A 115,343-nucleotide genomic window follows, 5' to 3' on the forward strand; every position below is an offset into this window, starting at 1 on the left:
AAATCTCTTGTAAGAATTTTCAGGGTTTGTTGTCTATTGTTCAGTTATCAATGTTCTTTGTTGTTGCCGTTTCATGCGACAGCTTTTATATTATACCAAAGCGTTTCATGTTTGTCAACAACTTTTTTATTTTTTGTTCTGCATTTAAAACTTTCATTTCTCATGCATCAGCTTGTTTATAATAACATCCGTTTTCCTGAATGTCAAGCACTTTTTTCGACTTTTTTCACATTTTCTTGATCTGTATTTACATTCAATATTATGTTTTATCGATTACTGCTTTTTAGCTTTGAACAAAACGGAGAAAGAGGGATTCGAACCCTCGCGCCGCTATTAACGACCTACTCCCTTTCCAGGGGAGCCCCTTCGGCCAGCTTGGGTATTTCTCCAAAACGTCCGTTATTTAATATACACGATTCTTTCTTTTTTGTCCAGTACTATTTTCAAGTTTTATATATTACTCACTTACAAGATTAAATTCCACTCTCATGTGGAATTTAATCTTGTAAAATGATGTAACTTCAAAGGTAGATCTTACCTTTTTTCATTTCACCTTTTTACTCCCCAAAAACCAAGCCGAACAATAAAAAAAGCAGAACATATTGTTCTGCTTCAACCGGAGAGGGTGGGATTCGAACCCACGCGCCCTTTCGGACAAACGGTTTTCAAGACCGCCTCGTTATGACCACTTCGATACCTCTCCGCATTTATTAAGTTGTTGCTGTGTATCAGCGACAAGATAGATAATATCATAGTGATACATTATTGTCAACACTTTTTTTAAATCTTTTTCAATTTCTTTTTTTGATCAGACTTTCTGCTAATATCAGATCTTCTGGCGTTGTAATCTTTATATTCTCATACGAACCTTCTACCAACTTTACTGCACAGTTTTCCATACGCTCTACAACCATCGCATCGTCTGTTATCCCTATTTCATTTTCTTCATTTTCCATCAATTTAAAATATGCATGACGAATCAATGCAGTCTCAAATACCTGCGGAGTCTGAATACACCACACAAATCTTCGTTCCGGTGTATTTACTGCGAAATCATTCTCATCTACAATCTTTACCGTATCTTTCGATGGCATTCCTGCCACACATGCCCGGTATTCTTTTACTGCCTGGTAAGTTCGTTCTATGATCGATTCATCAACAAACGGACGTGCTCCATCATGAATAAAGACATAACCTTCCGGTTCTATTTCTTTTAGTGCTTTATATACAGATTCATACCGTTCTTTTCCACCAACCACAATTTTATTAACTTTTGTGATTCCATAAGCTTCTATGATATTTTTCCGGCAATAATCAGTCTTACCTTCTCCTGTCACAAGAACAATTTCATCAATAATCGGAGATGCTGCAAATGCAGCAAGAGAATAGTAAAGTACAGGCTTTCCGCATATTTCCAGATATTGCTTCTGTATTTTTGTACCCATCCGGCTTCCTTTTCCTGCTGCCAGGACTACTGCTGTACATTTTTCCCTGTTCATATTACTCTCTCCTTTTTACCTGCATTTCGTGGTTCGCCCACTCTATCTTTCGCCAAGTTTCAGATTCGGGACTGCATTCAGATCCCATCCATGTCTGGTTCCATTTATGTATTCATAATAAGCCGCCACACCGATCATTGCTGCATTATCTGTACAGAAAATCGGTGACGGATAGTAAAATTCTATTTCATTCTTTTCACATGCCTGTTTCATTGCTGCACGAAGACTACTGTTTGACGCCACGCCTCCCGCAATTGCAAACTTATTAAGTCCATATTCTTTTACTGCATGCATTGCATTGTCTACCAGCACATCAGTAACTGCTTTCTGGAAGGATGCAGCAATATCAGCACGGTTGTATTCAATCCCTTTCATCTTGCAACCGTTAATATAGTTTAAAACTGCTGACTTCACGCCACTGAAGCTGAAATCATATGGGGAATCTTCGATATGCGCACGTGGAAATGGGATTGCATCTGGATCCCCCTCTTTTGAAAGCTTATCAATCTTCGGTCCTCCCGGATATCCCAGGCCAATTGCTCTAGCCACTTTATCAAAAGCCTCTCCTGCCGCATCATCTCTGGTTCTTCCAAGAATCTCATAAGTTCCATAATCCTTGACGCATACGAGATGCGTATGTCCCCCAGACACAACAAGACACAAGAACGGTGGTTCCAGTTCCAGATTCTCAATATAATTTGCAGAAATATGCCCTTCAATATGATGAACTCCAACAAGTGGTAACTTTTTCGCATATGCGATTGCTTTTGCTTCTGCCACACCGACAAGAAGCGCACCAACAAGCCCCGGACCGTAAGTTACACCGATTGCATCAATATCATCCAGTGTAACCTCTGCATTTTCCAGAGCCTCTTCTATTACCTGATTAATCTTTTCAATATGCTTTCTCGATGCGATTTCCGGAACCACACCACCATATAATTTATGTAGATCTATCTGTGATGAGATCACATTTGACAACACCTGTCGTCCGTTCTTTACAACGGCTGCTGCCGTTTCATCACAGGAACTTTCAATTGCCAGTATTAATATATCCTTTTTCTCTGTATCCATATTTTTCCTTCTCTCTACTGCTTTGCTTATTCCGGGAAATCCAGTTCTGTTGTCATACGGTCTTTTCCTGCGATCGCATGTGGAAAGATTGCCCGCACTTCATCCATATATTCTTCCGGATGGCGCAGGGACGGGCTGTAATGCGTAAGCCACATTTCTCCCACCTCCGCCTCTTTTGCCAGGTTTGCTGCCTCATAAAAGGTCATATGCTTATATTCTACTGCTTTTGCCGCTTTTTCTTTTTCTCCGTACATTCCTTCGCAGATAAACAGGTCTGACCCTTTTGCATTCTTCCGGATAGAATCCGTCGGTCTTGTATCTGTACAATAGGTAAGCTTAATTCCTCTTCGAGGTGGTCCAAGGACCATCTCCGGCGTCAGTATTCTTCCGTCAAGCTCTACTGTCTCACCTTTTTGAAGATGTTTCCAGTATTCCTTCGGAATTTTCTGTTCTGTTGCCCTCTGCACATCAAATTTGCCGGCACGGTCGATCTCAATCGTATAACCGTAACAGATCACATTATGTTTTACACGAAATGCTTTCAGACGATATCCATCCATCTCAAAAATCTGTTCTGGCTCTGTAATTTCTCTATAGTGGATTTCAAATGGCAGTTCCGGCGCGATCACTCGCAGAGAACTCACCACTCTCTCCAGACCTTTCGGTCCAATCAGAGTAAGCGGTTCCTTTCTGTCCGCATTTCCCATTGTAAGAAGAAGTCCCGGAAGTCCGCTGATATGATCTCCATGGTAATGTGTGAAACAAATTACATCGATCGGTTTAAAACTCCATCCCTTCTCTTTTAACGCAATCTGTGTGCCTTCACCACAGTCAATCAGCAGCTGGCTGCCGTTATATCTTGTCATAAGTGCGGTCAGCCATCGATAAGGAAGCGGCATCATTCCACCGCTTCCAAGCAAACATACATCTAACATTCTAACTCCTGTTCTCCATATACCGGAATCTGGAAAGATGCTATCCAGGTATCATAGCATTCCTCACAGATATCAAATCGATGGAGTTCTCCGTCTTTGTGCGAAAAATATCCCCATCTTTTTTCAACTGTAAGCATCTCTTCCTCCGGTATTCCATTTTTTATTGTGATTTCTTTTTTACATTTATTGCACACAATCTTTGTGACTGTATTTTTTTCTGTCTGAATTTTTTTATAATTACGCATCTTACTTCCTCCTGAGTATCTTTGCAAAAAAGACTGCCATTTCATTTTTCATCTCTTTCTATGTTCAGGTACATTATAACGTCACAGACTGACGCCTTCCAGTGGGAAGTCTTGTATATTCTTGCGATTTCTTCCATTTTCTAAACCATACGGCTCATCAGGATTGCATCTTCCGGATTTTTCCCTCCGTAATAGAACTTTCGCTCTCCATCGATTCCAAATTTGTTTTTTTCATAAAAAGCAATCGCTGTCTGATTACTCTTACGGACATCAAGAAGCATTCTTTTCAGTTGCTTTTCATGGCAGATCTGTTCCATAAATCCAAACAGCATCTGTCCAATTCCTCTGCGTCTTTCAGATTCAGCAACTGCAATTCTTGCAATCTCGCATTCATCCAGAACATAATAACACAGAAAATATCCCAGCAGGGTATCCCCTTCCATTGCTGCCGCACAAAAAGTATGCTTCTGTCTGACAGTTGATCTCACTTCATGATAACTCCACGGATCCGGAAATACGTCTGTTTCCATCTGCGCCACCTGTTCCATTCGTTCTCTGTCATTTTCTGTTATCAAAGTAATTTCTATGTTATCTCTATTACTCATGTGTTTTTTCTGCTTTCAGACGTTCTTCTCTTTCCCGTTCTGCCTGTGATACACGCAGATAATCCGGTTTGTGTTCCATTGCGGTTTCTGTTTTTCCTTCTTTATAATACTGAATTCCAAGCATACCGACTGCTGCAGCTCTCTGCTGGTTCATATGTGCCGGTGCAAATGCAATATCATGATTCGTCATCAATTCCTTCTCCAGCCTGTCTTTATGCACCGGTACACCGTCTCCAAGAAAGATCACTGGTTTTCCATAAGTACAAAGTTTTTTGGCAAGTTCATCGATTTCGACTGCCATCTGTGCTTCCAAAACCTGCAGTTTATCACCGTCCATCTGATAAATACCAGTATATACCTGATTTCTTCTTGCATCCATGATCGGACAAATGATCCTGTCTGTATAACACAGATTATAAGCAAGTCCGTCTACTGTCGGAACGTGAATCAAAGGCTTCTTCAGTGCCAGCCCCAGTCCCTTTGCAGTTGCTGAACCAATTCTGAGTCCGGTAAATGATCCCGGTCCTCCTGCTACCGCAATCGCATCAATCGTATCCAGATTCATATCCGTCATCTTCACGATTTCATCCAACATCGGTAATAAGGTCTGTGAATGTGTCTTTTTATAATTGATCGTATACTCTGCAATCGTTTTGGAAATTTCGTTTTCTTCTTCAACTACTGCGACAGTTGCAACAAGTCCCGAACTGTCTATTGCTAAAATGCGCATATTATTCTCCTCTTTTCTCTACCGTAATCCGGCGGAAATCAAATCCCTGTTCCAGATCTTTTTCTATCGTGATCTCTGTCCGGTTCGCCGGAAGAATCTCATCGATCAGGTTCGCCCATTCGATCAGGCTTACACCGTCTCCATATACATAGTCTTCAAAACCAATCTCGTCCATCTCTTCAATGTCACCAATCCGATACACATCAAAATGATAGAACGGAAGTCTTCCGTCATCATATACCTGGACTATTGTAAAGGTTGGACTGCTGATCGGTTCTTCAATCCCCAGTCCTTTTGCCAGTCCCTGGGTAAATACGGTCTTTCCGACGCCGAGATCTCCTACCAGTGTATAGACTTCTCCTGCTTTTGCATGACTCCCGATCTTCTTACCGAGATCATAGGTTTCTTTGGCACTTTTTGTTTCAATTATCATCTTCTGGTCTGCCTCCTAATTTGCACTGACGTGTCTGATATTGACTTTCTTGGCTGGCATATGTGTAGAAATCATCTGCACTGCTGCCGCATACTGTTCTCCCAGGGATTCTCTTGGAAAAATCAGTGCTCTTACCTTTGTTACATATATAATTACAGACTGACCGGTTGAAACTGCCTTCCGGAAATCTCCCCATTCATTAAGCACACTTTGTTCATCCTGTGAAATGCGGATTCCTTCTTCGTTAAGTTCATAACTAATCGGTTTCTGAAACATCGGTGAACGCATTACCTGTTCTGCCGCACGTGCTTTTAAATGAAGTGGGTTTCCGATCAGAAAAATTGCGGCAAACAAAAAGAACGTTGCAGCTGTACTGTAGCTTCCAAACATACATTGTCTGATTCCCAGCACCAGTGTTACACCACCGAAAATCACACCAATGATTCCACTAAGGCTTGTGTAGGAAGTATAGAGCATAAAATCAAACATGGCTTTTTTTGTCATTTTTACTTCAAACTTTATATTCATTCATTTTCCTCCATATCAGATTAAGTCACACCGATTATATCATACCGAATCTTTGGAAACAAGTCGTTACTGCTCACTCCGGGTTTAGAAAAACACTGTCTTTTCTTAACTTGTACTTGTATTTTATATACGCCTGCGCTATAATGTGTTCAAATGAACAAGGAAATTCTTCGGGGTAGGGTGACTTCTTATCGCTATAGTATAAGCAGAATTCCCAACCGGCGGTTACAGTCCGCGACCTGTCAGATTTCTGACAGCTGATTTGGTGCAATTCCAAAACCGACAGTAAAGTCTGGATGAGAGAAGAAAAAGTGATTTTGCAAATAATCCCCCCGACGTATTACGTCGGGGATTTTTTTGCATAGGCTTTCGAAGATTTTCCTCCTCAATTCATCTGATTATGTCAAGAGAAAAGGAGAGAAAAAATGAGTACAGATGTAATGACAAACCAAAAAACAACAACGAAAGAAAAAAAACGTATCAGCACAAAGGTAATTGCACAGATTGGTGTGCTCGGAGCAATCGCTATGGTTCTGATGTTATTTGATATTCCACTTCCATTTGCACCAACCTTTTACAAAATTGATTTCAGTGAAGTTCCGGTCCTTGTCGGAGCATTTACCATGGGACCTGTAGCCGGCGCTTTAATCGAACTGGTCAAAATCCTGTTGAACCTCCTGATCAGAGGTACATCAACAGCTGGTGTTGGAGACCTCGGAAACTTCCTGATCGGATGTGCAATGTGTATTCCGGCTTCCCTGATTTATCAGAAGTTACATTCTCGCAAGGGTGCGATCATCGGTATGGTAACGGGAACTGTTTTTATGACAATTGTCGGATGTTTTATCAATGCATACCTTCTGCTTCCGGCATACGCTGCTGCATTCCATATGCCAATCGATGCACTGGTTGCCATGGGAACCGCAGTCAACAGTCATATCAACAGTCTTCTGACTTTTGTTCTACTTTCTGTTGCACCATTCAATCTGCTGAAAGGTTTCCTGGTATCATTGATTGTATTCCTGATCTACAAAAAGATCAGCCCGATTTTACAAATGGGACGCGAATAGATTATAATTTTACAAAGCAGCAAAAGGGGTTCGTTATGAGCCTCTTTTTTTATGAAACAAAAAAACAGAGAGAAGTCTGCCCACGCCGACATTCTTCTCTCTGTTGAATTTCTTTTGATTATAAAGTATCGTTTCTTCTTACATATCCTGGTTTTTCCGGATCTGCAATCAGTTCCTTTGCATGGACAATCCTTGCACTCTTGTCCACTACCTGTGCTTCAATCCGTGCATCCGCTCCAATTACAACTCCCGGAAGGATAACGCTGTCTTTGACAACTGCACCTTTCTTAATTACACAGCCACGTCCGATTACCGAATTCTCAACAGTACCCTCGATCAGGCATCCATTGGAAATTACTGACTTCTTGACACTTGCTCCTTCGTAATACTTTGTTGGGCAGGAATCATTTGTTCTTGTGTAAATTGGCCAACTCTTATCAAACAAAGTCACTGCATTCTTCATATCGATCAGTGATAAGTTTGCATTATAGTAGCTCTTGAAATCTGTGATAGATGCAAAGAATCCTCGATGTGACACTCCACGTACATCCAGTTCACTACATGCCATATTCACAATATCATTAAGTGTGAACATGGAAGAAATCTTTCTTCCCTTTTTAACCAGTTCCATAAACAGATCTTTGCGCATTACATAAGTGTCCATGAAAATATTACGGTTTTTCGCGTTACCATGGTTCGGTTCCAATGAAAGGACACCCTTCTGCTTGTTCAGATTAAGTGTTGAACAGTTCAGATAGTATTCTTTTGCATTATCCACACTGTGATATAACAGGGTTATATCTGCACCGGATTCAATATGTGTCTTAAGTAATTCATCATAATTCTGTGTATAAATCATATAACTTGGCGCAATAACTACATATGGATATTTTACAGCTTCAATGCACTCCATATTTTCTTCATATGCCGCCAGGTCATTATTGTATACACTCCATTCTGCATTTTCAAAATCAGAATAAAGAATATGAAGACGTCCACTCTTTGAGTTGATATTGTAATGACGTCCTGTTCCAAGATGTTCTGTAAGAGAACGTGGTTTTCTTCTTACATAAACCTGAATATGTTCGATTTCACTGTTGCTCATATTAGAGATTTGGAAATCAATAACTCTGTATCTTCCAAGGAATGAAACAGCACCAACCGGACGGTAATTCTGCATCTCTCCTACCCGGATATTGTTGCCGGCAAAACTTACGATTCCAAATGCCTGTGCCATATTACTCATCCCCCTTAACACGTTTTGATACTAATTCAATATGTTCGCTGTCTGCTGATCCGACAACTGCATTTTTGCCAATCTTTACGCCATCAGCCACAAGCGCTCTTGTTACAACTGCACCTTCTTCTACTTCAACGCCCGGCATCAGTACACTGTCAATAATCTGTGCGCCTTCGCCGACTTTTGCACCTGTAAACAATACAGAATTCTTGACTTTTCCATTGATCACACAGCCCTGGTTGATAAATGCTCTTTCAATCTCTGCTGTCGGACCAACATACTGCGGAAGCGCAGTTGTATCCTCTGTGTAAATCTTCCATGAATCATCATTCAGATCAAGTTCATTTTTATTGTTGATCAGATCCATATTTGCTTCCCACAGGGAATCGATTGTTCCGACATCTTTCCAATATCCTTTGAACTTGTATGCGTAGAGCTTTCTTCCATCATTCAGCATAGTCGGAATAATATCTTTTCCGAAATCATGATTGGAATCCTGATTTTTCATATCTGCAAGGAGCATCTTTCTTAAAAGCTTCCAGTTGAATATGTAAATACCCATGGATGCCAGATTGCTCTTTGGATTCTCCGGTTTCTCTTCAAACTCTACAATTCTTCCTTCATCGTCCGTATTCATAATGCCAAAACGGCTTGCTTCCTTCATCGGAACCTCAATGACCGCGATTGTTGCATCTGCTCCAGTCTCTTTATGATAATCAAGCATCTTATCATAATTCATCTTATAAATATGGTCACCGGAAAGAATCAGTACATATTCTGGTGCAAACATGTCCACAAAATCAATGTTCTGTGAAATTGCATCTGCTGTTCCTCTGTATACATCCAGGTCCGCATCTGCTTTTTCACGCGGTGGGAGTACATAGACTCCGCTGTTCTGGGCATCTAACCCCCATCTGCGGCCTGCCGCTACATAACTGTTAAGTAAAATAGACTCATACTGTGTCAGGACTCCTACATTATCAATTCCGCTGTTGGCACAGTTGCTGAGTGGAAAATCAATGATTCTGTATTTCCCACCATATGAAACCGCAGGTTTGGCTACTTTATTTGTAAGCTCGTGAAGACGACTTCCTCGTCCGCCTGCCAAGATCATAGCAAGCATATTATTCTGCTTCATAAGTGAATCCTCTCTTTCCTATTTGTCCTGTCTTATATTATACAATTTTTCTGTTAAATTTTCCACTTTTTTGTGCAAAAAATACATAAAAATTTATTTTTTTATTATCATTATGATGTGTTCGAGGATTGTGGGAATTGTGTAGCAATGGAGCAATCCGGTTACATCAGTGAGTGGCAAAATTTACTTTCGACACTCACATCATCATTATTGTACTATATATGCTTTAAAACCCGAATTTATGTCTATTTTCTTTCCAGATTTTCCCCATTGCATATTCATATGTCTTGTCAAAGACAAAAAGTATAAATTGTCCGAATACAACAGACATAAGCATTATTCCTTTTGCAGCCTTTTTTTCAGATAACATACTCCAGAAATATATTAAACCCGGAATATAAAGTACATTAAATACCAGATATTTCATGAGCCAGAAAAAGTTACGGCTTCTGATCCATCCGGAAGCTCTTCCAAGAAAATGCCATATTGTTTCTATAATTAGAATATAAAATCCCATAAATGCATAGGAAACCACATATAATTTATTCGGAGACAGAAAGATTCCCAGCAAAATTCCAGCCAGTAAAAAACCTGCCCCGCTTTTCAATCCAAATTCCTGAATCACAATCCCGACAAAGAAGGATGCCGCCGCCAGTAAAAAAAGTGTATTTGTTTCGATCACACTGCCAAGCGCAATCCCCACCTCTGTCAGTGCAAGCATAACACCTGCAAATGCAGTCTTTTTTGCATTTAGATGCATGGACACAGATCCCCTCCCATACATTCACATAATGAATCTGCGATCCACAGATCACAGCACATATTTCCAGTTCCACATGGTGAGGAATTACGATTACCATATCCCTGGCCAAACGGATTACTATTATATCTCTGCGCTCCCCAGTTCAGCTGGTTCATCAGTTCTCTGTACTGCGGGTTATTCGGCTCCATATTCACTGCCTGCGCAGCATAATCCCTTGCCAGCACATTGTTACCGACGCCTGCGTTGGCCATGGAACTTGCATAATACCACTGTGCCGTCCGGTCATTCATACGGTTCAATACATTGATCGCATCCTGATATCTGCGGTTATTGATAAAATTGAATGCCGCCTGCATCTCCGGATTCATATTATTGTACTGCTGGTATCTGCCATTGCCATAAGATTGATTCCCATAGGAATTATTACCATAAGAATAGTTCCCTGAGCCTGCGCCGTATCCGTAATTATATCCTCCATTCGCCCGCTCTTTCATAATTTCATCATAAGCTTCCTGCACTTCTTTAAACTTTTCTTCAGCAAGATCCCGAAGCGGATTATCCACATTGGCATCCGGATGATATTTCCGGCTCAGTTCCCTGTACGCTTTTTTTATCTCCTCTTCCGATGCATTTGGCGATACGCCAAGCACCTCATAAGGATTCTTTGTCATCTTCCTTTTCCTCGCTTTTCTTTTCTTGTATCTTTCTGTAATGTTTCCATATGCCATCGTACAGGATATTCCGCAGGATATCCACGTCCAGTACACATGGCAAAATTTCAAAATTTCTTGCGCATTCGCCGATCATCATACACAGAATATCTCTGCATCTTTCTTCATATCCGGCTTCTTCATGCATCTTTTTTAATGGATTATAAGTCCCTTTTTCCAGGTCCTTATCCAGATCTTCGTAAGCATCCATAATGTAAATATATTTACCCAGATAGAAACCGATCCCTCGAAGCTGCTGTTCCCAGCAGTCTTCTTTATATACCATCATCTCTTCCATCAGCCGGCCAAAACAGCCTGCCGGATAGTCAACTTCCTGTATACCCTGACTTTCATATTCCGAAAGCTTTGCCATTTCTTCTCTGATCACACGACTCTGCCTTGGATATTTCCGAATTGCTTTTTTTACTTTTCGCTTTAAAGCCATACTCCCAAGAAGCCCTGCTACTTTCTTCTCATCCTTCCAGTCATCTTCCAGATGATAATACGCCATGATCAGATTCATATCAGCTGCATACTCTGTGATCTCATTTTCCAGCATTGGCTGTGGTTTTAACGGATGCGTCTTACAACGATGTCTTTCCGCCTTTGTTTCACTTTCATATAAAGAAGTAAGTAAAATGATCACAAATGTCATATCATAGGCAAGCGTAAGCTGCCCTGCGCTGCCATACTGTCTCTTCAGTGACTGACAAAGGCCACAGTAATACGCTTTATATTTATGATAATCTTTTACTTTTAATTCCGGCTCATTCGCCGTCACATATCCGAACATGTATTACTGAATTCCTCTCATTGTAAGCTGGATCCGCTTCTTCTGCAAATCAACGCTCATCACTTTTACATCTACAATATCTCCTACGCTGACTGCTTCCAGTGGATGCTTGATAAAACGGTCCGTGATCTGGGAAATGTGCACCAATCCGTCCTGATGTACTCCAATATCGACAAATACACCAAAGTCAATGACATTTCGCACGGTTCCTTTCAGAATCATTCCTTCCTTCAGATCCTTCATATCAAGGACATCCGTTCTGAGAATTGGTTTCGGCATCTCATCTCGTGGATCACGCGCCGGTTTTTCCAGCTCTTTGACAATATCCTGAAGGGTGATCTCTCCAATTCCAAGTTCCTCAGCGAGCTTTTTGTAATCTTTGATGGTAAGAGACAGGCCTGCAAGTTTGCCGCCTGCAATATCTTCCGGCTTGAAGCCCTGCTTTTCAAGAAGCTTCCTTGCCGCCTCGTAAGACTCCGGATGTACACTGGTCCCGTCGAGTGGATCGGTTCCGCCCTGGATCCTCATAAATCCGGCACACTGCTCAAATGCTTTCGGTCCAAGTTTTGGTACTTTGAGAAGTTCTTTTCTATTCTCAAATTTTCCATTTTCTTCCCTGTAGGCAACAATATTTTTCGCAAGGGTTCCGGAAATACCGGAAATATAAGAAAGCAGCGGAGCCGATGCAGTATTTAGGTCCACACCGACTTTATTTACGCAGTCTTCTACCACACCGCCAAGTGCTTCTCCTAATTTTTTCTGGTTCATATCATGCTGATACTGCCCGACACCGATCGACTGCGGATCGATCTTTACCAGTTCGGCAAGCGGATCCTGAAGACGTCTTGCGATGGATGTCGCGCTTCTCTGCCCGACATCGAATTTTGGGAATTCTTCTGTAGCAAGTTTACTTGCTGAGTACACAGATGCTCCCGCTTCATTTACGATCACATACTGCACTTTTTCCGGAATCTCTTTTAACAGTTCTACAATAAACTGTTCTGATTCTCTGGATGCTGTTCCATTTCCCAGGGAAATCAAAGAGATGTGATACTTTGGAATAATCTTTTTCAGCAGATCTTTTGCTGCCTGGATCTTCTTCGGAGTCGTAGGCGCTGTCGGATAAATTACAGTCGTGCCGATTACTTTTCCGGTCGGATCTACCACAGCAAGCTTGCATCCGGTACGGAATGCAGGATCCCATCCAAGCACAACCTGTCCGACGATCGGCGGCTGCATCAGAAGCTGCTCCAGATTCTTTCCAAACACAAGGATTGCGCCATCTTCTGCTTTTTCCGTCAGTTCGTTTCTCAGTTCACGCTCGATCGCCGGTGCGATCAGCCTCTGATAGCTGTCGGCCACAACCTCTTTCAAAACCGGTGTTGTGTATGGATTATCCCTGCGGATCACTTTCTTTTCCAGATAACGGAGAATTTCCTCTTCCGGTGCTTCAATCTTAACACTCAGAAATTTTTCTTTTTCTCCACGGTTGAGTGCCAGTACGCGGTGTCCGGCTACTTTGCTGACCGCTTCTGTAAAATCATAATACATCTCGTATACAGATTCTGCTTTTTCATCTTTTGCAGCAGAAACCAGCGTACCCTTTTTGAACGTCAGATCGCGGATCCTCTTTCTGTAATCTGCCTCATCTGAAATATTTTCTGCAAGAATATCTTTCGCACCGTCAATCGCTTCCTGCACATTTTTCACGCCCTTTTCTTCAGAAACATATTTTTCCGCCTCTTTTTCCAGGGGCTCCTTACTATTCTGAAGAGAAATCAGAACCGCCAGTGGTTCCAGACCTTTTTCTTTTGCAATTGTCGCACGGGTCCGGCGTTTGGGTCTGTACGGACGATAAAGATCGTCCACCAGAACCTGCGTCTCTGCTGCCACGATCTGTGCTTTCAGCTCAGGTGTTAACTTGCCCTGTTCTTCAATACTTGCAAGAACCTGTTCTTTTTTCTCTTCCAGGTTCCGCAGATAGGTCAGTCGTTCATATAATTTACGAAGCTGTTCATCATCCAGTGTACCGTGTGCTTCTTTTCTGTAACGCGCAATAAACGGAATGGTATTTCCTTCATCGATCAGCTTTACAGCCGCATCTACCTGCCACTTTTTTACGCCCAGTTCTTCTGTTATTTTCTGGTTAATATCCATTGATATCCAATCCTCTCTTTTTGTTCGCTATGGATTTAATGATACCATGTCATCTCTTATTTTTCAATTCCCGTTAAAATTACAGAGTTCGCTCGGTTTTCTTGTCTTTTTCTATTAAATATGCTATACTACAGTTAATCTGACTGAAAAGTTTTAAGAAAGGATTAACCAAATGTCAAGCGATATTGAAAAAGAACCTCTGTCCAGACAACAGAAAAAATCAAAAGAAACCAAAGCACGTATCTTTCATGCAGCCAAGACAATTCTGCAGAAGCAGGGATACGATCAGCTTTCCATAAAAAATATCTGTGATGAAGCAGGTGTCTCCAACGGCAGCTTCTATCATCATTTTAAAACCAAAGATGATCTTTTATCTTATTATATTGAAGAACAGCCAAGCATCAATCCGGATCTTCTGGATACGCCGGAAGATGCAGATGAGGCAAAGATCGGTATCATCCACGTTTATCTGAATTACGCACAGTACTGCCGGGAACTCGGAGTAGAATTCATGTCCAATTACTACACACCGCGCAACCAGGCACTGAACCCAACGATCCGTACCGAGCGACCGTACCCAATCCTTACCGTAGAGAATTATCTTCGCAAAGCGATTGATGCCGGCATCATTGCGCCAAAGATTTCCCTGGATGAAATCTGCACTGATATCCGTATGCTGGTTATCGGAAATGTATTTGAATGGTGTCTGCATAACGGAGAGACTGATTTTGAAGGTAATATCCGCCGTTCGATCGGGCATTATCTGGATGGCATTTTCTGATTTCACAGATATACCACAGCGTAAAATGAATTTTTCATATTCCTTCGCTGATTTTTTACAGCACATATTTTCAAAAAAGGTGTCATGGATTTTTATGTCCATGACACCTTTTCGGCTTATCTGTTGTTATATAAACTTGTACATCGTTGTTGTTTCGTAAGTTTCGCCCTTCTTGCATACCGGCCCGGCAAAATTCTCTTTATGGATTGCATCCGGGAAGAACTGTGTCTCGAAGCAGGCTGCCTGGCGTTTGTGGTAATGCGCCCCGCCTTTTCCTTTGGCATCAACAATAAAGTTGCCTGTATAAAGCTGCATTCCCGGAAGGTCTGTATAAACTTCCATAGTGATTCCGCTCTCTTCCGAGGACATCTCTGCCACTTTCGCAAATTCTCCTTTATTATTCAGAACCCAGTTATGATCATATCCTTTCCCGAAATTCAGTGCTTCATAATCTGTCTCGATTTCTTTGCCAATTGCTTTCTTGGTACGGAAATCCATCGGTGTTCCTTCTACCGGTGTGATCTCGCCTGTCGGAATAGACTCGGCATCGGCTCTGGTAAATGCATCTGCATCAATCCATACTTCCTGATCCAGTACATCTCCTGATGCATGTCCATCCATATTAAAATAGCTGTGATTTGTCATGTTGATCAGAGTATCTGCATCCGGAACTGCATGGTAAGCGATCTTCACTGCATTGTCTTCTGTCAGAGTATATGTTACCTCAATATGTACAGCTCCCGGATATCCCTGATCACCATCCGGGCTGTCCAGTTCAAATGTAATATGATCATCTGCAGTTTCTTTTACCTTCCACATTCTCTGGTTATAAAAATCCATTCCGCTGTGGAGATTATTGCCATTATCATTCTTTTCAAGCTGATAGGTCACTCCGTTCAGTTCAAAGGATGCTCCTCCGATACGGTTTGCACTTCTCCCGACAATTGCACCGAAGAACAGATCTCCTTCTTCATATCCTGCTGCCTCATCATATCCAAGCACAACATCACACGGCTTGCCTTCTTTGTCCGGTACGATCACCTGTACCAGCGTTGCACCGTAATCGGATACTGCAATCTCCATTCCATTTTTATTTGTGAGCGTATATAATTTTGTCTCGTCACCTTTAACTGTTGCACCAAAATCTGTTACTTTCATTTCTCCTGTTCCGCCCTTTCTGTTAATTGTGCCTGTAAAACAGACATCTCTTTTACAGGTGTTATTGTACCATAATTTTTTTATTTTTTGCACCCTTTATCGTTGTTCTGTTATTTTGTGCATATTGCTGATATTTTTTATCATTTTGTGACAAAATTAACTTATTTGTCTATTTATTAACTTTGCTTGCAAGATTGTACTGAAATGCATACAATATCATTATAAGTGTGTCCATAGAGTTGGTCTATAGCATTCAGATGTTTTCCCTATAATTTTTCTTCATCTGATCTATGGACTGGCAAAAAAAGTTAAAGGAGAAAAAGCTATGAGTAGACTTGAAATCACTGCACCGGACAAAGCCCAGCTGGTTATCGAAGGGCTCTACAAAGATCTGGAGCGAAGAATCGAATCCAGTCCTCCGGGACTGTGTCCTGTAGACATGACTCGTGCTTTCCTGGAGATGTGTCATACACACACCTGCGGAAAATGTGTGCCGTGCCGTATTGGTCTGTGGCAGCTGAAGAACCTGCTGACCGATGTTCTGAATGGGGACGCAACTATGGAAACATTAGACCTGATGGAAGAACTTGCTCTGTCAATCATGGAAGGAGCTGACTGCGCGATCGGGTATGAAGCAGCTCATATGGTTTACAAGAGCCTGATGGGATGTCGTGAAGATTATGAAGAACATGTGCGCCAGGGAAGATGTACCTGCCAGTATGCACAGCCTGTTCCTTGTGTATCTCTGTGCCCTGCACACGTAGATATCCCGGGATACATCGCTCTTGTCGGAGAAGGACGTTATGCAGATGCGATCCGTCTGATCCGCAAAGATAATCCGTTCCCGACAACCTGTGGATTTATCTGTGAACATCCTTGTGAAGCACGCTGCCGTCGTAATATCGTGGATGATGCAGTCAATATCCGCGGGCTTAAGAGAATGGCTGCGGATTATGCAGGAAAGGTTCCACCTCCGCCATGTGCTCCATCTACCGGAAAGCGCATCGCTATCGTAGGTGGCGGTCCTGGTGGATTAAGTGCGGCTTACTATCTGCAGCTTATGGGACACCAGACAACTGTATTCGAGATGCTGCCTGAGCTTGGTGGTATGCTCCGTTATGGCATTCCAAACTATCGTCTTCCGAAAGACCGTCTGAACGATGACATCAACGCCATCCTCGAGACCGGCGTAAAAGTAGAATTTGGCAAACGTATCGGAACTGATATGACAATCCAGAGCCTGCGTGAAGAATATGACGCAGTCCTTATTACAATCGGTGCAAGTACCGATAAGAAACTTGGTATCGAAGGTGAACACTCAGAAGGTGTCCTTTCTGCTGTTCAGTTCCTTCGTGATGTAGGAAAGAACCAGAACCCGGATCTTACCGGACAGGAAGTAGCTGTTATCGGTGGCGGTAACGTATCTATGGATGCTGTCCGTACTGCAAAACGTCTGGGTGCTAAAAAAGTTAGCATCGTTTACCGTCGCCGCGTGGCAGATATGACTGCACTTCCGGCAGAGATTGAAGGTGCTGTTGCAGAAGGAATCGAAGTACAGACTCTGATGGCTCCTTCCCGCATCGAAACAGATGAAAACGGTCACGTAAAAGGAATCTACGTTACACCACAGATGATCAGTAAGATCAAAGACGGTCGTGCAAGTGTACGTCCGACAGGTGCTCCTGACGTATTCATTCCATGCCAGACACTGATCGTTGCGATCGGACAGGATATTGAATACCAGCACTTTGAAGAAGCCGGTGTTCCTGTACAGAGAGGTAAGATCTTAACCGAAAAATACGGCGGATTCGATAACATCCCGGGTGTATTTGCCGGTGGAGACTGTGCTTCCGGTCCTGCATCCGTAATCAAAGCTATTGCTGCTGCAAAAGTAGTAGCTGCTAACATAGACGAATACCTGGGATATCACCACATTATCAGCTGTGACGTTGAGATTCCTGAAGCGCGTCTTGATGACCGCCCGCCGTGCGGAAGAGTAAACATGACCGAGCGTGAAGCCTGCGAACGTGTCTGTGACTTTAACGGTGTAGAAAACTGCATGTCCGAGGCAGAAGCGAAACAGGAAGCCAGCAGATGTCTGCGTTGCGACCACTTCGGCTACGGCATTTTCAAAGGAGGTCGTGAAACATTATGGTAAATCTTACAATTGATAATATAAACGTATCTGTCCCGGAAGGTACTACTATCATGGATGCTGCCAAAATGGCGGATATCCCGATTCCAAAGCTCTGCTATCTGAAAGATATCAACGAGATCGCAGCCTGTCGTGTCTGTGTTGTTGAACTCGAGGGAATGGAACGGCTGGTAACTTCCTGCAACAACGTAGTAAAAGAAGGTATGGTAATCCATACAAACAGCCCAAAGGTTCGTACAGCCAGAAGACAGACTGTACAGCTTATCCTTTCCCAACACGACTGCAAATGTGCTACCTGTGTCAGAAGCGGTAACTGTACTCTGCAGAGTCTTGCAAATGACCTGAACATCATCGAAATACCATTTAAGCAGCGTCTGGAAGAATTCCCTTGGGATAAAGAATTTCCGCTGATCAGAGACTCACAGAAATGCATCAAGTGTATGCGCTGTATCCAGGTCTGTGACAAGATCCAGGATTTACATATCTGGGATGTGACAAGTACTGGTTCCCGTACTACTATTAATGTAACCGGCAACCATAAGATCTCCGAGGTTTCCTGTTCTCTGTGCGGTCAGTGTATTACTCACTGCCCGGTCGGCGCTCTGCGCGAACGTGATGATACAGAGAAAGTATGGGATGCAATCGCTGATGACAAGAAAGTCGTTGTTGCACAGGTTGCTCCTGCTGTACGTGCTGCATGGGGTGAAGCTCTTGGTCTTTCCCGTGAAGAAGCAACTGTCGGCAAGATCATGGATGCTCTGAAGAAAATGGGTATTGACTATGTATTCGATACCTCCTTCACAGCAGACCTTACTATTATGGAAGAAGGAAATGAATTCCTGCAGAGATTTACAAAAGGCGAATTAAATCTTCGTCCGATGTTTACCTCCTGCTGCCCTGGATGGGTACGCTTCCTTAAATCACAGTACCCACATCTGGTGCCACAGCTTTCAACAGCCAAATCACCACAGCAGATGTTCGGTTCTGTTATGAAGAGCTATTTTGCAGAATCCATCGGTGTGAAACCGGAAAATATGTTTACTGTATCTATCATGCCATGTGTTGCCAAAAAAGGCGAAAGTAACATGGAACTGTTCTATGGTGAATATGCCGGACACGAGACAGACGTTGTACTTACAACTCGTGAATTGACACGCATGATCCGTTCTGCACATATTGATCCTGCTTCTTTGGTTGATCGTGAATGCGATCCTCTGATGAAAGAATGGACCGGTGCCGGTGTTATCTTCGGAACAACAGGTGGTGTTATGGAAGCAGCACTTCGTTCTGCTCACTACCTTGTAACCGGACGTAACCCTGATCCGGATGCATTCAAGATTGTCCGCAATCCTGGTGGACAGCCAGGTGTTGTAGAAGCTGAGATTCAGCTTGGAGATGCTACTGTTCGTGCTGCTGTTGTCAGCGGACTCGGAAACACACGTAAACTGATCGAAGCAATCGAACATGGTGAAGTACATTATGATTTTGTAGAAGTTATGGCCTGCCCTGGCGGATGCGTCGGCGGTGGCGGTCAGCCAATCCATGACGGAGAAGAACTTGCACGGACACGTGGTGAAAATCTTTATTTCCTTGATAAGAATGCACCACTTCGCTTCTCACATGAGAACCCGGATGTACTCCGTCTGTACCGTGATTTCTTTGAGAAACCGCTTTCTCACAAGTCACATATGTTGCTTCACACGGATCATAACGCATGGGAGATGCCTAGATAAATCAAATTTTGCCCTCTAAAAGATTGTAACGAATATATAAATAATTTATGGAAGCCACGTATTCTATAAACTAAGATATAGAAATTGAGCCCTTCTATATCTCTAAAATCCAGAAATGGGAAATGACCTGCCATGTCATTTCCCATTTCTGGATTCAACAAACTAGTATATTCTTTTTATACCTTCTAAGCTCTGTCAGCTTCTTCTGTCATCTTCTTATAATACAGAATCAGATCTGCTGCCTGTTCATAGGACAACTCTGTAGTGCTGACCGAAAGATCATAATTCTTCGACATTCCCCATTCCTGTCCGGTATAATCCTTACGAAAAGCGCTTCTTTTCTCATCCACATCCTGGATCTTACGTTTCGCTTTCATTCTGCTTGTAATATGATCACGCTCTTTCACGCGTTCAATTCGTGTTTCCATGTCTGCATGGACAAATACACTAAAAGCTTCTTCTCGGTTTCTCATCAGATAACCTGCGCACCTTCCCATAATAATACATGGTCCTTCTTCCACAAGCTCTTCAATCAGCTTAAATGGATATGGCTTCTTCTTCGGTTCTGCAAAATTCATTGCGATTGAATAAAGAAGGCTGTCCACCGGCTGTTCATCCAGATACTCCTGCATTTCTTTCTCGTATCCGCGCATCTTTGCAATTTCAAACAGCTTCTCTTTATCGTAAAACGCATAACCGGTACGCTTTGCCAGCAATTCACCGATTTCATGTCCGCCGCTTCCATATTCCCGTCCGATACAGATAATTGTTTTCTCCATATTCTGCACACTCCTCTCTAATACAGGTGATAGAAAATCAATGAACCTACAACCGTCATCAATCCGGCCACTGCAATAGAAAGACTGCTCATTGCTCCTTCAATCTCTCCGATTTCCATTGCCTTTGCCGTTCCCATAGCATGGGAAGCTGTTCCGATTGCCAGTCCTTTTGCAATCGGATGCTCAATTTTGCAGAGCTTACAGATTCCCTCTGCAAACATATTTCCAATAATCCCGGTAATTACGATCGCAGCAACTGTAATCGTCACAATTCCACCAAGCTCTTCTGAGATTCCCATACCGATCGCTGTGGTAATTGATTTTGGAAGAAGCGTTACATAGAACTGCTTCTTCAGGTGGAACAACATAGAAAATACCCATACACCGGCAAGGCTGGCAAATACACCTGTTGTAATTCCTGCAATGATCGCTTTCAGATTCTTCTTAAGAAGATTCATCTGCTGATAAAGCGGAATTGCAAGACAGACTGTAGACGGTGTCAGAAGGTAGCTCAGTACATTCGCTCCCTTATCATAAGTATCATAATCAATTCCAGTCACTTTTAGCACGATAATTACAAAAACAATCGAAACAAGAAGTGGATTGAAGATACCAATTTTTAACTTTTTACGCAGAAAAATTCCTGCCTCATATCCAAAAAGACTGATCGCCATACAAAAAAAGGTCGATCCATGCAGCATATTACTCATCCTTCTTCTCCTCTTTCTTCAGTACAAACTGAGCGGTTCTTCCACTCACGCCCATAACCAGCACTGTTGTCACTACAATTGTAACCATGATCGGAACAAGAACCGGTTTTAAGTCTCCCCATGATACCATCAGACCTACTCCTGCAGGGATAAAAAGCATCGGCATGATTTCAATCAGAAATCCACCGGCCTCATCAACTGCTTTCAAAGGAATTACTTTTGTCTGCAAACCTGCCAGCAAGATCAGCAAGCCATAAATACTTGCAGGAACCGGTAGTGGAAGGATTGCATGCAAAAGCTCTCCTGCAAAAGAAATCAATATGATAATCAAAAATTGTCTTATAAATTTCACAGTATTACCTCCATTTATTTTATGTTTATTTTTTAACACATGTACCAGAATAGCACTTTTAGCACTCTGCCTCAATAAATTTTTGCATTTTTATTGTTTTTTTGACAATATCCTCTCATTCCGATGCTAGAATGAAACTAAATTTACAGAAGTGAAGGGATGACTTTATGTATCATTTTATAGCCAATCCTAACGCCCGCTCGGGTCAGGGACTTGCACTATGGGAAAAGATTAAATTAAAGCTGATAGCAGAACATATAGATTACCAGATCCATTTTACACATCACCGGCATCACGCAACGGAAATTGCCGCCGAGCTTACCGCCTCCGGGGATCCTGTTACGATCGTTGTACTTGGTGGTGATGGAAGTGTGGATGAAGTAATCTGTGGTCTGCAGAATTTAAGCCTGGTTACCCTCGGTTACATTCCGATCGGCTCTGGCAATGATTTTGGCCGGGGACTTGCCCTTCCATCCGATACCATGAAAGCTCTGGATCTGGTACTTCATTCTGAACAGACGCGCAAGATCAATCTTGGTGTATTGCACTATCATGACAAGGTTCACCGTTTTGTCGTCAGTTCCGGAATCGGATACGATGCAGCTATCTGCCATCAACTTTGTATTTCCAGGGTTAAAGTCTTTTTTAACCGGCTCGGTCTGGGCAAACTTGCCTATGCAGCCTGCTCACTCTACCGTCTGCGCCGCTGTCAGCCAGATGAGATGGAAATTCTTCTGGACGATACAAAAAGGCTTCATTTTAAACGGGTTTTCTTTGCCTCTGCATTTAATCTTCCTTATGAAGGTGGTGGATGCAAATTCTGCCCGGATGCCAAACCGGATGATGATCTGCTGGACTTTATTGTGATTGCAAATGTTCCCAAAATTATTGCTCTGGCAATTCTGCCGACTGTGTTTTCCGGAAAGCATACCCGACTTCCAGGCGTACATATCTTCCGCTGTAAAAAAGCAGAAGTACACTCAAAAGTAGCACTTCCGGTACATTCTGACGGCGAACCGATTTATCTCCAGAAGGATGTTTCGTTCTCTCTCGAACCTGAGACACTGAAAATTATTACATAAAAGAAGGGGACTTTTCTATGCTGTTGTTTTGGATTCTTTTAACTGTTGTTGTATGTTTTTTCTTATATTTATATATGATCATGCCGAATACTTCCCGCCGAAGCAAAATCCTCCCTTATCTCAAGCGGGATTATGCCCATCGCGGACTACATGATTCTTCCCGGCTGATTCCCGAGAATTCTATGCCGGCATTTCGTGAGGCAGTAAAACAAAATCTTGCCATCGAACTTGATATCCATCTCACCCGTGATGGAAAAGTAGTCGTATTCCATGACGAGTCTTTAAAGCGGATCTGCAATGCCGAAGGGACAGTTGAGGGTTCCACGTTTGATGCGCTACAGCACCTGCATCTTTCCGGAACTTCGGAGCATATGCCACTTTTTTCAGATGTCCTTCGCTATGTCAATGGGCGGGTTCCTCTTCTGATTGAACTGAAGCTTCCGGACAGCAATATGAAGCTCTGTCCTGCCGCATGGGATATTTTAAAGGATTATAAAGGACCTTATATGGTCCAGTCTTTCAACTCCCTTGGAATCCGATGGTTTCACAAGCATGCGCCTCAGGTTCTTCGTGGACAGCTTTCTTCTGCCCTGACTCGCACGAATCCGGAAAATCCTTTTCTGGCGCGCTTTTGTGTACAGTTCCTGCTGACCAACCTGATCTGTCGTCCGGACTTTATTTCTTATAAACTTGCAGATGCCGGCAATCCTTCCGTCTGGCTGAACCACTATCTGTACCGTATTCCGATGGCAGTCTGGACACTCCGCAATCAAAAAGCTTATAAAACTGCACGGAATAAATATGATATGTATATCTTTGAAGGTTTCTCCGTAAAATAGAGAATAGAAAAAAATATGAATGTTTTATGAAGTCTGTTGTCGAGAAAAATTTTTAATGTTATACTACCTCTAGTAACAAGAAAGAAACATCTTCACCCGAAGGAGCTGATTTTTATCATGAGTCATATTTTAAAAAAATTAAAGACACTGATGCATACATACAGCCATGCATGGGTATTACTATATGCTTTTATTTATTTTCCATGGTTTACTTATCTGGAACGCCATGTGACCGACAATTATTTTGTAATCCATTCGATATTCGATGACTACATCCCGTTTTGTGAATATTTCATCATTCCGTACCTGCTGTGGTTTGCTTATATTGCAGGCACACTGGGATATTTGTTCTTTAATGATAAACAGGGATTTTACAAAGCCTCCGCGATCATGTTCAGCGGTATGACCATTTTTCTGATCATCTGCACGGTATTTCCGAACGGATTGAACTTGAGGCCGGAAGTATTTACGCGTGATAACTTCTGTATTGAGCTGGTTAAACGGATCTATCAGACGGATACACCTACGAATGTGCTTCCAAGTCTTCATGTATACAACTCTATTTGTTGTTACATCGCAATTTCCCATTGCGAGAAGCTTCAGCACTCCAGACTGATCCAGAAAGGATCTCTTGTTTTAAGCATTCTGATCATTCTGTCAACCATGTTCCTGAAGCAACATTCCGTAGTGGATGTAGTTGCTGCATGTGTGATGGCATATTTCATGTACTCACTAATTTATGCACAGGAAGGTGCAAAGTCACCACGGCTTGCACGTCAGGTGATTTAAACACTTATAATTATTTTGTTTGATCCAAAGAAAGGACATCGCATTTCGCAAAATCGAAAAGCAATGTCCTTCTTTTATTTCACCTTCCATGCACTAAACGCCGATGGCATGGAATATTCCTTTTGTATTTCTTCCGGATGTGCAAAGATCATCTCTTCTTTGCAGTTCTTCTCCAGTTCATCCACGATCACCTCATACGCAGTCATATGCCATTCAATATGGCTGAAAATATGCTTCGCATTCCGCAGCTTTTTCACACGGATCGGTGTAAGCCCGATAGATTTACTGTAAGCGGTTACTTCGTCCATCGTAAGCTTTCCGTCCAGATTCGGGAACTCATACATACCTGCAAGCAGCCCCTTATCCGGTCGTTTCCGGATTGCCACATGATCACCATCCTTAAAAATCAAAACGGTTCTCTCCTCAATCCTGCGCGCTTTTGCCTTTTTCTTCACCGGCAGTTCATTCTGGATTCCCAGCCTTTTCGCCTCACAGATTCCCGTAAGAGGACAGATTTCACACTTTGCCTCCCCATTCGGCACACAGACAATCGCGCCAAGTTCGATCAGCCCCTGGTTAAAATCCGATGCCGCATCTTCTGGGATCACCGGTTCAATCGCATTTTCTATCTTTGTCCTGACGGACGCTTTCATAATATCCGCATCACTCGCCAGCAGTCTTGATACCACCCGGAGAACATTTCCGTCCACTGCCGGCTTTGGAATTCCATAGGCAAAAGAAGAAATTGCCCCTGCTGTATAATTTCCAATTCCCGGAAGCGCTTTGATCTCCTCATAATTTTCCGGAAATTTTCCTGCGTATTCTTCCTCGATCTTCCGCGCTGCTTTTTGCATATTGCGTACCCGGTTATAATATCCAAGCCCTTCCCAAAGCTTTAAAAGCTTATCCTCCGGTGCCTCAGCAAGATCTTTTACCGTTGGAAGCTCTGTCATGAAACGCTCAAAAAATGGCTTTACTGCTTCCACTCTCGTCTGCTGCAGCATAATTTCAGACACCCATACCCGATAGGCATTTACATGATGTCTCCACGGCAGATCCCGTTTCCGCTCTCTGTACCATTCCACAAGCAGCTCCGGTGCTTCATAAAGCTGTGGATTGGTAAGTACTACCGGAACTTCGTCCGCAATTGCAATGGAATCCTCTGTCACAAAACAGTCCTTTGCGATCACCTGAACTCCGTTTCCTGCTGCTTCCGCAAGAACATCTGCAAATTCTTTGTGCGTCCGTCTGTTTGGTGTAAAATAACGTACTCCTTTCATCTGGACCACAAAGAATACATACGCCTCGTATCCATCCTGTACCGCTGCTTCCAGCTCTTTTAAATGCTTCACCGCCCGCTCGCTCGGTGCATCCGGAAACCTTACCACGCCTTCTTCTTCCAGCGTAACCCCTTTCACTTCTATAAACGCTTTTTTCTCTTCATATTCCACATACAGATCAAACCTGGAATTCTTATAGGTAACTTCCGGTCTGACGACCTTCACATCCTTGAACCATCTCCCGGCTTCAATCCATTCCTGTACCACTTTGTTTGTCACCTGGGAATCCATATTGATCAGCCGGTCAGCTTTCCTGACACCGATCAGATCCCAGCCAGTCTTACGCTCTGCACTTTCAGACTTCTGGACAAGCACCTCTGCTCCCGGAACCAGAAGTTCCGCGCATCTCCCTGTATTCTTCACATGGACCGTCTCTTCTTTTCCATTTATTTCTATTTTTGCTATAAATCGATTAGGGCGCTTTAAAAAGCGCCCCTTTTGTATTCTCTCATATATCATATTATTACTCCCGGTTTCCGGCTATCACAAGTGGAATCTGTTCATGCTCCGCTTTTCGGATATACTCTTTGCTGATCTGCGAATCCGTAATGATCTTGTATACATCCTTAACCGGACAGATCACGGACACATATCCGCCTCCGAATTTGCTGCTGTCAGCAAGAACAAACACCTGCTTGGATGCTTCGAATATCGCTCTCTTCACCTGCATCTGTGGTGTTGCGATGGATGTCAGACCCACATCAAAATTGATACTGTGTACTCCGATAAATCCTTTATCTACATGAAATTTTTCCATATTCTCAATGGCTGCATCTCCCATCGTCGCTGCCAGATGACCGTCCACATGACCGCCGATCATATACAGTTCTACATGTCTTACTGCTGCAAGTTCATTTCCTACCAGGAGCGAATTTGTCACAACCGCTGCTACCAGATAAAAAATAATCTGCACGAGTTTTATCTTTCCCATAACCAGCATGATGATTCCCATAAAAGCAATCGCTGCTCCCAGAATATTTGTCAGAAAACCTGCCAGTTTCGAATAGGTATGCTATAACGTAAAGTCAAACAGGTATGTATCTGTCATCCGAACTGTAATTTTCTCTTCCGTAAACACTTTCCTTTCTTTAATAGTTTTCACCCTTTCGTTCGACAACTATTCTCTATAAAACAAAAGTCCTCTTGTATTGTAACACACAAGAGGACTTCATTCCATAAACAAATTATAACATTTTTATTCTTCCGGTGCAGCTTCACCTGTAACTTTGTAGTGAGCCCATTCTTCCGGTGAGTAAATACCTTTCTGTTTCTTCTGCATGGACTCTTTACAGGACGTGCTGCATGGGATGCAGATAAATTCGACAAGCTGATACGTGACGCTAAGGCAACCTACGAAGCACAGTAACCGGACTTCTCCAGTACAAAGCAAAATATGCCTTTTCGATTCACTGAAAATACATATCCCATTAAATTCAAAAGCGGGGCAGTAAAAGGTTTGTCCTTTACTGCCCCGCTTTTCTTTTACCAATCTGTATACAGATCTATATTTCCGGATCCACTTCCGGTATCATATACTTTTCCAGCACCAAGTGACGTCTCTACAACTGTTCCTCTCGGGTAATCATCACTTGCCAAAACAATGTAACCATCGGCATCCCTGATTGTTCCGTCACTTGCTATATGGCGTCCTGGGATCGCAAGCCCTCCTCCCGGAAGTACCTTCTGAGAATAGTAAGTCTCGGTATGTCCATTATACCAGATCCTTCCCTTTGACGGGGTAAGACCGCCTGATGGGATCACATAGCCACCGCTTCCGGAATTGGAAGAATCGGAACTAGTATTATTCGATGAATTGTTGTTAGAAGGATTATTATTGCCAGAAGAACTGCTGTTCCCGGAATTATTGCCCGCAGATGTATTACTTCCGGCAGAAGCTGACGCCTGCTTTGTCTCTTCCTGTGCCTTTTTTGCCAACTGCTCATCCGCTTTCCTCTGGGCTTCCTCCTCCTGCTTTTTCTGTGCCGCACGTGCCGCCTCAAGCTGTGCATTTACCGTGGCAAGGTCTGTCGAAGTCTCTTCTGCTTTTGCCTGCAGCGCTGCCTGTTCACTGTCCAGCTGGCTTTGCAGGTCAAGCAGTTCCTGCTGCCTGCTTTTCAGTTCAGCCTCCTGCTCTTCAATACCTTCACGTACTTTCACCATATTCTCCAGCATATCCTTATCGTACTTTGTAATATTCTGGATAAAGTCTACACGGTTCAGGAACTCTCCCATACTTTTTGCTTCACATATCATAGAAAGCAGTGTGTCCGAACCATTTTCATACATGTACTTAATTCGAGTCTTCATGTTTGCATACTGTACTTCCTCGTTATTACGGGAAATCTGGAGCGATGCTTCCAAACGGAATACTTCATTATTAGACTCTTCAATTTTCACTTCTGTCTCAGCGATTTCATTGCTGATCGTAACCAGATCCTGGTTGATCCCTTCCAACTGACTCTGTAGATTACTGGTCTTATCTTCGAGGCTGTCCACCTCTTCTGCATGTACCGACATCCCCGACAGCGCGATACCGAATGCACAGATCAGAGAAAGTCCGCACTGTACGATTCGTTTTTTCTGCATTTTCATAAATGTAATCCTTTCTTGAATGTTTTGGGGTAACACTAAGATAGTATATACTATTTTAATCAAAAGAACAACCTTCTATTTTCCGGAAAGGTCTGTACACAGCCATTTCTTCCCATTTTCAACATACAAAAAGCTTCTTCAGATGCCATTTTTCTCTAAGTCTATGACAGCAAAAAGGAACAGGCTTTTTGCTGATTTCAATCAGTTAAGCCTGCTCCCTTTTCAGCAGAGTCTATGCTGTCGGCTCTGCAACTGTTTTACTTTTATCTTTTTTCACTCTGTATCCAGCAGTTGTTCTGCAGATGACCGGATCAAAGATCAGGAACATTGCCGGAAGGACAGTCAGTACTACGATCACACTGATGATCGCTCCCCTTGAAAGAAGTTCACAGATAGAACCGATCATATCAACCTGTGTATAACAAGTCACACCAAATGTTGCCGCAAAAAAGCTCAGTCCACTAGTAATGATCGATGGCATACTGATTCTGTGTGCAATCGCAACAGATTCTTTCTTACTTTTGCCTTTCATACGTTCTTTCTGATATCTGGTCGTCATAAGGATTGCATAATCAACGGTTGCTCCCAACTGGATTGCTCCGATAACGATACTTGCAACGAACGGAAGACTCTTGCCCTGATAGAACGGAATCGCCATATTAATCGTAATCGCAAACTCGATAACCGAAACCAGAATGATCGGAAGCGAGATGGATTTAAATATAAGCAAAATGATAATAAAGATTGCTGCGATTGAAATAACGTTAACCCTTGTCAGATCGATGTCTGTTACATCCTGCAGGTCTTTCATCAGTGGTGCTTCACCGATTACCATTCCAGACTTATCATAGGATTTTACAATCTTATCAATCTGTTTGATCTGTTTGTTGACCTGCGGAGTTGCAGACTCATACTTGGTACATACAAACATCAACTCGGTATCCTTACCCTGAAGCATACACTTTACATCATCCGGGATCATCGATTCCGGAATAGAAGATCCAACGATGGAGTTAAGTCCAAGTGTCCATTTTACACCTTTGACATCATCAATTTCACTCATCATTGCCTTTTTCTCTTTGGCATCCATGTCTTTATCTACCATAACTATATGCATTGTACTCATATCAAAGTCATCTTTCAGTTCACTGTTTGCCACATTTGATGGAAGTGACTGTGGAAGTGACTGTGCAATATTATAATAAATTTTTGTATGATTATTGCCATAAATAGCAGGAATAAGCAAGATCAGGAAAGCAACGATCCACACTTTGTAATGTTTGGTGATAAATGTCGAAACCTTATCCATGCTCTTGATCAGCGGTTTATGCTTGGTTTTTTCAATCGGTTTATCAAAGATAAGAATCATTGCCGGAAGGATTGTTACACAGCAAAGCACTCCAATGATAACACCTTTTGCCATAACAATACCAAGATCACGACCAAGTGCAAATGTCATAACACAAAGAGCTACAAATCCTGCTACTGTGGTGACAGAACTTCCTACAATGGATTTGAATGTATTAGAAATCGCATGTCCCATCGCACGGTTCTTATCTCCCGGGAAACGGCGCTTGTTCTCTTCGTAGCTATTCAGCAGGAAAATGGAGTAATCCATCGTAACACCCAGCTGCAATACCGCCGTCAGCGCTTTTGTAATGTAACAGATCTCGCCAAGGAAAATGTTACTTCCCAGATTATATACAATTGCTACACCTATACTGATCAGGAAAAAAATCGGTACCAGGAAGGATTCTCCGGTAATTTCCAACACCAGAAAAGAAAGAATTGCCGCAATTACAACATAAATCGGGACTTCTTTCATTGCTACATTCTTGATATCGGCTACAACACCTGTCATACCTGCAATAAAACACTGTTTGCTGGCAATCTTACGCATCTCACCGACTGCATTCATTGCTTCGTCAGATGAAGTCGTATTGTCAAATAATGCGAGCATCAGTGTCGCATCTCCGTTGTAGAAGGCTTTTCTCAAATCGGATGGTATCATCTCTACCGGCAGTGAAAGATCTGCCACATCACCATACCATAATACTTTTTCGACATGATCAACCTTATTAAACTGATCCGCCAGCTTCTGGATATCTTTCATGTCCGTATCCTCTACAACAACCATGGCGAATGCACCCATACCATATTCATCCACCATAACGTCCTGTCCTTCTACTGTTTCCAGTGATTCCGGAAGGTAACTGAGCAAGTCGTAGTTAATTCTTGTCTTCGCCATTCCAATAAATGACGGAATCAAAAGCAGTATCCCCAGTAACAAAATTATAAATCTGTGTTTTGCTATCCATTTTCCCGCTTTGACCACAATAATCATCTCCCTGTCTTTACATTTTTATTCTATAGAATATTATACAAAAAAATGACTGATGGTCAATATCAAATAGTCACAATAATTTCATAATTAAAAAATGAATTTTGGTCATTTTTAGCATGGTTGATTTTTTATTATTTTCCAAAAACTATAAACTACAAAAAAACTGCTACTGGCAGTTTTTCTTATACACAAACATAATCAGGTAGGAGGTAAATAATTATTTTATTTACCGTCCTCCCACACCACCGTACGTACGGTTCCGTATACGGCGGTTCTTTAGTTTTCACAGATTATTAGATAATAGTCGAGCATGGATGTATATCCCAGCTTGGCTATTATTTTCTTTGAAAAGATTTGGTTCAAGACTTTCGCCATTTTCCAATAACCTTTTCTACTATTGGCTAGTTCCTTGGCTTTCCAATCCTCTAAACCTAGTGCTTTCAGCATTCGGTATTTCGTTTTGATTTTCTTCCACTGTTTCCAATAGACCGCTCGGATTCTCCGCCTTGCCCATTCATCCGTTTTTCGGAGGAGCTCTTTCATATCTGCGAGCCTGAAGTATTCCACCCATCCCCGCACATACTCTTGATACCTCTTTTCTCGTACTTCGTTGCTAATGCCTTTGTTCCTGTCGGTAAGTTCTCTTTCGACAGCCGTACCGTCCATCAAAAGTCCCCTTGCGCCCTACCGGAGGCATAACGTCCGGTGGACGTCTGCTTTGCACCGACCGAAGCGGATCATAGATCTGTTTATTCCGGTATCCTTGCCTGCACATATTCCAGATTTCCACAATAAGGTGTCCCCACCAGATACCATTCTCTTGCCAGATTCATCTCCATTCTGGTCTGTACCCATTCATCATCTACCAGCACTTCCAGTCCTTCTCCGCAGTGAAATCCTGTATCAATCCATAAGTCTGATGATAATAATCCATATCTTCCATTGCTGCTGTTATATCCTAATCTTCCCTGTTTCGTCATTTTCTGCTCCTTTCCAGTCACTTTTGTGACTCTTTTGATGTTTTATACTACGATTCACTTTTATGACTTTGTCAATAACCTTTTGCGAATTTTATTTTTATATTCCATTCTACATTTTCATACTCTGCGAAAATCAACCTCTTTCGTATCATTCACTTTTGTGCCAGAATAGAGTCACAAATATTATTAAGGAGGCAGCATTATGGTAGGTAAAAAAATCCGGGCATACCGGGAATTTAGAGGATACAGTCAGATACAATTAGCCGAGCTGTCCGGCATTAACGTAGGCACAATCAGAAAATATGAGCTTGGAATCCGGAATCCAAAACCGGATCAGTTAGAAAAGATAGCAACTGCACTGGGATTAAATGTAAGTGTTTTTCTTGATTTTAATATTGAAACAGTCGGAGATGTACTCTCCCTGTTGTTTTCTATTGATGATTCAGTAAACCTCTCACTTGCAGAAACACCTGATCAGAAGGTTTCACTGACGTTCGAAAATCCTACAATGCAGGACCTTTTCAGGAAATGGTGTCAATTTAAAAATGTCTATGAAAAGGAAAAAGCTGAAATAATAGCTATCGAAGATGAAGATAAAAGACAAGTAGAACTGGATAAGCTGGACGCTACCCAAGATGAATGGAAACTGCGTGCTATGGGAACTACGATAGGTTGTCATACTATCGTCAAAAAAGGTACCGAGGGCAATACTGTCAGAGTTTATGATCTAACTTAATTTTAGTATATATAGAAAGTGTGACGAAATGGTTACTTTTAGATTAATTGAAGAAACTGGTCAATATCTTACTTATTGGTATTTTCCAAATGGTAATGAAGATGAAATGTATGGAATTATACTAGTTGACAAATTAAATGAAACTGTAGAAATTCAGCAAATGGCACATGATGATTTTTCCCATATTGTTACTGTAGATGAGCAAAATGAACTCAGAAATTCTGTTAATGACACGAGAAAAGAAGAAGGGCTTCCACTTTTAACCGAAGAAGAATGGCCTTTAGCAACAACTGCGCTTACAAAAACTTTTTTTGCAGATCATGCTATCAGTAAAATCATAGAAAGTTATAATTCCGGGGAAATTTTAAAAGAAGGAATGTCTACCTAGTATTAAAAAGCCAGAATTTATATATTTTGTTATCATTCTGTTATCACAAAACGGTTGTCAGGACACTCTCCCGGCAACCGTTTTTCTATACTGTTCGTTATTCTTTTCCACTCTTTTTTATATTTCCAGGCAACAGAAAAACCCGTAGAACTGAAGTTCTACGGGTATCTTACGTTTGAACACAACGTTATCTTGCGATAACAAATCTATATTCAGATTGTATTACTCGATGATTGTAGCAACACGTCCTGATCCTACAGTACGTCCACCTTCACGATACTTTAATCCCGTTTTATCTCATATTTTTCATGGTTTTCTCTCCAAAATATAGTGAAAAACGGCTGATCTGCACCATATATTTTTATTTGCCTGATTTCTTGGTACCGTTTTGGCACCGGAAGCCCTGGTCGAAAAGATTCTCTTCCACGGCTAACAGATGCTACTCTACCAACTTTATATTGCACCGGTAATTTTTAACTGTTATAATCGAAACATGGGTGCTACCATAACGGTAGGCGGTTAGTCCTTCTCCAGAGGGTTGCAGAGTGCCAGTGGCACTCATTTTGCAACGACCGAAGTGAAACGGAGACCTGTGAGCCTCTGATTACATAGAAACCTGTAAAGGAATCCAGTGAAAAGGAGGACTAAGCCAATGAGTATTATTGACTTCATAGCAGTAGTGAGCTTCGGCTTAACCTGCTTTAGTATCGGATATACATTAGGCAAAGATAATCATAAACCACAAAAATAACCGCCCTGGTCTGGTAAACTAAGCGGTTATCTTTGATGATATTCTAAATAGTAAAACGGACTAACCGTCTATCGGTAGCACTCTTTTTCTATAATCATATTATCACGCATCTGTGAAAATGTCAAAAAGTTCTTTTTCCATAGTATGTAATACGAATTTGAAAATACTTATAAGCCGAAAAAATACACCAGTACCAGATTGATCACAGCAGCTCCACCAAAAGCAACAACTGCAGTTACAACTAATTGCATAGGTTTTGGGAAATTTTCGAACACAAAAACTTTCCTACTCTTGCTCCGCACCTTGCTTAAAGATCCTGTCGTAAATGCTGCCATCATTATGACTGACACAGATACCAAGGTCTCACAATAGCCGGCAAGCTTTCCTAACACATCATTATACATATATGCACCTGTTTCATGCAAAATCCAGTATAGAACCAATGCACAAACTCCCATGACACTTTGGAGCTTCATTTCCTTAAAAATCTTCTCTTTCTCTGTAGTTGCATAATCTGACATTGTTTTAGCAATTTTTCTTTCTTCTTCGTTCATCATCTCGCTTTTCCTTTCTCCACTGATAATCTCAGGAATGCTGATATCATAATAATCTGCAATATCCACAAGAATACTGATATCCGGCATATTGTTTCCGGTTTCCCATCTGGATACGGTCCTTCCAGAGACATTTAATATTTCTGCCAACTGCTCCTGTGTAATGCCTTTTTCTTTGCGAAGTTTTTTTAAAAAATTCCCGATTTTTACTTGGTCCACCTCAACTCCTCCTTTCATCATCAAATATAGAATCTGTTATCTGCAAATAACACGACACAAAGCGAGAAATGTCGTATTTTCACTAATAGACACAGTTGTCTATGCGTTTTTCATTTTTTCAATTATACAAGCTGGAATTTCTATTTGTGTTGCCATGTCATTACATAATCTTTTTCTCCGGTAGCCTCATCTAAGCCACTATGCTGAATCTCAAATCCTTCTCTCTTATAAAAAGATATTGCCCGTGCGTTCTTTTGGTATACGTTCAAGTGCAACTTATTCCTTTTATCCTTTGCATAATTCAGCAGAATTTTACCTATACCCTGCGATTGCATTTCACCAGAAACAAAAATGCCCTCAACATATTCATCATTTAACCCTATAAAACCCTGTATTTCTGTATCATACTCATACACATAAACCTCTGCTAGTAACAACGCTTCTTTTACTGATTTGAAATTGCTTTTCCAGTATTCGGCGGGGATAAAATTATGTGCCTTTATATTTGTATCCAACCATATATCTGCAACTTTATTTATATCATCCCTTTGAAATTCTCTAATCATAACGGTGACTCTCCATAAACTGTTAAGGAAACAATCGGAGTTGGTGTAAACGAAAAAGCAGCCTTGAGTTCTGATAAAAACTGCCCTTTCGTTTACATCAATTTCGATTTTACCTTGGTGAACAAAGTCGCGTCCCTTTAGCCGATAGCTATGGGGATTCAATCGTTGCTCTTTTCCTTAAGTTTATCATACCGGATGTTTTGGTAAAAGTTTTTTTCTTCAAGAAATCAATTTCAGGCATGACAAACAAACCTCCTATGCGGAAGTCATTTATTCTATGCAATTGTAGATTTTAACATCTCATATGTGCACGAAAAGAAGAACTGTATTTATCTTTGCGGGGTGATACCATATTCCCTCCGCAAGAAGAACATTTGCATACATCGATATTATACAAAACCTTTATCATTTCTACTGCATTTAGATTTTTTAATGTAGAAATGTATTTCTTACATCCAAGCAGGTTTCTGCAGTGAGTTATCTTTTTTCTCTTGTTTCTACATGATAGCAGACCATAGTGCCGGATTCTGACAAATCGTTTGGGAGGAACATGCATCATGAATCGACGGATGAATTCTTCTCCTGAAATTGTTTTCTCTTTCCAGCAGCCTTCGTTTTTATAGTCTTTTACTACATATGTAACTGTCGTATCTGTCATGGATTTGATTCGATGATTACTGATTGCTATCCTGTGGGTATATTTTCCAAGATAATTGATAACCGACTGTGCACCATTGAAAGTTTCTTTACAGTAAGTGACCCAGTTCTTTTCATAACACTTATCAAAAAGTTCTTTAAAATGATAGCTGTTCTGATATTTCTCTGCTGTACCATGAAATTTAAGCTTAGAATCATTCCACAGGCTTTTTAACTCATCCATATATTTTCCACGAAACACTTTTGAGATAACACCATATGGGAGAAAAAATTTTCCACCTGTATCTTTCCAGTTGTTTTCATCATCAAGTCCACCTCCAAGAACAATGGTATGAATATGCGGATGATAATTCATTGCAGAACCCCAGGTATGAAGAATACAGATATACCCTATATTAGCTCCTAGATACTTTGCGTCTTTTGCCAATTCATTCAAGGTTGCTGAGGCAGCATGATACAGTGCATCATACAACAGCTTCTGGTTGCTGTAAATGATGGAATTCAATTCATCAGGAACTGTGAATACTACATGATAATAAGGTGCATCAAGTACATTCTCTTTTTGTGCATCAATCCATTTCTCTTTCGGAAACTCCTGGCACATGGGACAGCATCTGCTTCTGCAGGAGTTATTATGAATGCTGATACATCCGCAGTCTTCACAAACACTGATGGTTACACCAAAAGCGCCTGTTTTACAGTTCATGATATGATAAGCTGTTTTTCTATGATGAGCAGGATGGCTATTCCTCTTTTCATAAGAAGGATAAAACCGTTCAAATACATCTTGTATCGTACATGATTTCTCCATAATCATTCACCGCCCATCTCATCAAATGGACTCCTAATTCCAAGCAGAGTTTTATTGCTTACATGCAGATAAACCTCTGTTGATTTTGGATCACGATGTCCCAGAAGCGCTTGAATATATTTTACATCACAGCCGGATTCAAACAGATGACTTGCAAAGCTGTGACGTAAACAATGCGTGGAGACGTGTTTCTGAATGCCTGCTCTTTTGGTACTTTCACGAAAAAACTGAATGACACTATCTTTTGTAAGATAATCCCCTGTCCATGAACTTGGGAACAAAATCCCTCTTGGTCTGCCACATTGAAACCAGTATTCTGTCAGTATCTCGAGCGTCCGGTCTGCAAGCAAAGTATAACGATCAGAGCGACTTTTCCCATCACGGATGTGTATGGTTTTGTTCTTGCGTGAAATATCATCATAATGAAGATGTGTGACTTCTGAAACACGTAGTCCGCCTGAATACATAGTAGCAATCATAGCTTTGTGTTTCAGATTTGGCGTAGCATCAAGAATAGCCGATATTTCTGCTTTTGTAAGCACTGTCGGTAACTTCCTGTCCCTTTTCATACGAGGTATGTCCTCATCGTCCCAATTCATCTTCAATACTTTCTTGTAAAAGAAGCGGATTCCTGAATGGTAGTGATTGTATGTTTCTGGTGAAATCCCGGAAAGTTTCTTTTCAGTTAGGAATATATCAACATCGTCAGTTGTTAATGCATCTATATCCTTGGCTGTGTGGTTCAAAAAATGAGCAACACTGGTACAGTATGCATGAATCGTGGAATCCTTGAGATTCCGTTTATTTGCAGCAGATCGAATCTGATTAAAAATTTCTTCGTACATAATAAAATCCTCCATGTAAAATCAGTAGTTAATGAAAAAACCTGCTTACATAGAGGTGCATTAGCATAATAAAACCGCTTGTCAGAAAAGCGGTCAAATGGTATTCTTTTCATAGGCAGTGGTGTCTTTCTGTATTGAATTGTTTTGTGTGGTAACTTTACAATATCAAATACTGGTAAGAATTGCCATTGCCTATTTTATTATTGAGAAAAAGAAAGCTGCGCCACAGCCTTGGCAGACCATCGCGCAGCGATTTTGTTCAACTTGAATTTAAATTATAACGGTCTTTGCAAATACACCATATCTACCAACTGTATTCCACTCTCATAGATTGGGTGGTCATAATTATCTATAAAGAAATTTGATATGATATGCGAACGGACAAAACCACACTTTTCATAAAATGGTATTGTCAATGGGCTATCGCCTGTTCCCACTTGCAGAATGGCATATTGCTCTCTGTAATTATTAACAATAAACTCAATTAAGGCTCTTGCATAACCTTTCCCTTGATATTCTGGAACTGTCGCAATGTTCTTGATTTCAAGTATGTCATTTTCTTTATCGGTTATGACACACTCACACTTGACCCCATTATCATCAAGTACATACATCTTGCCGTTATCAAGATAACGGTCAACCATATCTTCCTGCTCATCTGCTAATAGGAGCAAATCAAGATATTGTTTTTTATTTTCTTTAACTTCAATAATTTTCATCAATCGCACCTACAAATTCTGATTGAACAAAATCGCTGCGCGATGGCCTGCCAAGGCTGTGGCGCAGTTTTATTTTTATTAAAAAGCAATGGAATTACTTTCCATAATCCGTTATTGTTAAGTTACCACACGAAACAACTGAACTAAGAAAGCTCCACTGCCTATGATAAGAATAACATTTTCCAGTCTCTTCCGCAATCGGAATTATGACGCTAACGCACCTCCGAATAGGTAGATGTAATTATTAACACTACTTATTCTGGAGGTTTTATTATGTATAAAGATACTTTTGAATCCATCCGCAATGAAGCGGAAAAACGTAACCTGCGTGAAAGAACTATTCAACTGTATTGCTCTGATGTCAGTTACTTCCTTCGTTGGATTGGAAAAAATGTTTCTGATCTTACACTTGAAGATGCGGAAAGTTTTCTTACTGCTAAACGTCTGGAAGGTAATGACATTAAGACGTATGATCTGACTTAATCCACAATCACATCTCTGATTTGTGGATAAATCCACTTTATCTGTTATCATATTTGCGAAAATTATATATTTTGTTATCATTCTGTTATCACAAACGGTTGTCAGGACACTCTCCCGGCAACCGTTTTTCTATACTGTTCGTTATTCTTTACTGCTCTTTTTACATATTTCCAGGTAACAGAAAAACCCGTAAAACCGAAGTTCTACGGGTATCTTACGTTTGGACACAACGTTATCTTACGATAACAAATCTATTGTATATGCGCCAATCTCACGACTTCGTCGTTCGTTCGCGGGCATTCGTAAAATGCCCACTTCCAAAGCGATAAAAAAAGAGACTTGCAAGCAAGCTTGCAGTCTCTTTTTTTATCGCCTTGATTGGCGCTTTATTCATTGCTTTCGCGAATATTACTCGATGATTGTAGCAACACGTCCTGATCCTACAGTACGTCCACCTTCACGATATCAGACTGGCGTATTGCGGTGTGCAAATGGTGATTTTTCGTGTGATTTGTGGGGGAAAGTCCGGATTTTCCACTGTATCCGTGTGGTTTTTGGGGATTTTGTTATCATGGTGTTATCACTGACTTATCTTTTATAAACAACAATTCCCTTATTATTAAATTTTCTTATTCCATCCCTTTCTTGCTGGAAAACTCTTACTTCATTAAAATTATCTCTTCCTCCAAGTTTAAAAGCACTGCTGGCAATATTCTTTGTATTTAATGGATTAGTTGTGGCATAAACATTTACTTTTTTTATATTATTATTTAAGCTCCTGACTTCATTAACAACGCACCTTACTAATTCAGGACTATCATATCTGTTAACATCATTAGTATTATTACGCGATATTAATAATGTCGGTATATTTTTCTTTATTTCCGGTAATTGGCTCAATGAAAGAGGATATGTATCAGAAATCATTACATTCACTTCATCTGTTTCATGCGAAAAATTTGATTTACTTACTGAAATGGTATCATTTTCTTTTTTATCAAACTCTCCGCAATTATATTTATCGAACGTATCATTCAGCACCAGTTTAAATTGCATATATATCGGCACCTGAATAAGGTTACATTCCGAGTACCCCAATATCTTTGAACATATCTGATACCACCCATATCTGTACTGTTTATAATAGTTTCCTCTATTAAACATATATGTTTTATTCCACTTTCTAATTATAAACAATACTACTATTAAAAAGAAAACACCAATTGCCCAATCTCCACCTTTCCAGGCAAAGTAAAAAATATAATCACATATTTTTTGTGACGCTTCCAGCTTAGGCGGGGTCTTTATTAACTCTGTAATTTTAAATATTCTCGGAGCAAAGAACACACCAACAAGCAACAGAAGTTGTAATATTGGTCTGATATTATTTTTTATCCTTTCATAAATTGATTTCATTCCATTTTACCTCACATATTTTTTTCGGGCAAAGCTTTCCTTTTTGCATTCTCCATATGCTGAATGCTTTACGTCCGGCAATGATATGATATTGTACCCCTTTAGGATCTTCTTTACCAATACGTTTCCAATTTTTTAAATCTATAATTGAATAATGTGGTATATCTTCCGGATGTGTATGCCATTCCCCCCAATATGCATACACACCATTATTTTCATTATACAATTTTTCAAAATATTTTAAATGCCCTTCATCTTTTCTGGTATATCTGGTTCTGGTACATATATCATTTTTTAATGGTTTAGATATATACTCAAGAATTATATTTTCATTATTCAGATTTTCCCGTCCGACTATAATTCCACCTTTCTCTGGATCATAATCATTCTTCTGGATCTGACTATATATTTCTTCCAATATTTGATCGCATATCTTTATTTTTCTGTTTTTACTTTCCGTTACAATCATTACATACACCACAATTAATATTTACAAATTGCTTACCAGTCAATATTTTAATCTGTTCCTGTTGTCGCAAATATCGGCCAGATGTTTCCAGATTATGTTTTTCCAGATAGTCACTATCTCCTTTTAAAGATATCAGTAAATTGTCATCGAGGTTTTCTTCAAAAATATTTTTGACCATCTTTAAACAAAGTAACATTGTTTTTAGTGAAACCAAATTTCCATATGGCACGTAAGTCTTTCCACACCCTCCCGCACTTTCCGTTATAATCTGTCCCCTCATGCAGTACGATGTTTTGTCATATAGTTCTCCTGTTTCTTCATCCCGGTCAAAAAAACACTCATAACATCCACAATTTCCATATTTTATATATGCAGCATGATTTCCAATACCATATACTTCATTCCACAAATAAACAACCGGCACTTTGATTTTGTTATTTTGTATCCATGAATTAATCCAACGATTTAAATTATGATTTCCTGCCGCTGAGATAATCAGATTATAGTCTTCAAAATTAATATCTTCTTCTGTAATTGCATCTTCAATTCTTTCTGCCAACGTCGTTATCTTTACTTCCGGAATATTTTTTTGTATATATGTGTTCAAAGCTTCGCACTTGTAACGATTAACATATTCCATTCCCAACACATGCCTGAATATATTTTCTTCCGTCAACTTCTCATAATCAACAATAGTAAGATCCTCATATCCTGCTTTTGCGAGCTCGCATATAACATGTCCACCAATCGAACCGCAGCCTATTATAAGTATTCTGTTTTTATAGTTTTCGCTGTCCTGTTCTGTTACACGCTTCATCAAAAACTTTTTATCAGCTCTTTCCATAAGCAACGGCTGCAGTTCTTCTACTTTTTCCAGAGAAGTCTCTTTTAACATGCCACCTTTTATATACATTCCTACAAGATGTGTCTGTCCTGATGGCTGATGAATTTCAAACACAACAATTCTATCTTGTCGAGAACGTGGCATAATTGAAGCAAGTTCTCCCTCCGGCACAAAATGTAAAAGAGCATTCAAATAATCTATCGACAGTTTTTTTCTTATGTCCGGTGGAAAAATATATTTTTCAGAATATATTACAAAATATGCTATATTCATGACCGGCGTTTTTTCCAGATTCCAACGTTTTAAACTTTCAACATTTTCTCCAATATAAATCGGTGCTTTTTTGCATCTCTTTATATACTCTATCTGTTTTTCTTTTTTCCTTTTGGAACTTTTTTTAATGCCCCCTTTTACGATACGATTTTTTCTATCTGTTTCCACTGTCAAATGTGCAATTCTGCAATCTTTCAGTTGAGCCCAGTATAATTCAAATTCATTTATAAAATCGTTTTTATTTTCTCCAGAAAAACCTTGTTTCAAAATTGTCTGTGCACGCAATAATGATTGCATCATAATTCCAGGTAAATTCTGATCTATCAAAATACCTTCCGTTTCAAACAAACACAGTTTTCCTTTATTATCTATATGCGGCATATAAACAAGTTCATTATAATCTGCAACATATATATCCACTAAATCTCTATACCATTTTTCCGGAACTGCTATATATACAACAAACGATTCTCTTTCATTTATTACCAGTTCTCCCTGCAAAACTGTCTGATAGACATTTTCAAATAATTTAGCCTCTTTTATAATGCTTACATTTTTTATAACATCACTTTCCTGTAAGATTCGTTTGAGTTCTTCTGGTGAAAACATCTTAATCTACTCCTGATGCACTTGTTGAAGGTATAAAATTCATTTGTTTTTTGGCTGCATTTTTCTTTTCCGGAATCGGGAAATCATCTCCAAAAATTTTACTCAGCATCTTACACTGTTCCACTTCATCTGTTTCACTTTTTACAGCTTCCAGATTATCAACCAAATCATCAATCTTTTCTTTAAAATCTGTCATATAATTATCTGACATCTTTCTGAAGAGATTAACATCGGATTCAAAGTTCAATGAAGAAGGCAAATTGTATTCTATAGTATACATTAATCGTCTATTTTCATTCACTTCTTTAAACACAAACAGCTTTTGAATTTCTTTTGCAAAACTAATCACAGCCTGTAAATCATCATAACAATATTTTTCTTCTATATAATCATATTTTTTTGAAGCTTCAAAATGATCTACAGCAATTAACGTAATTGCTATGCTTGGTGGTTCTGCATTTCCCGAACTACTGAATTTCTTATTTTTCCAACGTTTTATATATCTTACTACTCTGCGAAATTGTTCGCGATCTTCTTTGTTATCATCACCTTTATATTTATCATTAACATATTCTACAAGCCCGACCGGATCAGATTTCTCCCAGCATGTTTCTTCTGAATCCCTGTTTTTTCCACGTGCAAGATATAACTGACTGTCAGAATCATCTTTGTCTTCATAAACGTAAGTAACTAAATCCACATGATATGCAGCTTCGCCATCTTTCTTGTATGTTACTGTCACACATGGTTTTTTTATTTTTGCGCCATACTCAGTATGATTTTTTAACAGATCTCTTATTTTCTCTTTCAGGTCCATTGGTTCATAATCATCACGATTAACATGAAAACGTAAACCTACATCTATATCATATTCTTTATCCAGTGGTTCAACCCCCAGATGCATACTATAACTTCCCTGATTGTACTCATCAAATGCAGGCATATCGTCATCATTTCTTAATATACCTAATAAAATATCTCTTTTTTCTTTCAGTTCACTTTTAACGTCATAATCCATTTTTATTACTTTGTTAAATTCTTTAAAATATGTCTGCAAACTCATTTTCCTCGCTCCTTCCTTAGCACTCTCTTTTGTTGAGTGCTGATAATTATCAGTATATCATTCTTTTCCGATTAAAACAAGTTACACTAATCACTGAAATTTTTTTTCAAATCTCCAAGCTATATTGTTCATTCTGCAAATAATCCTCCAGTTGATGCAATTTATCTTCTCGGAATTCTTCATCTTTTTTCATTTTCTTTATTGTGCATTCCCACACAATTACTACTTTGACTTTTTTACGCATCAATTCTTTTCGAACATATTCATCCCTCTTTATATTTGCGTCAAACTTTTTCTGCCAGAATTCTACCCTTGATTTTGGCATGTAAGCATATTTGCATCCCTCGTGCCTGTGCCAGAAACACCCATGTACAAAAATTGCTGTATTATATTTTCTCATGTATATATCCGGATGCCCCGGCACACTTTTTGAATTCACGCCATATCTGTAACCTCTGGCAAACAATAATTTTCTCAGATATATTTCCGGCTTCGTATTCTTGGAATGTATCGCTGCCATATTTTTGCTACGTTCTTCCGGATTCTTGATGTCCATATTATCCCTCGATTTCCTGTATATACTTCACAAAACGTGCAATGGTCCAGATTCTGTCCCGTCTGTCTTTCGGATAAGATACAATATATGGTTCCGGAACTACTAATACTACATTTTCAGCCTGCATCTCATCCATCTGTGCTCCTGAGATTCCCTGTTGTAACGTACAAAGATATTTGGGTGAATCTTTTAATCTGTTCGCCTCATTCAAGACCTGTCTCCAACGATCTTTACATGTAGTTTTAGCTGCAAGCGTTACCAGTTTCTGAATATCAAAACTGCTGTTATGGTATGCCTCTCCTGAAGGAAATATAAAATCTGGTTTCTTGTTTCCTTCTGTCACCGCCTGAGCTGAATACTGAATGGCATTTCCATCAAATATCGCAGCAAGATGATGTTCAAGACTTTTTCCTGCTCTGCTCTTTCTTCTGTTCAAGACCATATTTGCAACTTTTACAAATTCATCCACATCTGAAAATCCCTTAGTTATAATGTCTCCATATCTTGCATACTCCAGAGCACGAAACAGCGTATACTCCATATTAGTCCAGTCAATTATTTTCCTGTCCGGATTTGTCTGTATATATTCAATATGATCATAAGCTCTGTCCTGTATATATCTTGCAGTAGCTGACATTTCTTCTGACGTTGGAAAATCCACCTCAAGATTTGCTATAAATTCCTGAATTGCTATTTGTTCCTGTGCTTCTGCCCGGACATTTTCAACATTTATCAAACTGTTTGTTTCTGTCGGACTGATGCCAAACGCATTAAGAAATTCCTCAATTTCCCCTTCTGTATCCAAGAAATATCCACTGTAGTTTTCTTCTGCCTGTTTTGTAAAAACAAACAACGAACCTGTCTGATTTATATGCAGGAACGGAAATCCTCGTCCAAATCTTGTTATTCTAAGTTCGTTTTTACTTGCATAATAAGTAAAACAGCTTTCCGTTTCAAAATCATTCTGCCATTTTATTTTTACAGTCCTTTTAGGTATTCCCTCCTGTTCAAGCTGTTCTCTGGAGAACAACATTTCCATCGCAGTTTTTGAAATCAGGATTCCCGACTGATGAGCACCGGTCGCACCTGTATCATTTGCCGAAAGAAATTTGCAAAAGCTTTTTTCACTGTTTAACACTGATGTTATCGCAATTTCCGCATAGCCTGCTGACATTTAAATCACCTTCCTCTGTATATCCTGTTCTTTCTCATTATCCATTGTTTCAATGTTGTTAACTATCAGTTTTGCAACTTCTCCCATTAATGGAACGACTACAGAGTTTCCAAATTGCTTATATGCCTGTGTATCCGAAACAGGAATCTTAAATGTATCCGGGAATCCCTGCAATCTTGCACATTCTCTCGGAGTCAACCTTCTCGGATTCTTTCCTTCCTGTGCAATAAGCACTTCCGATCCATCTTTGTAATACCTAGCACTCAATGTCCGGGACACTCCATCCAAAGGTGCTATTCCATATCCAAACCCATTACCGGCTGCCCGATGCTTTGCTGCGTAATTCTGCAGATATGTCCACAATTTATCAGACAATGTGTATTTATCTGCAACCTCTTCATCAAGAATATCTCTCATAACAGGTTTTGGAACACGTGGTGTAAGATTAAACTCAAAATCAATTTTATCTCCATAGCGTTCTCTGTCAAATCCTACAATTAATATTCTCTCTCTGTGCTGAGGAACATAATTCTGTCCATCCAGAACTTTATAGAAAATTTCATAGTCCAACTCTTCCAGTGACTCTCTGATTACCTGAAAAGTTCTTCCTTTATCATGGCTGCATAAATTTTTAACATTTTCAAGCATAAATGCTTTTGGTCTTTTTTCTTTCAATATCCTGCAGACATCAAAAAACAATGTGCCCTGTGTTTTATCCTCAAATCCAGTAGCTCTTCCCATACTGTTTTTCTTTGATACCCCGGCTATTGAAAAAGGCTGACACGGAAATCCGGCAACCAGAATGTCATGATCCGGAATATCTGCAGCATTAACTTTTGTAATATCCCCTTCCGGCTGTTCTCCAAAATTTGCAAAATAGGTCTGCTGACTGTATTTGTTCCATTCACTCGAATAAACACATTGACCGCCGGCCCGGTCAAATGCAATACGCATACCACCAATCCCGGCAAAAAGATCAATAAATGTAAATTTTTTCTCTTTTCCTGTATTCTTCTTCTTTTTTACATCACTCATATAATATGCTACTGCTTCTCTGACACAGTCCTGCATACTCAGTTCATTCTTTTCTGAATATGAATTCAGCTCATTATACAACTCATCATCAACTCTTATATGTATCTGTCTCATTCTCATCACTCCTGGGAATATATTTATACCTGTTTTTTCCCTATTATACTCTAATGTAATTTAAAAAGCAAGCGAAAATACGAACATACTTTCGTTTGCTTTTTAAATTTTATTGGTTACCTACTACTATAAATATATAATTTTCATGGCACTTTCTTCCGCAACATTCTTAATATTATTCATCCTCCTCACCCATTCCATCTGATCCTGCATCTTCAATTCTTCTGTCACTCCCCATTGTCCAGCCATCTGCTCCACCAGCATCTCAACTTTTTCTCTGACCTCTTTATCAATCTGATTCAAATGCTCCGTCAGTTTCCCGGTCAGTACCAGATACTGATACCTGGCACTCCTGTGCTCCTTCAAAAACTGTTTTCGCATTATTCCATATTTCCCATATGCGGGTTCTTCCTCATTGATTTCCAGGTCTGGTAGATAATAATCTCCATGCAATGTGTAACTCAGTCCGTTCTTTTCATCATAAATTTGTTTCTTCATATTCTTACAACTCCATTCCTCTGTACTTTGCTTTATTCTTCTTAATTTGTGCATTGTGTTCTTCACTTCGTTCTTTCGCCCACGGTATACGATCACTTATTTTTTTCGGCATCTGCGCTTGCTGCTTTTTCGCTTCAAGTTCCGCCTGCATCCGGATATCGTCCTGCACCAATCTTTCTACCATATCTTTTCCTAACATGCGTAAAAGTCGATTGTATCTGTCCGCAAGCCCCTGCAGTATTTCTTTTTCACCGGATAATTTCTGATAATCTTTCTGAACTTCTGCCAGTTCCTTTTTTGTTTTTTCATGCTCTTGCTTTTTCTTCTGAAACTTACTTTTCCAACTATCTCTTTCTCTTGTGAGTTCTTTCACCTGTGCAGCCATCGCACCGATTTTGTTTTTCATTTCTATGAATAATGGTTTTATTTTCTTATCCCGGTAAGTTACCGCACGTTCCAATGCTGTAGCTTCCGGCAAAAATGTTTTGATCATTCCATATTCTTTTATTTCCTTACTGACATTATCCATCACCGGTTGCAGGAATTCTCTTCTGTCCTCCAGTTTTTTCAATTCTGTTTCTGCTTTCTTCGCACGTTTTTCTACAGCATCTTTATCTTTTTTAAACTGAAGCTTTTCATCTTCCAACTTTTCAATATCAGCTTTTACTTCTGAAATCTTGAAAGCTAAACTTTCTTTTTCCGCTGTCAGGTATTCTTTTTCTTGCTCCAGAGCCTGCACTTCCTTCTTACGTTCTTTCTTTTTAAAATTATAAACATCCAGATGTTCTTCATGTGTGCCTTTCTGTTCCCATTCAATTCCATACTTTTTAGCGACTTCTGACAAAACTTCTTTCTCATGATTAATCCACTGGTTAAGTTCTGTGTCACGTTTACTTCCGCCTAGAAACCCAAGGCTTTTTAGTGCCTGTTTTAAAGAAACTTTCGTATCCATACCTTTTCCAGTCCACCCGCTCACATATGGAACAAAATCGACATGCAAATGCGGTGTAGACTCATCTAGATGTAAATAGCAATTAAATAACCGAAGTGTAGGATTCCTTTTTTCAAAGTCTTTTAAGAACTCATCCAATATCTTGACAGCTAACTCTCCTTCTTCCGTCCCTACGGCCATATCTCCACAATTTCCAATCTGAAAGATCACCTCATGAAAAAGCTTCTCCTGTTTCCCCAACCGTATCTTTTCATAATAATTGGTAATCTTTCGATCATTTCGTTTTCCAACATTGTATCTCTCCACGGCCTCATCAAACAACTCTTTGTAAACTTCCTGTAGGTTTTCATTTCGGTAACAGATATTATATTGCGTTCTTTTCGGATCTACATTTTCTGCTACAAAATCTCGTCTGTTATGAGCCAGTGAACCGGCTCCAATCATGCCACTGATTGTTCGTTTTATCATATGTTTTCTCACCTCTTCTCTGTTTGAGTGCCAGATATGGCACATAATTTTTATTTACGCCAGACATGGCGATATTTAAGAACTTTTCGCCGGATACGGCGGTTTTGTTACTTTTGTCAAAAGTAACGCAAAAGCACTTTCGACAGCCGTACCGTCCATCAAAAGTCCCCTTGCGCCCTGCCGGGGGCATAACGTCCGGTGGACGTCTGCTTTACACCAGCCGAAGTGGATCATAGACCTATTTATCCAGGTATCCTTGCCTGCACATATTCCAGATCTCCACAATAAGGCGTTCCCACCAGATACCATTCTCTTGCCAGATTCATCTCCATTCTGGTCTGTACCCATTCATCACCTACCAGCACTTCCAGTCCTTCTCCACAGTGAAATCCTGTATCAATCCATAAGTCTGATGATAATAATCCATATCTTCCATTACTACTGTTGTATCCTAATCTTCCCTGTTTCATCATTTTCTGCTCCTTTCCAATTTGTAAACGGAATTTGTAAACGGGGCTCAAAAGATTTTAAAAGTTAACTTTTTAAGTTTTTCCTTCAAGTTCCGTTTACATCGTTTACAATAATCTTTACTCAAACGGTATCTCCAACTGTTCCGGTACTTCCATAAAGCCGTCTTTATCTTTCTTCACAGAATCTTCCATCCTTTTCCATGAACGCTGTATTCCATATTCCTTTCCGAACCGATGTGTACCATGTGGTTTCCATCCTTCAATTGCATTGTTCATAATATTAGCAATCTCTTTACCTTCCCACTGTTTTATTTCTCCGGTTCGATGTAGCGCTTCATCGAACAGAATTCTGGTACATACATACTCGTCATCGTAGTCATCAAGAAATGCCTGTATGATTCCGGCATTGGTATCTTCCGGCATAAATTCTTTTTGCAGACGCTTTGCCTCTTCCTCAATTTCCTTTGTGAATCCTAAGAACACATTTCCCCGTCGATACAGTACCATTGCCTCCGCCCAGGCCTGTTCGATATAAGCTTTGCTCTCTGCTTCATTATCCAGAATATGAACTTCTGCTTTCGACATATCTGTCATCACCGGAGCAAATCGTCTGTTTCCGGTTCTGTCCAGCGGAAGGAAATTCAGATCATTTGAAGTACCACAAAATACACACTGTCGTGGTCTATCTTCCGGGTGAACTTCATAAGGTACTTTGTAAGTTTCTTTCTGTCTGCTCAAAAACGATTTTATCTGTTCAATATTCTTTGCTGTGATAGTTGCCTTCATTTCCCCCATTTCGATAATCCAGTGATTCTGCAGTTTTCTGTAAATATTTTCATCATCCAGATGATCCAGATTGTCGCTGAACCATTCTTCTTTTATCGCCAGATATTTGAAAAACGTAGACTTTCCGGCTCCCTGACTTCCAACCAGGCACAGCATAATGTCATATTTTATTCCTGGTTCATAAATTCTTGAAATCGCTGCCAGCATGTGCATTTTCATTACTCCGATTGTGTATTTGCTCTTTTCTGCTCCCAGGAAATGCGGAAGCATATTTTCTATTCTTGGAATTCCGTCCCAAACCAGGCTCTCCAAATAATCTCTGATTGGGTGATATTTATTTTCATTGGAAACAATATCTACTCCCGCTTTGATCACACGCTCGCTTGTTAGTTCATAATTTTCTTCCAGATACATCTTCAAATTATTTTCATCAGTATCTGTAACCGTAGGACTGTTATTTCTCCGTTCCCAGGGCACCTCTTTCACAATGTCCATTCTTCCGGAAAGCTCATTTCGTTTAATCGCTTTTTTCAGCACTGGATCTTTTTGTAATACGGTTACACAATTTCTGATTGTCTGCTTTGTTCTTCCTTTATCCGTATGCTCCAACATATTATTGACATCTTCTGTTGTAAGCATTTCCTCGTTCACAATATCTTCTAATTCCATCAAGGACTTCTCGCTGATATTCGTTAATTCTTTCTTCAATTTTTTCAACCTCCCTTCTCTTCATCTTGAAAAACTCTACAATCTCTTCTCCTGTTCCAAACATCAGCACGTCCAGATAGTCATTTATCTTTCTTTCATTTGCCAATGCCTCCGTAAATAATTCGTGCCACTCTTCATCTGGTTCTGGTTTGTAAATCTCTTTCCAGAACTGAATCCATTTCAGATATCTGATCAGCACGTCTGTTGCATGTTTCAACCACTGCTCCAGTTTTTCTCTGATCATCACAACTTTAGGTTTCTTTGATATAAAAGTATTCCTGCTTTGGTGCGTCCTTTTGTATTTGTTTCTGTCTTCGATTTTTATATCCAGTCCAAAATCTTCTATCATCTTTTTCGCAGCTTCATACTGTGATATTCCAAATAACCTTGCTGTAAAATCTATCGCATCACCGCCCACTCCACATGCAAAGCAGTGATATATTTTATCTGCCTTCATACTTGGGTGTCGGTCTTTATGAAACGGACAACACGCCATTCCATTTCTTTTTACTTTAATCCCGTAATGCTCCGCAGCCTGTCTGGCTGTCACACATTCTTTTACCTGTTCAAATAATGTCACTTCTACCTCCTGCCCCTCCGGGCAAGTCTCTGATGAACAGATATTCGGGAATTGTTGTATCGTTCAATTCGTGATATACTGAATCTGCCAAGATGATATATCAGTGAATCTGATTATCAGAGAACTTGCTCAGATATTTTGTCTGGGCTTTTTCTTTTTGTCTGTTAGTAGCCATAGTTCCACTCCTTATACGAATCTCCTTGTTGGGATAATGATAATTTCAAATTTGCTTCCATCCTCTAATTCAAGAAGAATCACATAATCTGAATCTCGATCGGGTAAAATGGAACTTATCTTCAACTTTTTACTGTAGTTAATTGCATCGAATATTTTTCCGACTACTTTCTTTGTTTTCATTTGCTTCTTTTCCTCCGTATTAACGTTTATTGTCCAGCATCTCAGCAACTTTTTCTGCTGTGAAGGATACAAATGTCCATACGTGTTCAACGTCATTTGAATATCCTTATGCCCCAGTCTTTCCTTGATAATCAATGGCTCTACTCCTTGATAAATAAGATAAGCTACATGACTATGCCGGATATCATGCACTCTGATTGGTTTTACACCTGTCTCCGCCTCGTATCGTTTCAATCGTTTCTGTAGAGTTCTTGCTACTATCGGAAACAATCTCTGATCCTTTGGAAATCCATAATGCTTCTTCGCATACTCCTGTACCTCTTCCTTAAGAAAATTGGGAATATCAATAGTACGGACCGAATTTTCTGTTTTTGGAGTATCAATCACATCTCTTTTCCCGATTCGGTTATAAGTCTTATTGATATGCAGAAGATTTCCACTCATATCAAAGTCCGAAAGACTCAATGCCAGAAGTTCTCCTTCCCTGATTCCTGTCCAAAACAGAATTTCAAATATCAGATAATCCTCACTCCTCGGCTCAATCCCTGCGATAAATCTGTCATATTCTGCTTTCGTCCAGAATTCCAGCTTATTTGCATCCGTTTTCCCCATCTTTTTTACTTTCTTACATGGATTTTCCTTCAGATTGTAAATTTTCTGTGCATGATTAAACAGTGCATTTAACTGGTTCTGAATCATGCGTTCATAAGTCTTGCTATACCCTTTTTCCTGAATGGTATTCTGCCACTGGATAATCTCTGCCGGTGTGATCTCATTCATTTTTCTTGTTCCAAAATACGGTACAATGTGCTTATTCATCATGTGCTGCTTGTTACGGATTGAATTTTCTTTCAGTTCATTCTTTTTATCTTCAAAATAGACTTGAATAAAACTGTTCATCTCCATTTTCATATCCGCCGCAGTTTTTCTTATGAATTCCTTTTCATAATTCAATGCTTCTTTCTTTGTCTTGAACCCTCTTTTCAGCTTCTGCATTTTCTTTCCTGTCCAGTCAATATAACGGAAGCTCACATACCAGGTTCCCTGTGTTTTGTCCTTGTAAGCTGACATCTAAAAACCTCCTTCATACTGCTCTCTGAGAGCATCCATAAAATTTTGTTTCCCAGTAGGGACGTGGAATCTTTCCACGAACTGCTACATATCCTTCCTTTGCCAGTTCATCATTGAGCTGCTTCAGAATAGAATATGCTTTACTGCGTTTCACACCTAATTCTTCCATGACATCATCAACGGTCATCATATAATTAGTTCTCATAGCGTCCTCCTTTCCAGTCACTTTTGTGACTCTTTCATTGTTCTCTTATAATAATTCACTTTTGTGAATTTGTCAACAAACATTTGCGAATTTATTTTTCCCATTCCATATCTATTGCTTGCGTATCGACAATTTGTTAAATCTCACTCTTTTGTATCATTCACTTTTGTGCTAGAATAGAAGCACAAATATTATTAAGGAGGCAGCATTATGGTTGGTAAAAAAATCCGGGCATTCCGGGAATTTAGAGGATACAGTCAGATACAATTAGCCGAGCTGTCCGGCATTAACGTAGGAACAATCAGAAAATATGAACTGGGAATCCGGAATCCAAAACCGGATCAGTTAGAAAAGATAGCAACTGCACTAGGATTAAATGTAAGTGTTTTTCTGGATTTTAATATTGAAACGGTCGGAGATGTACTCTCTCTGTTGTTTTCTATTGATGATTCAGTGAACCTCTCACTCGTAGAAACGCCTGATCAGAAGATTTCACTGACATTCGATAATCCTACGATGCAGGACTTTTTCAGGAAATGGTGTCAATTTAAAAATGTCTATGAAAAGGAAAAAGCTGAAATATTAGCTATTGAAGATACTGATAAAAGACAGGAAGAACTGGATAAGCTGAACGCTACCCAGGAAGAATGGAAACTGCGTGCTATGGGAACTACGATAGGTTGCCATACTATCGTTAAGAAGGGTACTGAAGGCAATGACATCAAGACATATGATTTGACATAAGGAGGCTTATTCTATGACATCTTATCCAGCCGGGGGAATAGTTCCACACTATACACAAGGTACAGAATTCTATAGCCATGATGAAGCTAAGGTTTTAGCAGAAACATATTACAGTATTGGAAATGATTTATATCAATCACTGCTCCCCAAACTCCAAACACAAACACCTTCTCAAGAAGACATCTGGCGTTTGTACCCTGCATTTGTCAATCTGTCATTTTCCTGTGAAATAATTCTAAAACTCTTTTATGAAAATGATCATGGAAATATTGTCAGTGGCCATAAACTATATAAAGATCTCTTTAACAAATTATCCGATGATTCAAAAAAGATTATTTCGGACTTAACAATAAACGCTATGAAAGGTAACTCTGATTCAGATTACACTTATGAAATGTTTATTAGCGATTTAAAAAAAAGCGAAAACACTTTTGCTCATGAACGTTATTCATTTGAAATGATTCCTGGAAAATCACATAGTTTGCAATGTAGTTTTCTACTTACATTTTCACGTATGCTAAATATATTAGCAAAGTCCCTGGAATAAATACTTTATTAATTACAGATTCCACAATTTTGTTATCATTCTGTTATCACAAACGGTTGTCAGGACACTCTCCCGGCAACCGTTTTTCTATACTGTTCGTTATTCTTTTCCACTCTTTTGTACATTTCCAGGCAACAGAAAAACCCGTAGAACCGAAGTTCTACGGGTATCTTACGTTTGGACACAACGTTATCTTACGATAACAAATCTATATTCAGATTGTATTACTCGATGATTGTAGCAACACGTCCTGATCCTACAGTACGTCCACCTTCACGGATAGCGAAACGAAGTCCCTGTTCCATAGCTACTGGATGGATCAGTTCGATTGTCATTTCTACGTTATCACCAGGCATGCACATTTCTGTTCCTTCTGGAAGTTCGCAAACACCTGTTACGTCTGTTGTACGGAAGTAGAACTGTGGTCTGTAGTTGTTGAAGAATGGAGTATGACGTCCACCTTCATCTTTTGTAAGAACGTATACCTGTGCAGTAAACTTGTGGTGGCAAGTTACTGAACCTGGTTTACAAAGAACCTGTCCTCTTTCGATTTCGTCTCTCTGAACACCACGAAGAAGAGCACCGATGTTGTCACCAGCCTGAGCTTCATCAAGAAGTTTACGGAACATTTCAACACCTGTTACAACTACTTTACGTGTCTCTTCTTTGATACCAACGATTTCTACTTCATCAGATACGTGAAGTACACCACGTTCTACTCTACCAGTAGCAACTGTACCACGTCCTGTGATAGAGAATACGTCTTCTACAGGCATAAGGAATGGTTTGTCTGTGTCACGTTCTGGATCCGGAATGTATGCATCAACTGCATCCATAAGTTCCATGATCTTATCTCCCCATTCGCCGTTCGGATCTTCAAGAGCTTTAAGAGCAGATCCCTGAATGATCGGAGTATCATCTCCTGGGAATTCGTATTCATCAAGAAGTTCACGAATTTCCATTTCAACGAGTTCAAGAAGTTCTTCGTCGTCTACCATATCACATTTGTTCATGAATACAACAATGTACGGTACACCTACCTGACGAGAAAGCAGGATGTGCTCTCTTGTCTGAGCCATAACACCATCAGTAGCAGCTACAACAAGGATAGCACCATCCATCTGAGCAGCACCTGTAATCATGTTCTTAACGTAGTCAGCATGTCCTGGGCAGTCTACGTGAGCGTAGTGACGTTTTTCTGTTTCGTACTCAACGTGAGCTGTAGAGATTGTGATACCACGTTCTCTTTCTTCTGGAGCTTTGTCGATGTTTTCGAAATCTACAGCTGCGTTACCAGCAACTCTTGCTGCAAGAGTTTTTGTGATAGCTGCTGTAAGAGTTGTTTTACCATGGTCAACGTGTCCGATGGTACCGATATTACAATGCGGTTTTGTTCTTTCAAATTTAGCCTTTGCCATTTTGAATATCCTCCTTAAATATACCACCCAATAGGGCATTTTAGTTTACGATGTTTTAACTCGGCTAATACTGATTATATTTCATAAAGTACAGTTTTTCAAGCCTTTTTCGTATTTTTTATGCGTTTTTGTTAGATAAAATCTTTTCCTGTACAGACTTCGGAACTGGCTCATATTTTTCGAAGAACATTGAGTAGTTTCCACGTCCCTGAGTTCTGGAACGAAGGTCTGTAGAGTATCCGAACATTTCTGAAAGCGGAACATATCCTCTAACGATCTTTCCACCGCCGAGGTCATCCATACCTTCGATACGTCCACGACGAGAGTTGATATCACCGATAACATCTCCCATGTACTCTTCCGGCATAGTAACTTCAACTTTCATGATAGGCTCAAGGAGTACCGGGTCAGATTTCTTCATAGCATCTTTGAAAGCAAGAGAACCTGCAATGTGGAATGCCATTTCTGAAGAATCGACTTCATGGTAAGAACCATCATATACTGTTGCATGAATACCTACTACAGGGAATCCACCAAGGATACCAGCTTTCATGGCTTCTTCAATACCTTCGCCTACAGCCGGAATGTATTCCTTCGGAATTGCACCACCGACAACAGTAGAATCGAATTTATATGTTTCTTCACCATTGACATCCATTGGTTCAAATTTAACTTTACAGTGTCCGTACTGTCCACGTCCACCTGACTGTTTAGCATACTTGCTGTCAACATCAACTGCTTTTGTGAAGGACTCTTTGTATGCAACCTGCGGAGCACCTACGTTAGCTTCTACCTTGAATTCACGAAGAAGTCTGTCTACGATGATTTCAAGATGAAGTTCTCCCATTCCGGCGATGATTGTCTGACCTGTTTCCTGATCAGTATGAGCACGGAATGTTGGGTCTTCTTCTGCAAGTTTTGCAAGAGATTCACCAAGTTTACCCTGAGAAGCTTTTGTCTTAGGCTCGATAGCGAGCTCGATAACTGGTTCTGGGAATTCCATAGATTCAAGGATTACCGGATGCTGTTCATCACAGATTGTATCACCTGTAGTTGTAAACTTGAATCCAATCGCTGCTGCGATATCTCCTGAATATACTTTATCCAATTCCATTCTCTTGTTAGCATGCATCTGAAGGATACGTCCAACACGTTCTTTTTTATTCTTTGTAGCGTTCAATACATAAGAACCTGAATTCATAGTTCCTGAATATACACGGAAGTATGCAAGCTTACCTACGAACGGGTCTGTCATGATCTTGAATGCAAGTGCTGAGAAAGGTTCTTCATCTGAAGAATGTCTTACTACTTCATTACCATCTTCGTCAACACCCTGGATTGGCGGGATGTCTGTCGGAGCCGGCATATATTCAACGATTGCATCCAGAAGCTTCTGAACACCCTTGTTTCTGTAAGCAGATCCACAGCAAACCGGTACTGCTGTACATTCACAAGTAGCTTTTCTAAGAACTGCTTTGAGCTGATCTACTGTCGGGATTTCGTCCTCAAGATACATCATCATAAGTTCGTCATCCAATTCACAGATCTTTTCAACCAACTCTGTATGGTAAAGCTCAGCATCTTCTTTCATGTCATCCGGGATTTCACATACTGTGATGTCATCACCCTTGTCATCATTGTAGATGTAAGCTTCCATTTCCATAAGGTCGATGATTCCCTTGAAATCATCTTCTTTACCGATTGGTAACTGAAGAACGATAGCGTTCTTACCCAATCTTGTCTTAATCTGTTCTACAGCGTTGTAGAAGTTTGCACCTAAGATGTCCATCTTGTTGATGAAGGCCATTCTTGGTACGTTGTATGTGTCTGCCTGACGCCATACGTTTTCTGACTGAGGCTCAACACCACCCTTAGCACAGAATACACCTACAGCACCATCCAGTACACGAAGTGAACGTTCAACCTCTACAGTGAAGTCAACGTGTCCCGGAGTATCAATGATATTGATACGATGCTCAAGAGCACCTTTTTTCGGTTTTGTATGATCTTCAAGTGTCCAATGACATGTTGTAGCTGCTGAAGTGATCGTGATACCTCTTTCCTGCTCCTGTTCCATCCAGTCCATGGTAGCAGTTCCTTCATGAGTATCACCAATCTTATAGTTAACACCGGTATAGTATAAGATACGCTCTGTAAGAGTGGTCTTACCAGCATCAATATGCGCCATAATACCGATATTTCTGGTTCTCTCTAATGGATATTCTCTTCCAGCCAAGATTTTTTCCTCCTATAATTAGAAACGATAGTGAGCAAATGCTTTGTTTGCTTCTGCCATCTTGTGCATGTCTTCTTTCTTCTTTACAGATGCGCCAGTGTTGTTAGCCGCATCAAGAATTTCATTTGCAAGTCTTTCTTCCATTGTCTTCTCGCCTCTGTTACGAGAGTACAGTGTAAGCCAGCGAAGTGCAAGAGCCTGTCTTCTGTCTGCTCTTACCTCGATCGGTACCTGATAAGTAGCTCCACCGATACGTCTTGCCTTTACTTCAAGTACAGGCATGATGTTGTTCATTGCTTCTTCAAATACTTCGATAGCTGGTTTTTCAGCTTTCTCTGCGACTTTGTCAAATGCTCCGTATACAATTTTCTGAGCTACACCTTTCTTACCGTCAAGCATGATGTTGTTGATAAGCTTTGTAACTACCTTGTTGTTGTATAACGGATCCGCTAATACGTCTCTTTTCTGAGTATGTCCTTTACGTGCCACGGTTCTTCCCTCCTTATACATATTGGCAAAGCTTTGCTTTGCGTGAATAATTCATCGGTACTCACATGTGTCTTTCTATGTGTATCGTTGGCGGGACAATCTCCGATGCCTGCCACGTGGCAGGCGATATCTGAATTAAACCCGCAACCAACTATTCTCATAGTTCTGTTTGTGATACGATTTAGTTTCGTTTTACACTAAAATCAAGTGCTTATTTCTTTGCGTCTTTTGGTCTCTTTGCTCCGTATTTAGAACGAGCCTGACGTCTCTTTGCAACACCTGCTGTATCAAGTGTTCCACGAACGATATGGTATCTTGTACCCGGAAGGTCCTTTACTCTTCCTCCACGGATAAGAACAACGCTATGTTCCTGAAGGTTGTGACCTTCTCCTGGGATGTAGCTTGTTACTTCGATTCCGTTTGAAAGACGTACTCTGGCGATCTTTCTGAGAGCTGAGTTCGGTTTCTTCGGTGTAGCTGTCTTAACTGCTGTACACACACCTCTCTTCTGCGGTGCAGATGTGTCTGTAGCTCTTTTCTTCAAAGAATTGTATCCTTTCTGGAGAGCCGGTGCAGTAGATTTCTTTACAGCTGTCTGACGACCTTTTCTTACTAACTGGTTAAATGTTGGCATCTCTTTCACCTCCTATGAAGTAATAATTGGTTACGATTTTAAACAAGTTCTGTTTAAAATGCGCAGAAAAACAGTGCATCGTTTTTCACACGCTTGTTTATTGTAGTATATCGCAAAAAAAAAGTCAAGGTATTCTGAAAAATATTTTCCAAATCATACCTTGACTTTTTCTTCATTTTTATTCTGTACTTACGGATCCTTCGATTATTTCTCCGTCTTTTACTTTTTTGATCAATCCAATGATCTCAGCCACTGAATTTTCATCCGGATACGTTACATAAAGCTCTTCATTTCCTGAAGAATAGCAGATATCTGTTCCCCCGGTTCCATCCGCTGCCACGGAATAAATATTCCATTTCGCATTGGTTCTGAGCTGAGTCTTGATCAGCGACTGGATCTGGCCGGAAGTAAAGTTCGTATCCACACCATCGCTGACACTGTCTATAATATCACTTGCCCCACGGAGCATTGCCGGTGACATCATCTTTTTAATGATTGCAGTGATAACTGCCTGCTGATGGACTCCTCTTCCGTTGTCCCCGTCTGGCAGTGCCTGACGTTCACGGCAAAAAGCAAGTGCACTAATACCGTCAAAATGATTCATTCCTTCATTTACATGAATCTCTGCACCTGACTCCCATCCTGTATCAAATTCGAGATCTGATTCAACATCCAGTCCACCAAGTGCATCAACCACACTGATCATAGATGTAAAATTAACTCTTCCGAAAAATTCGATATCTGTATCATAAAGTGCTTCCAGCGTCTGCATAGACACATCTACACCATAGATTCCTGCATGTGTCAGTTTGTCGTCCTGTCCTCCGGATACTCCCGGGATTGGTACATAATAATCTCTAGGGGTCGTAATCAGTAATACCTGATGGCTCGTCGGATTGACAACCGCTACGATATTGACATCGCTTCGTCCCTGTTCTGTGATATCACCATTTGTATCAATACCACTCAAATAAACCGCAAATGGCTTTGTAACGCTTTCATCAGATGTATCGCTTTCAATTTCAACAACAATATTGTGCTTATAAATAACCTTTGTATCCTTTGTAAAGGTTGAATACTGTTCCTGGATAATATTACTGTAAGCTGAGTTGTAGATAATCGCATCTACTTCTCCGTCATATAATGCCTGTGCTTCTTCTCCCAGATTACTGTATTCCTGAAGAGTAATGTTCTGTCCCAGTTCCTTTTCAATCTGTTTGACTGCCGACTTCGTCTGGTCTCCACCAGTCGCATACTGAACACCAAATGTATATCCGGCTGCTGCTGATAAAGTATCTGCATTATCATCCGCCTTTACCGCAACTACCATGGAACTTGTTTTCTTATTGCTTCCGGTAATCTTCTGGAATGCATTATTTACTTTTCCTATATAGAAAGAACCCACTCCCAGAATGATGCAGATCAGTATACAGAATATCTTTCCGCCAATTCCTTTTCCTTTTGCCGCTATCTGTGTCAGCAAGGTAATTCCAAGCAGGATCAGCAGCACTCCGATCAGTACCAGGAAATAAGTAGAAGTAAGTACATTGAACAGCATCACATTCACTGCAAGTACTACAGACAGGATAAACTGGATAATTGCAAGTATAATTCCAATCGTTCTGCTTACCCGATTTTTCCTTCTTCCTCTGCGCCGTTTATTTTTACGATTCTTATTATTCTCCGGGTCAGACATCTTTCTTACATTCTGATAGTCTTCTTCCGGTCTTCTTTTCTTCTTATCATTCGAAGATGATTTCTTTTTCGGTCGTTCTCTGTAGTAATCTTCCTCATCATCATAATATCGGGCAGATCTTCGGTCTTCTTCATAAGCATACCGGTTCTTCCCCTTAGCCCGTCTGCTTACTTCTCTGCTGTTATTGATACTTCGCATATTTCTATTAGAAGTTCCATCAGACGATCTTCTCCTTGCTGATTTTCTCTGTTCCATATACACTCACTTTCATTTGTTACATAACTATTACACGATATGACACTTTAATTACAATTACATCTCTATATAATATCGTTTTTACCTTATATTGTCAATATTTTCGTGTCAATCCGTATTTTGTGATTCTGCACAATTTTTCTGGAAATTTTTTAATCTGCCAAGGCATATAGTGTTTTTTCACAGAAAGTTCCATCGGAATTTCTCATAAAACAAAAAGAAAACGAAGAACTCTTCTTAAGTCCTTCGTCTTCTTTATTATATTACTACTTTTTATTTATCTTCTACAAGATGGCATGCCACCTTATGTCCAGGAGCAATCTCTTTCATCTGCGGCATTTCCTTAAAGCAGCGTTCTGTCGCATGCTGACATCTCTCAGCGAAACGACAGCAGTTCTTCGGATTGATCGGGCTTGGGATCTCACCCTTGATCGGAATACGCTGGTTCGCTTTTGCTTTATTCGGATCTGCTTCCGGGATTGCAGAAAGCAGTGCCTGTGTATATGGATGCATCGGATGAGCATAAAGTTCATCTGTCTCAGCAGTTTCGACCATTGTTCCGAGGTACATAACAACTACACGGTCAGAAATATATTTTACGACACTAAGGTCATGCGCGATAAACAGGTAAGTCAGTCCTCTTTCTTCCTGCAGTTCTTTCAGCATATTGATAACCTGTGCCTGGATAGACACATCAAGAGCTGAAATCGGCTCATCACAGATGATGAATTCCGGATCAACAGAAAGAGCACGTGCGATACCGATACGCTGTCTCTGTCCACCTGAGAATTCGTGTGGGAAACGTGACATATGATCTTTATTAAGACCAACTGTAGCAAGCAGCTGCTCTACTTTTGCATCTGCATCCTTTGTTGACATTCCATGCTGTTTCAGGCCTTCTCCAACGATATCCTTAACAGTCATACGTGGATTCAGTGATGAATACGGGTTCTGAAAAATCATCTGTACCTTCTTACAGAATTCTTTCTGCTCTGCATGATTGTATTTGAAAATATCTTTTCCATCATAATATACATTTCCTGAAGTCGGATTGTATAACTTGATCATGGTACGTCCTGTTGTAGACTTACCACAGCCGGACTCACCTACCAGGCTGACTGTCTCACCTTTATAAATATCAAATGTAAGATCATCAACCGCTTTTAAGGTTTCTTTACGGCTGATTTCAAAATATTTACATAAGTTTTTCACCTGTACGAGAGGCTGTTTTTTTTCTGTATTTTCCATTTTACACCTCTCCTTTCTCAGTTACTTTTCTTCTCATGTCTGTATCCGGTGCATATTCATGCTGCAGCCAGCAACAGGTTTCATGTTCTTTTGAAAGCTCATAAGTCTGTGGCGGCATATCTTTACAGATTTCCATGCAGTATTCACATCTTGCTGCGAACGGACATCCTTTCGGAGGTGCAAACAGATCCGGAGGTGTTCCTTCGATTGGCTGCAATTTGTGGCCTTTTGCTGTATCCAGTTTGGCAATTGAATGCATAAGTCCTTTTGTGTAAGGATGTGCTGTATCATAGAAAATCTCATCTACAGATCCACGTTCTACGATCTTTCCTCCATACATAACCAGTACACGGTCGCAAAGCTTTGCGATAACACCAAGGTCATGTGTGATCAAGATAATAGATGTCCCAAGTGTTTTCTGAAGATTTTTCAGTACATCAAGAATCTGCGCTTCAATTGTAACATCCAAAGAAGTAGTCGGCTCATCGGCAATAACAATGCTCGGGCTTCCTACCAGAGCGATCGCGATCATAACACGCTGTTTCATACCACCTGAAAGTTCATGTGGATACTGTTTGTAACGGCGTTCTCCATCAGAGATACCTACCATTTTAAGGATTTCAAGTGCTTTTGCTTTTTTCTCAGCTGCACTCATACCTTTTCTTCCGACGAATACTTCTTCAATCTGTTTTCCGATACGCATTGTCGGGTTCAATGAGGTCATAGGATCCTGAAAAATATAACTGATCTCTTTTCCACGGAACTGACGAAGTTCTTTTTTGTTCATTTTCAGAACATCTTTTCCTTTATAAAGAATCTCTCCGCCTTCAAAGAATCCAGGCGGTTCCGGATTCAGTCTCATCAGACACTGAGAGGTAACACTCTTTCCACATCCGGATTCTCCAACTATACCAAGAATTTCTCCCGGACGGACTTCAAAGCTGACATCACGAACAGCTTTTACAACTCCACCGTATGTACGGAAAGAGAATTGCAGATTTTTTACTTCCAATAAATTTTCCATCTTCTATACTCCTTCCTACTCGGTTCCTCTAAGTTTCGGGTCAAATGCATCACGAAGCCCATCACCAAGAAGATTCAGCGCAAGCATTGTTGTACAAATCAGGAATGCCGGTACAAATACCTGGTACGGATGAATTCTCAGCTGTGCGATTCCGTCTTTTGCAAGTACACCCCAGCTGCAGTTCGGTGGTTTGATACCCAGACCGATATAGCTCAGGAATGCCTCCTGGAAAATAGCTCCCGGAATAGCCATTGTCAGGTTTGTAATGATAAGTCCCATGATATTCGGTAAAATATGTTTTACAATGATTACGATATCCGGCACACCAAGGATCTTGGCTGCAGATACGAAATCAGATTCTCTCAGTTTTAATACTTCACCACGAACGAAACGACATCCACCGATCCATCCGACGCAACACATAGCAAGAATCAAACAGTGTACACCGTTACCAACAACTACCATAAGAAGAATGGTAACGATCAGACTTGGGATTCCGTATAATACGTCAACGACACGCTGGATAACCATATCGATCTTGCCACCGTAGAATCCTGAGATACCACCCATGATAGATCCAACGATTGCATTGATGATGCTGGCTGCAAAACCAATTGTCAGAGATACTCTCGCACCAGACCATGCACGAACCCAGAGATCACGTCCAAGAGAGTCTGTTCCAAACCAATGTGCTTTTGAAAAACTCTGGTTCATCTCTGCCACACTCTGTGTTGCAATGTCATATTTGCTGAACATTGGAACAAAGATCGCCATAAGTACATAAAGTCCAATCAGGCACAATGAGAAGAATGCAATCTTATTCTTGCGGATTCGTCTCCATGCATCCTGCCAGTAACCAATATTCGGACGGGAAATAGACTCCATTGTCTTTGTATTTTTTCCTACAACTTTAAACTGTTCTTTTGTAATTTCTGCCATTTCTCGTCACCTACCTTTTTTTACCACTCAGACGGATTCTCGGATCTACAATACCGTATAAGATATCTACAATCAGGATTGACACGATCAGGAATGCTCCGTAGAAGATCGTCATACCAAGAACCAGTGTATAATCTGCCATGTTAATACTGTCTACATAATGTTTTCCCATTCCAGGGATTGCGAAAAGGGCTTCGATTACGAATGTTCCTGTTAATACAGATGCAACTGTCGGTCCCATAATGGTAATGATCGGTGTGATCGCATTACGGATCTGATGTTTAACTGTAATTCGGAAATCCGATAAACCTTTCGCACGTGCTGTCTTTGTATAATCTGAAGATACAACTTCCAGCATACTGGAACGCATCAGACGGGAAATGGATGCCAGTGTATAGAATCCAACCGCGATTGACGGTAAAATTGTGTGCTTAAAGCTTGTGTACTGCGCAACCGGAAGAATCTGCCATTTGATTCCGAAGAAATACTGAAGTACAGATCCCATGATGAAGTCAGGAATCGATGTACCAATGATCGCAATCAAAATACAGACAAAGTCCAGTTTCTTTCCTCGATTCAGTGCTGCTACAATTCCAAGGATCAGTCCGAAGAACAGTGCAAAGCACAGTGAACGGATTCCCAGGTCTGCTGAGTATGGGAATGAGTCAGCAATAATACGGTTAACTGTCTGACTTTCATACTTCATAGAATACCCCAGATCACCATGAAGCACATTCTTCATATAAGTTATATACTGCTCTGCAAGCGGTTTATCCAAACCATAGTAAGCTTCCAGATTCGCTTTGATCTCCGGTGTCATCTTGTCACTTGAGAACGGATCTCCCGGCATCAGACGAACCAGGACGAATACAACACTTGTAAGTACCAAAAGTGTTACGATGGCTAATGCAACTCGTTTAGCTATATATTTTGCCATTCTTTTGTCTCCCTTCATTTTTCTTTATTTGATAGCTTTGATTATTTCACATACTTCCTATTGGCTGATACATACCAAATCTACCCCTCGAAATAATCAAAACCCTCAAATAAGCAGCCGGTGCGGACCAGTAAGTCCGCGCCGACCGCAAGGTATGTTACCATCCAACTGTATTATTCGCTGATGTCTGCATATACCAGATCGAAGTCATATCCGACAAAGTATACATTGAAGTTAGAAATCTTCGGATTGATCAGATACTGGTCTCTACGTAACTGAAGCGGTACAAGAGCGGAATCTTCTCCAAGGAAAATCTGTTCTGCCTTGAACAGCATATCCTGTCTTGTCTTAGCATCTGTCTCTGTCTGAGAATCTTTAAGAAGCTTGTCGTATTCAGCGTTCGCATATCCAGAGTGGTTATACTGACCATCGCTGATCCACAGTTCCAGATAAGAGTATGCGTCAGAGTAGTCCGGAACCCATCCTGTTACTACCATATCGTAATCTTTTTCAGTTTCCATCTGAAGTCTCTGTTTGTAAGTTACCTGGTTGATTTCTACTGTAATACCAAGGTTCTTCTGATACTGTTCCTGAAGAACTTCAGCCTGCTTCTTAGCACCATCTGTATCAGTTGTAAGAAGAGTAATCTTGATGTCTGCCGGATTAGAAACGCCCATTTCTTTCATTGCTGCATCCAGATATTCTTTTGCTTTATCATTATCATTTTCTGCCGGGAATGGTGTATATGGATAAGCTTCTCCGTATGTCTGGTCATCTGCCGCCTGCACGTTTGGAAGTACAAGTCTCTGTGCAACGTCATATACGTCATTGTTAACCAGCTTGTTGTATTCTGTTCTGTTGATTGCATAGTTCAAAGCAAATCTCAGGTTCTTGTTAGCAAGCGGTCTGTCTTCTGACATGTTGAGCATGATGTAATCATCTGCACCTGTATAGTAGAATTCAGTATTTTCTGTATACTGATCTGTCATTTCAGTAGGTACAACTGTGATATCAACTTCGCCCTGTTCCCACATAGCAACCGCTGTCTTAGCATCTGCAACTGTCTTTACGCAGATTTCATCAAGCTTGATGCTGTCTGCATCCCAGTAATTTTCATTCTTAGAAAGGATCATTTCATCGCCATGTTTCCACTCTGTCATCTTGAACGGTCCGTTATAAACAGATTTTTCCGGATCAGCTGCATATTCTTTTCCGTATTTTTCTACATAATCTTTTCTTGTAGGACCGAATGTTGCCATAGCAGCCATACTAAGGAAGTATGTAGCCGGATGTGCAAGTTCGATAACAACTGTCTTGTCATCTGGTGCAGATACGCCAAGTTCATCGACAGGCACAGAACCGCTATTTACTTCTGCACCGTTTTTGAGGATATATCCGATGAATGCGTAATCGCTTGCCATTTCTGGATCCATAAGTCTCTGGATACCATAAACATAATCGCCTGCTTTTACATCTTCTCCGTCAGACCATTTCAGTCCGTCACGAAGGTGGAATGTATAAGTAAGTCCGTCATCTGAGATATCCCAGCTTTCAGCTGCATCCGGCTTAATCTCGCCTTCCACGTTACGTGTCAGCATTGCATAAGTACAGATCTCCGCTGTTGAACATGAAATAGAGTTACTGTTCTGTGGGTCCATAGAAGGAAGATCTTCACGAAGTGTGTAAGTAATTCTCTTCTTTCCTGATGATTCACTTTCTTCTTTCTTGGAATCTTTTGATCCCGGAGTACTACAGCCGGCAAACATTGTTACTGTCATTGCCGTGGCAAGTAAAGCTGCTAATAATTTCTTTTTCATAAATGTTGTCCTCCTTTTTCATTTATAATTCTATTAGCTCATGTGTAGCACTGATCAGGTTCTCATATCCGTCTTTTGTGATGATGCCCTGGTCCTCAAGTCTGACACCACCCCAACCCGGAATATAAAGTCCTGGTTCTACTGTCATTACGCTGTTCTCCTGTAAGATATTCTCACAGTTCAGCCCGATATTCGGAAGTTCATGGACGAACAGCCCAACTCCATGACCAATTCCTGTATAATTATACGGAAGGTATTCTGTATCTTTAATTGCTTTAAGTGAAGCTTCATAGCAGGAAGTTCCTGTTACACCGGCTCTTACAGATGCTTCTGTATCTTCTGTCATGCGACGGCAGAGATCATAAACTTCTCTCTGTTTGGCGTCTGCCTTTCCGACAACTACTGTTCTTGTCATATCCGAAAGATAACCTTTGTACTGACATCCATAATCCATCAATACGAAATCACCGTATTCGATTGGCTTACTGTCCGGAATTCCGTGAAGCAGAGAGCTCTTTGCTCCTGAAATAACGATTCCACCGTAAGGTTTGGTATCTGCACCTTCCATAACCATGTAATGTGCAAGTCTGGATGCAATTTCTTTTTCTGTCACACCCGGACGGATGTCTTTTATAATTTTTTCAAATGCTCTGGATGCGATATCGCAGGCAACGGTAAGGTTCTTGATCTCTTCCGGCGTCTTAATCGCGCGGAAGCCTTCGATTACGTTCAGCGTCGGAACCATCTCAGCGCTGAGTTCAGCCTGCATAGAGTTCCATTTTTCAAATGTCAGATGATCCTGTTCAAATCCAATTGTTTTAACTCCATCTTTGTCTGCGCAATATGCAACAGCTTTCCCCATACTGTAGCCAAAATTGATTCGCCAGTTTACAAGCTCATAATCCGGGCATTCATAAGATGCCTGCTCTGTGTATCTTGCATCAGTGATAAAATACTGATTCGCCTTTGTGATAAAAAGGAACGAGTCTTCCCCCGTAAATCCGCTGATACAACGTACATTCGCCGGCTTTGCAATATAAAACGCATCCAGCCTTTCTTTTTCCATGTACTCTCGCAATTGTGTTAATCTGTCCATTTTCGTTCTCCTCTCATGTACTTTTGTTCTTTCGAGACGGTATATTTACCAGATATGTCCGTCCTTCTGCGACAATGTAATACTTTACTAGACCGCAGTCTAGTGGTGTAAACAAAAGAACGCCATGATTTGCATCATGACGTCCTTGTCTTCTTTCAAAGGTCATAGTTTCACGCTATGACGTCTATGTTTAATTATTAGATTGTCCGTATTGTATGTATAAAAATCTAATCTTTATACACTTTAGTAAATAACACTGTCTTCAGAGCTGCGTGAATTTCGAAGAAACCCTGTTTTAACAGTTCAATTTTGTAAATTCACTTAAATGAATATTTATTCATATGTGTAACTTTTTTTCTTATTATAGAACCATACTCTAAGATTGTCAAGAGGAATGCTATTTATTTCACAATTTAATTTTCACCTTTTATTTTCATTTCTTCCAAACAGTCTTGGTACATCCCGGTGATATACCCATATACTCACACAAGGTTCTTTTCCAGGATTGGAAATACTATGACGCTCTCTGCTCTTTATATATACACTGTCTCCCGGATGTAAACTGCTAATTTCTCCTTCCACCTCTACATTCAGAGTTCCTTTTATCACCATACACATTTCCGAAAAGACATGACGATATTCTTCTTTTTTCGCAGATTCTCCCGGTTCAATCGTAATATATTCAAAAATCGATTCTCCCTGACCAAAGTCTGCAACCTCAACTGTCATATTTTCTTCCGGATAAAGATGCTTACTCATTTCTTCTCTGTGTATAACCGTCTTTCCCGGCATTTCCCCTTCCAGTGCATACTGGATATCAATATCCAGTGCTTCACAAATTCGCGCAAGACTGTCCACATTCGGAGATGTCTTATTCTGTTCCAGCATACTCAGATAGCCCGCTGAAAGCCCTGTATATTCTCCCAAAACCCGGATTGTCATCATTTTCTTTTTTCTGCATTCTCTGATCCGTTCACCAATATGAGCTAAATCCAGCATATCACACCTCCTGATTTTCGATTGATTATTTATATGCTACTGTATTTTTTCATATTTTGCAACCCTTTATTTTTGTAAAGTGTTAAAGAATCGGAATTATTTTTCAAATATTTTTGTTTTTCATGTCTTTAAAGCAAGAAAAGCAGACACGCCATTCAACGTATCTGCCTCTCTTAGCATATAAAACCTATTCTTCAACTGTAACTGTTTCGTCAGCATTTTCTTCGGTTTCAACAGTTTCTGCTGTCTCTGCTGATACTTCAGACTCAGTATCATCATCCATATCAAAATCATCAAAACTGATTTCGTCGTCCATATCCATACCAAGACCAGTATCAAGTTTAACGTCACGGTATTTTCTCATACCTGTTCCTGCCGGAATCAGTTTACCGATAATGACGTTCTCTTTCAGACCGATCAGGTGGTCAACCTTACCTTTGATAGCAGCCTCAGTCAGAACCTTGGTTGTCTCCTGGAAGGATGCAGCTGACAGGAAGGAATCTGTTGCCAGGGATGCCTTGGTAATACCAAGCATGATCTGTTCTCCTGTTGCAGGTTCTTTACCTTCTGTTACCATCTGTTCATTTACATCGTTGAACTCAAGGACATCTACCATTGTTCCCGGAAGGAATTCAGTATCCCCTCTTTCTTCGATGCGGATCTTCTTCAGCATCTGACGAACGATAACTTCGATATGCTTATCGTTGATTTCTACACCCTGCAGACGGTATACTCTCTGTACTTCCTGAAGCATGTAGTCCTGTGCTGCACGAAGACCTTTGATCTTAAGAAGGTCATGTGGGTTCACGCTACCTTCTGTAAGCTCGTCACCGGCTTCCAGAACAGCTCCATCCTGTACTTTAATACGTGATCCATAAGGAATCAGATAAGTCTTTGTCTCACCTGTCTGCTGATTGGTAACGATGATTTCACGCTTCTTCTTTGTATCGTTCAGGTTTGCAACACCTGCGATTTCTGTGATGATAGCAAGACCTTTCGGCTTTCTTGCTTCAAAAAGTTCTTCGACACGAGGAAGACCCTGTGTGATATCTCCACCGGCTACACCACCACTATGGAAAGTACGCATGGTCAGCTGTGTACCAGGTTCACCGATTGACTGAGCTGCGATAATACCGACAGCTTCACCAACCTGTACAGGTTCACCTGTTGCCATATTGGCACCATAACATTTCGCACAGATACCAATATGTGATTTACAGGTCAGGATTGTACGGACTTTCACTTTCTTAAGCGGTGAATTTCCATTTTCATCCACACCGTATTTCATAATCTTTTCTGCACGTTTTGGTGTGATCATGTGGTTTGCCTTTACAAGAACATTGCCATCTTTGTCACAGATTGTATAGCATGAATATCTTCCTGTAATACGTTCCTGAAGACTTTCGATTTCTTCATTTCCATCCATAAATGCATGCAGATACATTCCCGGAATTTCGGCATCTTTGCTTACACAGTCAACCTCACGAATGATCAGATCCTGTGATACGTCAACAAGACGTCTTGTCAGGTATCCTGAATCGGCTGTACGAAGGGCAGTATCTGACATACCTTTTCGAGCTCCATGCGCAGACATGAAGTATTCCAGTACGTCCAGACCTTCACGGAAGTTTGACTTGATTGGCAGTTCGATCGTATGACCGGTTGTATCCGCCATAAGTCCACGCATACCTGCAAGCTGTTTGATCTGTTTATCAGATCCACGGGCTCCGGAATCCGCCATCATGAAGATGTTGTTGTATTTATCAAGTCCTGTAAGAAGGGCTTCTGTAAGCTCATCATCTGTTTCTTTCCAGGTCTCTACAACTTCTTTGTAACGCTCTTCTTCTGTAATAAGACCACGCTTGAAGTTACGTGTGATCTTATCAACCGTTGCCTGTGCTCTTGCGATCAATTCCGGTTTCTGTGGCGGTACAGTCATATCTGAAATAGATACAGTCATAGCTGCTCTTGTAGAGAGCTTGTATCCCATTGATTTTACATGGTCAAGTACTTCAGCTGTAGCTGACGCACCATGTGTGTTAATAACTTTTTCAAGAATCTGTTTCAGCTGTTTCTTTCCTACATGGAAATCCACTTCAAGAACCAGTTCATTTCCTTCTTTTTCACGATCAACAAAACCAAGATCCTGCGGAATGATTTCGTTGAAAATGAAACGTCCAAGTGTAGACTCTACTGTACCGGTCTTCTTTGTTCCATCCGGCATCGTCTTTGTCACACGTACTTTGATTCTTGAGTGAAGAGTTACAACTCCGTTTTCATAAGCAAGAATTGCTTCATTCACACTCTTGAATACTTTTCCTTCTCCCTTGGCTCCCGGTCTTTCCTGTGTCAGATAGTAGATACCAAGAACCATATCCTGTGAAGGAACAGCTACCGGACCACCATCAGACGGTTTCAGAAGGTTGTTTGGTGAAAGCAGAAGGAAACGGCACTCAGCCTGAGCTTCTACAGAAAGCGGAAGATGAACCGCCATCTGGTCACCATCGAAATCGGCATTGAATGCGGTACATACCAGTGGATGAAGCTTAATTGCTTTACCTTCTACCAGAATCGGTTCAAATGCCTGGATCCCAAGACGGTGAAGTGTAGGAGCACGGTTCAGCATAACCGGATGCTCTTTGATTACATCTTCAAGCACATCCCATACTTCCGGCTGAAGACGCTCTACCATTTTCTTAGCATTCTTAATATTGTGAGCAGCTCCGCTCTCAACAAGTTCTTTCATAACAAACGGCTTGAACAGCTCGATTGCCATTTCTTTCGGAAGACCGCACTGATAGATTTTCAGTTCCGGTCCTACAACGATAACGGAACGTCCTGAGTAGTCAACACGTTTTCCGAGCAGGTTCTGACGGAAACGTCCTGATTTACCTTTCAGCATATCAGAAAGGGATTTCAGTGCTCTGTTTCCAGGACCTGTTACCGGACGTCCACGACGTCCATTGTCGATCAGAGCATCTACAGCTTCCTGCAGCATTCTCTTTTCGTTTCTAACGATAATGTCCGGAGCTCCCAGTTCAAGGAGTCTTCTCAGACGGTTATTTCTGTTGATAATTCTTCTGTACAGATCATTCAGGTCAGATGTTGCAAAACGTCCACCATCCAGCTGTACCATCGGACGCAGATCCGGCGGAATTACCGGGATTGCAGTCATGATCATCCATTCCGGTTTATTTCCTGATTCGCGGAAAGCTTCTACTACTTCAAGTCTCTTAACGATTCTTGCTCTCTTCTGTCCGGTAGCACCCTCAAGTCCTGCCTGCAGTTCAGCATAATCTTTTTCAAGATCAATCGCTTCAAGAAGTTCTTTGATCGCTTCTGCTCCCATTCCTACGCGGAAGCCATTGCCCCAGTTTTCTCTTGCTTCCTGGTATTCAGCTTCTGAAAGAACCTGCTTGTAAGAGAGATCTGTCTCTCCCTTATCAAGTACGATATAAGAAGCGAAATACAGTACTTTTTCCAGAGTTCTCGGTGAAAGATCCAGGATCAGTCCCATACGGCTCGGAATACCTTTGAAATACCAGATATGAGAAACCGGTGCCGCAAGTGCGATGTGACCCATACGTTCACGTCGCACAGTTGCCTTTGTTACTTCTACACCACAGCGATCGCATACAACACCTTTATAACGGATCTTTTTGTATTTACCACAGTGGCATTCCCAGTCTTTGCTAGGTCCAAAGATTTTCTCACAGAACAGACCGTCTCTTTCCGGCTTCAGTGTTCTGTAGTTGATTGTCTCCGGTTTTGTAACTTCACCTCTTGACCATTCCAGAATCTTTTCCGGAGATGCCAGACCTATTTTAATCGCATCAAATGAAATCGGTTGATACGTTGGTTCTTTTTTTGTTTCTGTCATTCTCGGCATCCTCCTATTCTAAATCCATGTCGTCATCAAAATCATCGTTCATATCGTCATCAAAATCGTCGAAGCTGTCATCTTCCTCCGGCTCATCATTTACATCAACCAGTTCTCCTTCTGAGAATTCCTGCTTGCTGTATCCGTGTTTACCGTAATCTTCATCGTTATTGTAGCGTCTGTCTCCTTCAATAATGTGATTCAGGTTTGTATCACCATAATCTACACTTTCCATGATCTGAACTTCTTCATTGTTCTCATCCAGGACACGTACATCCAGACCGAGTGACTGAAGTTCTTTAAGAAGTACCTTGAAGGATTCCGGAATTCCCGGTTCAGGAATATTTTCACCTTTGATGATTGCTTCGTATGTCTTCACACGGCCAACCACATCATCGGATTTAACTGTCAGGATTTCCTGCAGAGTATAAGATGCACCGTAAGCTTCCAGTGCCCAAACCTCCATCTCTCCGAAACGCTGTCCACCGAACTGTGCTTTACCACCAAGTGGCTGCTGTGTTACCAGTGAGTAAGGACCGGTTGAACGTGCATGGATCTTATCATCAACCAGGTGATGCAGTTTCAGATAATGCATGTGTCCGATTGTTACCGGGCTGTCGAAATATTCTCCGGTACGACCGTCTCTCAGTCTTACTTTACCGTCTCTTGAAAGCGGAACGCCTTTCCACAGTGCTCTGTGGTCTCTGTTCTCATACAGATAATCCATAACTTCCGGAAGAAGTTCTTCTTTATGTCTTGCTTCAAATTCTTCCCAGGACAGGTTAACATAATCGTTCGCCAGATCCAGGGTATCCATAATATCAACCTCGTTTGCACCATCGAATACTGGTGTTGCAATGTTGAATCCAAGTGCTTTGGCAGCCAGAGAAAGGTGGATCTCCAGTACCTGTCCGATATTCATACGTGACGGTACACCCAGTGGGTTCAGCACGATGTCAAGCGGACGTCCGTTCGGAAGGAACGGCATATCTTCTACAGGAAGTACACGGGAAACAACACCCTTGTTACCATGACGTCCGGCCATCTTATCACCTACAGAGATCTTTCTCTTCTGTGCGATGTAGATACGGACTGCCTGATTAACTCCCGGTGAAAGTTCATCCCCATTTTCTCTTGTAAATACTTTTGCATCTACAACGATACCGTATTCACCATGAGGTACTTTCAGAGAAGTATCTCTTACTTCACGAGCTTTTTCTCCAAAAATTGCACGAAGAAGTCTTTCCTCTGCTGTCAGTTCTGTCTCTCCCTTCGGAGTAACTTTGCCGACAAGAATATCTCCTGCACGAACCTCAGCACCGATACGGATAATACCTCTCTCATCCAGATCTTTCAGTGCATCATCTCCTACGCCAGGAATATCGCGTGTGATTTCTTCTGGTCCGAGCTTTGTATCACGGGCTTCTGCTTCATATTCTTCGATATGAACAGATGTATAAACATCATTCTGTACAAGACGTTCACTAAGAAGTACAGCATCCTCGTAGTTGTAACCTTCCCAGGTCATAAATCCGATCAACGGGTTCTTACCAAGAGCCATCTCACCATTGGAGGTAGAAGGTCCGTCTGCGATTACCTGTCCCTTTTCAACTCTTTCACCTTTAACAACGATTGGTCTCTGGTTATAGCAGTTGCTCTGGTTGCTTCGCAGGAATTTGGTCAGCTTATAAGTCTTTTTTGTCTTGTCATCCTGTTTAATTGTGATTTCAGTAGATGTTGATCTTTCAACAATACCACCTTCTTCTGCAACGACACATACACCTGAGTCGACAGCAGATTTTACTTCCATACCTGTTCCGACTACCGGAGCTTCTGTAGTAAGAAGCGGTACGGCCTGACGCTGCATGTTGGACCCCATCAGCGCACGGTTCGCATCATCGTTCTGCAGGAACGGAATCAGTGCTGTAGCAACAGAGAACACCATCTTCGGAGATACGTCCATGTAATCAAACATTCTTTTCTCGTATTCCTGAGTCTCATCACGGTAACGACCAGATACATTCTTATGAATGAAATGTCCTTCCTCATCCAGAGGCTCATTCGCCTGTGCTACATGATAATTATCTTCTTCATCCGCAGTCATATACACTACCTCTTCGGTTACAACCGGATTCTGCGGATCTGTTTTGTCAATCTTACGGTACGGTGCTTCTATAAATCCGTACTCATTGATTCTTGCATAACATGCGAGAGAGTTGATCAGACCGATGTTCGGTCCTTCAGGTGTCTCGATCGGACACATTCTTCCGTAATGTGAGTAGTGAACGTCACGAACCTCGAATCCGGCACGGTCACGGGAAAGTCCACCTGGACCAAGTGCGGAAAGACGTCTCTTGTGAGTCAGCTCACCAAGCGGGTTATTCTGATCCATGAACTGTGACAGCTGTGATGATCCGAAGAACTCTTTAACAGCAGCAGTTACAGGCTTGATATTGATCAGTGACTGCGGAGAAATGCCCTCCAGATCCTGTGTTGTCATTCTTTCACGGACAACTCTTTCCAGTCTTGAAAGACCGATTCTGTACTGATTCTGGAGAAGTTCTCCAACCGCACGGATACGTCTGTTACCCAAGTGGTCAATATCATCATCTTTACCGATTCCATATTCAAGATGCATATTGTAATTGATAGACGCCATAATGTCTTCTTTTGTAATATGCTTCGGAATCAGTTCATGAATATTCTTATGAATTGCTTCTTTCAGCTCATCGATATCTCCGGCTGTCTCTTCCAGGAGTTCAGCAAGTACCGGATAGTATACCAGTTCAGTTACGCCAACTTCTTCCGGATCGATTCCACATACAGCTTTGAGATCTACCATCATATTAGAAAGTACTTTGATATTACGGTCACTTTCTTCTCTTGCGATCCACACATATGGAACAGCTGCATTCTGGATGGCATCTGCAAGTTCTCTGTCAACGACAGCTCCTGCTTCTGCAATTACTTCACCTGTCATCGGGCTTACTACGTCTTCAGCCAGCGTATGTCCTGTGATACGGTTCTTGAGCATAAGCTTCTTATTAAATTTATAACGTCCAACCTTTGCAAGGTCATAACGTCTCGGGTCAAAGAACATGCTGGTGATCAGACTTTCTGCACTGTCTACAGCAAGCGGTTCACCCGGACGGATCTTCTTATATAATTCGAGAAGACCTTCCTGATAGTTCTCTGAAGTATCCTTTGTGAAACTTGCGAGAATCTTTGGCTCTTCGCCAAAAAGATCGATAATCTCAGCATTCGTTCCAATACCAAGTGCACGGATCAGGACTGTGATCGGCACCTTACGGGTTCTGTCCACACGGACATAGAAAACGTCATTGGAGTCTGTCTCATATTCAAGCCATGCACCCCTGTTCGGGATAACGGTGCAAGAGTATAATTCTTTACCAAGTTTATCATGCGCAATTCCATAATAAATACCAGGTGAACGTACCAACTGGCTGACAATAACACGTTCCGCACCATTGATTACAAAAGTACCGGTTCTTGTCATGATCGGTAAATCACCCATAAAGATCTCATGTTCATTGATCTCATCTGTCTCTTTGTTGTGAAGTCTTACCTTCACTTTAAGCGGTGCGGCATAAGTAGCATCGCGTTCTTTACATTCCTCGATTGTGTACTTGGTTTCATCTGTACACAATGTAAAGTCGACAAATTCCAGGCTCAGATGTCCGCTGTAATCGGTAATCGGAGAAATATCATCAAATACTTCTTTTAATCCTTCATCCAGGAACCATTTGTAAGAGTCGGTCTGAACTTCGATCAAATTAGGCATTTGGAGTACTTCTTTTTGCCGGGAATAGCTCATGCGCATACTTTTTCCGTTTGTGATGGGACGAATTCTGTTTTTCTCCATTTGACGTTTCACTCCTTATATGATAAATTTTCGGGTTATTTCCGCCTTATTCAGGGCGCACTTATGGCATACGTTTCCACAATAGCGCATTTTTTACTTTACCACAGGTTTTTCCCGATTGTCAAGTCTAACTTTTCAAAGAATTGTATTTTTATTGTATTTTATAATGTAAGTGGCAAAATTTACTTTCGGTCCCTTTGATACCAGATTGCTACGTGCTTTGCACTCTCGCAATCCTCATCATCATTGTATGCATACCGCAGAAAAGTATAAAAAATCAAAAGAGCGTATCACTGCAGGAAATCCTGCGCGATACGCTCTTGTCATTCACAGTGTGATAACCAAAATTACTTAAGGTTAACTTCTGCTCCTTCAGCTTCAAGTTTTGTTTTGATTTCTTCAGCTTCAGCTTTAGAAACGCCTTCTTTAACTACCTTCGGTGCTCCGTCAACTAATTCTTTAGCTTCTTTAAGTCCAAGTCCTGTGATTTCACGAACAACTTTGATAACTTTAACTTTAGATGCTCCAGCAGAAACAAGTTCTACGTCGAACTCATCTTTTTCTTCTGCTGCTGCTCCACCTTCTGCAGCTGCTGCTACTACAACACCTGCTGCTGCGGATACACCAAATTCTTCTTCACATGCTTTAACTAAGTCATTTAATTCAAGTACAGATAATTCTTTGATAGCTTCAATAAATTCTGCTGTTGTTAATTTTGCCATTTTATTTTCCTCCATTTGATTTTAATGTTTGGCTCTTTCGCCTCTTACTATTCCCACACTCGGATGGGATTCCGGTACAGATTACTCTGCTGCCGGTGCTTCTGCTTCAGCTTCTGCCGGAGCATCACCCTGTTCTGCGATCTGATTAAGAACACGAGCAAGGTTTGTAATAGGTGACTGTAAGCTTCCAAGTAATTTGGACAGCAGTACTTCTCTTGACGGAATCTTAGAAAGTTCCTGAATACCAGCTGCATCATATACTGAGCCTTCAACTACACCTGCTTTTACTTCAAGAGCTTCTGCTTTCTTAGCGAAATTGCAGATGATTCTTGCCGGTGCTGTTGCATCTTCTTTAGAAATTGCAATAGCGTTCGGTCCTTCCAGATATTCGTCAAGCTGTGCGAAATCTGTTCCTTCAAAAGCTCTCTTCATCATTGTGTTCTTGCAAACTTTGTAGATAACACCTGCTTCTCTCAGCTGTTTACGAAGTTCAGTGTCCTGAGCTACTGTAAGTCCACAGTAGTTAACGATAACTGCTGACTGAGCATCTGTGAGATCTTCAACGATTGCCTGTACGATAGGTTGTTTTAATTCAACTTTTGCCACGAATGGTGCACCTCCTTGTAGTATTTTCAACTGCCAGAAAGTCTCGGTCCCAGCGGGGACTTTCATATCACGCAATCATGCGCTAAAAAACCTCCGCGCCAAAGCACAGAGGTTTACAAATTCAAATCTAATGAATCTTGTCTTCCTCGGTAGGCGTTTTGACCCTTATGCCTTACGGCACCTACTGTCTTCGGCAGTTACTTCGTAAATATAGCATACGTTTACCGGAAAGTCAAGTTCAATTTTTATTTTTTTCAATTTTTTTCAATTTTTTTCAATTTTTATCCAGTTTCTTCTATTATAAGTCCAGACCATCCAGAACTTCCTTCAGTTCTTTTGCAGATGAAAGCAATTTTTCTTTTTCTTCATCATTCAGTGGAATCTCAAGAACTTTTTCTGCGCCTTTCTGCGAAACTATAGTTGGAACGCTGATGCAGAGTCCTTCCAGTCCGTACTCTCCCTCCATCAGACTCGTGACAGGAAGAACCGCATTTTCATTCATAACAATGCTTTCTGCAATTCTCGCAACTGCCATTGCCACACCATAATAGGTTGCACCCTTTTTCTGGATAATATCATAAGCACTGTCCCGCACAGTCTTATAAATTCTTTCCATAGATTCCTGATGCTGATAATGTCCGCGAAGTTCACAGAAATCATTGATTGGAATTCCCGCTACATTTGCCCCGCTCCATACAGCAAGCTCACTGTCTCCATGCTCTCCGATGATATTGGCATGTACGCTCCGGCTCGCAACCTGAAGATGTTCACTTAACAGATAACGGAATCTCGCAGTATCCAGAACGGTTCCGCTTCCGAATACTCTTTCCTTCGGATATCCGGAAATCTTAAGTGCCGCATAAGTCAGAATATCCACCGGATTTGCTACAACAAGCAGGATTCCTTCAAATCCGCGTTTTGTGATTTCCGGAATAATCGATTTGAAAATTGCTACATTTTTGTGTACCAGATCCAGTCTTGTCTCTCCCGGCTTCTGATTTGCTCCAGCTGTAATGATGATCAATGAGCAATCACTGATATCATCATAAGATCCTGCATATATTTTCATCGGGTGTGCATATGGTCTACCGTGGCTGATGTCCATTGCCTCCCCTTCTGCTTTTTCTTTATTCGCATCGATCAGTACCAGTTCAGAAAAAATCCCTTTCTGAAGTAAGCTGAACGCAGAGGACGCTCCCACAAACCCACATCCGATAATTGCTACCTTTTGAATATTAACCATGACAAAGTGCCTCCTTTTAATTATTTGATATTTTTTTCACAGACATAGGTTATCATTATTTTTCTCTGTTTTCAATGTTTTCATGCATTGTTCGTCAAAAAATGCACAATGTATACAGAATACTGTTTGTCAGATTTTCTGTTACTCAAAAAAAGACACCGTACCGGATCACTCCGCATACGGTGTCTCTATTATTTACATTTATTCAATGCTGATTAAGCAAGCTTCATTGGGTTGATTTTTACACCAGGTCCCATTGTAGAAGTAAGTGTCACACTCTTAAGATACTGACCCTTTACTGCTGCCGGTTTAGCTTTGTTAATCGCATCGATAAGCGTCTGGAAGTTGTCAGCAAGCTGTTCTTCAGTGAAAGAAGCTTTTCCTACCGGTACATGGATGATATTTGTCTTATCCAATCTGTACTCAATCTTACCAGCTTTGATTTCGTTGATAGCTTTTGTAACGTCCATTGTTACTGTACCAGCCTTCGGGTTTGGCATTAAACCTTTTGGTCCAAGTACACGTCCGAGACGTCCAACAACACCCATCATATCCGGTGTAGCTACAACTACATCGAATTCGAACCAGTTTTCATTCTGGATCTTCGGAATGAGTTCATCTCCGCCTACGTAATCTGCTCCGGCTGCTTTAGCTTCTTCAGCTTTAGCGTCTTTAGCAAATACAAGGATACGAACCTTTTTACCAGTTCCGTGCGGAAGAACTACAGCGCCACGGATCTGCTGATCTGCATGACGTCCGTCACATCCTGTTCTGATATGAGCTTCGATTGTTTCGTCAAATTTAGCTGTCGCGCTCTTCTTAACAAGTGCGATTGCTTCATCTCTATCATAGAGAGTTGCTCTGTCGATTAACTTTGCAGCTTCTACGTATTTCTTTCCTCTTTTCATTCTAAATACCTCCTAGTGGTGATTACGGGAATTCCCTCCCACGTATTTTTTCAGTTTCCTTACATTCTGCTTATGCAGTCTGAATTAGTCCTCTACTACAGTTACACCCATGCTGCGGCATGTTCCTTCGATCATGCTCATAGCTGATTCTACGGATGCAGCGTTCAGGTCTGGCATCTTGAGTTCTGCGATTTCCTTTACCTGAGCTTTTGTAATCTTAGCAACTTTTGTCTTGTTCGGAACACCTGAACCAGATTTAAGGTTGCAGGCTTTCTTAATAAGAACTGCTGCCGGAGGAGTCTTTGTAACGAAGCTGAAACTTCTGTCACTGTAAACTGTAATTACTACAGGAATGATCAGATCTCCCTGATCAGCTGTCTTTGCGTTGAACTGTTTTGTAAATTCAACGATATTTACACCGTGCTGTCCAAGAGCAGGACCAACCGGTGGAGCCGGAGTAGCCTTTCCAGCTGGAATCTGTAATTTGATATAACCTGAAACTTTTTTTGCCATTTTAAAGTACCTCCTTGTGGTATTTGCGGGGATTTCCCTCCCACGTGTTCATTATGCACTGCGCATAAAGTTACATTTTTTTGACTTCTGCGAAACTGATTTCTACCGGCGTTTCGCGGCCGAATAAATCAACATTGATCGTCAGGCTCTGTTTAGCCATATTGATAGTCTGAATCATGCCGACTGTTCCTTCCCAAGCTCCGCCTGTTACTGTCACAGTATCTCCTTCTTCAAAATCTACCACGATGTCTTCTTTCTGGATACCAAGTGGTGCCATCTCTTCATCTGTAAGCGGAACCGGTTTGGATCCAGGACCCACAAATCCTGTAACACCTCTTGTGTTTCGTACCACATACCAGGTATCATCGTTCATGATCATGTGGATCAGAACATATCCCGGAAACATCTTTTTCTGAGACGCTTTCTGTACGCCGTTCTTCAATTCGACAACTTCCTGCATCGGAACACGGACCTCAAGGATCTCATCTTCCAAATGACGGTTCTCGATCGTTTTGTCAATGTTGGCTTTTACCTTGTTTTCATACCCTGAATAGGTATGCACAACATACCATTTTGCTTCTGCCATAAACTCACCTTTCCTGCATTACCATTTATCAGTATCTTATCTAACTAATAAATCTACCCCGAATTTTACCAGGATATCACAGATCGTGATAATCGCTCCTAAGATAACGGAAACAACTACGACCGCAGCTGTCTGTTTGGTAAGTGTGGTTTTGTCTGGCCAGATAATCTTATTAAACTCAGCTTTCAGACCTTTGAAGAAAGGAGTTTTCTTCTCTTTTGTCTTCGCTTTGTCTTTAGATTCGCCCATAACATTCACTTCCCTTCAACGACTATTTCGTCTCTTTGTGTAATGTGTGTGATTTGCAGAATCTACAGTATTTCTTTGTTTCCATGCGTTCCGGATGAGACTTCTTATCCTTTGTCATGTTGTAGTTACGATGCTTGCATTCTGTACATTCCAGTGTAATTCTTGTACGCACAACTTCCACCTCGCTTTTTATGTTCTAATTTTTAGTTGCATGACAGCTTGCGAGGCTGTCGTGAAAGCTTCACGCCTGAAACTTTCTTTGTTAAAAATAGGCATAAAAAAAAGACCTATACTTCCATTCGCTAGGTTAGTGTACCATACCGAAAGTATAAAGTCAAGAAATTAAATAATTTTTTACGAAAGCCTTCGGACTGTCCAGGTGCATCCGGAATCTGCTCTCATCCAGGCATATTCCCGGCACACAGGCTAAAATTTCAGCCGCAGAATGAAATCCGCGGCTGAAACTTTTTATTTATCTGTCACTTTTTCCAATGTGATATTCTACCTTCATACCACGCATGATAGTTCTTGATGCAATATCTACAAAGTTAAATCCAAATGCAATTGCAACGCAGGTTGCAAAAAGTGTGATCGTCTGTTCCAGAAGCATATGCATATTCCCACTTACGCATGCGTACATTACATAGTACAGATTCGGTCCAGGAATCAGCGGGAATACAGACGCTGTCAGGAAAATTGTTGATGGAGCTTTATTTATCCGCGACATAATAAATGCATAGAATGCAACGAATGTCGCCGCAATTGTAGTTGCAAGGAAGTTACTTGGACGCGCCTCATAAACAAGTGCATAAATCAGCCATGTAAAAAATGCTCCGATTCCACAGTAAACCACCTGCATGCCCCGGATCTTAAACCACAGTGCAAATCCCACGCAGGCTGCAGTACAGGAAATTAACTGTACGATCAGATTCGGGGTAAGGATAAATCCTTCCGCCTCTACACCACCAAAAAGAATCATCGGTATCGCCGTACCAAATGCGATTCCGGAAGCACCAAGCATAGAATTCATGATATTGATCGATCCGGAGATAAAGTCTTTCTGAAGCAGATCACGGATTCCGTTCGTCGTACTCAGTCCACTGATCAGGAGCATGACAATTCCGATCATGATACGCTCCTCATGATCCGCAAATCCAAATTTGACAGATAACAGAATGATCATCTCTGCAATAAACGATAAGATCAGGTTATATGCCATCAGGTTCTTCTCACGTTCGGCAAGCCAGTTTCCTGCCGCAACGATCACAATTGATACAATCACCGCAATGATCGCATCCCTTATATCACATCCAAAGAATACCGCAAATCCGGTACCACCTAAAATACCGGCCGCATAATGGGTGTACCACTTCTGTTCCGGTCTTCCCATCACCTCTTCAAACTGTCTTCTCAGTTCTTTTGCATCCGGCTTTTCTTTACAGACTTTACGGCACAGATTATTCAGATAATCCAGCTTGTCAAAGTCACATTCCCCTATTTCTACCAGCCGAATCTGTGTAATAATCTGCCCTTCCGGTGTCTCTACCGTAATCTGGATATTGCTTGGTATAACAAAAATATCATACTTTACAAATCCATAACTTCTGCAAATACGGTACAGACTGTCCTGCAGACGGAAGTTCTCCGCTCCGCATCTAATCATAGCTTCCCCAATGTCCAGGATCCCCTGTACAATTCTCTCGTAATCGTATTTCACATTCATTTTCCTTTTCCCAAAACCTCTCTCTTTTGTTCTTCTTACAAAGCCAGTTGTTCCGCCCTCCCGAACACTTCAGCCATACGAAGTAATGATATCATGATGTATCAAAAAGTCAACTAAATTCGGAGAATTTTTTCTAACCATGCCCATTCAATCTCATTATACCTTTTGTGTTTTGAAGATATTGTACTATGTTTCTGCGATATTCGTCAAGACATCCACCCTCCAATATGATATAGTGTTATTTTGAAAGGAGCTTTTAAGAAATGAAAAAAAACACAAATTGTATGCAGACCATCTACGCTTGTTTTATTGGTTACATCGTTCAGGCTATCGTAAATAATTTTGTTCCTCTTCTTTTTGTCACTTTCCAAAATAATTACCATATTTCACTAGAACGAATTACCTTTTTGATCACACTCAACTTTATCATTCAGCTGTTTGTCGATCTTCTATCCGCATTCTTCATCGACAGGATCGGATACCGCATTTCGATTTTAATTGCGCATATTCTTTCTGCGGCAGGACTGATATTACTCACCGTTCTTCCGGAAGTTTTTTCCTCCCCTTATACCGGACTTGTAATCGCAGTTATCATTTATGCGATCGGCGGTGGACTTCTCGAAGTACTGGTAAGCCCGATCATTGAAGCCTGCCCTACTGATAACAAAGAAAAAGCAATGAGTCTCCTGCATTCCTTTTACTGTTGGGGGCATGTGGGCGTTGTTCTGTTATCAACCGCATTTTTCTGGTTTTTCGGAATATCGCACTGGAAAATCCTCGCACTTATGTGGGCTGTCATCCCAATATTTAACACTTTCCTCTTCAGAAGTGCACCAATCTACTCCCTTCACGAAGAAGGTGAACAGGGACTTTCTCTCAGAGAATTGTGCACATCTAAAATCTTCTGGATGTTAATGCTTATGATGACCTGTGCCGGTGCCAGCGAACAGGCAGTCAGCCAATGGGCATCCACTTTTGCCGAGACAAGCCTGCACATTTCCAAAACACTCGGCGATCTTGCCGGTCCTCTTACCTTTGCAGCCTGTATGGGGGCTTCCCGGCTGCTTTACGGAAAATACGGAGACAGGATCCGGCTGGATCTGTTCATGAGAGGAAGCTGCATTCTTTGCATCCTTTCCTATTTATGTATTTCCATCCTTCCATTTCCTGCGCTGAACCTTTTGGGATGTGCGCTTTGCGGATTCTCCGTTGGAATTATGTGGCCGGGACTTTTCAGCACCGCATCCGTCTCTATTCCACGTGGCGGCACAACAATGTTTGCCCTCCTTGCACTTGCCGGAGATCTGGGATGTTCCGGTGGTCCGACGCTTGCAGGTCTGGTATCTTCCTACGCCGGCGGCAGTCTGAAAACCGGGATTTTCGCAGCCATTATTTTTCCGACCGTCCTGCTTCTTGGTCTAATAAAATCAAAAAAATCTGAATAAAAAATAACGGGTTCCTCTTTTCATTGAGTTACCCGTTATTTTTCTTTTTAGTTTATCGTTTTTTCAAATCGGTCCTCTTCCGGAGCCGTATCCTGTCCAAACCATTTCTTACTCAGTTTCGTAAGTGTTCCGTCTTCTTTCAATTCTTTTTACACACTCTTTACAGGCAGAATAAAAAGATGAGCACCTTTTACAGCACTCATCTTCCCCACTACTTCAACAATTTTTCTTCCCATTCTTTTTCTTTAAACCCGGTCAGTACAAATCCGTCCCCAACTACAAACGGTCTTTTCACCAACATACCATCTGTCGCCAGCAGCTTTATCTGCTCATCTTCCGTCATCGTCGGAAGCTTGTCTTTCAGCTGCATCTGCTTATAAAGCATCCCACTTGTATTAAAAAACTTTTTCAGCGGGACCCCACTCATCGCATGCCATTCCTTCAGCTCTTCATAGGTTGGATTTTCCTCCACGATTGCCCGTTCCTCAAATGCAATCTCATGCGCCTCCAGCCATTTCAGCGCCTTCTGACAGGTGCTGCATTTTCTGTATACCAATACTTTCATCTATCTGATCCACTCCTTTTTTATTCTCCAGAGTCCTGCTTGTACATCCCTTACAAGCTCTGTATTTCCATGTACCAATTCTTCATGATACCGTGTCAGACGTTGCCAGCTTTTCAGGATCTGCTGCTTCTGTAACGGATAAAAATTACTCAACACCGCATCCATCTCTTTGATCCCATACATCTCCAGCTGCTCCTGGAACTGCTCCTCATCTTTTTCATCTTCCCCAATATATTTGAGACAGAGAATCTTATTCCAGTCATACATATCAAAAAGCAGAACTTCATCCAATGGTACTTCCAGTGTCAGGAAGTTGCCGCCCATCGACTGATCCACATTATAGGCTTCACGGAATGCCCAGTACGGATACTCCGCACCATCCGGTTTCTTCACATATTTCTCCATCTCACGCACAAACCAGGAATAGGCTGTTGTGAAAATCTTTGCACTTTCCTGATATTTTTTCCGCACATACGCCTCTTTGGAATAGCACACGCCATTCCGCTCAATTGCTTCGATTACCGGGTCTGCCTGTGATGCATATAAGGTTATTGTATTACATTTTTCACCCATTCTCTTCGCACCTCCCAGATGTTTCCATAACATCCATCACTTCCGATCTGGATGTCATCATCAAAAAGCCTCTTCCAGCTCTCCCGGATCTCCCGTTTGATCTCCGGATAGAACTGCGACATATACGCCTGCGTGTCGCTGACTCCATAGGCTTCCAGAAGCTCTTTGTGCCGCTTTTCATCCGCCTTGTCTGCCGGAATATAGGAATAGTTGAGGATCATTCCCCATTTTGTGAAATTCACTCTGGTAATCAGGGATTCTTCGATCTCCAGTTCCAGGATCACTCTTCCTTTTTCCGGAAGCATCGTTGCATCCTGCCTGAAGGATACCCATACCGGAAATTCCACATCCGCCGGTTTATTCCCGTAGTCCGGTCCATTCTTGACCAGCCATTCATAAGTATCCAGAACCAGCTCCGAATGTTCTTTGAGATCCTTTATGATATACTCTCGCTTTACCGTATATCGTCCGGTTTCCTGAAGAACTTTCCAGACATTTTCATGCTGCTTTGACCACACTGTAATCTTTGCCATTCCATCACCTCACTAATGGTAAAATATAAGTACTCCAAAGATAACTAACCGGCATCACCATACTTACATTTACTATAACACCGATTGGCATCTTTTGTCCTCTTTTCCCTTTATTCTCTCATTACTTCGTATCAAATCTGGTCACTGCCATGTGGATCAGATATGGAATAAGGATTACCGGAATCGCCAGATACGCCAGCACACTATACGCCTTCTGGATCAGTGTCAGAAGCCCGAACTGTGCGATTCCAAAATCTACAACACAGCAGATAAATGCTGCCACAATTTCCTTTGTACCAATTTTACTTTTTTTACCCATTTCCGTCTCTTTCTTCACTTTATTAAGACTACTGCAGATTCTTTTCACCATTGCAGCCACCATATTAACTGCCGTAGATACCGCTCCAAGAATGATCAAAACAGAAATCAGCGGCATCATAAATCCTTTTCCAACACCGCACTGCACCATAAAAAGTGTCGGGACGCTCGCCTCGCTCATCTCCGGCTTGGTACAAACAGTCATAATCCCAAGCACAACCATAATCATCATAAGTGCATTGATGATCCATCCGATTCCCATACTTTGCATCGCATCATCCGGCTTTTCAAAGCTCTTGGCATGCTGCACAAAAACAGCCACATTTGCCAGCTGGAATGTTCCGTAAATAAATGCTGAATAGAGTGCTTTCCCAAAGGATCCGCCATTTGCAGTCATCCGTGAAGCTGTATCTGCAATCTGCCCTGCACCTGCGATGATATTTGGAATATACACAATCAGAAGACCTGCGATAATGCAGACAGACAGGACAGAAGCCACCTTACGCACCAGGTCTGTTCCAAATACTGCCACAACGAAGATAAATATGCCGATAATCAACGTACACAGCAGATACGGAAGTCCGGTCAGGGTACTTAAGGTCGCTCCGCCTGTCGCAAATGCAACTGCGGGAGCCACGCACATCACACAAATATACAGTACTTCAAACAAATTGGAAAATACCGGCGCAAACTTCCCATAAAACGCATTGTTATAAGACCGGTAATCATATACCTCATGCTTTCTCGCAAACCGGAGGCAGTACGCGAAAAATACCGCATTATATCCCATGGCCAGAACCGGCATCAGAAGACACCAGATTCCATAACGCACATAATAACTGTAGATCTGCGCACCCGAGGCAAATCCACCTCCGAAATGTGTTGTAAACCAGACAAACGCTACCCCAAGAATCATAGAGGAAGTTGCGGATTTCTTATTCTTCATGGCTCTGATCCTTTCTGACTCTTTCTTTCAGTTTCTGCATTGCATCTTCCAGCATTTCCCGGGTTACCTTATATGGGTAATGTGCTACATCCGACATTTTCGGAATATGTCCCATACTTTCTTTCCATTCATCCTCTGTAATCTCAATTTCTTTCAAGGACACCGGAAGCCCTATCTCGCGATTCAGCTGATATATTTTCTCAAATTCTTCTTCCTGTCCATCTACAAGAAGTGCCAGAAGCACACCAAATCCAACTACTTCCCCGTGCAGATGCCGCTGCTCGATCACCGGATACTTCGTCAGAGCATAAAAAATTGCATGTGCAAGTCCACTGTTATAATCCGGTGTGAAATCTTTTGTAAGGAAAATGGATGCAATTCCGGTTGTCACAACGATCGCCAGAACCACCTGCTCTACATCGTATGTACACAGTCCCTTTTTATGGTCTGCAAATGCCTTCGGTCCATATTCCAGAAGAGGATTCCTGCACATCAGACTGACTGCTACACCAAGTGAGGTAAAATGTTCCAGTCTTTCATCCCTTGATGAGATTGTTGCTTCATAGTATTTTGCATAGGTATCACCAATTCCTGCCCACATATACTGACTCGGTGCTTTTGCTATGATTTCTGTATCGATAAATGCATACATGACCGGACGCACGAAGAAATTCGGTTTCAGAAATGTACCATCCTCGTTATACATGATTGACACCGATGTACATGCCGAACAGTTGGATGCGATTGTCGGGAAGCTGAACACCGGCTTATCATCTGTGATACACAGACATTTTACCGTATCCAGTGCTTTGCCCCCTCCTACTCCAAATACCATATCTGCTTTCTGATAAACCGACATCCGGCGAAGCTTTTCTACCGTCTGATAGGTACAGTCTTTCCCATAAAGTTCTTTTCCAATAATCTCCAGATTCGTCTGGTCGACCGCCGCTTTGATCTTATCAAAAGCCGCATCAAGTGCCCTTTTTCCGCCGATCACAAGTACCGTTTTTCCATAAGATTCACAGACCGGTCCGATTTTATCGTAAATTGCATCTCCGATGGAATAATTCGGGAGATGCACCTCGTAATTTTCTAATTTCATAGTCTTTCTCTTTTCCTGGTTTTATGTCTTTTTCCTAAAAAACAATCATTCAGCCGGAAATCCTGACAGAATATCCTGGTAGCTTCTCTTGCATATTTTCGTATCCAAAAAGTCGGTCCGAATCCTAAAATCCGCACCGACTCTGGTCTCTTTCATTAATTCTGATTAGATATCTAAAAGATCACTGTATACTTTCAGTGCTCCGTCTGTCTCATGGGCAAGTACACGTTTGGCAAGTACTTTCCCAAGCTGAACACCTTCCTGGTCGAAGCTGTTCACATTCCATACAAATCCCTGGAACATAACCTTATTCTCAAAATGTGCAAGAAGTGCACCGAGTGTCTCTGGTGTCAGTTCTTTACCGATGATAATACTTGACGGACGTCCACCTTCAAAATTCTTGTTGCGGTTCTCGTCTGATTTACCGCATGCAAATGCTACGATCTGTGCAGCTACGTTTGCGCAGAGCTTCTGCTGGCTTGTGCTGTCCTGGATCACAACATCGGTTCCGATCTGGCTGTTCTTGAAGCCGATGAACTGGAGCGGTATGATGTTGGTTCCCTGGTGGAGAAGCTGATAGAAGGAATGCTGTCCGTTTGTTCCTGGTTCTCCGAAGATCACCGGACCTGTCGGGTAATCTACCGGTTCGCCAAAGCGGTTAACTGATTTACCATTGGATTCCATATCCAGCTGCTGCAGATGTGCCGGGAAACGGCTCAGTGCCTGTGAATATGGGAGAACGGCTGTTGCCGGATATCCGAGTACATTACGCTCGTATACACCGATCATCGCATCCAGCATTGCCGGATTCTTCAATAAATCTTCATTCTTGGAAACTTCATCTACCTTTGCTGCTCCTGCAAGGAACTGTGCAAATACTTCCGGTCCGAATGCCAGCGAAAGTACGGCACCACCGACTGCTGAAGTAGATGAGTAACGTCCTCCGATATAATCATCCATGAAGAATGCTGCAAGATAATCATCGCTCTTTGCAAGTGGTGATGTCTCGCTTGTAACAGCGATCATATGCTTGGAAGCATCCAGACCTGCATTCTTCAGGGCATCTTTTACAAATGACTCATTGGTAAGAGTCTCAAGAGTTGTTCCTGACTTTGATACCAGAACAAAAATAGAATGTGCTACATCAATTGAATTCAGTACTGCTGCTGCATCATCCGGGTCAACATTGCTGATGAATTTGGCTTCCATCTTGAATGTGCCGTTCTTCTTAGCCCAGTTCTCAAGTGCAAGATACATTGCGCGAGGACCAAGGTCACTTCCACCTATACCGATCTGTACGACTGTTGTGAATTTCTCACCTGCTGCATTTGTGATCTCGCCGGCATGTACTTTATTGGCAAAATCTGCGATCCTCTGCTGCTGCTTAACATAGAATTCTCGCTTGTCTACTCCGTCAGCTTCTACTTTATCTCCAAGCTGTCCACGGGTGAGCTGATGAAGAACCAGTCTCTTTTCTCCTGTGTTGATCACTTCTCCATTGTAGAGTGCTGCGTACTTTTCTGTCAGCTGCGCTTCTTTTGCAAGCTTTGCAAGTGCTGCAAGTACTTTATCATCTACTGCTTTTGCAGCGTAATTGTAAGTAAGATCCTCTGTCATCGAAACGCTGTAATCCTTAACACGTTCTGCTCCGTTCTCACCGGACATCACTTCTGCAAGATTGACACGTTCTACTTCCGAAAGTTCTTTAAATGATGTAAGTGTATCCAAATTGTTCCAATTAATCATAGTGGATTCCTCCTTATTCCTTTTATGATAGTAGGATTGTATCAGCCCTTTTGATACGCACGGATCTTTTTCTCCGTTCCTTGTATCATATAATAATCCAAGGAAATTATACTATGATGTGGTTATGATTTCAAGCCTGTAGGTCGGAAACCTTTGCTCGTCTTTACAATAATCTTGTCAAATACCATGAATAAGGACGGAAGGATCAGCACAACAACCACCATACTGATCAGTGCACCTCTCGCCATCAGGATACACAGCGAACTGATCATATCGATATTGGAATAAAGTCCGACACCGATCGTTGCAGCAAAGAAGCTGAGCGCACTGACGATGATCGACTGCGCAGAGAACTTATGTGCTGTTGTGATCGCGTCAAATTTGCCTGCGCCGCGGCTTCTCTCTCTCTGATATCTGGTGGTCATCAGAATCGCATAATCCACAGTCGCGCCAAGCTGGATCGTACCGATTACGATTGATGCCACAAACGGCAGCTTTGTTCCAGTGTAAAACGGAATACCCATATTCACAAAGATCGCAAATTCGATCACACCGACCAGGATCACCGGAATAGTAACTGATTTGAACAGAAGCAGAATAATCACAAATACGATTCCAATAGACACTGCACTTACACGCTTAAAGTCCGTGTCTGTAATGTTGATCAAATCTTTTGTCAATGGTCCTTCTCCTACCAGCATTGCACCCTTATCATATTTATCCATGATCTTATCAATCTGCTCAATCTGTTTGTTTACTTTATCCGTTGCTACTTTGTACGTAGAATTTACCATCAGCAGCTGGTACTTGTCATTTTTCAGCATACCGGTGACAGATTCCGGGAGCATATCTGCCGGAACACCGGAGCCGACCAGGTTATCCAGTCCAAGTACCCATTTAACACCATCTACTTTTTCAATCTCCTGTGACATCTTCTTGACGTCAGAACCTGCAACCGAGCTGTCCACCAGAATCATATGTGTGGTATTCATATTGTAATCTTCTTTTAATTTCGTGTTCGCAATGACACTCGGAAGATCCTTTGGCAGCGATTCGTCCAGATTGTAGTAAACACCTGTGTGATTGTTTCCGTAAATCGCCGGAAACAGAAGGATCACAAATGCTACTACATAAATCACGTAACGCTTTGTCACCTTATCCGAAATTCTTCCAATATCCGGAAGCAGCGGTTTGTGTTTTGTCTTCTCGATCAGCTTGTCACAGCACAGGATCATGGACGGAAGAACGGTTACACAGACCAGAACTCCGAAGATAACACCTTTTGCCATAACGATACCGATATCTTTTCCAAGCGTAAAGCTCATAAAGCAAAGTGCGATAAATCCGGCAACTGTCGTAACTGAACTTCCGATTACGGATGAAAAGGTCTGGGAAATCGCGTGTGCCATCGCCCGCTCTTTATCTCCGTTATAGCGCACCTGCTGCTCCTGATAACTGTGCATCAGGAAAATAGAATAGTCCATAGTGACACCGAGCTGAAGTACCGCTGCCAGTGCCTTCGTGATATAAGAAATCTCTCCAAAAAATACATTCGTTCCAAGATTATATACGATTGCGATTCCGATACTCAAAAGGAACAATACCGGAACAAAAATCGATTCCATCGTAATTGCCAGAACCAGTGCAGAAAGTGCGACTGCGATCAGTACATAAAGTGGTGTTTCCTTTTCGGCAAGCTCTTTGGTGTCCTCTACAATCGCAGACATTCCACTTAAAAAGCACTGCTCTCCGGTGATCTTACGGATCTCGGTAATTGCCTTCATGGTTTCATCGGATGAAGTTCCGTCTTTGAAAAATACCGCCATCATTGTTCCGTCTTCTGTGTTGTACTCATCATACAGCTTTGACGGAAGCACGCTCTGTGGAACCGAAATATCAGCCAGTGAATCATACCAGAGTACATTCTCTACTCCGTCTACCTTCTCTACCTTTTCTTTCAGCTTCACAATCTCTTTATCTTCCATGCCGTCTACCATCAGCATCGAAAATGCCCCGATCCCAAAATCATTCGTCATGATCTCTTGTCCCTGCATTGTCTCAATGTCTTCCGGAAGATAAGTCAGCACATCATAGTTGATCCTGGTGTTCACATACCCCCACACAGCCGGAATCAAAAGGATAATACTGAGTATCAGTATCGGTACTCTGAATTTAACAATCTTTTTGCCAACCTTTACCATACTTTATTCCTCTTTTCTTTTTTATTTTTTCTCCTTCAATGACTATTGGTCATTTATTTTACAAAACCAATATACAACAAAACTGACCATAAGTCAATTTGTTTATTGACTTATGGTCAGTTTTTTTAATAATATTGTTTAGACTGATAACCTTATGCGTAATCCTGCTCCATAATATAACAACGGGCAGACTCTGTTCCCCGAATCTGCCCGTTCATTTACGCTATTCATTTATGCATTTTCTGCCGCTTCTTCACGATTTTTGCAAACCACCTGTCCAGCCACATAGCAGACCGCTGCAACTGCCATACCATTGATCGAAGCAATTCCCCATGACACAAGATTTGCTACCACTGCACCTGCGATCACACCGATCACGGCAAACCAGTTCACAGTTTTGATTTCTACTTTATCACTATCGTACTCCTTCTTATTTATAAAGTACGAGAGCACCAGGATAATCCCTACCGGCGGAAGGGTACAGTTCAGTACGTTCAGCCAGTTACAGAAATTGTAATACAGCCATACAGAAAGAAGTGTTCCGATAATACCTGAAATCAGAACCATCGGTTTCTTCTTCTGCCGGAAAATATTTGCCAGTCCAAGACCTGCTGAATACAGCGCATTGTCGTTGGTGGTCCAGATATTGAGTCCCAGAACCAGAATCGCCATATAGAACAGATTCAGACGGATCATAACCTCAAAGATATCATTTCCGCCAACGAAAATATAGGCAATCGCCCCAAAAAAGAACATCAGTGAATTCCCGATAAAGAATGCTACAACCGTTGCAATTGTACCTGATTTGGCATCCTTTGCAAATCTTGCAAAGTTCGGAGTTGCCGTTCCGCCTGATACGAAGGAACCGACTACCATACCCGCTCCACCGATCACGGTCACAGATCCACTGGATACTGCAAACTGGTCAACGATCGTTCCATTTCCCTGCCGAACTGCCATCACCATTGCTACCGTTCCAAGAATCGCAACGAGCGGAACTGCAATATAGCTTACCACCGTAAGGGAATCAATTCCGAAATATGCAGAAGCGGTCATACAGCCTCCTGCAACCAATACCAGAGCCCACATCGCAGCCTTACTTCCACCGAGAAGCTCTCCTGATACCGGGATTGCAAACATCGCAACACCTACACCGAACCATCCGATCTGAGTGAAGCTGATCATTGCAGAAGAAAGATAAGATCCTTTTTCTCCAAACGCTCTTTTTGCCAGAAGATCCATGCTAAGTCCGGTCTTTGCACCTACATATCCCAGAAGTCCTGTGTACACACCAAGGATCGCTCCTCCAAGGAGAAGGGACTTGATAAATCCCCAGAAATCAAGTCCTGCTGCCATCTGCTGCCCAACCCACATACTTGCCGAGAAAAATGTAAATCCCAGCATAATCATAAACATGGTCAGGAAACCTTTTCTGCCCTCTTTCGGGACTGCCTGGTCCGCATAGTCAATATCAACAGTTGTATCTTTCGTGTTTTTGCTCATTTTTTACCTCATTCCATTCTCTGTGATCAACAAGTTCATTCTTTTTATAGCATATATTTCTTCAAAGAATCGGTAAATTCGGTAATTCTCTGATCTGCCAGTTCTTTTAATGTAATATTTTTCATACTCTCGATATATCCCTGTTCCTGACGGTACAGCCACTTGGTGTCTGCCGGACGGATCTTCTCATAGTGGTTCTTCTCGATCCAGTCCTCATAACTGATCGGTGTCGGGTATCCAATCTTTTCATCAAGCAGTTCTTTAAAATCGATCTTATCTGCTCTCTCTTTGATTCCTTCCCAGAATTCCAGAACTTCCTCTACATGCTCATGAATCTCATAGCGTCTTGCCCCGCCATCGTAGATGATACATTTTTCAAAAAGCGGACTGCACATGGAAAGTGTCTCTCTTCTGAACTCCGGCGCGATGATTCCATCCTTCCAGTAGAAGTCCACATCCGGAAGGTTGATTCCTGACACACCTTTATCCTGATAAGTACTGAAAATTCCTTCATAATACACGGTAATGAACCCTTCAAATTCCGGCCAGAACTCACGGATCTCTCTGGTAAGATTCTCAAGAATCTCAATTCCCTTTGTTCCACCAATTGTGAAAATGATAATATTGCGAAGCTTTGCTCCGTTCTTCCTGTAAAAATCTGTCACATAGCGCAGGCAGTGGATCAGAGTCTCCCCACTTGCAATGATATCTCCGATCATCAGTGTGCTGTCCGGAACCATGGTAAGCTTACTATATTTGATTTCAAGCCCTGCAATCTCTTCATCCGCAAATACACGTTCACTGGATAAGAAACTGATATCGTGTACACGGATGTGCTCTCTGTAGCAGCTTTCCTCCAACGGATAGTTCAACGCTCCTCTCAAGATAGAAAGAATATTTGCAGTTGTCACTTTCTTCTGTTCCTTAAAATAGTAAAGCATCTGAGATGTAGAAGGAATCAGGCAGTCATATACCTCATATCCGACGATCTCCGGTGTATTCAGAAGCTTTCTTGTCTCTGCTTCCGATACAACATAATATTCATTTACATAGTTTCCACCGGCCAGTTTATAACAGGCTACACCCTGTTCATTAAATTCCGGCACCAGCTTAACCTGATTCCAATTTTTCATCTGTGATTTTCCCCTTTTCTGTAAATCCACTTTTCATAACAATAAACATTCTACAAAATGGTATGATGAAAGTGGGGGAATGTCAAGTGGAAAATGAGTAGTGAAAAATAAGCAGATGTAAAAAATACCCTTTTTGCATCAAAGAGCACTCTCTTTTTATAACAATCCCGACAAATCCACTTCATATTTATATTCTTTTGGTTCTTTATTCACCTGGTAAAACATTGCCAGATACCACGGAAGATATTCCATTCCTTCTTCTTCCTCTACATTTCCGGAACAGAATATGATTTTTCTTCCAAACTCCCAGTTTTCTACTGCCGACACTTTTGATAATGCAAAATGTTTTTTGTAATCTTTTCCGGATTTTATTTCCAGCAAATCTACTTCCATTCCGTTTTGAATCACAAAATCTAATTCTCCATATTTTTTCGATTCAAAATAATTCAAACTAAAACCGTTGCTTTTAATAATCTGTGCAAATACATTTTCCAAAATGCTTCCCATGTTCACTTCCATATTACCATTCAACAGCGCAAATTGAATATTTTCCATACATGCTGCACACAGAAGCCCTGTATCTCCCATAAATAGTTTAAACAGATTTCTTTTTTCATTCAGACGCAATGGCGGCTGAGGTTCTTCAATATTGTAAGAAGGAAGTGCAACTCCTGCATCACTCAGCCATAAAAATGCATTTTCATAACGGTTCATCCTTCCTTTATCATCTATTTTATTTAAAATAAATCTCCGATTTTTGCTGTTAAGCTGTGCCGGAATACTGTCAAAAATTGCCCTGATTTTAATTTTGTCTGACCCTTCTGCATATTTTCCAATATCCAGACGATACAATTCTAAAATCTCTCTCTGAAGTGCAACGACTTTTCCTATATCATGCGTATTCACATAAATCTGGACAACTGCAGGCATTCCTCCGACAACAATATACGTGTAAAATAATTTCAACATAGTCTGATGAACCACTTCCGGGACCTCACTGTGTTCAGAATAACATGTTTTCAATAATTCAATTGTAGAGTCCTGAACTCCATTTGCTCTTATATATTCCTCAAAATCCATCGGATACATATAGCAGATTTCTTCATAGCCAACTGCATAAGATGGTACTTCTTTGTATCGTACTCCTAAAAGCGATCCTGATTCAATATAATCAAATCTTCCATCCTCAACCAGAAACTTAATTGCACATCTGGCATTTGGACATTCCTGAATCTCATCTAAAAAAATCAAAGTTTTTCCAGGTACAAATTCCTGCATTTTAAACGCAGTCAGATTCGTAATGATTGTATCTGCATCCAAATTACCATCAAATATTTTCCCCGCCTCTTTATCTAAGATAAAATTAACTTCAACATAATGCTCATAATTTTTCTTTGCAAATTCTCTTATAATGGTAGTTTTCCCTATCTGTCTGGCTCCAATAATGCACAGTGCTTTTTTATCTGATGTCCGCTTCCACTCATCTAATTTTCTGTATATCTTTCTTTCCAGCATGCTTTTGCACCTCCATTATTAGTATTGTAACATTTTTCCATCTATATTCACACCTGTTTGCCACTTTTTTCTTTGTTTTTTGTATTAGATTTGTAACATTTTTCCAAAAATTGAAAAGTCGCCAACATTTCTGCTGACGACTTTTCGAAGAGCTCGATGTGCTCAATTTTACTATTTCCCTGATTTTTTATCTCACCTGATCAATATAGAATTTAAATTTATCTGTTCGATAATAGCATTTAAAATTCTCGATCGGAATTTCTCTTCCATTCACAATGCCATATGTAATACAACGAAACAGAATAATCGGTGTTCCTTCCTCGATGTCCAAATACTCGGCAATTTCATCCTGTGCCCCGATCGCCTCAATCGTTCTTCTTGCCTTTGTTATTTTAACACCATAAACTTCTGTTATGATCTGATAAAGGGATTCCTTTTTCAAATCATACTTTGATAAACCCGGAAAAATCTTTTCCGGCAGAAAAGTCAGCGTATAGTTTAGCGGCTCTTTATCTGCATATAAGATTCTTCCTATCATATAAACATTATCACTGGTTGTAATCTCAAGTGCTTTTGCTCTCTTTACATTCGCATCAACCAGCTCTGAAACAACAACTTTTTTACTTGGTGTTAGTCCCAGTTTTAATACATCTTCCGTACAACTCGTAATTGAAAAAAGATTGTTACTTCCTTCATCCGTCTTTACATAGGTTCCTTTTCCTTGGACTTTGTACAAATATCCTTCTGTGACCAATTCATCAATCGCTTTCCGGATCGTAATTCTGCTGACCTGATAAGTCTCCATCAATTCTCTTTCGCTCGGAATCGGCTCCTTTGAATCGTAAACTTCATTATCAATATTCTCTACGATTGCCTTCTTCACAAGATAATATTTAGGTAACTTTTCGTCGAACATCTCCTTCACCCCATCTCACCTTTTTTGATCACAGAATATTCCAAGTGTTAACACATAGCTTTAAATTCCCTGATCTTTTCTTTCATTGCAGGAATATTTTCATGAAGTTTTAGAATTGTACTGCCAACGAACGCTGCATCCCCGCCTGCCTCTCTTACTAGTCTTACATCTTCTGGTGCATGAACGCCTACCCCACAATAAATAGGTCTTTCAATTCCACAGCTTCTTAAATACTCTACACAATCTTTTAATGTAGGATATTCCTCATTTTTTTGCTGTGTATCATACGGCTTCGCCTGTAAATATACAAATCCATTTGATTGTTTTGCCATTTCCACTTCTTCTTTCGGTAAATGGAACTGTACATAACAAGATACCTGAAGCCCCGCTGCAATTATCTTATTTTTAATAATATCATCTTTTAAGCCAACAAGCAAAATATCTTTTAAATTATTTGTCAGGCAGAACTCAATAAATCTGTCTACACCAATCTCTTCAACTGTATTTTCATATGCCAGAACCAGAATCTTCACATCTGGAAGTCTCTTCTGAATGGCAACAATTGAATCCATATATTTTTCATAATCATCGCAAGCCTCCAGTGCTTTTTTCATTCTTCCTGCAATATAATCACTCTCCAGGTATGGATTTCTGGATGGAAAATCCACTTCCATCATTCTGCATCCTGCATCTGCATATTCTACTGCCATATTATAACTTGCTTCAATTGTAGGATATCCATTTGATAAATAACAAATAATCTCCATTTTTATTCTCCTCTGTACACCTTGATAAATAATTCTTTAAATTCGTCAATTTCCGGAATAACCGGATTTGTTTTTGTGCATCCATCAGCTTTTGCAAGCGGAGCCATCTCATCCAGTTTTGCCATATATTTTTCTTCATCCGGAATGATCTCTTTAAAGCATTTTGGAATATTTAACTTTTCATTTAACGCTTCTACTGCTTCATGAAGATTTTCTGCTCCGATTCTCTTTGCAAATTTTGCATAAACTTCTTTCGCAGTTTCATTCTGCTCATTATATCTGATGATGTACGGCAAAATAATGGCGTCTGCCAGACCATGTGATACATGGAAAATACCACCGATTGTATGCGCCATAGAATGTACAATTCCAAGCGATACATTGGTAAATGCAATTCCAGCTACCATAGATGCCTGTACCATAGTCTCTCTTGCTTTTATATCATTGCCATTCTCATATGCAGTCGGTAAAGTTTCCATAATATCCTGGGCTGCCTGGCTTGCAAGAATATCTGACAGATAATTTGCACGGTTTGAAGCAAGTGCTTCCAGTGCATGGGTAAGCGCATCCATTCCTGTCTCTGCGGTAATCTTAGCCGGCATAGACATTGTTACTTCCGGATCACAGATTGCGATATCCGGCATCATTTCCATATTTCCAACACCATGCTTTAATCCTTTTTCATTATCTGAAATTACGATAGAACGTGAAACTTCACTTGCTGTTCCACTTGTCGAAGGAATACAACACATTCTTGCTTTACCTCGTAATTTCGGAAATTCATTCGGCGGAAGAATATCTTCCATCTGAGTCAATTCCGGATGTTCATAAAAGATCCACATTGCTTTTGCAGCATCCATTGCTGATCCACCGCCAAGTCCGACAATCAGATCTGGTTCAAATTCCAGCATTTCATTTCTTCCTCTGAGTACAGTTTCAAAAGACGGATCTGGTTCTACGCCTCTGATAACCATTGTTTCAGCACCGGTTTCTTTAAAATATCCTTCTACCTTTGCCAGCATTCCACTCTTTTCCATGCTATGTCCGCCAATAACAATACTGACTTTTTTTGCTTTAATTGTCTTAATATATGCAAGACTTCCTTCTCCAAACATCAATTCTGATCCTGCAAGTTTCATTGGTCGCATCATTTTTATCTTCCTGCCTTTCTCTATTTCAATCCGTCTAATACTTTCTTAACCAGTTCATAAGAGATTGGATTTGTTAAAATTCCTCCCTCTTTCAAGCTGGAACCGATAATCGCACCATCTGCTGTCTGAAGCTGATCATGAATATTTTCTGCATTTACACCACTTCCTGCAAACACCGGAAGATTTACTACATTTTTCACTCTCTTAATCAGATCCAGTGGTGTCTCTTCTCCAACCTGTGTACCTGTAACAATAATTCCGTCTGCTCCGTTTGATGCAGCATCTTTTGCTGACTGCTCAATCGTAATATGTTCTCTTAACATATGCGCATGTTTTACCTGCACATCGGCAAGAATTTTAACATTTTCCTGTCCCATCATCTTGCGATATTCCATACATTTCTTTGCACATGGCTGAATAATTCCATCTGTAAACAATACTGTATCCACAAATACTGGAACTCTGATAAAGGATGCTCCTACCATTGCAGCAATCGCAATATCTGCTTCACAGTCATTAAACGCTGCGTCAAGTCCTACTGGAATCTGAACTGCCTGTTTCACAGCATATGCTGCAGCTGTAAGCGCCGCTACCTGTGCTTTATTTAAAAAAGCGGAAAAAGGTGTATCCCCCATATTTTCTACAATAACAGCATCTACCCCTGCTTTTTCAAGTGTAACCGCATCCTGAACTGCACGGTCAATAATTCTCTGATAATCCCCATCAAATCCAGCTGTTGTCGGAAGCGGAAGGCAATGCACCATTCCGATTACTGTCTGTGAATTTAAAGTAAGTATCTCTTTACTCATGTTTACCATCCTCTCTTTTTATATGATAATTATAAATTCCTTCCAGCGCTGTTCTACAGAGTAAATCCTCTGCATCTACACGATCCTGTCCCTTTAAAGTTTCCTTCAAATTTTCAAGTACCGTAACCACTGTTAAAATACAGGTCTTAACTCCCATCAGTCGTCCCAGTGTCAGAATACATGAAGATTCCATATCGATTCCTGTTACCCCAAGTTTCTTGACCTCTTCAAATGTTTTTGACATATCACGTCCACACTCCAGAGAAAATTTAGAATCATGCATACAACTGTAAAATCCATCCATCGTACAATTAAGTCCATTCAAATACCGTTTTCCCATTTGTTGAACTGTTTCGTTCATCACATTAACAAGTTCAATATCTGCAACCGCAGGGTAACTCAGATCCACATAGGTCTGACTGGTTCCCTCACGCCTCATTGCGGCAATCGGAATCATAAAATGTCCCAGCATATCATCCTGCATAGACATTACTGTCCCCATTCTTACAGCGACCTGCATTCCAGACTCATACATCTCTTCCATCGCAATCGCTGCGGACGGTGCCCCGATTCCCGTCGACGTTACTGTAATCTCTACTCCTTTATAGGTTCCTGTATATGTATTGAACTCTCTCATGAATGCAACTTTTTTGGGGTTATCCAAATACTTTTTTACAACTTCTACTCTCCATGGATCTCCCGAAAAAAGTACATATTTCGCAACCGTTTCTTCGCTTGCTCCCATATATAATGTACTCATCTGCATTTCCCCTTTCAACGTAATGTTTCAAATTTCTGTAATAATTCCTGTTCTGTTGGCGCATTTGTACAGCACCCTTCTGCCTGTAAAACAAAGTAAGATAATACACTTCCAAGCCTACAGCAGTCTGCCGGAGAATATCCATGTAAATATCCATAAACAAATCCTGCCATGTAAGCATCTCCCGATCCAGTTGCATCTACTACCTGTTCCACTTGACAAATTCCAATCTCTTCTTTCCGTATTTTTCCGTCTTCCCGCACATAACAAATGCTTCCGTCTTTTCCCAGAGTTGTCACAATGATATCTGCTTTTCCAATTTTAAACAGCTCTGTAATCGTATTTAGTCCGAAAAGCTTTTCAATAATTTCACATTCTACTTCATTTGTGAAAATGATTTTGCTTTCTGTTAACAACTGTTTCAAAAATGGTTCTGGAAATGCATCAAAATCATCTTTCATTCCAAAAACTACCGGTACATGATGCTTTTTACATTTTGCAAAAAACTCTTCATTGTCTGGTCTTGATGCAACGGTTATCACTCCCAGCTTTGCCGTTTCAAACAAGCTGTCTTTCATTTTCTGTGCATATCTTCCATCCATTGCTCCAGGATAAAATATGGTAATATGATCGTTATTATTATCCTGTAACAAATAACATACACTGGTTGCTTCCTCTGCTATTTGTGTAATCCCATCCTGTGGTACATTTCCTTCTTCCAGAAACTTTTTAAAACCATTACTTTCATAATCTCCGCCTACTCTTAAAACTGGCATTGCCTTCATTCCAAGCCGGCAAAGTGCATAGGCAATATTTACAGAACAGCCTCCGTAAAAAATTTTTGAATTGGATTTATTTGTAACCAGTGATGTAAATCCCACTTTGGCAGGTGTTGCTATTTTTATAATGTGATCCATACTTACATAGCCGCTTGTCAGAACATCTACTTTCATTATCCGTGCCTCCTACAACTGTCCCTCTTCCAGCATCTTGCTGAATGTATTCATATCGATGACTTTTCCCAGATACTTATCAATATCTGTCAGATGAACTTCATTAACTGTTTCTGAATTCGTTGCCACACATTCCCGGATAACATATGGGTTGTAATTCAGATAAAATGCATCTGTCACCGTTGCCCGAATGCAGCAGTTTGTTTTCGTTCCAACAACGACTACATTTTCCACTTCATTTTCCCGCAATACCAGATCCAGGTCTGTGCCGAAGAATCCACTGTACCTTCTCTTTCGGATGACATAATCTTTCTTTTCATCAACTTCCAACATTGGATCAATTTCAATTCCAAAAGTCCCTTCTATACAATTTGGTCTCATGGACTGTGCTTTTTTATCTACTTTATCTTTTCTGTTACAGTGCTGTAAAAAAACAATCAGCAGTTCATGTTTCCGGCTTTCATCCAGAACCTTTTTAATCCGTGGAAGAATCTTTTGATTCTCAGGATAAAATACCAGACCTTCCGGATCCGTAAAATCGCGAACCATGTCCACAATAATCAATGCTGTCTTTGCCATTTTCCTCCCCCTTAGTCGAACTTGTATCCTCTTACCTTAACATCCTTAAATTTCATAAATGAAACAACTGCAAGCACCGCTACCATGATGATATATGGAATTGTATCGAACATTCCTGCTGCCGGTCCTGCATATACACTTAAATTGACCGCAAGTGATCTTGCAACACCGAATAAGATTGCATAGAGTGAAGACTGTACCGGTTTCCCCTGTCCACAATAAATTGCTGCAATTGCGATAAAGCCTCGTCCTGCTGTCATATCACTTGTAAACATTGCCATTCTCTCCATTGATAAATTGATTCCGGCTAATGCACAGCAAAATGCTCCAATCAGAACAGCAATATATTTGTATTTCTGTGTTTTCAGTCCAAGACTGATCGCTGAATCTTCATTTTCACCAACAACTCTGACATAGATTCCAAATTTTGTTTTGTACATCAGAATAGCTGCTGCCGCAATTCCAATAAATGCCAGATATGTAATGACCGGATGACCACTTACGATTCCACCAATCAGCGGAATACTCTTGATGCCCGGTATATTGATCTTAAAATCTGCAACTCCTACATCTTGAAGACTGATATTAGCAAGCTCCATAACTTTCAGTACAAATTTTGCAATCGCTGGAACAATCAAGTTAATTCCAAGACCGATAACAATAACATTACCATTACAAGTAATTCCTAAGAATGAAAATACAAGTCCCCACAATAAAGTCGTTACGATTGCGGCAATCACTGCCAGAGCCACACTTCCTGTCAGATACTCGACTAACACTGAAATAAATGCTCCATTCAGCATCATTCCTTCCAGTGCGATATTCAATACATTTGCTTTATATGCAAATATTCCACCGATCACGCATAGAATAATAGGAGCACTATGGTATACTGTGTCATACAAAATACTATTTAATAATTCCATTATGCATCCTCCTTTTTCGCCTTTTTAAAACGACCAAATACGCTTGTTTTATCACCAATAAACTTAACTGCCAGGAACAGAATGATCATTCCCTGAATAATTGCAACGATTTCTTTCGGAACTGCAGTATACATATTGATGCTGTCACTACCGGTTTTTAATGCAGCATAAAAGATTGCCGCGATCAAAATTCCAATTGGCGAATGTCCACCGAGCAGAGCAATCAACATACCATCCCATCCAAGACCAGGGTTTGCAGAAAATGTCAGCGTATATTTAAACTGATCACTTAACATCCATCCTGCTCCAGCCACACCGGAAAGTGCGCCACTGATCAGCATCATGATAATGATTTTCTTGCCGACATTCATACCTGTTGCTTCTGCGAATTCCGGATTTTTTCCGATTGCTGTAATTTCATATCCCAGTTTTGATTTTTTCATAACAAAATACATAATCACCAGAATAATCATTGCAATTACAAAAAACATAGTCATTCTTGATGCTCCGAATCTTTTGAACATTACATCCTCTTTAATCGTTGGTGTAGCCACATACCCTGCACTCTTATCTTTGAATACACCGGTGGTTAAAAATTCCAAAGTCTTTGAAACTGCATAGTTTAACATCAAAGTTACAACCATCTCATTTACATTACATTTTGCTTTCAAAATTGCCGGAATCAATGCAAATAACATTCCACAAATAATTGCAACTAAAAAGCAAATCAGTTTACTTATAAATGGATTGGAAATGTTAAGATATGCTCCAGTGATTCCTGCAAAGAATCCTCCCAAAAGCATTTGTCCTTCTACACCCATGTTGTACAAATTAGCTTTGAATGTAATTGCAATCGCAAGTCCTGTCAAAATAAGCGGCGATGCATAATGCAGCGTATTCATAAAGCCTTTTTCTGTCAAAAGTGATTTCCTGATCAATACCCCGTAAGTTTCCAGTGGACTTTCTCCGATCGCTGCAATAACAATTGCTCCAAATGCAAATGCAAGAATTACCGGAAGTACAGAATTGACGATTCCTTTTATAATACTATCTTTCTTTTTCATGATCCTGTTCCTCCTTTCCAATTCCGGCCATCAGTAGTCCCATAGCAGCCATAGATACTTCTTTTGGCGATACTTCACCTGAAATTTTACCTTTATACATAACAATTACCCGATCAGATAAACTCATAATTTCTGACAGTTCACTTGAAATCAGGATAACAGTATTTCCTGCATCCCTGAATTTCAGAATCTGTTTATGGATGAATTCAATAGATCCGATATCAACGCCTCGCGTTGGCTGGCAGGCAATCAGAAGTTTGGGATTTGCAGAAAGCTCTCTTGCAATGATAACTTTCTGCGCATTTCCTCCTGACAAATTGCCTATATTGCCATTCACATCACCAAGACGGATATCAAATTCTTTAATATATTTATCTCTTTTGGCATTGATTATTTTCTTATTAAAAAGTCCGTGTTTACAAACATCTTTTTCTCCGTGATATCCTGCTATACAGTTATCGGAAACCGTCATTTCCCGGCACAATCCCTGTGCATATCTGTCCTCAGGAATAATTCCAATTCCTGCTTTTCTTAATTTTTCCGGCCACCAGTTTGTAATATCTTTACCGTCAAAAAATATTGTTCCTCTCGTCGATTCCATCAAACCAGTCATAAGCTTTACAAGCTCTGACTGTCCGTTTCCTTCAACACCGGCTATTCCAAGGATCTCACCTTTATGCACTTCAAATGACATATCTGATACAACTTCTTTTCCATAGTCATTCACAGTCGTAAGATTTTCTGCTTTGTACATAATCTCTGATTCAACTTGTTGTTTTCGTTCATTATTTACAGTAAGAACAACATCTCTTCCGACCATCATCTGTGCCAGTTCTCGTTCACTTGTGTCCTTCTTTAATACATTTCCAACAACTTTTCCCTGTTTTATTACAGTAATACTGTCTGCCAGTTCCATTACTTCCCTTAATTTGTGTGTAATAACAATGATTGTTTTTCCTTGCTCTTTTAGATTTTTGAGCGTTGCAATCAATTCATCAACTTCCTGTGGTGTAAGTACGGCTGTCGGCTCATCCAGAATCAATATGTCTACATTTCTGTATAACATCTTCAGAATTTCTACTCTCTGACGTCCACCGACAGATATATCTTCAATCTTATCTGTTGCATTTAATTCCAGATGATTTTCCTGAATCAGTTTCTCAACTCTTTTAATTTCCTCTTTCTGATCGATAAACGGAGTTTTCATTCCGCCTTTTTTCTGTGTAATTTCCGCACCCAACAGTATATTTTCATATACGGTAAGAGACGGCACCAGCTTAAAATGCTGGTGCACCATCCCTATCCCGTTTGCAATCGCATCAACCGGGCTGTTCAGTGTAACTTCTTTCCCCCGGATCAGGATTTTTCCGCTTGTTGGCTGCAGCAATCCGTAGAGCATATTCATCATTGTAGATTTTCCTGCACCGTTTTCACCTACAATACATTTAATCTCCTGTTCTTTTACATCCAGATTAATATGATCATTTGCGACAAAATCGTTAAACTTTTTGGTCAGATCAACCGTCTGTATCATGCTGTTCATATTGCTGCTTCCTTTCTGTCAAAACAACTATTTTACTGTAACATTCGGGCATTTAGAAGCATCGAATTCTTCTCCACTCTGCGCATCCGTTACTACAATTGTTCCATCTGAAATCTTGTCTTCTACATCTTTGATTTCAGTTTTGATTTCTTCCCATTTGTCTTTTCCGCTATCCTGTATATGTTTGCTGATTTCTGAAAGATCTGTAATAGAAGCTGCGCCTGATGCTAATGAATATGTCTGTGCACGATCCATCTTATCAATCTTTCCATTTACTGCTTCTTTTACAATGTCATATACAGGTACTTCTGTATTTTTAATAACACTTGTCAGAACATATCCTGGCTGCTGATCATCTTTGTTAGCATCTACCTGAATTGCAAGCTTTCCTTCTTCTTTTGCCTTTGATGCAACACCATCACCTACAGAACCAGCTACTGAGAATACAATATTTGCTCCCTGATTATAATATGTTCCTGCTACTGTACTTCCTGTTGCAGAATCAGCAAATCCTGCATCATATTTTGCATAGTAATCATAATTTACACCCAGCTTTTCAGCTTCATAGTTGATACCTTCGATATATCCATAAGAGAATACCGTGATACCATTTGAATTAGTTCCTCCGATAAATCCTACGGATCGTCCGCCATTATCTGCAGGTGTGAAATTATAACCATCTGTACCAAATAAAGTTTCTGCATTTTCATTTACCAATGTAGTAAGTGCACCTGCTACGAAAGATGCCTGATGTACATCAAACAATACACTGATTACGTTATCATGGATTGTCTTTCCATCTTTATCCTGGTTTGGATTATCATTTACACATACAAATGTTGTATCTGGATACATCTCTGCAATTGGCTGTGCTCCACCTGTTCCCTGAATCAACGCTTCAAAATCATATTCCAGATTGAAAATTACATTGTATCCATCATCAGCCAGTGATTCCAGCGCCTGTGGTACACCTGTTGTAGGCTCGACAACCTTATATTCAATTCCAAATTCATCGGCAGCTTTTTTTGCTCCTTCCACAGCAGACTGATTATATCCATTATCATTCTGTCCGGCAGCCGAACAAATAATTGCAACCTTTACATCGCTTCCTTCCTTTTTTTCCGCTTTTTTCTCAGATTTTCCTCCACATGCTGTCAGGCTTCCTGCTACCATTGTCATTGCAAGTAAGCATCCCAATGCCTGTACTACTCTTTTTTTCATTTTTCTTCCTCCTTTGTTATGATGTCATGTCGTCATGACCAGTTCCTTTTTCTATAATATACAACCTTGCCTATGAAATGTAAATACTATTATTTATTTTTGTTGTATTTAGCAATTTTCCCTTTATTTTTTTGTGCATTTATCACAAAGTCTCTTGTATTATATTCAGCAAAAGGTTTTCTACATTTTCTACTAATAACTATTTCCTGACACAAAAAAAGAACGCCCCTGTTTCCAAGAACATTCTTTTCTCTTCTCTATTTACATCACCATCTGGAACACCAGTACCATCAACGGCATCGTCACAATCGCTCCAAGTGTAGTCAGCACACTGATCGCACTGGCATATCTGGAATCATTGTCATATACCTGACACATTTGTGTAACAGTTGAAGCAACCGGCGAAATTACCGCCATAAATACGATCAAAAGGATTTCTTCTCCTTCTTTATTCCATCCCACAAGACCACTTACCTTCAGGATAAGCAACGCAATAAGCGGAATCACGATCAGTCGCATAAACGAAATAAAATATGCTTTCTTATTCGTCAATACTTTCTTTAAATCCATTCCACCGATCAGCATCCCAATTACAAACATACTTGCCGGTCCAATCATTGCTCCGACTGAACTAAGCGTTCCTGTAATGATTTCCGGCAGACGTATTTTGGCAAAAAACAAAGTAATCGCAATGATAATCGTAATGATATTGATATTAAAGAATATTTTCTTCAGATTAAATCCTTTTTCATGACTAAGTACTTTTTTACAGTGTGTCCAGAAAAAGATAGTCTGAAGTCCCATAAATACACACGCATAAAATACCCATTTATCTCCAAGCATAAATGCCACAAGTGGTACGATCAGATTCCCTGAATTGGAATAATAAATGGACATCGTTTCTACTTCATTCAGTTTGAGAACTTTCCCGATCAGATTCACAACCGGAAGTAAAATAAAAAGGAGCAATAACGATGCGATACAGGCAAGCTCAAGTCCACTCACTTTTTCCGGTGTGTAATCCACCTGAAACGCATTCAAAATCACACACGGTACGATCAGATACAGTACCAGTGTTGACAGTACCTTACTGTCTTCATCTTTCAGCAATCCCATTTTGACTACCACATATCCCATAAAAATCATAATAAACAGTTTTGCAATCTGTTCCATCAAAAGTATACTTAGTTCCATTTTTATCCTCTTTTCCTTTTAACACAAGAGAAGCGGATTGTCCGACACAACCCGCTTCTTATTATTTCATTTCTTTTTCTGTCGGTTCATTTTTGTCTGTCAGATATTTCCATCTTTTAAACAATACCAAATCCCCTGTTTTCTGTCAAGAAATCCCTTAAGCCATAAACCTCTTTATCCTTCTATACTATACCTGTTCCAAAAGCCTTCTGCACTTCTGATTCATCGCCCCCAGTTCCAGTACAACCGGAAACAGATCCTCTTTACTCATTCCATAGCTGATCATGCAGAGTGCCTTATAGAAAAATCCGTTCACTTCCGCATCTGTTTTCCCCATAACGACAGCCGGGGAAATGATAGCTGCCATCTCCCGGATTCCGAAAAGGATTGCAGTCTCCACGCCGCGCACATCTGTTTCGTGTTTCCAGATATTGCTCACATCATATTCGGAGGTATTGCCACACGGTGCTGCACAGACTGCGCAATCCGGTGCGACGGTATTTTTTTCTTCTCTTACTTTTTCGATCATCGCTTTTAAAGCTGCTGCCCCGGTGTTACTGTTCGTAATCGTATGCACAAGACCTTCGATGATAATCTCATCTGTGTTTTCTGTCTTTGGATTGTTACCACAGGATCTGGCAAGACCGATCAGCGCACCGGTCAGTTCATCCTGGAGTGCTAAAATCTCCTGTCCCTGCGAAATCGTCGCTGTATTACTCATATTTTCATTCCTCATACCTTCTTTTTTTGTATGGATAAGTATACGGTTTCTGGATTTTCATTTCTGTTGTAATAACAACATTATTCCGATTTATCTGTTCCAATCAGGACTTTCTTTCCACAAAACGCGAAACCATAATGCCAGACCTTTGATTTTGGGATACCATCAAATAATAATCCCATTCAGATGATCGCACTCATGCTGAATAATCTGCGCCGTCCATCCACTGTATTTTTGTCTCTGCCGTTTAAAATTGATATCCTCGTATTCTACTTCAATTTCCTGATAACGCACACATTTTCTTACGCCATCCAGAGACAGGCATCCTTCTTCTGTCTCATACTTTCCGTTTCTCTTTACAATCTTCGGATTGAACATCGCAACATTCATAAATCCCATATTGACTGCAATGATCGCTTTATTTACCCCGATCATATTTGCTGCCATTCCCACACAGCCATCTTCGTGCGCTTTTAATGTATCCAGTAAATCAATTGCAACTGGAAAATCTCCTTTCGTTGCTTTCTCTGCCTTCTGGCGCAGAAAAAAGAGATCTCTCATAATTGGTTTTACCATTTTATCTTTCCCCTTTCCGTAGTACTAGTTACTGTTCACAGTACCTGTGACCAGCAACTAGTACTTTCCAGTATACACGATTTTTCCCATTTTTAGGTTGGAAAAATTGGAAAATGCACATATAATTAGATTAGTTTTCAAATACAAACAGGAGTGTACTATCTATGGATAAGATTAAAATTATAAAAAAGAACGATGAATATTCTTCCGAATATCAGATCGGAGATACTTTTGAAATCGAAGGCACCTGGTATGGTGGTGTCCATATTATCGGAAAGACCGGCGCACCGGTTTCTCTTGATAAAGATGAATATATTTATCTGGATGCCGATCCGGAAAATAAAGCAGATTCTGCGTCTGTAATTTTCCACCCGGAATCGTCTGCCTCAACACAAACCAGTACGGTTATCCCAGAAGCACAGCCTGCTTCTACGCTTTCTGCCAATACCGAAAAAAATGACGCAGAACCCCTCCATGAAATCCATGTTGGCGATATCGTGCGCCATTTCAAAAGAGAATGGGTATCCGAAGAGAGCACCAAATATCTCTACAATGTACTGGCTTTCGCCGAGCATACTGAAACAGGCGAAAAGCTGGTTGTCTACCAGGCAATGTATGCACCATTCAAAATCTGTGCAAGACCATACGATATGTTTATGAGCGAAGTCGATCACCAGAAATATCCGGGAATCAGGCAGCACTGGCGTTTTGAAATAAATGAATAAATCATGATTAAATAAAAATGGAGAATCTCCCAGACCCCGGCTGATACCGGAGCGGATGATTCTCCATTTCATCTTCTTACAACACTCTCGCAATTCTTATATTCCTTGATGAGCTTCCGATTCTGACTTCAACTACATCGCTTTCTTTTCCTGCTCTGTCTCCTGTGTTGGTCACATCACAGCTGACTTGCAGCTTAGCCCCGTTCCTTTTTATCTCTGCACCTGAATAGGCAAAGGTTGTATAGGAAAGTCCATGTCCGAAACAGAATTCCGGTTCAATCCCAAAAGTATCATTATAGCGGTAGCCTACGAAAACGCCTTCTTTATAACGCACCTTTTCGTCGCCCGGAAATTCTCCGACTGCATGTGCAGAACAGTCCGTATGCTTTTTGTAGAAGGTTTCCGGCAACTTTCCGGATGGACTTACTCTTCCAAATAAAACTTCGGCAAGCGCATTTCCACCTTCCATTCCGGAATACCAGTTCCATACAACAGCCTTTGCGTCTTTGATCCAGCTTCCCATCTCAACCGGACTTCCTGCCATCATGACAATCACCGTATTCGGATTTGCCTTCAGTACTTCTCGGATCAGTTCATCCTGCTCATATGGAAGCTTCATATCTGCGCGGTCATTTCCTTCACTGTCATGTTCATGGTTCAGACCACCAACCAGAATGACCTCATCATACTGCGCGGCAAGCTCTGCTGCCTCTTTTCTGAGGAGTGCTCTTTCTTCTTTTACTTTCACATCCACAGACTGCTCTTCTTTTCTGCTTCCACCGCCATCTTCCAGGCTGGTCTCCTGCCAGTTCGCCTCAGACTCTTCTTTCTTTTCATCCCGTTTGTATCCCTGTACAAATGTAACTTCTGTATTTCCACCGAGAAGTGTCTTAATTCCCATCAGTGGCGTGATCTCATAAAGTGCTTTGATCTCCGTGCCTACGATGCATTTGGCGAAAAAGTCGGATCCAAAGAATGCAAGGAAGGCCAGATTTACATCGAACCACAGGGATTCTGTGTACTTGCCGATGTCGGTGTAAATGACGGCCAGGCGAAAAAAGCTCTGAATTCTGTTAAAGAAAAGCTGGCTACAAAGTACGGTATTGTTCTGCTCCAGCCTGCATATACAACTTATCACCTCAACCTTGGTGAAATTTCTTCTTATTCACCGGGATATAAAGAAAATGCAGGTATCTTCTGCCACAACAATCCATGGGTATCGATTGCTGAGACGAGAATCGGACGTGGTAACAGAGCATTTGAGATCTACCGCAAGACCTGCCCTGCTTACCTTGAAGACATCAGTGATATCCACCACACAGAGCCATATGTGTACTCACAGATGATCGTCGGATGCATATGACGTGGAATCAGAAGATCTTGCACCTGTAAGAACCGATAAAGAAGCAAAAGGCGGAATCTGTATTCGACCGGATGAGAATGTGAATGAATATCATGTAGAAATTGTTATGGGATAATTTCTTCCATCAGAAAAGCCATCAAAAGTTGGAAATTTTGAAAATGAAGGAATCTGGTACGGCGGTGTCCATATTACCGGATCGGCAAAAAATCGCTATAACACCTGAATTTCCAGGCATTATAGCGATTTCTGTCTTGTCCCTGTTATATTATTTTCTATTTAGTGTTCACAACTCTATTCGTATTTTTCAAAAATCCGGCACAGCAGAAATGACTGTGCATACGATAATACTGCAAATCCGAAGAACACCCATAAAATACTTGCAACTACAAATGATCTGGATGTAAATAATGTCACTATCAGTGATCCGACGCTTAAACCTGTAATCACGATTGTAAACGGAATGTTCACTGCTGCAAGAAGTAATGCATTGCGCAATGTCGCAAAAATACCATTTTCAAATCTTGCAATATACGGGAACAGATACTGGAACATCAGTATCCACATTCCAAGAATAATTGCCAGAATCACACGCATCACACTATACATGCTTCCCTGAAAAACTCTTATGATACGAAAATCCACAAACAACAGTATGGCAACGACAGCCATGATCAGCCAGCAAATGGTTGCCTGTTTGAAGTTCCTTTTATACGCTTTCCAGAATTCCTTCCACACGGATGGTTCTTCCCCTCTTGCCATCTTCATCGCTACCGCGTACAATGCACTTAATGAAGTTCCAATGGTGATCACTGGAATGCATCCAACTACAAAGATCATATTCAATATTATAATATCTCCAAGTCGCCCAAGTACCCTCATTACCGGACTGTCAATTGCCAGAAATTTCATTATCTATCCGCCTCTACTTACTTAATCTGATTACATTCCATGATGCTTTTCCAAGAAGAGTTGTCATAATTCCGCCGTCCATCTTTGAACGGTTTACTGTCTTTGGTACTACTTTTTGTTCATAAGAACTGTTCACCAGTTTCAGATTGGATTCTTCCATTACAATATGCTCTGTCAGATGGAAGCCTTCCATACCTCTTAAATCTGTTGTCAGTTCAATATCTTCATCCAGTGTACGGTTAACAGCGAAAATTGTAAGTTCTTCTTTCTCTTCATTATACACTGCAACACTTTCTACGTCAGTAACATTTTCATGTTTTGCAGTATCATGCTTAGCTGTCTGAACAAGCGGCATTAATGCAACACCACGTCCATATCTGGATGCATGAAGGAACGGGTAAAAAATTGTCTGTTTCCAGGCTGCTCCGCCTCCCTGATCTGTCATGATCGGCGCAATTACGTTGACCAGCTGTGCCATACATGCAATTTTTACTCTGTCTGCATGTTTCAGCAATGTGATCAGCATCAGACCGACTAACAGTGCATCTTCAAATGTATAAATATCTTCCAGCATCGGAGGTGCTACCTGCCATGGATGGTTCTGTGTGATATCATCATCTGCCGCATTTGAATGGAACCATACATTCCACTCATCAAAACTGATATTGATATTTTTCTTTCCACGTTTTTTCGCTCTTACATAATCGCAGGTTGCAATGACTGTACGGATAAATTCATCCATATCATCAGAGCATGCAAGGAAATCTGCGGTATCATCATCACGATTTCCATAATATTGATGCATAGATACATAGTCTACATAATCATATGTATTCTCCAGAGTGGTAGATTCCCACTTCGGGAATGTCGGCATATCAAGAGCTGAGCTTCCACAGGATACCAGTTCAATGGATGGATCGATCAGTTTCATTGCCTTTGCGGTCTCTTCTGCAAGACGTCCGTATTCTTCCATGGTCTTGTGTCCGAGCTGCCACGGTCCGTCCATCTCATTTCCCAGGCACCATACCTTAATGTTATGTGGATCTTTCACTCCATGTTTGATACGAAGATCACTGTATTTCGTTCCACCAGGATGGTTGCAGTATTCCAGAAGATTGCATGCATCTGCAATTCCTCTTGTACCAAGATTTACTGCCATCATCATGTTGGAATTTACTTTATCCGTCCATTTTGCAAATTCATTTAATCCGATCTTATTTTCTTCCAGACTTCTCCATGCAAGTTCCAGGCGTGCCGGACGCTCCTCCACCGGTCCTACGCTGTCTTCCCAGAAAAAGTTTGATACAAAGTTTCCACCCGGATAACGGATGATCGGCACATTCAGTTCCTTTACCAGATCAATGACATCTTTACGGAATCCATCATCATCCGACAACGGATTGCCCGGCTGATATAAGCCATCGTATACGGCACGTCCGAGGTGTTCAATGAAAGAACCATAAATTCTCTCATCTACCTTGGAAATCCGGAAATCTTTATCAATGATCATCTTCGCTGTCTTACTCATTTTCAGCCTCCTATTCTATCTTACCTTCTTATTTTACAACAATTATTCTTTTACTGCACCTGCTGTCATACCTTCAATAAAATACTGCTGGAAGCATACAAACAGTATAAAAATCGGAATGATCGAGAAGAATGAACCTACAACCAGAAGACTATAATTATCTCCATATGGGTTGATCAAGGTGTTAAGTCCAAGTGTCAGTGTATATTTTTCTGAAGAACGGATTACCAGTAATGGCCACAGGTAATTGTTCCATGCGTTCATACCATTTAAGATCGCCATGGCCGCAAATGCAGGTTTCATAATCGGCATGATCAGTCTAAAAAAGATACCATACTCCGTCGCTCCGTCAATTCGTCCGGCTTCCATAAGTGATTTTGGAAGTCCAAGAAGATACTGTCTGAAGAAAAAGATTGTGGATGCATGTGCAACAAATGGTAATATGATCGCAATATAGCTGTCCATCAGTCCCCAGTTAGTCATCTGCTTATACAGAGGAAGCATGATGACTTCCAGCGGAACAGATAAGATCAGAAGAACGACAACAAACATTGCATTCTTCCCTTTGAATTCATAAGCCGCAAATCCATATCCTACAAATGCACTTACCAGAAGTGTGGCTACTACGGTAATTACAGTAAGAAAGATACTGTTAAAGAACCATCTCCAGTAGTTATGCTGTCCTGTAAACAGAAGCACGTAGTTATCCAGGCTCATACGTTTCCAGTCAATTCCGAGGTTCAGACCATACTGCAGAAGATCTCCGCCCGGCTTGAAGCTGGCAAGAAAGATCGTATAAATCGGAAGAATAATCAGAATAGCCAGGATTGAGAAGAAAATGAGCATCAATACTGTGCAAAGCCGGTCTTTCTTTTTTCTCTTTTCACCCATACTATCTCTCCTCCTTCTTAAATGTTCCTGTTGCCGCCAACTGTATCATATTGACGATCATAACAATAACCAGAAGTACAAGCCCTACCGCGCAGGCATAACCCATTGCACGTTTTTCAATTCCCTGCCTGTACAGATATCCAACGATCGTAAGCCCGATATTCTGTGGCGAGTTATTACCTTTCCATAACATGTAACTTTCATTAAACATGGCAAGACCTGCGTAGATACTGATTGTCAGCACGTATACGGTGGTTGGCTTCAGAAGTGGAAGGGAAATTCTTGTAAATTGCTGCCATTTATTTGCTCCATCAATAGAAGCTGCCTCATAAAGGTCTGTTGAAATGCTCTGTAATCCGGCAAGGAAGTACAGGATGTTAACACCTGTCCATCTCCAGCATGCCAGAAGTAACAGTGCAAAATAACCAGTCAGATCATTCTTTAACCATTTGATCGGTCCAAGTCCGAACATTCCGATCACCTGGTTGGCAAGAGAAGTCTCCATCTCACCAAACATCAGACGGAAGATTGTACCTGCAACTACAACTGATGTCAAAGCCGGAAGAAAATAGATTGATTTAAAAAATCCTGGTTTCTTCATCAGCTTACTGTTCAGCAGCGTTGCGAAAAACATCGGAAACGGAATCAGCAGCACCAGTGTTCCGATCATGTATCGAGTACTGTTAGCCAGAGCTTTTAAAAATATCTTGTCGGACAGAAGTCTCTTATAATTATCCAATCCAACCCATTTATCCTGTAATACATCCTGAAAACTTAAAAGGACTCCGTTCGCGATTGGAACTGCCCAGAAAAATATAACAGTAAGGACAAAAGGAAGGATGAA

General features: G+C 40.9%; 110 protein-coding genes, 2 tRNA genes, 1 pseudogene, 1 riboswitch and 1 other annotated feature (1 of these 115 running past the window's edge). Of the genes and pseudogenes, 15 read left to right on the forward strand and 98 right to left on the reverse strand.

What is annotated here, in order from left to right; translation table 11 throughout:
* Positions 1-299: 299 nt before the first annotated feature.
* From PGW42_RS03130 to PGW42_RS03175, 10 genes are all read right to left on the reverse strand, one after another.
* Positions 300-389, reverse strand: a tRNA-Ser gene (locus tag PGW42_RS03130).
* A gap of 228 nt (positions 390-617) precedes the next feature.
* A tRNA-Ser gene (locus tag PGW42_RS03135) sits at positions 618-703 on the reverse strand.
* 88 nt (positions 704-791) lie between these two features.
* Positions 792-1,499, reverse strand: coding sequence for a 2-C-methyl-D-erythritol 4-phosphate cytidylyltransferase (gene ispD, locus PGW42_RS03140; RefSeq protein ID WP_270203898.1), 708 nt, complete (start codon positions 1,497-1,499; stop codon positions 792-794).
* Between the two features lie 42 nt (positions 1,500-1,541).
* A complete protein-coding gene (gene tsaD, locus PGW42_RS03145; RefSeq protein ID WP_008373677.1) occupies positions 1,542-2,573 on the reverse strand; it encodes a tRNA (adenosine(37)-N6)-threonylcarbamoyltransferase complex transferase subunit TsaD in 1,032 nt (343 codons plus the stop codon).
* Positions 2,574-2,599: 26 nt separating this feature from the next.
* Positions 2,600-3,508, reverse strand: coding sequence for a ribonuclease Z (locus PGW42_RS03150; RefSeq protein ID WP_008373675.1), 909 nt, complete (start codon positions 3,506-3,508; stop codon positions 2,600-2,602).
* Positions 3,502-3,753 (reverse strand): hypothetical protein, encoded by a 252-nt coding sequence (locus PGW42_RS03155; protein WP_055158650.1) that lies wholly within the window; start codon positions 3,751-3,753, stop codon positions 3,502-3,504. The genes PGW42_RS03150 and PGW42_RS03155 overlap by 7 nt, the downstream gene beginning before the upstream one ends.
* A gap of 140 nt (positions 3,754-3,893) precedes the next feature.
* Positions 3,894-4,358 carry a ribosomal protein S18-alanine N-acetyltransferase gene (rimI, locus tag PGW42_RS03160; RefSeq protein WP_055247571.1) on the reverse strand — a complete coding sequence of 155 codons (465 nt, stop codon included), beginning with the start codon at positions 4,356-4,358 and terminating at the stop codon, positions 3,894-3,896.
* Complete coding sequence (gene tsaB, locus PGW42_RS03165; RefSeq protein WP_270203899.1) at positions 4,351-5,088, reverse strand: tRNA (adenosine(37)-N6)-threonylcarbamoyltransferase complex dimerization subunit type 1 TsaB; 738 nt, start codon at positions 5,086-5,088, stop codon at positions 4,351-4,353. Before tsaB ends, rimI begins: the two co-directional genes overlap by 8 nt.
* 1 nt (position 5,089) lies before the next feature.
* Complete coding sequence (tsaE, locus tag PGW42_RS03170; protein WP_055158645.1) at positions 5,090-5,521, reverse strand: tRNA (adenosine(37)-N6)-threonylcarbamoyltransferase complex ATPase subunit type 1 TsaE; 432 nt, start codon at positions 5,519-5,521, stop codon at positions 5,090-5,092.
* A gap of 15 nt (positions 5,522-5,536) precedes the next feature.
* Positions 5,537-6,049, reverse strand: a complete 513-nt coding sequence (locus PGW42_RS03175; RefSeq protein ID WP_243272616.1) for a YcxB family protein — start codon at positions 6,047-6,049, stop codon at positions 5,537-5,539.
* A gap of 162 nt (positions 6,050-6,211) precedes the next feature.
* Positions 6,212-6,361, forward strand: a riboswitch (FMN riboswitch).
* A gap of 113 nt (positions 6,362-6,474) precedes the next feature.
* Between PGW42_RS03175 and PGW42_RS03180 the strand changes: the two genes are divergently transcribed.
* Positions 6,475-7,119, forward strand: a complete 645-nt coding sequence (locus tag PGW42_RS03180) for an ECF transporter S component (RefSeq protein ID WP_270203900.1) — start codon at positions 6,475-6,477, stop codon at positions 7,117-7,119.
* Positions 7,120-7,237: 118 nt separating this feature from the next.
* Here PGW42_RS03180 and glgD read toward each other — a convergent pair whose 3' ends face one another.
* From glgD to PGW42_RS03210, 6 genes are all read right to left on the reverse strand, one after another.
* Positions 7,238-8,356 (reverse strand): glucose-1-phosphate adenylyltransferase subunit GlgD, encoded by a 1,119-nt coding sequence (glgD, locus tag PGW42_RS03185; protein WP_270203901.1) that lies wholly within the window; start codon positions 8,354-8,356, stop codon positions 7,238-7,240.
* A gap of 1 nt (position 8,357) precedes the next feature.
* Positions 8,358-9,497 carry a glucose-1-phosphate adenylyltransferase gene (locus tag PGW42_RS03190; protein ID WP_117559255.1) on the reverse strand — a complete coding sequence of 380 codons (1,140 nt, stop codon included), beginning with the start codon at positions 9,495-9,497 and terminating at the stop codon, positions 8,358-8,360.
* Between the two features lie 226 nt (positions 9,498-9,723).
* Positions 9,724-10,257: a hypothetical protein gene (locus PGW42_RS03195; protein ID WP_270203902.1), complete on the reverse strand. Its 534-nt coding sequence runs from the start codon at positions 10,255-10,257 to the stop codon at positions 9,724-9,726.
* Complete coding sequence (locus tag PGW42_RS03200; RefSeq protein ID WP_118218344.1) at positions 10,248-10,931, reverse strand: DnaJ domain-containing protein; 684 nt, start codon at positions 10,929-10,931, stop codon at positions 10,248-10,250. The genes PGW42_RS03195 and PGW42_RS03200 overlap by 10 nt, the downstream gene beginning before the upstream one ends.
* Positions 10,912-11,763, reverse strand: coding sequence for a DUF5685 family protein (locus PGW42_RS03205; RefSeq protein WP_270203903.1), 852 nt, complete (start codon positions 11,761-11,763; stop codon positions 10,912-10,914). Before PGW42_RS03205 ends, PGW42_RS03200 begins: the two co-directional genes overlap by 20 nt.
* A 3-nt stretch (positions 11,764-11,766) precedes the next feature.
* Positions 11,767-13,920, reverse strand: coding sequence for a Tex family protein (locus PGW42_RS03210; protein WP_270203904.1), 2,154 nt, complete (start codon positions 13,918-13,920; stop codon positions 11,767-11,769).
* A gap of 172 nt (positions 13,921-14,092) precedes the next feature.
* Between PGW42_RS03210 and PGW42_RS03215 the strand changes: the two genes are divergently transcribed.
* Positions 14,093-14,701: a TetR/AcrR family transcriptional regulator gene (locus tag PGW42_RS03215; RefSeq protein WP_022220003.1), complete on the forward strand. Its 609-nt coding sequence runs from the start codon at positions 14,093-14,095 to the stop codon at positions 14,699-14,701.
* 126 nt (positions 14,702-14,827) lie between these two features.
* Here PGW42_RS03215 and PGW42_RS03220 read toward each other — a convergent pair whose 3' ends face one another.
* Positions 14,828-15,859, reverse strand: coding sequence for an aldose epimerase family protein (locus tag PGW42_RS03220; RefSeq protein ID WP_055156242.1), 1,032 nt, complete (start codon positions 15,857-15,859; stop codon positions 14,828-14,830).
* Positions 15,860-16,184: 325 nt separating this feature from the next.
* Here PGW42_RS03220 and PGW42_RS03225 point away from each other — a divergent pair, with 325 nt between their 5' ends.
* Positions 16,185-18,017 (forward strand): NAD(P)-binding protein, encoded by a 1,833-nt coding sequence (locus PGW42_RS03225; RefSeq protein ID WP_117824527.1) that lies wholly within the window; start codon positions 16,185-16,187, stop codon positions 18,015-18,017.
* Positions 18,011-19,747, forward strand: a complete 1,737-nt coding sequence (locus PGW42_RS03230; protein WP_008373638.1) for a [FeFe] hydrogenase, group A — start codon at positions 18,011-18,013, stop codon at positions 19,745-19,747. The genes PGW42_RS03225 and PGW42_RS03230 overlap by 7 nt, the downstream gene beginning before the upstream one ends.
* Before the next feature lie 185 nt (positions 19,748-19,932).
* Here the strand turns inward: PGW42_RS03230 and PGW42_RS03235 are convergent, their stop codons facing one another.
* The 3 genes from PGW42_RS03235 to PGW42_RS03245 are packed head-to-tail and all read right to left on the reverse strand — an operon-like array spanning position 19,933 to position 21,588.
* Positions 19,933-20,526 carry a cytidylate kinase-like family protein gene (locus PGW42_RS03235; protein WP_117559265.1) on the reverse strand — a complete coding sequence of 198 codons (594 nt, stop codon included), beginning with the start codon at positions 20,524-20,526 and terminating at the stop codon, positions 19,933-19,935.
* Positions 20,527-20,543: 17 nt separating this feature from the next.
* Positions 20,544-21,236, reverse strand: a complete 693-nt coding sequence (locus tag PGW42_RS03240; RefSeq protein WP_117559267.1) for an LrgB family protein — start codon at positions 21,234-21,236, stop codon at positions 20,544-20,546.
* Complete coding sequence (locus PGW42_RS03245) at positions 21,229-21,588, reverse strand: CidA/LrgA family protein (RefSeq protein WP_022220001.1); 360 nt, start codon at positions 21,586-21,588, stop codon at positions 21,229-21,231. Before PGW42_RS03245 ends, PGW42_RS03240 begins: the two co-directional genes overlap by 8 nt.
* A gap of 167 nt (positions 21,589-21,755) precedes the next feature.
* Between PGW42_RS03245 and PGW42_RS03250 the strand changes: the two genes are divergently transcribed.
* The 3 genes from PGW42_RS03250 (at position 21,756) to PGW42_RS03260 (ending at position 24,298) form a co-directional block, all read left to right on the forward strand.
* Positions 21,756-22,670, forward strand: a complete 915-nt coding sequence (locus PGW42_RS03250) for a diacylglycerol/lipid kinase family protein (RefSeq protein ID WP_270203905.1) — start codon at positions 21,756-21,758, stop codon at positions 22,668-22,670.
* Between the two features lie 80 nt (positions 22,671-22,750).
* A complete protein-coding gene (locus PGW42_RS03255) occupies positions 22,751-23,509 on the forward strand; it encodes a glycerophosphodiester phosphodiesterase family protein (protein ID WP_117559287.1) in 759 nt (252 codons plus the stop codon).
* Positions 23,510-23,626: 117 nt separating this feature from the next.
* Positions 23,627-24,298 (forward strand): phosphatase PAP2 family protein, encoded by a 672-nt coding sequence (locus PGW42_RS03260; protein WP_270203906.1) that lies wholly within the window; start codon positions 23,627-23,629, stop codon positions 24,296-24,298.
* A 74-nt stretch (positions 24,299-24,372) separates the two neighbouring features.
* On the opposite strand, the gene mutY is transcribed toward PGW42_RS03260, so the two are convergent.
* From mutY to PGW42_RS03295, 7 genes are all read right to left on the reverse strand, one after another.
* Positions 24,373-26,097, reverse strand: a complete 1,725-nt coding sequence (mutY, locus tag PGW42_RS03265; RefSeq protein WP_270203907.1) for an A/G-specific adenine glycosylase — start codon at positions 26,095-26,097, stop codon at positions 24,373-24,375.
* A gap of 4 nt (positions 26,098-26,101) precedes the next feature.
* Positions 26,102-26,590, reverse strand: a complete 489-nt coding sequence (locus tag PGW42_RS03270; protein WP_270203908.1) for a DeoR/GlpR family DNA-binding transcription regulator — start codon at positions 26,588-26,590, stop codon at positions 26,102-26,104.
* A 243-nt stretch (positions 26,591-26,833) separates the two neighbouring features.
* A complete protein-coding gene (locus PGW42_RS03275) occupies positions 26,834-27,028 on the reverse strand; it encodes a hypothetical protein (protein ID WP_270203909.1) in 195 nt (64 codons plus the stop codon).
* Between the two features lie 92 nt (positions 27,029-27,120).
* Entirely contained in the window at positions 27,121-28,230 is a 1,110-nt protein-coding gene (locus PGW42_RS03280; protein WP_270203910.1) for a coiled-coil domain-containing protein, read from the reverse strand.
* Positions 28,231-28,462: 232 nt separating this feature from the next.
* Positions 28,463-30,574, reverse strand: a complete 2,112-nt coding sequence (locus PGW42_RS03285) for an efflux RND transporter permease subunit (protein WP_270203911.1) — start codon at positions 30,572-30,574, stop codon at positions 28,463-28,465.
* A 276-nt stretch (positions 30,575-30,850) separates the two neighbouring features.
* Complete coding sequence (locus PGW42_RS03290; RefSeq protein WP_243277263.1) at positions 30,851-31,240, reverse strand: group II intron maturase-specific domain-containing protein; 390 nt, start codon at positions 31,238-31,240, stop codon at positions 30,851-30,853.
* A gap of 83 nt (positions 31,241-31,323) precedes the next feature.
* Positions 31,324-31,554, reverse strand: coding sequence for a DUF5348 domain-containing protein (locus PGW42_RS03295; RefSeq protein ID WP_117834628.1), 231 nt, complete (start codon positions 31,552-31,554; stop codon positions 31,324-31,326).
* A gap of 202 nt (positions 31,555-31,756) precedes the next feature.
* Here PGW42_RS03295 and PGW42_RS03300 point away from each other — a divergent pair, with 202 nt between their 5' ends.
* A complete protein-coding gene (locus tag PGW42_RS03300; protein ID WP_270204086.1) occupies positions 31,757-32,290 on the forward strand; it encodes a helix-turn-helix domain-containing protein in 534 nt (177 codons plus the stop codon).
* Between the two features lie 28 nt (positions 32,291-32,318).
* Positions 32,319-32,678 (forward strand): hypothetical protein, encoded by a 360-nt coding sequence (locus tag PGW42_RS03305; protein WP_270204087.1) that lies wholly within the window; start codon positions 32,319-32,321, stop codon positions 32,676-32,678.
* Positions 32,679-33,596: 918 nt separating this feature from the next.
* Here PGW42_RS03305 and PGW42_RS03310 read toward each other — a convergent pair.
* The 5 genes from PGW42_RS03310 to PGW42_RS03330 form a co-directional block, all read right to left on the reverse strand.
* On the reverse strand, positions 33,597-34,202 hold the full coding sequence (locus PGW42_RS03310; RefSeq protein ID WP_270204088.1) for a helix-turn-helix domain-containing protein: 606 nt from the start codon (positions 34,200-34,202) through the stop codon (positions 33,597-33,599).
* A 140-nt stretch (positions 34,203-34,342) separates the two neighbouring features.
* A complete protein-coding gene (locus tag PGW42_RS03315) occupies positions 34,343-34,768 on the reverse strand; it encodes an N-acetyltransferase (protein WP_055247538.1) in 426 nt (141 codons plus the stop codon).
* A 292-nt stretch (positions 34,769-35,060) separates the two neighbouring features.
* Positions 35,061-36,236: an IS91 family transposase gene (locus PGW42_RS03320; protein ID WP_330676980.1), complete on the reverse strand. Its 1,176-nt coding sequence runs from the start codon at positions 36,234-36,236 to the stop codon at positions 35,061-35,063.
* A 2-nt stretch (positions 36,237-36,238) separates the two neighbouring features.
* Positions 36,239-37,081: a tyrosine-type recombinase/integrase gene (locus PGW42_RS03325; protein ID WP_118198812.1), complete on the reverse strand. Its 843-nt coding sequence runs from the start codon at positions 37,079-37,081 to the stop codon at positions 36,239-36,241.
* Between the two features lie 275 nt (positions 37,082-37,356).
* Positions 37,357-37,800 carry a GNAT family N-acetyltransferase gene (locus PGW42_RS03330; protein ID WP_034880612.1) on the reverse strand — a complete coding sequence of 148 codons (444 nt, stop codon included), beginning with the start codon at positions 37,798-37,800 and terminating at the stop codon, positions 37,357-37,359.
* A 273-nt stretch (positions 37,801-38,073) separates the two neighbouring features.
* Here PGW42_RS03330 and PGW42_RS03335 point away from each other — a divergent pair, with 273 nt between their 5' ends.
* Positions 38,074-38,283 carry a phage integrase N-terminal SAM-like domain-containing protein gene (locus PGW42_RS03335; RefSeq protein ID WP_243014448.1) on the forward strand — a complete coding sequence of 70 codons (210 nt, stop codon included), beginning with the start codon at positions 38,074-38,076 and terminating at the stop codon, positions 38,281-38,283.
* 588 nt (positions 38,284-38,871) lie between these two features.
* Here the strand turns inward: PGW42_RS03335 and PGW42_RS03340 are convergent.
* The 14 genes from PGW42_RS03340 to PGW42_RS03405 form a co-directional block, all read right to left on the reverse strand.
* Entirely contained in the window at positions 38,872-39,699 is an 828-nt protein-coding gene (locus tag PGW42_RS03340) for a hypothetical protein (protein WP_118091741.1), read from the reverse strand.
* Positions 39,683-40,168 (reverse strand): Mov34/MPN/PAD-1 family protein, encoded by a 486-nt coding sequence (locus PGW42_RS03345; RefSeq protein ID WP_118045941.1) that lies wholly within the window; start codon positions 40,166-40,168, stop codon positions 39,683-39,685. Before PGW42_RS03345 ends, PGW42_RS03340 begins: the two co-directional genes overlap by 17 nt.
* Positions 40,149-41,894, reverse strand: a complete 1,746-nt coding sequence (locus PGW42_RS03350; protein ID WP_118358367.1) for a ThiF family adenylyltransferase — start codon at positions 41,892-41,894, stop codon at positions 40,149-40,151. The genes PGW42_RS03345 and PGW42_RS03350 overlap by 20 nt, the downstream gene beginning before the upstream one ends.
* 1 nt (position 41,895) lies before the next feature.
* Positions 41,896-42,957, reverse strand: coding sequence for a nucleotidyltransferase domain-containing protein (locus tag PGW42_RS03355; protein ID WP_118358366.1), 1,062 nt, complete (start codon positions 42,955-42,957; stop codon positions 41,896-41,898).
* A gap of 106 nt (positions 42,958-43,063) precedes the next feature.
* Positions 43,064-43,513 (reverse strand): very short patch repair endonuclease, encoded by a 450-nt coding sequence (locus PGW42_RS03360; RefSeq protein ID WP_270204072.1) that lies wholly within the window; start codon positions 43,511-43,513, stop codon positions 43,064-43,066.
* Between the two features lies 1 nt (position 43,514).
* Entirely contained in the window at positions 43,515-44,687 is a 1,173-nt protein-coding gene (locus tag PGW42_RS03365; protein ID WP_270204071.1) for a type II restriction endonuclease, read from the reverse strand.
* Positions 44,688-45,836 carry a DNA (cytosine-5-)-methyltransferase gene (dcm, locus tag PGW42_RS03370; protein ID WP_118358365.1) on the reverse strand — a complete coding sequence of 383 codons (1,149 nt, stop codon included), beginning with the start codon at positions 45,834-45,836 and terminating at the stop codon, positions 44,688-44,690.
* A gap of 126 nt (positions 45,837-45,962) precedes the next feature.
* Positions 45,963-46,334 carry a TnpV protein gene (locus PGW42_RS03375; protein WP_270204070.1) on the reverse strand — a complete coding sequence of 124 codons (372 nt, stop codon included), beginning with the start codon at positions 46,332-46,334 and terminating at the stop codon, positions 45,963-45,965.
* 4 nt (positions 46,335-46,338) lie between these two features.
* Positions 46,339-47,754 (reverse strand): plasmid recombination protein, encoded by a 1,416-nt coding sequence (locus PGW42_RS03380; protein WP_270204069.1) that lies wholly within the window; start codon positions 47,752-47,754, stop codon positions 46,339-46,341.
* A 242-nt stretch (positions 47,755-47,996) separates the two neighbouring features.
* Positions 47,997-48,224, reverse strand: a complete 228-nt coding sequence (locus PGW42_RS03385; protein ID WP_035124999.1) for a DUF5348 domain-containing protein — start codon at positions 48,222-48,224, stop codon at positions 47,997-47,999.
* A gap of 117 nt (positions 48,225-48,341) precedes the next feature.
* On the reverse strand, positions 48,342-49,679 hold the full coding sequence (locus PGW42_RS03390) for a virulence-associated E family protein (RefSeq protein ID WP_270204074.1): 1,338 nt from the start codon (positions 49,677-49,679) through the stop codon (positions 48,342-48,344).
* A complete protein-coding gene (locus PGW42_RS03395) occupies positions 49,624-50,298 on the reverse strand; it encodes a CHC2 zinc finger domain-containing protein (RefSeq protein ID WP_270204067.1) in 675 nt (224 codons plus the stop codon). The genes PGW42_RS03390 and PGW42_RS03395 overlap by 56 nt, the downstream gene beginning before the upstream one ends.
* 186 nt (positions 50,299-50,484) lie before the next feature.
* Positions 50,485-51,726, reverse strand: coding sequence for a site-specific integrase (locus PGW42_RS03400; protein WP_270204066.1), 1,242 nt, complete (start codon positions 51,724-51,726; stop codon positions 50,485-50,487).
* A gap of 13 nt (positions 51,727-51,739) precedes the next feature.
* Positions 51,740-51,931, reverse strand: coding sequence for a helix-turn-helix domain-containing protein (locus PGW42_RS03405; protein ID WP_009243123.1), 192 nt, complete (start codon positions 51,929-51,931; stop codon positions 51,740-51,742).
* A gap of 210 nt (positions 51,932-52,141) precedes the next feature.
* On the opposite strand from PGW42_RS03405, the gene PGW42_RS03410 reads away from it, so the two are divergent.
* Both PGW42_RS03410 and PGW42_RS03415 read left to right on the forward strand, forming a co-directional pair.
* Entirely contained in the window at positions 52,142-52,675 is a 534-nt protein-coding gene (locus PGW42_RS03410; RefSeq protein WP_106493182.1) for a helix-turn-helix domain-containing protein, read from the forward strand.
* 13 nt (positions 52,676-52,688) lie between these two features.
* Positions 52,689-53,222 carry a hypothetical protein gene (locus tag PGW42_RS03415; RefSeq protein WP_270203001.1) on the forward strand — a complete coding sequence of 178 codons (534 nt, stop codon included), beginning with the start codon at positions 52,689-52,691 and terminating at the stop codon, positions 53,220-53,222.
* 224 nt (positions 53,223-53,446) lie between these two features.
* Here PGW42_RS03415 and tuf read toward each other — a convergent pair whose 3' ends face one another.
* The 23 genes from tuf to PGW42_RS03530 form a co-directional block, all read right to left on the reverse strand.
* Positions 53,447-54,640 (reverse strand): elongation factor Tu, encoded by a 1,194-nt coding sequence (gene tuf, locus PGW42_RS03420; protein ID WP_173825284.1) that lies wholly within the window; start codon positions 54,638-54,640, stop codon positions 53,447-53,449.
* A 118-nt stretch (positions 54,641-54,758) separates the two neighbouring features.
* Positions 54,759-56,876: an elongation factor G gene (fusA, locus tag PGW42_RS03425; RefSeq protein ID WP_044999122.1), complete on the reverse strand. Its 2,118-nt coding sequence runs from the start codon at positions 56,874-56,876 to the stop codon at positions 54,759-54,761.
* Between the two features lie 18 nt (positions 56,877-56,894).
* On the reverse strand, positions 56,895-57,365 hold the full coding sequence (gene rpsG, locus PGW42_RS03430) for a 30S ribosomal protein S7 (protein WP_207642082.1): 471 nt from the start codon (positions 57,363-57,365) through the stop codon (positions 56,895-56,897).
* A gap of 211 nt (positions 57,366-57,576) precedes the next feature.
* The gene (rpsL, locus tag PGW42_RS03435) at positions 57,577-57,999 is read right to left on the reverse strand and encodes a 30S ribosomal protein S12 (RefSeq protein ID WP_008373516.1); all 423 of its coding nucleotides are present in this window, start codon (positions 57,997-57,999) and stop codon (positions 57,577-57,579) included.
* Positions 58,000-58,177: 178 nt separating this feature from the next.
* Positions 58,178-59,950: an LCP family protein gene (locus PGW42_RS03440; protein WP_270203002.1), complete on the reverse strand. Its 1,773-nt coding sequence runs from the start codon at positions 59,948-59,950 to the stop codon at positions 58,178-58,180.
* Positions 59,951-60,223: 273 nt separating this feature from the next.
* Entirely contained in the window at positions 60,224-61,198 is a 975-nt protein-coding gene (locus PGW42_RS03445; protein WP_008373513.1) for an ABC transporter ATP-binding protein, read from the reverse strand.
* Position 61,199: 1 nt separating this feature from the next.
* Complete coding sequence (locus tag PGW42_RS03450) at positions 61,200-62,222, reverse strand: ABC transporter ATP-binding protein (protein WP_055155422.1); 1,023 nt, start codon at positions 62,220-62,222, stop codon at positions 61,200-61,202.
* Between the two features lie 15 nt (positions 62,223-62,237).
* Positions 62,238-63,161: an ABC transporter permease gene (locus PGW42_RS03455; RefSeq protein ID WP_008373509.1), complete on the reverse strand. Its 924-nt coding sequence runs from the start codon at positions 63,159-63,161 to the stop codon at positions 62,238-62,240.
* A gap of 10 nt (positions 63,162-63,171) precedes the next feature.
* Positions 63,172-64,098, reverse strand: coding sequence for an ABC transporter permease (locus tag PGW42_RS03460; protein ID WP_022219960.1), 927 nt, complete (start codon positions 64,096-64,098; stop codon positions 63,172-63,174).
* Between the two features lie 173 nt (positions 64,099-64,271).
* The gene (locus PGW42_RS03465; protein ID WP_270203003.1) at positions 64,272-65,915 is read right to left on the reverse strand and encodes a peptide ABC transporter substrate-binding protein; all 1,644 of its coding nucleotides are present in this window, start codon (positions 65,913-65,915) and stop codon (positions 64,272-64,274) included.
* A 22-nt stretch (positions 65,916-65,937) separates the two neighbouring features.
* Positions 65,938-67,011 (reverse strand): M24 family metallopeptidase, encoded by a 1,074-nt coding sequence (locus PGW42_RS03470; protein ID WP_118199063.1) that lies wholly within the window; start codon positions 67,009-67,011, stop codon positions 65,938-65,940.
* A 420-nt stretch (positions 67,012-67,431) separates the two neighbouring features.
* On the reverse strand, positions 67,432-68,010 hold the full coding sequence (locus tag PGW42_RS03475) for a helix-turn-helix domain-containing protein (RefSeq protein ID WP_118218318.1): 579 nt from the start codon (positions 68,008-68,010) through the stop codon (positions 67,432-67,434).
* Between the two features lie 187 nt (positions 68,011-68,197).
* Positions 68,198-71,890, reverse strand: coding sequence for a DNA-directed RNA polymerase subunit beta' (gene rpoC / locus PGW42_RS03480; protein WP_195250420.1), 3,693 nt, complete (start codon positions 71,888-71,890; stop codon positions 68,198-68,200).
* Positions 71,891-71,903: 13 nt separating this feature from the next.
* Positions 71,904-75,773: a DNA-directed RNA polymerase subunit beta gene (gene rpoB, locus PGW42_RS03485; RefSeq protein ID WP_173825274.1), complete on the reverse strand. Its 3,870-nt coding sequence runs from the start codon at positions 75,771-75,773 to the stop codon at positions 71,904-71,906.
* A gap of 347 nt (positions 75,774-76,120) precedes the next feature.
* Entirely contained in the window at positions 76,121-76,495 is a 375-nt protein-coding gene (gene rplL, locus PGW42_RS03490) for a 50S ribosomal protein L7/L12 (RefSeq protein WP_022220337.1), read from the reverse strand.
* An 81-nt stretch (positions 76,496-76,576) separates the two neighbouring features.
* Positions 76,577-77,101 carry a 50S ribosomal protein L10 gene (gene rplJ, locus PGW42_RS03495; RefSeq protein ID WP_022220338.1) on the reverse strand — a complete coding sequence of 175 codons (525 nt, stop codon included), beginning with the start codon at positions 77,099-77,101 and terminating at the stop codon, positions 76,577-76,579.
* Between the two features lie 75 nt (positions 77,102-77,176).
* Positions 77,177-77,313, reverse strand: a sequence feature (ribosomal protein L10 leader region).
* A gap of 86 nt (positions 77,314-77,399) precedes the next feature.
* A complete protein-coding gene (locus PGW42_RS03500) occupies positions 77,400-78,344 on the reverse strand; it encodes an L-lactate dehydrogenase (RefSeq protein WP_270203004.1) in 945 nt (314 codons plus the stop codon).
* Positions 78,345-78,559: 215 nt separating this feature from the next.
* The gene (gene rplA, locus PGW42_RS03505; RefSeq protein ID WP_008373486.1) at positions 78,560-79,252 is read right to left on the reverse strand and encodes a 50S ribosomal protein L1; all 693 of its coding nucleotides are present in this window, start codon (positions 79,250-79,252) and stop codon (positions 78,560-78,562) included.
* Between the two features lie 84 nt (positions 79,253-79,336).
* Positions 79,337-79,765, reverse strand: coding sequence for a 50S ribosomal protein L11 (gene rplK, locus PGW42_RS03510; protein WP_055247516.1), 429 nt, complete (start codon positions 79,763-79,765; stop codon positions 79,337-79,339).
* Positions 79,766-79,835: 70 nt separating this feature from the next.
* Positions 79,836-80,351 carry a transcription termination/antitermination protein NusG gene (gene nusG, locus PGW42_RS03515; RefSeq protein ID WP_008373482.1) on the reverse strand — a complete coding sequence of 172 codons (516 nt, stop codon included), beginning with the start codon at positions 80,349-80,351 and terminating at the stop codon, positions 79,836-79,838.
* A 36-nt stretch (positions 80,352-80,387) separates the two neighbouring features.
* Positions 80,388-80,600 (reverse strand): preprotein translocase subunit SecE, encoded by a 213-nt coding sequence (secE, locus tag PGW42_RS03520; RefSeq protein ID WP_008373480.1) that lies wholly within the window; start codon positions 80,598-80,600, stop codon positions 80,388-80,390.
* A gap of 22 nt (positions 80,601-80,622) precedes the next feature.
* Positions 80,623-80,772, reverse strand: a complete 150-nt coding sequence (gene rpmG / locus PGW42_RS03525) for a 50S ribosomal protein L33 (RefSeq protein ID WP_081445272.1) — start codon at positions 80,770-80,772, stop codon at positions 80,623-80,625.
* 300 nt (positions 80,773-81,072) lie between these two features.
* On the reverse strand, positions 81,073-82,323 hold the full coding sequence (locus tag PGW42_RS03530) for a threonine/serine ThrE exporter family protein (RefSeq protein WP_270203005.1): 1,251 nt from the start codon (positions 82,321-82,323) through the stop codon (positions 81,073-81,075).
* Positions 82,324-82,586: 263 nt separating this feature from the next.
* Between PGW42_RS03530 and PGW42_RS03535 the strand changes: the two genes are divergently transcribed.
* The gene (locus PGW42_RS03535) at positions 82,587-83,768 is read left to right on the forward strand and encodes an MFS transporter (RefSeq protein WP_270203006.1); all 1,182 of its coding nucleotides are present in this window, start codon (positions 82,587-82,589) and stop codon (positions 83,766-83,768) included.
* A gap of 211 nt (positions 83,769-83,979) precedes the next feature.
* On the opposite strand, the gene PGW42_RS03540 is transcribed toward PGW42_RS03535, so the two are convergent.
* The 24 genes from PGW42_RS03540 to PGW42_RS03655 all read right to left on the reverse strand — a co-directional run bounded on the left by PGW42_RS03540 (position 83,980) and on the right by PGW42_RS03655 (position 109,083).
* On the reverse strand, positions 83,980-84,333 hold the full coding sequence (locus PGW42_RS03540) for an arsenate reductase family protein (protein WP_055247510.1): 354 nt from the start codon (positions 84,331-84,333) through the stop codon (positions 83,980-83,982).
* Positions 84,334-84,906 (reverse strand): DUF3841 domain-containing protein, encoded by a 573-nt coding sequence (locus PGW42_RS03545; RefSeq protein WP_055296491.1) that lies wholly within the window; start codon positions 84,904-84,906, stop codon positions 84,334-84,336.
* Positions 84,882-85,439, reverse strand: a complete 558-nt coding sequence (locus PGW42_RS03550) for a DUF3841 domain-containing protein (protein ID WP_008373458.1) — start codon at positions 85,437-85,439, stop codon at positions 84,882-84,884. The genes PGW42_RS03545 and PGW42_RS03550 overlap by 25 nt, the downstream gene beginning before the upstream one ends.
* Positions 85,440-85,560: 121 nt before the next feature.
* Complete coding sequence (locus PGW42_RS03555; protein ID WP_270203007.1) at positions 85,561-86,703, reverse strand: YkvI family membrane protein; 1,143 nt, start codon at positions 86,701-86,703, stop codon at positions 85,561-85,563.
* Positions 86,693-87,805, reverse strand: coding sequence for an iron-containing alcohol dehydrogenase family protein (locus tag PGW42_RS03560; protein ID WP_270203008.1), 1,113 nt, complete (start codon positions 87,803-87,805; stop codon positions 86,693-86,695). The genes PGW42_RS03555 and PGW42_RS03560 overlap by 11 nt, the downstream gene beginning before the upstream one ends.
* A gap of 165 nt (positions 87,806-87,970) precedes the next feature.
* Positions 87,971-89,551 (reverse strand): glucose-6-phosphate isomerase, encoded by a 1,581-nt coding sequence (locus PGW42_RS03565; protein WP_117557404.1) that lies wholly within the window; start codon positions 89,549-89,551, stop codon positions 87,971-87,973.
* A 122-nt stretch (positions 89,552-89,673) separates the two neighbouring features.
* On the reverse strand, positions 89,674-91,752 hold the full coding sequence (locus tag PGW42_RS03570) for an efflux RND transporter permease subunit (RefSeq protein ID WP_173686939.1): 2,079 nt from the start codon (positions 91,750-91,752) through the stop codon (positions 89,674-89,676).
* A gap of 231 nt (positions 91,753-91,983) precedes the next feature.
* A complete protein-coding gene (gene codB / locus PGW42_RS03575; protein WP_195548864.1) occupies positions 91,984-93,255 on the reverse strand; it encodes a cytosine permease in 1,272 nt (423 codons plus the stop codon).
* A gap of 44 nt (positions 93,256-93,299) precedes the next feature.
* Positions 93,300-94,388 (reverse strand): hypothetical protein, encoded by a 1,089-nt coding sequence (locus PGW42_RS03580; protein ID WP_044999117.1) that lies wholly within the window; start codon positions 94,386-94,388, stop codon positions 93,300-93,302.
* 156 nt (positions 94,389-94,544) lie between these two features.
* The gene (locus PGW42_RS03585; RefSeq protein WP_117557398.1) at positions 94,545-95,903 is read right to left on the reverse strand and encodes an ATP-binding protein; all 1,359 of its coding nucleotides are present in this window, start codon (positions 95,901-95,903) and stop codon (positions 94,545-94,547) included.
* Between the two features lie 187 nt (positions 95,904-96,090).
* Positions 96,091-96,819 (reverse strand): GntR family transcriptional regulator, encoded by a 729-nt coding sequence (locus tag PGW42_RS03590; RefSeq protein WP_055155437.1) that lies wholly within the window; start codon positions 96,817-96,819, stop codon positions 96,091-96,093.
* A gap of 47 nt (positions 96,820-96,866) precedes the next feature.
* Complete coding sequence (locus PGW42_RS03595; protein WP_022219924.1) at positions 96,867-97,586, reverse strand: tryptophan synthase subunit alpha; 720 nt, start codon at positions 97,584-97,586, stop codon at positions 96,867-96,869.
* 2 nt (positions 97,587-97,588) lie between these two features.
* Entirely contained in the window at positions 97,589-98,737 is a 1,149-nt protein-coding gene (locus tag PGW42_RS03600; protein ID WP_055247497.1) for an iron-containing alcohol dehydrogenase, read from the reverse strand.
* A 20-nt stretch (positions 98,738-98,757) separates the two neighbouring features.
* Positions 98,758-99,546: a BtpA/SgcQ family protein gene (locus PGW42_RS03605; RefSeq protein ID WP_022219925.1), complete on the reverse strand. Its 789-nt coding sequence runs from the start codon at positions 99,544-99,546 to the stop codon at positions 98,758-98,760.
* Positions 99,539-100,306, reverse strand: coding sequence for a nucleoside phosphorylase (locus PGW42_RS03610; protein ID WP_117824480.1), 768 nt, complete (start codon positions 100,304-100,306; stop codon positions 99,539-99,541). The genes PGW42_RS03605 and PGW42_RS03610 overlap by 8 nt, the downstream gene beginning before the upstream one ends.
* Before the next feature lie 14 nt (positions 100,307-100,320).
* Positions 100,321-101,259 carry a carbohydrate kinase family protein gene (locus PGW42_RS03615; RefSeq protein ID WP_008373430.1) on the reverse strand — a complete coding sequence of 313 codons (939 nt, stop codon included), beginning with the start codon at positions 101,257-101,259 and terminating at the stop codon, positions 100,321-100,323.
* Between the two features lie 12 nt (positions 101,260-101,271).
* A complete protein-coding gene (locus PGW42_RS03620; protein ID WP_022219927.1) occupies positions 101,272-101,838 on the reverse strand; it encodes a cysteine hydrolase family protein in 567 nt (188 codons plus the stop codon).
* An 11-nt stretch (positions 101,839-101,849) separates the two neighbouring features.
* Positions 101,850-102,764, reverse strand: a complete 915-nt coding sequence (locus PGW42_RS03625; protein WP_008373427.1) for an ABC transporter permease — start codon at positions 102,762-102,764, stop codon at positions 101,850-101,852.
* Positions 102,764-103,828: an ABC transporter permease gene (locus tag PGW42_RS03630; protein WP_181974521.1), complete on the reverse strand. Its 1,065-nt coding sequence runs from the start codon at positions 103,826-103,828 to the stop codon at positions 102,764-102,766. The genes PGW42_RS03625 and PGW42_RS03630 overlap by 1 nt, the downstream gene beginning before the upstream one ends.
* Positions 103,812-105,371, reverse strand: a complete 1,560-nt coding sequence (locus PGW42_RS03635; RefSeq protein ID WP_270203009.1) for an ABC transporter ATP-binding protein — start codon at positions 105,369-105,371, stop codon at positions 103,812-103,814. The genes PGW42_RS03630 and PGW42_RS03635 overlap by 17 nt, the downstream gene beginning before the upstream one ends.
* A 27-nt stretch (positions 105,372-105,398) precedes the next feature.
* Positions 105,399-106,592 carry a BMP family lipoprotein gene (locus tag PGW42_RS03640; RefSeq protein WP_117557392.1) on the reverse strand — a complete coding sequence of 398 codons (1,194 nt, stop codon included), beginning with the start codon at positions 106,590-106,592 and terminating at the stop codon, positions 105,399-105,401.
* A gap of 261 nt (positions 106,593-106,853) precedes the next feature.
* Positions 106,854-107,786 carry an AEC family transporter gene (locus PGW42_RS03645; RefSeq protein ID WP_195250532.1) on the reverse strand — a complete coding sequence of 311 codons (933 nt, stop codon included), beginning with the start codon at positions 107,784-107,786 and terminating at the stop codon, positions 106,854-106,856.
* Positions 107,787-107,973: 187 nt separating this feature from the next.
* Complete coding sequence (locus PGW42_RS03650) at positions 107,974-108,507, reverse strand: hypothetical protein (RefSeq protein WP_270203010.1); 534 nt, start codon at positions 108,505-108,507, stop codon at positions 107,974-107,976.
* A 165-nt stretch (positions 108,508-108,672) separates the two neighbouring features.
* Positions 108,673-109,083, reverse strand: coding sequence for a peptide deformylase (locus PGW42_RS03655; RefSeq protein ID WP_055247494.1), 411 nt, complete (start codon positions 109,081-109,083; stop codon positions 108,673-108,675).
* 164 nt (positions 109,084-109,247) lie between these two features.
* Between PGW42_RS03655 and PGW42_RS03660 the strand changes: the two genes are divergently transcribed.
* Entirely contained in the window at positions 109,248-109,808 is a 561-nt protein-coding gene (locus PGW42_RS03660) for a DUF1653 domain-containing protein (protein ID WP_179976207.1), read from the forward strand.
* Between the two features lie 76 nt (positions 109,809-109,884).
* Here the strand turns inward: PGW42_RS03660 and PGW42_RS03665 are convergent, their stop codons facing one another.
* Positions 109,885-110,709: a glycoside hydrolase family 3 protein gene (locus tag PGW42_RS03665; RefSeq protein ID WP_117557443.1), complete on the reverse strand. Its 825-nt coding sequence runs from the start codon at positions 110,707-110,709 to the stop codon at positions 109,885-109,887.
* Between the two features lie 30 nt (positions 110,710-110,739).
* Here PGW42_RS03665 and PGW42_RS16060 point away from each other — a divergent pair.
* Positions 110,740-111,162 (forward strand): annotated as a pseudogene (locus PGW42_RS16060) (GH36-type glycosyl hydrolase domain-containing protein); the annotation flags it as partial.
* 300 nt (positions 111,163-111,462) lie between these two features.
* Here PGW42_RS16060 and PGW42_RS03675 read toward each other — a convergent pair.
* The 4 genes in view from PGW42_RS03675 to PGW42_RS03690 are tightly spaced (at most 42 nt apart) and all read right to left on the reverse strand, a layout consistent with a single transcriptional unit that may run on beyond the window.
* On the reverse strand, positions 111,463-112,080 hold the full coding sequence (locus tag PGW42_RS03675) for a YesL family protein (protein ID WP_117557386.1): 618 nt from the start codon (positions 112,078-112,080) through the stop codon (positions 111,463-111,465).
* A 13-nt stretch (positions 112,081-112,093) separates the two neighbouring features.
* Positions 112,094-113,608 carry an arabinosylfuranosidase ArfA gene (gene arfA / locus PGW42_RS03680; RefSeq protein WP_117557384.1) on the reverse strand — a complete coding sequence of 505 codons (1,515 nt, stop codon included), beginning with the start codon at positions 113,606-113,608 and terminating at the stop codon, positions 112,094-112,096.
* 42 nt (positions 113,609-113,650) lie between these two features.
* A complete protein-coding gene (locus PGW42_RS03685) occupies positions 113,651-114,499 on the reverse strand; it encodes a carbohydrate ABC transporter permease (protein WP_117557374.1) in 849 nt (282 codons plus the stop codon).
* A 1-nt stretch (position 114,500) separates the two neighbouring features.
* A protein-coding gene (locus PGW42_RS03690; protein WP_117557372.1) for a carbohydrate ABC transporter permease crosses the window boundary here: on the reverse strand, positions 114,501-115,343 show its 3' portion. 42 nt of this gene lie beyond the right edge of the window; 843 of the gene's 885 nt are visible here — the last part of the coding sequence; its start codon lies beyond the right edge, outside the window; it ends in the stop codon at positions 114,501-114,503.

It is taken from the genome of Coprococcus sp. TM115-187, assembly GCF_027679115.1.
GTDB classification, from domain to species: Bacteria; Bacillota; Clostridia; order Lachnospirales; family Lachnospiraceae; genus Allocoprococcus; species Allocoprococcus comes.

Coding starts and splice junctions, on each gene's coding strand:
- ispD (WP_270203898.1), bottom strand. CDS start 1,499: ATGAACAGGGAAAAATGTACAGCAGTAGTCCTGGCAGCAGGAAAAGGA.
- tsaD (WP_008373677.1), bottom strand. CDS start 2,573: ATGGATACAGAGAAAAAGGATATATTAATACTGGCAATTGAAAGTTCC.
- PGW42_RS03150 (WP_008373675.1), bottom strand. CDS start 3,508: ATGTTAGATGTATGTTTGCTTGGAAGCGGTGGAATGATGCCGCTTCCT.
- PGW42_RS03155 (WP_055158650.1), bottom strand. CDS start 3,753: ATGCGTAATTATAAAAAAATTCAGACAGAAAAAAATACAGTCACAAAG.
- rimI (WP_055247571.1), bottom strand. CDS start 4,358: ATGAGTAATAGAGATAACATAGAAATTACTTTGATAACAGAAAATGAC.
- tsaB (WP_270203899.1), bottom strand. CDS start 5,088: ATGCGCATTTTAGCAATAGACAGTTCGGGACTTGTTGCAACTGTCGCA.
- tsaE (WP_055158645.1), bottom strand. CDS start 5,521: ATGATAATTGAAACAAAAAGTGCCAAAGAAACCTATGATCTCGGTAAG.
- PGW42_RS03175 (WP_243272616.1), bottom strand. CDS start 6,049: ATGAATATAAAGTTTGAAGTAAAAATGACAAAAAAAGCCATGTTTGAT.
- PGW42_RS03180 (WP_270203900.1), top strand. CDS start 6,475: ATGAGTACAGATGTAATGACAAACCAAAAAACAACAACGAAAGAAAAA.
- glgD (WP_270203901.1), bottom strand. CDS start 8,356: ATGGCACAGGCATTTGGAATCGTAAGTTTTGCCGGCAACAATATCCGG.
- PGW42_RS03190 (WP_117559255.1), bottom strand. CDS start 9,497: ATGAAGCAGAATAATATGCTTGCTATGATCTTGGCAGGCGGACGAGGA.
- PGW42_RS03195 (WP_270203902.1), bottom strand. CDS start 10,257: ATGCATCTAAATGCAAAAAAGACTGCATTTGCAGGTGTTATGCTTGCA.
- PGW42_RS03200 (WP_118218344.1), bottom strand. CDS start 10,931: ATGACAAAGAATCCTTATGAGGTGCTTGGCGTATCGCCAAATGCATCG.
- PGW42_RS03205 (WP_270203903.1), bottom strand. CDS start 11,763: ATGTTCGGATATGTGACGGCGAATGAGCCGGAATTAAAAGTAAAAGAT.
- PGW42_RS03210 (WP_270203904.1), bottom strand. CDS start 13,920: ATGGATATTAACCAGAAAATAACAGAAGAACTGGGCGTAAAAAAGTGG.
- PGW42_RS03215 (WP_022220003.1), top strand. CDS start 14,093: ATGTCAAGCGATATTGAAAAAGAACCTCTGTCCAGACAACAGAAAAAA.
- PGW42_RS03220 (WP_055156242.1), bottom strand. CDS start 15,859: ATGAAAGTAACAGATTTTGGTGCAACAGTTAAAGGTGACGAGACAAAA.
- PGW42_RS03225 (WP_117824527.1), top strand. CDS start 16,185: ATGAGTAGACTTGAAATCACTGCACCGGACAAAGCCCAGCTGGTTATC.
- PGW42_RS03230 (WP_008373638.1), top strand. CDS start 18,011: ATGGTAAATCTTACAATTGATAATATAAACGTATCTGTCCCGGAAGGT.
- PGW42_RS03235 (WP_117559265.1), bottom strand. CDS start 20,526: ATGGAGAAAACAATTATCTGTATCGGACGGGAATATGGAAGCGGCGGA.
- PGW42_RS03240 (WP_117559267.1), bottom strand. CDS start 21,236: ATGAGTAATATGCTGCATGGATCGACCTTTTTTTGTATGGCGATCAGT.
- PGW42_RS03250 (WP_270203905.1), top strand. CDS start 21,756: ATGTATCATTTTATAGCCAATCCTAACGCCCGCTCGGGTCAGGGACTT.
- PGW42_RS03255 (WP_117559287.1), top strand. CDS start 22,751: ATGCCGAATACTTCCCGCCGAAGCAAAATCCTCCCTTATCTCAAGCGG.
- PGW42_RS03260 (WP_270203906.1), top strand. CDS start 23,627: ATGAGTCATATTTTAAAAAAATTAAAGACACTGATGCATACATACAGC.
- mutY (WP_270203907.1), bottom strand. CDS start 26,097: ATGATATATGAGAGAATACAAAAGGGGCGCTTTTTAAAGCGCCCTAAT.
- PGW42_RS03270 (WP_270203908.1), bottom strand. CDS start 26,590: ATGGGAATCATCATGCTGGTTATGGGAAAGATAAAACTCGTGCAGATT.
- PGW42_RS03280 (WP_270203910.1), bottom strand. CDS start 28,230: ATGAAAATGCAGAAAAAACGAATCGTACAGTGCGGACTTTCTCTGATC.
- PGW42_RS03285 (WP_270203911.1), bottom strand. CDS start 30,574: ATGATTATTGTGGTCAAAGCGGGAAAATGGATAGCAAAACACAGATTT.
- PGW42_RS03290 (WP_243277263.1), bottom strand. CDS start 31,240: ATGGACGGTACGGCTGTCGAAAGAGAACTTACCGACAGGAACAAAGGC.
- PGW42_RS03295 (WP_117834628.1), bottom strand. CDS start 31,554: ATGACGAAACAGGGAAGATTAGGATATAACAGCAGCAATGGAAGATAT.
- PGW42_RS03300 (WP_270204086.1), top strand. CDS start 31,757: ATGGTAGGTAAAAAAATCCGGGCATACCGGGAATTTAGAGGATACAGT.
- PGW42_RS03305 (WP_270204087.1), top strand. CDS start 32,319: ATGGTTACTTTTAGATTAATTGAAGAAACTGGTCAATATCTTACTTAT.
- PGW42_RS03315 (WP_055247538.1), bottom strand. CDS start 34,768: ATGATTAGAGAATTTCAAAGGGATGATATAAATAAAGTTGCAGATATA.
- PGW42_RS03320 (WP_330676980.1), bottom strand. CDS start 36,236: ATGGAGAAATCATGTACGATACAAGATGTATTTGAACGGTTTTATCCT.
- PGW42_RS03325 (WP_118198812.1), bottom strand. CDS start 37,081: ATGTACGAAGAAATTTTTAATCAGATTCGATCTGCTGCAAATAAACGG.
- PGW42_RS03330 (WP_034880612.1), bottom strand. CDS start 37,800: ATGAAAATTATTGAAGTTAAAGAAAATAAAAAACAATATCTTGATTTG.
- PGW42_RS03335 (WP_243014448.1), top strand. CDS start 38,074: ATGTATAAAGATACTTTTGAATCCATCCGCAATGAAGCGGAAAAACGT.
- PGW42_RS03340 (WP_118091741.1), bottom strand. CDS start 39,699: ATGAAATCAATTTATGAAAGGATAAAAAATAATATCAGACCAATATTA.
- PGW42_RS03345 (WP_118045941.1), bottom strand. CDS start 40,168: ATGATTGTAACGGAAAGTAAAAACAGAAAAATAAAGATATGCGATCAA.
- PGW42_RS03350 (WP_118358367.1), bottom strand. CDS start 41,894: ATGTTTTCACCAGAAGAACTCAAACGAATCTTACAGGAAAGTGATGTT.
- PGW42_RS03355 (WP_118358366.1), bottom strand. CDS start 42,957: ATGAGTTTGCAGACATATTTTAAAGAATTTAACAAAGTAATAAAAATG.
- PGW42_RS03360 (WP_270204072.1), bottom strand. CDS start 43,513: ATGGACATCAAGAATCCGGAAGAACGTAGCAAAAATATGGCAGCGATA.
- PGW42_RS03365 (WP_270204071.1), bottom strand. CDS start 44,687: ATGTCAGCAGGCTATGCGGAAATTGCGATAACATCAGTGTTAAACAGT.
- dcm (WP_118358365.1), bottom strand. CDS start 45,836: ATGAGACAGATACATATAAGAGTTGATGATGAGTTGTATAATGAGCTG.
- PGW42_RS03375 (WP_270204070.1), bottom strand. CDS start 46,334: ATGAAGAAACAAATTTATGATGAAAAGAACGGACTGAGTTACACATTG.
- PGW42_RS03380 (WP_270204069.1), bottom strand. CDS start 47,754: ATGATAAAACGAACAATCAGTGGCATGATTGGAGCCGGTTCACTGGCT.
- PGW42_RS03385 (WP_035124999.1), bottom strand. CDS start 48,224: ATGAAACAGGGAAGATTAGGATACAACAGTAGTAATGGAAGATATGGA.
- PGW42_RS03390 (WP_270204074.1), bottom strand. CDS start 49,679: ATGGAATTAGAAGATATTGTGAACGAGGAAATGCTTACAACAGAAGAT.
- PGW42_RS03400 (WP_270204066.1), bottom strand. CDS start 51,726: ATGTCAGCTTACAAGGACAAAACACAGGGAACCTGGTATGTGAGCTTC.
- PGW42_RS03405 (WP_009243123.1), bottom strand. CDS start 51,931: ATGAGAACTAATTATATGATGACCGTTGATGATGTCATGGAAGAATTA.
- PGW42_RS03410 (WP_106493182.1), top strand. CDS start 52,142: ATGGTTGGTAAAAAAATCCGGGCATTCCGGGAATTTAGAGGATACAGT.
- PGW42_RS03415 (WP_270203001.1), top strand. CDS start 52,689: ATGACATCTTATCCAGCCGGGGGAATAGTTCCACACTATACACAAGGT.
- tuf (WP_173825284.1), bottom strand. CDS start 54,640: ATGGCAAAGGCTAAATTTGAAAGAACAAAACCGCATTGTAATATCGGT.
- rpsL (WP_008373516.1), bottom strand. CDS start 57,999: ATGCCAACATTTAACCAGTTAGTAAGAAAAGGTCGTCAGACAGCTGTA.
- PGW42_RS03440 (WP_270203002.1), bottom strand. CDS start 59,950: ATGGAACAGAGAAAATCAGCAAGGAGAAGATCGTCTGATGGAACTTCT.
- PGW42_RS03445 (WP_008373513.1), bottom strand. CDS start 61,198: ATGGAAAATACAGAAAAAAAACAGCCTCTCGTACAGGTGAAAAACTTA.
- PGW42_RS03450 (WP_055155422.1), bottom strand. CDS start 62,222: ATGGAAAATTTATTGGAAGTAAAAAATCTGCAATTCTCTTTCCGTACA.
- PGW42_RS03455 (WP_008373509.1), bottom strand. CDS start 63,161: ATGGCAGAAATTACAAAAGAACAGTTTAAAGTTGTAGGAAAAAATACA.
- PGW42_RS03460 (WP_022219960.1), bottom strand. CDS start 64,098: ATGGCAAAATATATAGCTAAACGAGTTGCATTAGCCATCGTAACACTT.
- PGW42_RS03465 (WP_270203003.1), bottom strand. CDS start 65,915: ATGAAAAAGAAATTATTAGCAGCTTTACTTGCCACGGCAATGACAGTA.
- PGW42_RS03470 (WP_118199063.1), bottom strand. CDS start 67,011: ATGGACAGATTAACACAATTGCGAGAGTACATGGAAAAAGAAAGGCTG.
- PGW42_RS03475 (WP_118218318.1), bottom strand. CDS start 68,010: ATGCTGGATTTAGCTCATATTGGTGAACGGATCAGAGAATGCAGAAAA.
- rpoC (WP_195250420.1), bottom strand. CDS start 71,890: ATGACAGAAACAAAAAAAGAACCAACGTATCAACCGATTTCATTTGAT.
- rpoB (WP_173825274.1), bottom strand. CDS start 75,773: ATGGAGAAAAACAGAATTCGTCCCATCACAAACGGAAAAAGTATGCGC.
- rplL (WP_022220337.1), bottom strand. CDS start 76,495: ATGGCAAAATTAACAACAGCAGAATTTATTGAAGCTATCAAAGAATTA.
- PGW42_RS03500 (WP_270203004.1), bottom strand. CDS start 78,344: ATGGTTAATATTCAAAAGGTAGCAATTATCGGATGTGGGTTTGTGGGA.
- rplA (WP_008373486.1), bottom strand. CDS start 79,252: ATGAAAAGAGGAAAGAAATACGTAGAAGCTGCAAAGTTAATCGACAGA.
- rplK (WP_055247516.1), bottom strand. CDS start 79,765: ATGGCAAAAAAAGTTTCAGGTTATATCAAATTACAGATTCCAGCTGGA.
- nusG (WP_008373482.1), bottom strand. CDS start 80,351: ATGGCAGAAGCAAAATGGTATGTTGTGCATACCTATTCAGGGTATGAA.
- secE (WP_008373480.1), bottom strand. CDS start 80,600: ATGGGCGAATCTAAAGACAAAGCGAAGACAAAAGAGAAGAAAACTCCT.
- PGW42_RS03530 (WP_270203005.1), bottom strand. CDS start 82,323: ATGAATGTGAAATACGATTACGAGAGAATTGTACAGGGGATCCTGGAC.
- PGW42_RS03535 (WP_270203006.1), top strand. CDS start 82,587: ATGAAAAAAAACACAAATTGTATGCAGACCATCTACGCTTGTTTTATT.
- PGW42_RS03540 (WP_055247510.1), bottom strand. CDS start 84,333: ATGAAAGTATTGGTATACAGAAAATGCAGCACCTGTCAGAAGGCGCTG.
- PGW42_RS03545 (WP_055296491.1), bottom strand. CDS start 84,906: ATGGGTGAAAAATGTAATACAATAACCTTATATGCATCACAGGCAGAC.
- PGW42_RS03550 (WP_008373458.1), bottom strand. CDS start 85,439: ATGGCAAAGATTACAGTGTGGTCAAAGCAGCATGAAAATGTCTGGAAA.
- PGW42_RS03555 (WP_270203007.1), bottom strand. CDS start 86,703: ATGAAGAATAAGAAATCCGCAACTTCCTCTATGATTCTTGGGGTAGCG.
- PGW42_RS03560 (WP_270203008.1), bottom strand. CDS start 87,805: ATGAAATTAGAAAATTACGAGGTGCATCTCCCGAATTATTCCATCGGA.
- PGW42_RS03565 (WP_117557404.1), bottom strand. CDS start 89,551: ATGATTAATTGGAACAATTTGGATACACTTACATCATTTAAAGAACTT.
- PGW42_RS03570 (WP_173686939.1), bottom strand. CDS start 91,752: ATGGTAAAGGTTGGCAAAAAGATTGTTAAATTCAGAGTACCGATACTG.
- codB (WP_195548864.1), bottom strand. CDS start 93,255: ATGAGCAAAAACACGAAAGATACAACTGTTGATATTGACTATGCGGAC.
- PGW42_RS03580 (WP_044999117.1), bottom strand. CDS start 94,388: ATGAAAAATTGGAATCAGGTTAAGCTGGTGCCGGAATTTAATGAACAG.
- PGW42_RS03585 (WP_117557398.1), bottom strand. CDS start 95,903: ATGCTGGAAAGAAAGATATACAGAAAATTAGATGAGTGGAAGCGGACA.
- PGW42_RS03590 (WP_055155437.1), bottom strand. CDS start 96,819: ATGTTCGACGAAAAGTTACCTAAATATTATCTTGTGAAGAAGGCAATC.
- PGW42_RS03595 (WP_022219924.1), bottom strand. CDS start 97,586: ATGGAGATTATTTGTTATTTATCAAATGGATATCCTACAATTGAAGCA.
- PGW42_RS03600 (WP_055247497.1), bottom strand. CDS start 98,737: ATGATGCGACCAATGAAACTTGCAGGATCAGAATTGATGTTTGGAGAA.
- PGW42_RS03605 (WP_022219925.1), bottom strand. CDS start 99,546: ATGAGTAAAGAGATACTTACTTTAAATTCACAGACAGTAATCGGAATG.
- PGW42_RS03610 (WP_117824480.1), bottom strand. CDS start 100,306: ATGAGTACATTATATATGGGAGCAAGCGAAGAAACGGTTGCGAAATAT.
- PGW42_RS03615 (WP_008373430.1), bottom strand. CDS start 101,259: ATGAAAGTAGATGTTCTGACAAGCGGCTATGTAAGTATGGATCACATT.
- PGW42_RS03620 (WP_022219927.1), bottom strand. CDS start 101,838: ATGGCAAAGACAGCATTGATTATTGTGGACATGGTTCGCGATTTTACG.
- PGW42_RS03625 (WP_008373427.1), bottom strand. CDS start 102,764: ATGGAATTATTAAATAGTATTTTGTATGACACAGTATACCATAGTGCT.
- PGW42_RS03630 (WP_181974521.1), bottom strand. CDS start 103,828: ATGAAAAAGAAAGATAGTATTATAAAAGGAATCGTCAATTCTGTACTT.
- PGW42_RS03635 (WP_270203009.1), bottom strand. CDS start 105,371: ATGAACAGCATGATACAGACGGTTGATCTGACCAAAAAGTTTAACGAT.
- PGW42_RS03640 (WP_117557392.1), bottom strand. CDS start 106,592: ATGAAAAAAAGAGTAGTACAGGCATTGGGATGCTTACTTGCAATGACA.
- PGW42_RS03645 (WP_195250532.1), bottom strand. CDS start 107,786: ATGGAACTAAGTATACTTTTGATGGAACAGATTGCAAAACTGTTTATT.
- PGW42_RS03650 (WP_270203010.1), bottom strand. CDS start 108,507: ATGAGTAATACAGCGACGATTTCGCAGGGACAGGAGATTTTAGCACTC.
- PGW42_RS03655 (WP_055247494.1), bottom strand. CDS start 109,083: ATGGTAAAACCAATTATGAGAGATCTCTTTTTTCTGCGCCAGAAGGCA.
- PGW42_RS03660 (WP_179976207.1), top strand. CDS start 109,248: ATGGATAAGATTAAAATTATAAAAAAGAACGATGAATATTCTTCCGAA.
- PGW42_RS03665 (WP_117557443.1), bottom strand. CDS start 110,709: ATGGGAATTAAGACACTTCTCGGTGGAAATACAGAAGTTACATTTGTA.
- PGW42_RS03675 (WP_117557386.1), bottom strand. CDS start 112,080: ATGAAATTTCTGGCAATTGACAGTCCGGTAATGAGGGTACTTGGGCGA.
- arfA (WP_117557384.1), bottom strand. CDS start 113,608: ATGAGTAAGACAGCGAAGATGATCATTGATAAAGATTTCCGGATTTCC.
- PGW42_RS03685 (WP_117557374.1), bottom strand. CDS start 114,499: ATGGGTGAAAAGAGAAAAAAGAAAGACCGGCTTTGCACAGTATTGATG.